Consider the following 110901-nt stretch of genomic DNA (forward strand, 5'->3'; position numbering starts at 1 on the left):
TCGCGGGCGATGGCGTCGGCCTCACGCAGAATCTCGAGACGGTCAGCGGTGACCTCACCGATGATCCGGATGCCGAGGCCGGGCCCCGGAAACGGCTGGCGGCCGACGATCGCCTCGGGGATGCCGAGCTCGCGACCGATCGCGCGGACCTCGTCCTTGAAGAGGGCCCGCAGCGGCTCGATGAGCTCGAAGTCGAGGTCGTCCGGCAGCCCGCCCACGTTGTGGTGCGACTTGATGTTGGCGGTGCCCGCACCGCCACCCGACTCCACGACGTCCGGGTAGAGCGTGCCCTGCACGAGGAACTTCACCGGGGCGCCGCCGTCGGCCTTCGCCTCCTCGACGAGGTCGAGCTGCACCTTCTCGAACGCCCGGATGAACTCGCGCCCGATGATCTTGCGCTTCTCCTCCGGGTCGGTCACGCCCTGGAGGTGACCGAGGAAGGTCTCGGCGGCGTCGACCGTGATGAGCCGCACGCCGGTGGACTCGACGTAGTCCTTCTCGACCTGCTCGCGCTCGCCCTTGCGGAGGAGGCCGTGGTCGACGAAGACCGCGGTGAGCTGGTCGCCGATGGCCTTGTGCACGAGGGCGGTCGACACGGCGGAGTCCACGCCGCCGGACAGCGCCGAGATGACCCGGGCGTCGCCGACCTGCTCGCGGATGCGCTCGACCTGCTCGGCGATCACGTTGTCGGGGTTCCAGTCGGATGCCAGGCCGGCACCCTTGTGGAGGAAGTTCTCGAGCACACGCTGACCGTGGTCGGAGTGCTTGACCTCGGGGTGCCACTGCACGCCGTAGAAACCGCGCTCCTCGTTCGCGAAGGCGGCGACCTTCGTGGCCTCCGTCGTCGCGAGCACCTCGAAGCCCTCCGGGGCCTTCGCGACCTGGTCGCCATGACTCATCCACACGTTCTGCTCGGTCGGCTGCCCGCTGAGCAGCGTGCCCCCGTCACCGGAGATGACGGCATCGGTCGCGCCGTACTCGCGGAGGCCGGTGTGCGCGACCTCGCCGCCGAGGGTCTGGGCCATGTACTGGAACCCGTAGCAGATGCCGAGCGTGGGGACGCCGAGGTCGAAGACCGACGGGTCGAGCTTCGGCGCACCCTCCTCGTACACCGACGACGGACCACCGGAGAGGATGATGGCGACGGGGTTCTTCGCGGCGATCTCCTCCGCGGTGGCGGTGTGCGGCACGATCTCGCTGTAGACCCCGGCCTCGCGCACGCGGCGGGCGATGAGCTGCGCGTACTGGGCGCCGAAGTCGACGACGAGCGCGGGGCGCTGCTGGGTCTCGGACTGTTCGGTCAACGGACACCTTCCGGGGCGATCGCGGAGGCCTCGGCGGCCTCCCTGGTGGCGAGGTAGGTCTTGACTTCACGGGCGACGACCGCCTCCATGAAGAACGACAGCAGCGGCACGACGCCGCCGAGCGCGAGCAGGATGAACCGCGGGAACCGCCAGCGCATCAGACTCCACATGCGGAAGCACGCGAAGAGGTAGACGACGTAGAACCAGCCGTGGGCGACGAGGATGAACAGCGAGATGTTGAAGCCGTCCCCGAGGGAGGTCATCTCGCAGGAGTTCGTCCACGGCGCGAACAGCGACCACCACTGGCAGTCCGGTCCGGCGATGACGCCGGCGAACCAGAGCGGGCCGCCCGACCCTCCGGCGAAGAGCTCGAGGTGGATCGGCGTGTACTTCAGCACCATCTCGGCGAGCAGCAGGAGCAGCATGACTCCCGTGATGATCGACGCGATCTGGTAGAACTTCAGCGCACCGCGGATCGCCGGAAAGCTGGCGACTTTCGGTTCGGGCATGCCCCCAGTCTAGTCGGCGGGGCGCGCCACCCCGACCCCGCGGAAACGACGGAGGCCGCCGGGTCGCCCCGACGGCCTCCGCCACGTCATCCGCCGATCGGCGTCAGAACCATCCGGTCAGGAGGTCCCACAGCCAGTCGACGATGTCCTTGATGATCCCGCCGATACCGCCGGCCCGGTTGACGGTCACGGTGGCCGTAGCCTCGTCCCCGTCCGCCTGCGCCACCGCGACGGTGTACTTCCCGGGCTGGGCGTTCTTCGGCACTGTCACCGAGGTGCTGAACGTGCCGTCCTGGCGGACCTGCACCGTGCCGACCTCGACGCCCTGGCCCTTCTTCGGGCGGAGCTCCACCGTCACGGTCTCGCCGGGCTGGTAGCCCTCGCCGGTGATCGCGAGCTTCTTGCCCGCGGCCACCTTCGAGGAGCCGAGCGCGATGGTCCCCGCGAACTCCTCCTCGCCGGCGATCGTGAACGGCACCTGCACCGTGGTGCCCGTCGCCGGGACCTCGATCGTGAGCTGCTGCTCGCCGAACACCCCGGACGGCACCGTGAAGGTGAGGGTGGCGCGCCCGCCCTCGTCCGTGGTGTCCACGATGGTCGGGTCGACCGTGCCGGCCGCGAGCTGCGTGTCACCGAGCGACAGGGTGACGGCTCCCGGAGCCGCCTCGCCCCCGCTGAAGGCCAGCGAGGAGAGGGAGACGGTCACCTGGTCGCCCGCGCGGTAGCCGTCGGCGTCCGCCGGGCTGACCGTCACGCCGACCGCACGCTGGGCGAGGTCGGGCGAGGCCGTCTTGTTCGCGTCGAACCAGTCGACCATGGACTGCAGGTCGATCTTGCCGGTGTCCCGCTTGCCCGCGCCCTCCTTGAAGGTGGCGAAGTTGTCGCCGCCCGCAGCGAGGAAGGAGTTCGCCGCCACCGTGTACTCCCCGTTCGGGTCGATCGCAGTGCCGTTCAGCGTGATCGAGGTGATCCGCGAACCCGCGGCCGCCGTCGGGTCGTAGGTGTAGACCAGCCCCTCGGAGACGCCGAGCTTGAGGAACGGTCGCGCCGATCCGGCCGGCTGCCACTGCTCCTCCAGCACGCCCTTCAGCTGCGTGCCGGTGAGGGTCAGCGTGACCAGCGTGTTGGCGAACGGCTGGACGGTCGCCGCCTCCCGGTAGGTGACGTTGCCGTTCGGATCGTCGGCGTTGCTCGACGCGTAGGTCAGGTTGGCACGGATGCCGCCCGGGTTCATGAGAGCGATGTCCGCACCCGTGGACCACTTCTGCACGTCGGCGACGAAGTTGCCGATGGTGGACTCGCCACCGCGGTTCTCCGAGCCGTTGGTCTGCCGCGCACGGTTGAAGTCGGCGGTGATGTCGCCGACCTTCACGGCGCCCAGCACGTCCGCCTCCGCCTTCGCCTTGTCGACGATCGCCTGCACCTCCGGCACCGCCGGGTACAGCGGCTTGCCCGCAGCCGTGAGGGGCTTGATCTCGTTGGTGATCGAGAGCAGCTCCTTCGTCTTCGGGTCGACCTGGATGTTCATGAGGCCGAGGTTCTCGCCGTACTGCCCCGCCGAGACGACCGGCCGGCCATCGATGACGTGGTTGTAGGCGAGGTGCGTGTGCGCCGAGACGATCGCGTCCACGTCGTTGTCGACCCCGTAGACGATCTCGCCCAGCGGCGAGTCCTCGGTGATCGCGGACAGCGCGGTGCTCTCCGCGCCTTCGTGCACGAGCAGGATCACCACGTCCGCCTCGCCGTTGGCGGGGTCCCCGTCGCGCAGGTCGTCGGCCACGGCGTTCACGGAGTCGACGATGCTGCGCACCTCGAGATCAGCGATGCCCTCGGGCGAGACGAGCGAGTCGAGGTCTTCCGTGACGGCGCCCACGAATCCGACGCGCACGCCGTCGAGCTCCTTGACCCAGGCCGGGGCCAACGCGGGCTCACCGGTCTCGGTGAGGAAGACGTTCGAGGAGATGTACTCCCAGTCCGCGCGCTCCTGCACCCGGTCGCGCAGGTCTTCCCAGCCCTGGTCGAACTCGTGGTTGCCCGCCGCGCTCACGTCCAGCCCGGCGGCGTTGAGCGCGTCGATCGTGGGGTTGTCGTCGTTGATGAACGATGTGAACGTCGACGCCCCGATCAGGTCGCCGGCTCCGGCGAAGATCGTGTTCGGGTTCGCCGCACGGAACTGCTGCACCGCGCCGGCGAGCACGGCAGCTCCCGCCGCCGCCCCGTCCGCCTCGATACGGCCGTGGAAGTCGTTCACCGTCACCACGTCGATGCTCACCGGCGGGATCTCCGAGGAGACGCCGACGAGGATCGGGTCGTGATCGCTGGACCGGTAGGGGGTGCCCTCCTCGGCGGCGCCGAACGCATAGCCGCGGTCGCTCCACTCGGGGGAGTTGATTCCCCACACACCGGCGCCCGTGATCGACGGGACGAGCGAGGGCGAGGCGATCACGTGGTCGAGCGAGCCGAGCTCGCCGTCGAACGTGTAGGTGTACTGACCTGCGGCCTTGTCGGCGGCGACGTCGCTCCACCCCTGCGAGGTGAAGACGTCGATCGGGTCTTCCTGCCCGTAGGCGTTGAAGTCGCCGATCAGCAGCATGTCGCTGCTGCCGCTGCTCTCGGCCAGCTCGTCGGTGAAGTCGAGGACGGCCTGCGCCTGCTTCACCCGGTCGGCGTTGAAGAAGCCCTGACCGTCGGCGGGCTCGGCCCCGGCGCCCTGCGGCGGGGACTTCGACTTCAGGTGGTTGGCGACGACGGTGACGACCCGGCCGTCGATGTCGAACGCCTGGGCGATCGGCTCGCGGGCGTTGCCCCACACGGACTCGTCGGTGACGGTGGCGCTGTCGCCCACCGTGCTCACGGCGTCCTTCTTGAAGATGATCGCGTTGGTGATGTAGTCCGTGGTCGCCGGGTCCTGCAGAGCCTCGGGCGTGCGCACGTAGTCCCACACGTCGGAGCCCGCGTCGGCGTTGAGGCCGGCGACGAGGTCCTTCAGGGCGGTGTCGACGGGCTTGCCCAGCTTGACCGAGTTCTCGATCTCCATCAGCGCCACGATCTCCGCGTCGAGGCCGTTGATGGCCGAGACGATCTTGGACTTCTGGATCGCGAACTGGGCCGCGTTCGCCGCGCCGCGGGCATCGGCGTTCTCGCTCTTCAGCGTCGTGAAGTAGTTGTAGACGTTGAACGACGCCACCTGCGCATCACCGCCCACCTCCGGGGCCTCCGCGGGGCGCGGGTTCGTCGCCTCGAAGGTGACCTTGCGCTCCGCGGGGGAGGCGTCGTCGATCGGGACCACCGGCTGCAGACGCCAGTCGTCGAAGCCCCACTGGAGCACGTAGCCGTTGGACCCGAAGTCGACGGTGTCGCCGTTGCGGACCACCGTGTCCTCCGTGAAGTACGGCTGCTGGCCCGGGTGGCCGTTGTTGGTCACCTGGATGGACCAGGCGTCGTCGAGCAGGATGCGGTTGGCGCGGTTCTCGGCCGCGATGGCGGCCGCGTCGGCCCCGGGACGCGTGGTCTCGGTGCTCTTGACGTTGAGGTCGTCGCCGGCGTTCAGCCACAGCGCCCCGTAGTTGTAGAGCTGGTGGCTCGACGCGAGCCGGTACGTGCCGGTCGGGGCGACGTACATGTTCTCGTACTGCTCGCGGTCGGCACCGCGTACGGTGTCGGGCAGCGGCGTGAGCGCGGGCACGCCCACGCCGGCCGTGACCACCGAGACGTCCGCGACCGCGGCAGGGGCGATCTGGGTCTGACCGTAGTACTCGCTCACCGTGCCGGTCACCGAGACGAGGTCGCCGATCTCGAGCGTGGGCGCGAGCGCGTTCAGGAACACGAACACGCCGTCCGAGGCGCCCGGGGTCGCGTCGGTCTCGCCGCCCGAGCCCTGCGTCTGGATCACGATGCCCTTGTAGCCGCCGGTCCGGTGGTCCGCCGTGACGACGCCCTCGACGCGGACGCGCTGTCCGGCGAGCGGCGAGACGTCGCCGGTGCCCTGGACCTCCGCGATGGTGGCGGCCTTCGGCTCCGTCCCCGGCTCCTCGCCCGGGTCGGTGCCGGGATCCGTGCCGCCGGCGTTCTGCGGGGTGATGGTCGCCGACAGTGCGAAGTCGGCCTTGTTGTCGTCCGCGTCCGCACCGTCCGTGCGATTCAGCGACCGGACGTCGGTGTTGCTGGTGGGGGCGGTGGCCGCCGCCGTCTCGAAGGTGTTCGAGGTGCCGTAGCCGAGGAGGTCGATCACCCCGTCCACGCCGACGGTCGAGCCGGGAGTGAGGGTCACCGCCGCGGTGCCCTCGACGAGCGCCAGGGTGCCGTTGGTGCCGCTCGGGCTCAGCGTCGTGGTGGCGTCGGGAGTGGGCAGCGCGGCGCCGTTGGTGCCGTTGCTGTTCGCCTGCACGAGGAAGTAGCCGCCCGCCGGGATTGTCCCCTTCAGCGGTGCGACGCCGTTGAAGGCGCCGGTCCCGGCCGCGGAGCGGTACTGCAGGGACATGCCGTCGAGCGTGACGGGCGCCGCCGTCGGGTTGTAGAGCTCCACGAACTTGTTCGTGAACGCCGCCCCGGCGCTGCCGCCGGACAGATAGGCCTCGTTGATCACCACCCCGGTGCCCTCGGTGTTCGCCGATGCGGGCGCGGCCACCAGCGAGCCGAGGCTCAGGGCGGCGACGCACGTCGCGGCGAGAGCGCCCACGCGCCCTCGGATTCTGCGGTGCGAGACGGGGGTCGGGGTCTCCCCGTGCTCAGGAGCGGACATCATCGGTGCTGTCTCCTCGATCGTGTTCCGGCGCTGCTCAGGACGCTGTCATCGCACACATCGGGAACTCCCAGCGTGCGCACATGGAGCGAGCATACGGAGCGGTTCGGACATCCTCAACGGAGTTTTCCCATTGGTCATCCAGCGCTCACCGAATGGCCGCGACGCCCCCTGACGAAGGTTCACACGGAGCCGTCTGGACGCGCAGAAGCGCAGCGCCCGTCGCGCGGATGCGCAGTGGTCGTCAGACGGCCGCTGACCCCTCGGCGTCCTCGAACTCCTCCACCTCGCGCTCCCAGGCGTCCTTCGCCAGGCGGTACCAGAGGTAGAACGCGAAGCCCGCGAAGATGACCCACTCGGCGGCATAGAAGACGTTGAGCCAGTTGACCGGGGACTGCTCCTCCGGCGCGGGCGAGGCGATGTCGTCGAGCCCTGCCGTGGCGGTCGTGGAGGCGAGATACGGACGGTAGACGTCGAGCTGCTCGATGTCGTGCCAGCGGCTCAACAGAGCGGCCGGGGACATCCGGTCCATCTGCTCCGGATCGGAGCGCGGAGGCACCGACGGACCCTCATCCGAGATGACGCGACCGGCGACCTCGACCACGCCGCCGTCCGCCTCGGCTTCCAGACGCTCCACGGCGGCGTCGGCGGCCTCGCGATCCGGCGCCCAGCCGATGGCGACCGCCAGCGAGACGCGCTCGTCGACCCGGAGCTGTCCGGTGACCCAGTACCCCTCGGCGCCGTCGTTGAAGCGGCTGCCCACGACGAGGAAGTCCCCGGGGACCCAGACGCCCTCCGTCTCCACGCGCTGCCCGACGAGGGGCTCGGGGAGGTACTCCCCCGGCTGCACGACCTCGTCCAGCGGCCGGACCTGCTCGGTCGCCCCCGGCGCCGGTGGATCTGTCTCGATCGCCCGCTCCAGCTGCCATTGGCCGAGCCAGGCGAACACCCCGGCGACGACGAGGCACAGCAGCAGCATCGCGATCCAGCGTCCCCGCAGCATGACCTCACGAAGGGTCGGCGGGAAGGGGGCAGGTGCGGTCACGGTGATGCGGAGACCTCAGGCCTCGTACGGGGCCAGCACGACCTCCACCCGCTGGAACTCCTTGAGATCGGAGTACCCGGTGGTGGCCATCGACTTGCGCAGCGCGCCGATGAGGTTCGCGGTGCCGTCGGCGACCGGCGCCGGACCGTAGAGGATCTCCTCCAGCGTGCCGATCCCGCCGACCTCGACGCGTCGTCCGCGGGGCAGCTTCGGGTGGTGCGCCTCGGGGCCCCAGTGGAATCCCTGGCCGGGAGCGTCCGTCGCGCGAGCCAGGGCGACCCCGAGCATGACGGCGTCTGCGCCCATGGCGAGCGCCTTCACGATGTCGCCGGAGGTGCCGACGCCGCCGTCGGCGATCACGTGGACATAGCGCCCGCCGGACTCGTCGAGGTAGTCACGGCGAGCCGCGGCCACATCGGACACCGCGGTGGCCATGGGCGCGTGGATGCCGAGGGTGGCCCGGGTGGTGGACGCCGCGCCGCCGCCGAAGCCCACGAGCACGCCGGCGGCACCGGTGCGCATGAGGTGCAGGGCCGCCGTGTAGGTCGCGGCTCCGCCCACGATCACCGGCACGTCGAGGTCGTAGATGAACTTCTTGAGGTTCAGCGGCTCCGCCACGCTCGACACGTGCTCGGCGGAGACGGTCGTGCCCCGGATGACGAACAGGTCGACGCCGGCCGCGGCGACGGTGTCGTAGAACTCCTGCGTGCGCTGCGGGGTGAGGGAGCCGGCGACGGTGACGCCGGCTTCGCGGATCTCGGCGAGTCGGCGGGTGATGAGCTCGGGCTTGATGGGCTCCGAGTAGAGCTCCTGCATGCGCACGGTCGCGCGGTCCTCCGCGAGGCCGGCGATCTCGGCGAGGAGCGGCTCCGGGTCCTCGTACCGGGTCCAGAGCCCCTCGAGGTCGAGCACCCCCAGGCCGCCGAGCTGCCCGAGCATGATCGCGGTGCGCGGGCTGACGACCGAGTCCATCGGCGCCCCGAGCACCGGGATCTCGAAGCCGAAGGCGTCGATCGTCCATGCGGTGGACACGTCCTCGGGGTTCCGCGTGCGCCGCGAGGGCACCACCGCGATGTCGTCGAACGTGTACGCGCGACGCGCGCGCTTTCCTCGGCCGAGCTCGATCTCCATGGTCACCCGTCCAGCCTACCCGGCGCCCGGCGGCCTCCGCGGCGGTCAGCGCGCACGCGCCACCCGCCGCTCGTCCCAGACCGGCTCGTCGGATTCGTAGACCTCGCCGTCCGTGCCGAACACGAGGAACCGGTCGAAGGAGCGAGCGAACCATCGGTCGTGGGTGACCGCGACCACGGTGCCCTCGAAGCGTCCGAGCGCCTCCTCCAGCGCCTCGGCCGACTCCAGGTCGAGGTTGTCGGTGGGCTCGTCGAGGAGGAGGAGGGTCGCGCCGGACAGCTCGAGCAGGAGCACCTGGAACCGCGCCTGCTGTCCGCCGGAGAGCGATTCGAACGGCTGCTGGGCCTGGCGGACGAGGCCGTACCTGTCCAGGGCCGAGCTCGCCGCGTCCCGGGGCATGCCGTCGCGGAGGTCGTCCCCCCGATGCAGGATCTCCAGCAGCGTGCGGCCGACGAACTCCGGGTGCGCGTGGGTCTGCGCGAAGAGCCCCGGCACCACGCGGGCGCCCAGCACCGCGCGTCCGGTGTGCTCGACGGGGCGGAGGTCCTCCGCGACCGCGGTCACATGTCCCAGGGACGGATCCGGGTCGGTGCCACCGCGGGCCAGCAGTCGCAGGAAGTGCGATTTGCCTGAGCCGTTCGACCCGAGCACGCCCACCCGGTCGCCGTACCAGATCTCGGTGTCGAAGGGCCGCATGAGACCGGTCAGCTCGAGTCGGTCAGCCACGACCGCCCGCTTCCCGGTCCTGGCCCCGCGGAGGCGCATGTCGAACTCCTGCGCCGGGGGCCGCTCCTCGGGCGGGCCCGCCTCCTCGAACTTCCGCAGTCGCGTCTGCGCCGCCTGATACCGGGATGCGAAGCCGTCGTTCGCGGACGCCTTGACCTTGAGGTTCGCCACCAGGATGCGGAGCTTCTCATGCTGCTCGTCCCACCGCCGGCGCAGCTCGTCGAGCCGGTCCATCCGATCGGCGCGCGCCTGATGGTAGGTCGCGAAGCTCCCGCCGTGCACCCAGGCGGTCGACCCCGCCGCACCGGGTTCCAGCGTGATCAGCCGATCGGCGGCTCTGGCGAGGAGCTCGCGGTCGTGCGACACCAGCAGCACGGTCTTGTCCGTGGCGCGCAGCCGCTCCTCGAGCCACCGCTTGGTCGGCACGTCGAGGTAGTTGTCCGGCTCGTCGAGCAGGAGCACCTCATCGGGGCCACGGAGCAGCGCCTCCAGGGCGAGCCGTTTCTGCTCTCCGCCGGAGAGGGAGGTGAGCTCGCGGTACCGTGCCCGCTCGAACGGCACGCCGAGCGCTGCCACGGTGCACTGATCCCACACGGTCTCGTGCTCGTATCCGCCGGCGTCCGCGTACTCGGCGATGGCGGAGGCGTAGGCCATCTGGGTGTCGTGCTCGTCGCGGTCGATGAGCGCGTTCTCCGCGGCCTCCAGCGCCTCCGCCGCCGCACGGAGACGCGTGGGGGCCACCCGCACGAGCAGCTCGTGCACGGTCTGGCCCGGCTCGCCGTGCCCGACGAACTGGTCCATGACGCCGAGTCCGCCGTCGATGGTCACCACCCCGTCGTCGGCCGGCTGCTCGCCGCGGATGATCCGCAGCAGCGTCGTCTTCCCCGCCCCGTTCGGCCCGATCAGAGCGCTGGTCGAGCCCGCCCCGACCCGGAACGACACCTCGTCGAGAAGCGGTCTGCCGTCGGGAAGCGTCAGTGAGATCCCGGATGCGTCGATGTACCCCACAGGCGTGGCCGTCCTTCCGCCCGCGGACAGCGAGCCGACCAGGCTATCAGTCCGCGCGGCTTCGCGACCACCGGGACGAGCCTTCCGGGCCCGTCAAGCCGCGTCTTCCTGCGCTGCGGCCGCTCGACGCTCATCGTGGAGCGCGTTCGCCAGACTGGCACCGGTGAGCTGCGCACGGACAAGTGTCCGCGCCTGCTCCCGTGCGAGGAGGACGACGCCGCCGCGGTCCTCCTCGATCATCAGCAGAGTGACGCCCTCGTTCCAACGCTGCCGCGCGCGCAACTCGCCGGGAATGACCAGGTGCCCGTGGTCATCCAGCGAAGCAGTGAAGGTGGCGGTCATGACGTCCACCGTACCGCTCCCCCACCGATGTGTCAGTCCGCGCGACTGAGGGTCTGCAGCACCTCGGTCTTGGGAGCCGCCGGGAGCACGAACCGGAACTCGGTGCCCACGCCCTCCTCGCTGGTCACGTCCATCGATCCGCCGTGGGCCAGCACGATCGCGCGCGTGATCGTGAGACCCAGCCCCACCCCCGGGACGGCGTTGCGCGTGGCCGTCGAGGCGCGGAAGAACCGGGTGAAGAGCATGCGCTGCTCGTCCTGCGGGATCCCGACCCCGGTGTCGGCGATGGCGACCTGCACCCCGCCGTCGAGGCGACGCACGGCGGCCGTCACTCGACCCCCGCGCGGGGTGAACTTGATGGCGTTCGAGAGGAGGTTGTCCACCGCCTGCCCGAGGCGTCCGGGATCGACCAGCAGCGGGATCGGCTCGTCACCGACCTGCAGCTCCAGTTCGATCCCCTCGCGCTGCGCATGCGGCCCCGCCGAGGCGACCGCCGAGCGCACGAGGTCCGCGATGTCGGCCTCGTCCCGCTCCAGGGGAAAGCGCCCCGATTCCACCTGCGCCGTGAAGAGCAGATCGCCGACGAGGTTCAGCAGGCGCTTCGCGTTGCGCTCGATGATGCCGACGAACTCCTGCTGGTCCTCGGTCAGGGGCTGACCGGGGTCGTTCTGCAACAGGTCGAGGAAGCCGATGATCGCACTCAGCGGCGTCCGGAGCTCATGGGAGATCATCCCCACGAACTCGTCCTTCATGCGCGCGACCTCGACGGCTCTGGTCTCGTCCGTGAGCACGAACAGGTAGCCCTGCTGCGCGCCGGACGGATCCTTGTGCGGGGTGACGGTCACCCGCGCCGGCACCGTCGTGCCACCCGCGGTCCTCACCTCGATGTCGCCGTCGACGGTATGGCCGGCGTCCGCGTGGGCGAAGAGCTCGCGGAGCCCGTCCGGCACTCCTGCGCGGTCGGGCGCCCCGCCCTGCCCCGCCGGCACCCCCGAGACGTCTTCGCGCGACGCGGTGTCCTCGGCGAGCATCCTCAGCGCCGACGGCGAGAAGAAGCGGTCGACGCGCACGTCGTCGAGAGCCTCGTCGTGGGAGAGCCCGAGCAGGCGGACGGCCCCGGGGTTCCACGCCGTGACGCGCCCCTCGCGATCGGTGCCGATCACGGCCTGCGCGGTGATCGACGCCCACAGGCCCTCGAACGAGTCGAGCAGCACGCGGTACTCGTGCTCCTTCTGACGAAGCTGCACGATCATCGAGACGTTCTCGGACAGCGCCTTGGTCCGCTCCGTGACCAGTTCCTCCGCCTGCTGCACCCGCAGCCGCTGCTGCCGGGAGAGCTCGTTCACCACGGCCGCGACGGCCGCGAAGACGAGCGGACCGACGACGCCGCGGAGCCACACCACCGCGTTCGTCGGCGGTTCGACGACGTAGGGGATCAGCAGCGCGAACGACGTGAACGCGCCGACGACGAAGACCCAGCGGATCCCCGGCGCCGCCGCGATCCAGATCACCGGGAGGAGCACGAGCGATCCGAAGAGCGAGGCCGCGCCTCCCGTCCCTGCACGGAAGAGGCCCAGTCCCAGGATGTCGACCATCGGCACCAGCAGCACGATCCAGCCCTCGCGGATGTGCAGCGCGCTGAGCACCCCGGCGTGGAGCGTCGCAACGAGCACGACCGCGAGGCCGGTCAGCGCGAGTGCCACATCGGTGAACGGCAGGCTGGGGATGGCCCACGTCATCACGCCCGCGATCGCGGCGGCGACGAGAGTCGGGACCTGCTTGACGATCGGGCTCGGGTTGTCGACGACCCGGTACCAGCGGTTCTCGGCACGCTCCAGCGGCGTGGCCCTCATCGCGGCACCCGCTCCACGGCCCGATGCAGGTCCGCCCCCGTGATGGGCTTCGGCAGCGCGGCGTCGGCCGGTGGATACTCCGCGACGTCCAGCACCGAGCTGACGATGAGGAAGCACTCCGGGTAGCGTTCGTGGATCAGCCGGCAGCACGCCTGACCGGAGATGCCGGGGAGCAGCAGGTCCAGGACGGCGACCTGGGGGTCGATGTCCGGGAAGGCGGCGATGGCAGACTCCGCATCGGGCGCGACGAACACGTCGAAGCCCTCCCGATCGAGGTACCGCCCCAGGAGGGTCGCCTGATCCGGAGCGTCCTCGACGACCAGGGCGAGCGGCCGTCCGGTCATCGCAGGAGCAGCTCTCGGACGACGACGATCACGACCACGACGGCGAGGGAGATGAGCGCCTGCGGGATGAGGCGGCGCTCCTTCCGGGCGTCGGCCGCGATCTCCTCCACCTCGGCGTCGTGCGATGGTGCGTCGGTCATGAGTCGACCCGTCCGATCTTCTCGGTCTTGATCCAGGAGGCATCCGCGCGACGCCACTCCTTGAGGTACGAGTCGGCGGTGATCGCGCACAGCAGTGATCCGTAGCCGCAGACGTAGAGCAGCAGGCCCGCGAAGAAGCGTCCGGCCGGAAGCGGCTCGACCGCCCGCGCGAGCCAGATGCCGAGCATCGACACCGGCCCCCAGAGGGCGAACGCCAGCAGCCACAGCACACGCGTCTGCTCCGTCGACTCCTGCCCGGCCGCGCCGATCAGGCCGTCCAGGGCCCAGGGGAACAGCGCCAGGGCCATGAGGATCAGCGCCCCGAGCCCCGGGAACATGATCGCCTCGCGCCAGGACTGCCGCCCGATGCGCGGATCGAGCTGGACGGAGTAGAGCATCGAGAAGATGTAGATGGCCGCCGCGGCGATCCACATGAACCGGAACACGAACTCCGCGACGTCGCTGTGCAGGAGCAGGAGGACGATCATCGCGGTGGCGGCGAGGAGCAGGAGCGCTGGCATCAGCAGGATCGTGAACCAGGCCAGCCCGAAGGGGATGCTGCCCAGGTTGTGGTCGCGACTCGGACGGAACCAGAGCTTCTTGTAGATCGAGGTGAGCTGCACGTTGCCGCGCGCCCAGCGCAGCCGCTGCTTCCAGAGACTGTCGATCGTCCGCGGCTCCTCGGCGAGCACCACGGCGTGCGGCTCGAACACCATCCGGCGGCCGTGGAGCTGACTCTCGAAGGTCGTCATGGTGTCCTCGGCGAGCGTGCCCGTCGGGATGCGACCGCCGATCGCCTCGAGGTTCGCGCGGGAATGCAGCTGGGCGCCCCCGGCGAGGCAGGCGATCGCTCCCCCGACGTTCTGCGTGCGCCGTGCCGAGAGCTGGCCGATGACGTACTCGATCGCGATGAACCGGGTGAGGTAGTTGCGGTCCCTGCTGCCCTCCGCGATGTAGGCCGTGACGGCCCCGACCTCTTCGTCCGCGAGGTGCCGGGTGAGCTTGCGCAGGGAGTCCCGCGCGAAGATCACGTCGGCGTCCATGATGAGCACCGCTTCGGTCCACGGGTCGGCGAGCACGACGTCGAGGCCGTGGTTCAGCGTGTGCGCCTTGCCCTCGCCACCCTTCTCGCGCCGCAGGTGCACGACCCGTCCCGGGTAGGTCGCCGCCTTCTGCTGCACGATCGCCGGGGTGTCGTCCGTGGATGCGTCGTCGACGACGAAGACGCGGAGGCGCTCGGCGGGGTACTCGAGCTGGAGCAGCCGCTCGATCGCGGGGCCGATGACCAGGCCCTCGTTCCACGCCGGGATGACCACGGCCACGTTCGGGTGGTACGGCGCGGCCTTGCCGTAGTGATTGCGGAAGGCGTGCAGCGGCAGCATGAGGAACTGCAGCCCGGTGTTGACGACCGGGAGCGTGCCGATCAGCACGCAGAGGAGGAGGATGACGACGACGACCGTCTCGATCCAGGTCAGCTCGGGCATCAGCGTCCTTCCGTCCCGTCGAGCAGCGGGAGGATGCGGGAGTACCGGCCGACGTCTGCGGCCACGTGGCTGTCGGTGGACGCGACGATCCCGGCACCCGCGCGCTCCAGCGCGGTCAGCGCCTCCGCGCCGGGGCACACCCACTTCTCGTTGACCTCGACGAGGGTATCCGTCTCCGCGGCGGCGCGCGCCCAGGCCTCGAGGCGCTCGGCTCCGAGCTCCTCCTCCGCGAGACCGATCTTCGGCAGGATCGAGAAGCAGTGCGCGAGCTGGTTGCCCGGATGGCGTCGCATGGTCGCGATGACCGCGTCCGTGAACTGGTCGAGGACGTCGGCCGGCGCCCACCCCGCGGCGATGCGCTCGCGGACGGCGGTGGGACCGAGCGGCCCGTCCACGCCGGGGAACTGATGGTCGGCGATGAGGATCCGGTCGATGCCCTCAGGCAGCACCGGCATGTCGAGTTCCCCCGAGGCGTCGAGGATCTTCGCCTCGACGCCCGTGAGCACCGTGAGTCCGTCCGGAACGCGCAGCCGACGGACCGCGGCGAGGTACTCCGGCACCCAGGTCGTGCTCTGCCGTACGTGGTCGACGAGGCGGACCGTCTCGAGACCGACGGCCGCCGCGGCGGCGACGTTCTCCTCCAGCGTGGAGACCGCGTCATCGGAGAACGTGGAGTGGACGTGGTGGTCTCCGCGCAGGGCGGGATGGCTCACAGTTCCTCCTGGTGACCGGCGTGCGCCGACACGAGCACGTCGTCGACCTCGACGATCACGTCCTCCAGGAAGCGCACCGATGCGACCTCGCGGAAGGGCACCTGCACCGGGATCTCCCGGCCGAGGAAGAGGTCGGCGACGAGCGACGGGATGTCGACTCCGGCGGCGATCGTCAGCGGGAGCGCCCCGGGGAAGCGCGGGTTGACCTCGAGCAGCACGGCCCGCCCGTCCCGGTCGCGACGGAGCTGCACGTTGGCGACGCCGACGAGTCCGATCGCCCGCGCGATGGCGGCGGCGGTCTCCTCGAGCTCGGGATCGCGGAGGGTGCGACCGGCGATGGCGACCCCCGAGTCCACACGGGCGCGGGTGCGCGGGACCGCCGCGACCACACCGCCGGACGCGTCGGCGATCACATCGACCGAGTACTCCTCGCCCGGGAGGAAGTCCTGCACGATCAGCCCCTCATCGGTGGGGAGGGCGGCGAGCGCCTCGGCGTCCGGGACGAGGCGCACACCGCGACTGCCCGCACCCTGGCGGGGCTTGGCGAACACGGGGAACTCCCACGCGACTTCCGCGGCATCCGGCCCGGCGAGCACGGTGCGCGGCACACGACCGGTCGGCGCGCAGCGCTCCGCGAGAGCGAGCTTGTCGAGGGCCGTGTGCAGCGTGTCGGCGGGCGGCGCGGCGAGGACCGCGGGGGCCAGCTCATCGCGGCGGTCCGCGAGGGCGATCAGCTCCACGTCGACGGTCGAGATCACGAGGTCGAGACCGTCCTCCGCGACCATCCGCGCGATCGCCGGCACGAAGTCCTCGTCACGCCCCGGGGGAACCAGACGGCGTTGCGCCGGTGGCACGAGGTAGATACCGCTCGCCCATCCGTCCATGTCGGCCGCGAAGACCGTCAGATCGGGCCGTCGCAGCAGGGAGCGGATCACGGCGACGCCGGCGGGGCCTCCGGCTCCGGTGACCAGTACGCGCTTCGTCATCAGCTCTCCCGTCGACTCAGTTCATGGGCGCCGATGAACTCGGCGGTCTCGCGCACGACCTCCAGCGGCTCGACCGCCTCGCCGCCGCCGAACCGCGACCAGTAGCGTGCGGTGGCGGTGACGAACTCCGGCGCGAGATACTCCCGGTTCGCCGCGGTCTGGGACTGGAAGCACTCCAGCAGCCGCAGCTTGTCATCCAGGAAGCGATCGATGCGGACGAAGCGCGTGGGCCGGTAGTCGATGGTCGCGGAAGGGCTCTGGTAGCAGGCGACCGTGCCGACGCGGCGGGTCGCGACGATCGTCGCCTCGTTCACCGCGCGGTGATCCTGGTGGCGGTCGTGGTGCGAGTGCGTGTAGACGATGGTCGGCTGGATCTCCTGCACGACCTCCTCGATGAGGCGGACGGTTGATCCTCCGCCCGAGATCTCGGTGTCGATGAGGTCTTTGACGAACAGGCGCGCCCCCACCTGCTCGGCCGCGGCGAGCGACTCATGCTGGCGACTGTCCGCGTCACCGCCGCGCGCTCCGCGGGAGAGCGTGAGGATCGTGATCTGATCGCCGGCGGCCGCGTGCGCCGCGAGGATGCCGCCGACGCCGATCTCGACGTCGTCCGGGTGCGCCCCGATCGCGAGGACGACCTCGCCGGTCTTCGCCTCCGCCTTCCGGCGCCGGGACTCCTCGACGAGCCGGGTGACCGACTCCACGAGTCGGGCGTTGTCGAGCGGCTTGGTGAGGAACTCGTCGGCCTGCGCCCGGAGCGCCGACACGGCGTACTCGACCGAGACGTGCGCGGTCATCACGACGACCGGCACGGTCGGCATGAGGCGCCGCAGTTCCGCGAGCAGCTCCAGGCCGCTGAGCCCCGGCATCTCGATGTCGGTCACGACGACGTCGGGTTTCACCGCCGCGGCCTTCTCGAGCGCCGACCGGCCGTCGTCCGCGAGATCGACGACGCAGCCTGCACGCCGTTCCAGGACGGTCTTGACGAGCAGGGCGACGTCGTGGTCGTCGTCGACGACGAGGATGCGAGGGGGGACCTCAGCCATGTACAGCTCTCCTTGGGGAGATTCCCTGCCGGGGGGATTCGGCGGTGCGAGCTCGGTGCCTTCATCACCGGGCCGCAGGGAAAGTCGAGCGGGGTACGTCGATTCTGGCACAGGGCTCCACCCCCGGCCCGCAGCGCGTCAGCCCGCGCGCGCCGCCCGCTTCTCCTCCTGATAGACGCGGATCGCCTCGTAGCGCTCCGCCGATCGCGCCCGCCTCTTCGCCGCCTGCTCCTCGCGGTTCTTGGGCGGTGCCGAGGTCACGAGGTCGTCGAGCAGCCGCCGCGTGGCCACGGCGATCTCGGCCACCGCGCGATCGAACACCTCGCGGTTCGCGCGCGAGGGCGCCGTCGTCCCGGAGATCTTGCGGACGAACTGGAGCGCGGCCTCCTGGCACTCCTCATCCGTGGCTGCCGGCTCGAGGTTGTTCAGAGGCACGATGTTTCGGCACATACCGGCACCGTACGCGCGGCGCGCGGGGCCCGGAAGGGGGATGGCATGCCCGTTCCTCCGTCGCTACGCTCTGGGCTACGACCGGAACCGAGGAGAGATCATGACCGACGCACCGTCGCCCGACGCCCCGCCGCCCTACAACCCGCCGCCGCCCGGCGGCGCGCCCTCGCCGTATCCCGCGGCCTCCGCTCCCCCGCCCGGCGCCCCCTACGCGCAGGACGCGCCGACCTCGCCGCCCGGGCGGGTGCTGTCGATCATCGGCCTCGTGCTGGCGTTCCTGCTGCCGCCGGTCGGCCTCATCCTCAGCATCATCGCCGCCGTGCAGCTCGGCAAGGCGAAGGCCCCCAAGGGCATCGCGATCGCCGGCATCATCGTCGGCGCCATCCTGACGATCTTCGCGATCATCGGGATCGTCCTGCTGGTGACCGTGCTGGCCGGCGTGATCGGGACGTGCGCCGAGCTCGGACCCGGGGTGTGGGACGTCGGCGGCGTCACCTACCGCTGCGGCTGACCGCACCGCGGACGACGAGGGGCCGGATGCAGCGCATCCGGCCCCTCCTGCGTCCCCCTTCCCGGGGGCCGCTGTCACTTCTTGTAGTTCGGCGCCTCGACGACGATCTGCACATCGTGCGGGTGCGACTCCTTGAGTCCCGCCGAGGTGATGCGCACGAACTTGCCGCGCTGCTTGAGCTCCTCGATGGTGCGCGCACCGACGTAGAACATCGACTGCCGCAGCCCGCCGACGAGCTGGTAGGCGACGGCGGAGAGCGGGCCGCGGTACGGGACCTGGCCCTCGATGCCCTCCGGGATCAGCTTGTCGTCACTGGGCACGTCGGCCTGGAAGTAGCGGTCCTTCGAGTACGAGGTCTGCTTGCCGCGCGTCTGCATGGCGCCGAGCGATCCCATCCCGCGGTACTGCTTGAACTGCTTGCCCGACTGGAAGACGATCTCGCCCGGCGACTCGTCCGTGCCGGCGAGCAGCGAGCCGAGCATCACGGCGTCGGCGCCGGCGACCAGGGCCTTCGCGATGTCGCCCGAGTACTGCAGGCCGCCGTCGGCGATCACCGGGACGCCGGCCGGACGCGCCGCGAGCGACGCCTCGTAGACGGCCGTCACCTGCGGCACGCCGACACCGGCGACCACGCGCGTCGTGCAGATCGAGCCGGGACCCACGCCCACCTTGACCGCGTCGACCCCCGCGTCGACCAGCGCCTGCGCGCCCTCGCGGGTGGCGACGTTGCCGCCGATGACGTCGATGTGCGCGAACGACTCGTCGGCCTTGAGGCGCTTGACGAGGTCGATCACGCCCTGGGACTGGCCGTTGGCGGTGTCGACGACGAGCACGTCGACACCGGCGTCGCGGAGGGCCTCGGCGCGCTCCCAGGCGTCGCCGAAGAAACCGATCGCCGCGCCCACCCGCAGGCGGCCCTGGTCGTCCTTGGTGGCGAGCGGGTACTTCTCGCTCTTGTCGAAGTCCTTGATGGTGATGAGGCCGGCGAGCTTGCCGTCCTCGTCGATGAGGGGCAGCTTCTCGACGCGGTGCTTCGCGAACAGCGCGATGACCTCGCCTGCCGCGACGCCCACCGGGGCGGTGACGAGGTTCTCCCTCGTCATGACGTCCTTCACGAACGTGCTCTGGCGCTCGAAGCCGGAGACGAAGCGCATGTCCCGGTTCGTGATGATGCCGACCAGACGACCCTCGTCGTCCACGACCGGGAGACCGGAGATCCGGTACTTGGCGCACAGCGCGTCGACCTCCTCCACGGTCGCGTCCTGCGTCGTGGTGATGGGGTCGGTGATCATGCCGGACTCGCTCCGCTTCACGCGGTCGACGTGCGCGGCCTGGTCGGCGATCGAGAGGTTGCGGTGCAGGATGCCGATGCCACCCTCCCGCGCCATGGCGATCGCCATGCGGGACTCGGTCACGGTGTCCATCGCGCTGGAGAGGAGCGGCGTCGCGACGGGGATCCGCCGCGTGATCCGGGACGACGTGTCGGCCTCGCTGGGGATGACGTCGGTGTGCCCGGGGAGCAGCAGCACGTCATCGTAGGTCAGTCCGACGAAGCCGAAGGGATCGTGCTGGTCCATGGAATCTCCTCCTGCGCGAGTGGCGCGGATCCGGGTGCGAATGGGGGGTCGACGTCGGCCGGTGCGCGGGCGTGACCCGTATGGAGATTCTAAGCGAGACACGCCCGAGAACATTCCCAGAGCCCTGTCGTTACCGGACCGTTGGCCCGGACGATAGGTGAATCGCCGATCGCCCATTACGCTCAAGTGCGTCGTCCATCCCCGCGGTTCGACCCGAGTCCGCGGAGACAGCACTCACAGTGGAGGTTGCGTGGGACCCACAGCACTCGCCGGACCGCGAAAGCGCCCTTGGGCCTTCGCCTTCTTCGGAATCCTGATGGCGCTCGCGGCATCGCTCCTCCTCCCTCCCTCAGCCGCATCCGCGGAGACGACGGACGACGGCCAGGAGGTCACCGACTTCTACTTCGCCGGCGTCGTCACCGACGGCGACGAGCCCGTCGAGGGCGTCGTGATGACGATCGAGGGGAACGGCTTCGACGCCGAGACCGAGACCGACGCCGAGGGCAAGTGGCGCCTGTACGTGCCGGAGAAGGAGACGTACACCCTGACGGTCGACGAGTCCACGCTTCCGGACGGCGTGATCGTCGACGCGACGCAGCTCCCCGAGGGGATCCAGCCCGTCTCGGGCACGACCGCCTCATTCGAGCTGGAGTTCGGGCTCACCGGCACGAAGATCGTGAACTTCTTCCTCGGCGAGGGCGAGCGGGTGACCGTCTCCTTCCTCGACCAGCTCCTGTCGCGCATGGTGGGCGGTCTGAACTTCGGTCTGCTGCTGGGGCTCGCCTCGATGGGCGCCGCGCTGATCTACGGCACGACCCGGCTGTCGAACTTCGCGCACGGCGAGATGGTGAGCTGGGGCGCGGTGGTCACGCTCGTCGTCACCTCGTTCTGGCAGCTCCCGCTGTGGGCCGGCATCATCGCCGCGGTCATCGGCGGTGCGGCGCTCGGCTGGGCTCTGGACGCCGGCATCTGGAAGCCACTGCGGCGCCGGGGTCTGGGCGTCGTCCAGCTCATGATCGTCAGCATCGGCCTCTCGCTGGCCCTCCGCTACGGTCTGCAGTACATCATCGGCGGCAACACCTATCAGCTGCCCGGTTCCAGCCCGGAGCCCATCCGTCTCGGGCCGATCTCCCTGTCGTACATCGACCTGATCGGCATGGCGACCAGCATCATCGTGATCCTCGGCGTCGCGTTCTTCCTCACCCGCACCCGCACCGGCAAGGCGACGAGGGCGATCTCGGACAACCCGCAGCTCGCCGCCGCCTCCGGCATCGACGTGGACAAGGTCATCCGCATCGTCTGGATCCTCGCCGGCACCCTGGCCGCGATCTCCGGGATCCTCTGGGCGTACTTCCGCCCCGGCGTGAAGTGGGACATGGGTATGCAGATGCTGCTGCTGATGTTCTGCGCCATCACGCTCGGCGGGCTCGGCTCGGCGATCGGCGCCCTGATCGGCTCGATCATCGTCGGCCTCGCGGTCGAGGTGTCCACGCTCCTCGGGGTGCCGACCGACCTCAAGTACGCCAGCGCCCTCGTCGCGCTGATCATCATCCTGCTCGTGCGACCGCAGGGCATCCTCGGACGCAAGGAAAGGTTGGGCTGACGCATGGACTTCGGAAGCATCTTCGGCAACACCGCCTCCTACCTGTTCAGCCCGACGACGATCGCCTACGCGCTCGCGGCCACCGGCCTCGCTGTGCACTTCGGCTACACGGGTCTGCTCAACTTCGGCATGGCGGCCTTCATGGCGATCGGCGGCTACGGCTACGCGATCTCGATCCTCACCTTCGGCTTCCCGTGGTGGCTGGGCGTGCTCGTCGGCATCACCGGCGGAGCGCTCTTCGCCCTGCTGCTGGGAATCCCGACGCTGCGTCTGCGCGCCGACTACCTCGCCATCGCGACCATCGCGGCCGCGGAGGTCGTGCGCCTGATGTTCGTCACGGAGCTGTTCAAGGACTGGACGAACTCCGCCGGCGGGCTCTCCGGCTACCACCAGAGCTTCCGCGATGCCAACCCGTTCCCTCCCGGGACGTACGGCTTCGGCCCGTGGACCTACAACGCGAACGACCTCTGGGTGCGGGTGTTCGGTCTGCTCACCCTCGCTCTGACGATCCTCGTGGTCTGGGCGCTCATGCGCAGCCCGTGGGGCCGCGTGCTCAAGGGCATCCGCGAGGACGAGGACGCCGTGCGGTCGCTCGGTAAGAACGTCTTCGCGTACAAGATGCAGGCGCTCGTGGTGGGTGGTGTGATCGGTGCGCTCGGCGGCATCGTCTTCGTCCTGCCCTCGGCGGTCATCCCCGGCAGCTACTCGACGTCGCTGACGTTCTTCCTGTGGACGATCCTGCTCCTCGGCGGTGCGGCGACGGTCTTCGGCCCGACGCTCGGCGCCGTGCTCTTCTGGGTGGTGTTCGCCTTCCTCGGCGCGCTCCTCCCGGCGATGGCCACGGCCGGCTACCTGCCCATGACGAGCGCACAGGCCGACGTGGTGCGCTACATCCTCATCGGCATCGTGCTGATGCTCATCGTCGTGTTCCGCCCGCAGGGCATCCTGGGGAACAAGAGGGAGATGACCTTTGTCAAGTGAGAACGACGCGGCCGTCACGCCCGCGAAGAGCGCTCCCCGCGCCAAGACCACCGGCCTCGCCGCGGGTCCCGCCGCCCCCGGAGTCAAGAAGGTCGACCCGATCCTCGTCGTGGACGCGGTGCAGCGGCGCTTCGGCGGACTGACCGCCGTCGACGTCGATCACCTCGAGATCCCGCGTGGCGCCATCACGGCACTCATCGGCCCCAACGGCGCCGGGAAGACCACACTGTTCAACCTCCTCTGCGGGTTCGACAAGCCCAACAGCGGTACCTGGTCGTACGACGGCAAGAGCCTCTCCGGCATCCCGTCCTTCAAGGTCGCCCGGATGGGCCAGGTGCGCACCTTCCAGCTCACCAAGTCGCTGTCGCTGCTGACCGTGCTGGAGAACATGAAGCTCGGTGCGAAGGACCAGCGCGGCGAGGGCTTCTGGGCCGGGCTCTTCCCCTTCCTCTGGCGCGCGCAGGAGCAGGAGATCGAGCAGCGGGCCCACGAGCTCCTCGTGCGCTTCAAGCTCGACGCCAAGGAGCAGGACTTCGCCGCCTCCCTCTCCGGCGGTCAGCGCAAGCTCCTGGAGATGGCACGGGCGCTCATGAGCGACCCGAACCTGGTGATGCTCGACGAGCCGATGGCCGGGGTGAACCCCGCCCTCACGCAGTCGCTCCTCGACCACATCCTCGACCTCAAGGACCTCGGGATGACGGTGCTCTTCGTGGAGCACGACATGCACATGGTGCGTCACATCGCCGATTGGGTCGTCGTGATGGCCGAGGGGCGCGTGGTGGCCGAGGGGCCTCCGGAGACCGTCATGGAGGACCCCGCGGTCGTGGACGCCTACCTGGGCGCCCATCAGGACGTGGACCTCGGCGCCGTCACCGGCCGCCTCCCGGTGATCTCGGACGCCGACGCGGAGCGCATCCGCGAGCAGATCGAGACGGAGGTCGAGGCCGAGGTCGAGGCCGAGGACGCCGCCGAGGAGGACAAGGCATGAGCACCGCGATCCCCGCCGAGGGCACCCCCGAGACCGGCGACGTCATCGTCGAGCTGAAGGACGTGCACGCCGGCTACCTGCCGGGAGTGAACATCCTCAACGGCGCGAACCTCGTCGCCCGCCAGGGCGAGCTCATCGGCATCATCGGCCCGAACGGCGCCGGGAAGTCGACGCTCCTCAAGGCGATCTTCGGCATGGTGAACGTCCGCGAGGGCGACATCACCGTCAAGGGCGAGAGCATCGTCGGCCTCAAGGCCGACAAGCTCGTACGCCGCGGTGTCGCCTTCGTGCCGCAGACGAACAACGTGTTCCCGTCGCTCACCATCCAGGAGAACCTGGAGATGGGGCTCTACCAGAACCCGAAGATCTTCGCGGAGCGGCTCGAGTTCGTCAGCAGCATCTTCGCCGAGATCGGCAAGCGCCTGAAGCAGCGTGCGGGCTCGCTCTCCGGCGGCGAGCGCCAGATGGTCGCCATGTCCCGCGCGCTCATGATGGATCCGTCCGTGCTGCTGCTGGACGAGCCGTCCGCCGGCCTCTCCCCCGTGCGGCAGGACGACGCCTTCATCCGCGTCTCCGACATCAACAAGGCGGGCGTGACGACGATCATGGTCGAGCAGAACGCCCGTCGGTGCCTGCAGATCTGCGACCGCGGCTACGTGCTCGACCAGGGGAAGGACGCCTACGAGGGCACCGGTCGGGAGCTGCTGAACGATCCGAAGGTCATCGGCCTCTACCTCGGCACCCTCGGGACCGACGCCGCCTGAGACCTCGCGCCGCACGAGGAAGGCCCCGGATGCCGAAGCATCCGGGGCCTTCATCGTGCGGTGTTTACTTGATGCGCGAGGTGACGTTCTCGGCGTCGAACTCGTAGACGCCGATCGCGGCACCCTTCGGGTCGTTGTTCTCGTCGAACGTGATCTCGCCGGAGAGGCCGTCGTAGTCCGGCGTGCCGCCGTCGTTGATGATCGCGGCGCAGTCGGCGAAGTTGTCGCACTTCTCGCCGTCGCCGTCGCCGCCGGAGACGGTGATCATCTCCGCCGCGATGTCCGGGCCCTCGACCGAGCCGGCCTTCAGCGCCGCCAGAGCGATGAGGACCACGGCGTCGTACGCCTCGGCCGAGTAGGTCACGGCGTCGATCGGGTCGTTGCCCTCGGCCGTCCAGACCTCGTTCAGCTGGTCGAGGAAGTCCTGCGGCAGCTCGGCGCCGGCGCGGGTGCCCTTCGAGCCCTCGAGGCTCACCGGGATGTCGGCGCCCCAGTCCTTGAGGTTGCCGTCGACGAGGTACAGCGAGCCCGTGTCGACCCCGGCGTTGCCCAGCAGCGGCGCGATGGTGGCGAACTGGTCGTAGGAGACGACAGCGACGGCGTCCGGGTTCGCCGCGGCGATCTCCGAGACCTGCGCGTTGAACTGACCGTCACCCTGGTTGTACGACGCATCGGCGACGACCTCGCCGCCGGTGCTCTCGAACGTGGCCTTGATCGCCTCGAACAGGCCCGTGCCGTACGGGTCGTTCTGGTAGATGATGCCCAGCGTCTTGTGGCCGTCCTCGGCGATCTCGTTGCCGAGGACCTCGCCCTGGAGGTTGTCGCTCGGTGCGGTGCGGAAGTACAGCGGGTTGATGCCCGTGAAGTCCGGCGAGGTGTTGGACGGGGACACCGTGAGGATGTCCGCACCCGCGTTGCCGTCGAGGATGAGCTTGGTGACGCTGGAGGACGCCGCGCCGATCATGGCGGTGATGTCGCCGTTGCGCAGGTTGGTGATGGAGGTCTCGTAGGCCTTGTTGTCGAGGTCGCCCTCGTCGCCCGTGCTGAGGTCGATCGTGATGCCGGCGTCGGCCTCGTTGATCTGGTTGACGGCGAGCTGGACGCCGGCCTCCATCGGCGCGCCCAGGAACGCGAGCGTACCGGTGGCGGGTAGCAGCGAACCGAGCTTGAGCGTCAGGTCGGCGGCGGGCTTGTCGCCGCCCCCGTCCGACGGCTCCGCATCGGGCGTGCTGCTGCAGCCCGCGATGATGAGGGCGGAGGCGCTGACCAGCGCGATCCCGGCGAAGATCCTCGCGCTGCGCGAGCCCTTCAGTGCGTTCATGATGCTCCCTTGCGTAAACGAACGTGGATGATGACCACAGTCGGGTGCTCTAACACTAGGGCGTGCGCCCCGCGCGCAGGAGGGGCAAGTATCTCGGTGCGTTAACGATCCAGGGCCGCCGTTTCGGGGCGCGGACAGGACCGATCAGAGCGCCGCGGCGCGGGTGGCACGACGGCCGCGACGCGCGGCGAGGAGCAGATCGACGACGAAGACCGCGATCGCGACCCACACCAGGAGGAACCCGATCCAGCGCTCCGGCGGCATCGGCTCGTGCAGCACGACGACCCCGATCACGAACTGCAGGACCGGGGTGAGGAACTGCAGCATCCCGATGATCGTGAGGTCGACGCGACGCGTGCCGGCCGCGAACAGCAGCAGGGGGACAGCCGTGGCCACCCCCGCGAAGGCGAGCAGCACGGCGTGCGGCCAGCCCGCGGTCCCCATCGTCAGGCCGACGGGCGTCGTCGCCACGATCACGAGCTGCACCACCGCGGTGGGGATCAGCCAGAACGACTCGAGCGTCAACCCGCTGACCGCGTCGACGGCAGGGCCGATCTTCTTCTTGATGAGCCCGTACAGACCGAAGGAAGCGGTGAGGGTCAGGGCGATCCAGGGGACGTGGCCGTACGCCACGATGATGACGACGACCGCGACGGCCGCGATCCCGACCGCCGCCCACTGCAGACGGCGGAGGCGCTCCTTGAGGACGAAGACGCCGAGCAGCACGGTGGTGATCGGGTTGATGAAGTAGCCGAGCGCCGTCTCCACCACGTTCTCGCTCAACGTGCCGAGGACGAAGACCTGCCAGTTGACGTAGATGAGCAGGCCGGCGAGGGCCGTCCACCCGAGCAGTCGCGGACTCCGGACGATCGCGAGGAAGGCGGGCCATCCCCTCGTGACGGTGAGCAGCAGAAGACAGAAGACGAAGGAGAGCAGCACCCGCCAGGCGACCACCTCCCACGGCCCGGTGGGCTGCAGCAGGAGGAAGTAGAGCGGCAGCACGCCCCACAGGAGGTATGCGCTCCCGGCGTAGGCGACGCCCGCCGTCCGGGTGGCGCGGGTCGTCTCGGGGGTCACCGCACAACCCTATGCCCGCGAGGACGAGGGCCGCGCCGCTCCGGACGCGGAAGAGGGCCCGGATGCCGAAGCATCCGGGCCCTCTTCGGACCGGGTTCCCGTCCGCCGTGCAGAGGGAACCGAGTGTGCGATCAGCGGACGACGACCGCCAGGACGTCGCGAGCCGACAGGACGAGGAACTCGTCCGCGCCGAACTTCACCTCGGTGCCGCCGTACTTGCTGTAGAGCACGCGGTCGCCGACGGCGACGTCGAGCGGAACGCGGTTGCCGTTGTCGTCGATGCGGCCGGGGCCGACCGCCACGACCTCGCCCTCCTGGGGCTTCTCCTTGGCGGTGTCGGGGATGACCAGGCCACTCGCGGTGGTCTGCTCGGCCTCGACCTGCTTGATGACGATGCGGTCCTCGAGCGGCTTGATGGAAACCGACACGGTCTACCTCTTCTTTCTTGACGCTGACACGAAAGACTCGTTCGCACTCTCAACCCGAGAGTGCTAATGCCAGTGTATGCGGTCGGCTGGCACTCATGCAATGCGAGTGCCAACCCGGGTCACACGTCACGCGGGTCCTAGGCTGGGAGGGTGGAGATGTCCGAGCTGCGCGCCCTGCTGACCCCCGCCGGCCTCGAGCTGCTCGACGCGCTCGGGCCGGTCACCTCCACCGCCGAGGCGGCCGCAGCCGTCTCCCGGCTGCGGGCTGCGGGACACTCCCCCGACCTCGTCTCCGCCGTCGTCGGGCAGGCGCACCTGCGCGCCAGGGCCACGGCGAAGTTCGGCCCCTTCGCCGCCCGCATGCTCTTCACCCGCGCGGGCCTCGAGCAGGCCACCCGCCTCGGCGTGGCCGCCCGCCACGCCCAGCGGATCCGCCGAGCCGGCCTCACGAGCGTCGCGGACCTCGGCTGCGGGATCGGCGGCGACGCCCTCGCGTTCGCCGGCGCGGGACTGGCGGTCCATGCGGTGGACGCCGACGAGGTGACCGCGGCCCTCGCCGCCTACAACCTCGCCCCGTTCGGGGACGACGCCACCGTCCGGCATGCCACGGCCGAGGACGCGCTCGGAGAGCCGGTCCCCGGCCAGGCGATCTGGATGGATCCCGCCCGCCGCACCTCCGGACACAGCGAGACCCGGCGCGTCTCCGCCGACGACTACTCGCCGTCCCTCGACTGGGCGTTCGCCGTCGCCGCGCAGCGCCCCACGGGGATCAAGCTCGGCCCCGCCCACGACCGCGACGCCCTGCCCGCGGACGCGGAGACGCAGTGGGTCAGCGCCGACGGCAGCGTCGTGGAGCTCGTCGTCTGGTCCAGGGAGCTGGCCAGGGAAGGGGTCCGGCGCTCGGCCCTGGTGATCCGCGGCGAGCGCTCGCACGAGCTCACCGGCCCTGCCGATGCCGAGGACGCTCCGGTCCGACCGCTCGGGGCCTTCCTCCACGAGCCGGACGGCGCCGTCATCCGGGCGCGCCTCATCGGCGACGTCGCCCGCAGCCTCGATGCGGGGATGCTCGACCCGCGCATCGCCTACCTCACCTCCGATGCCGCGCTGACGAGCCCGTTCGTGCAGTCCTTCCGCGTCCGGGAGACGCTGCCGATCACGCCGAAGACGATCAACGCGGCCCTGAAGACGCACGGCATCGGCCGCATCGAGATCAAGAAGCGCGGGGTCGACGTCGACCCCGCGGCCTTCCGGCGCAAGCTGACCCTGCGCGGCGACGCCGAGGCGACCCTGATCCTCGCCCGCTTCGGCGATCAGCGACGCGCGATCCTCGCCGACCGGGTGCCCGTCGCGGACTGAGAGCGATCAGTCGTCCGGGTCGCGGCCAGGGATGTCGACGCGGATCGGATCCCCCGGCGGCCCGGTGGTCACGAGATACGACTCGCCCGTCGCCTCGTCGACCACGGCCGGGCCCGAGGTCACCGTGAGGTACGGCATCTGCCAGCGGGTGAAGGCCACCTCGACCACGGACGCCGACAGCAGCTCTCCCGTCTCCTGATCCACGTCGAGGAGCTGCACGCGCAGCCCGGACTGGAGCGCCTCGTCGAGGGTGGCGCACTGCCGCGAACCGTCGGCGTCGACGATCAGGCAGCGCTGGGCGGGGCCGGTCGTCGTACGGCGGTCGCCCAGCCACACCGGCTGCTCGCGGAACGAGCCGAGGAGGGTGAGGTTGAGGTCATAACCGTCGCGGATGAGTTCCTTCACCCTCGGGCGCTGCTCCTCCCCGAACTGGGCGAAGAGCGTGGAGCTTCCGCCCCACCGCTGGATGCTCACCATCGGCTCGTCCGCGGTGGAGAACAGCATCACCGCCGTCACGCTGTCGGTGGAGAACGAGTCCTCGTCGTCACCGGTATCGGAGGCCGCCACGGGGAGCGCGGCGTACAGGCCCGGCCCCAGCTCCTCCTCCGCTGCCAGACAGGTGGATTGGGAGTCCTCGCCCACGTCGAGGATCAGGCACCGGGTGGCCCCGTCATCCTGCGTGGCGAACCAGGCGAGCGCGCCCTCCGCCTCCGCCACCGGGCGCACGGAGCCGGGGTCGTAGTCCTCCCCGGCGAGTTCGATCCGTCGCTGCTCCTGCGCCTCGGTCAAGGGGAACGCCTCCGACCGCGGGGCGAACAGCGCCCACCCCGCCCCGACGCCGATCGCCAGGAGGGTCGCTGCCGCCACGAGCACCGGCACGACTCCGCGCGCCCGCATCGGCGCGCCCGTCTCGACGGGTGCGGGTGGTGCTCCGGCCGCGGCGAGCGGCGATGCGTCGGAAGCCGGCGGCGGATCGGACTCCCGACCCTCGTCTTCCGCCACCGGGAGCGCCTCGGAGGCTGCCGTCGGCCGTTCCTCCGCCGGAAGCTCCTGCCGTCGATGCTCCTCCTGGAGCTCGCGCAGGCGCCGGGCACCGGCGGCGTCGAGTCCGCCGTCCCGACCATAGGCCGCGCGCTCCAGTGCTCGGCGCTCCTCCGCCGCAGCGGAGCCCTGGCGGTCAGTCTCCTCCCGCACCGACGTCGCTCCCCTCTCGGATGATCACGAACGACCCGAAACCGGAGGTCGGCAGCTCGTAGGTCGTCATTCCACCGGTCTCCGCGTCGGTCACCTGCAACCGCAGCCGACCGTCGTGCTCCTGCAGCGTCTCCGTCGTCTCACAGGCCCGCGGCGCGTCGGCCGTCGCCCCGTCGTAGATGAGGCACTGCCGACCCGTCTCCCCTTCGGAGGCCGTCCAGATCGGGACGTCGCGGTCGTACCCGGCGACCCAGATCGAGTTCGGGTCGAAGCCGTCATCGGCCAGGCGCTCGGCGGTCCGTGTCTCCGCCTCGTTCGCGTAGGTGGGGCCGCTCTCGCCGGAGCCGTACTCCGAGACGTCGACGCTCACCGCCGGTTCACCGTCGGGCGTGAGGAGCAGATGGGCCATGACCTGGCGCGTGTACTCGTCGTCGCGCTGGGTCGTCACCTCGCCCCAGAGGCCGTCCTCCTGCACCGCTTCCCGCTGGTTGCAGCTCGGCGTCGTGCTCTCCCCTGCGCCCAGGACCAGGCAGATGCTCGCACCCCCGTTCTGCGTCGCCACCCAGATGACCGCGTCGTCCTCCGTCGCGAGCGCGCGCACCGAGCCCGGGTCGAATCGTCCGGACGCGACGAGATCGGACTGCCATCCCTGCTGCTCGGCGCTGAGGGAGACCGCTGTGCCGCCGCTCCGGCCGAACGCCAGCCATCCCACGCCGACCCCGAGGAGGAGCACGACGACCGCGCCGAGCGCGAGCATGCCGAGGGAACGGCGCCGCCGCCTCTGAGCCGGAACGTCGCTCTGAGCGGTGACGACGTCCGTGGACTCCTCGTCCGGCTCCACGGGCGCGTCGTCTCCGGCCGACGGCTCGTCGTCGTCCTCTGCAGCGGCGAAGGAGCCGAGGGACGGCGGAGGTCCCGGCGACGGGCGTCGCCGGTCAGCGTCGAGCTGTCGCAGGCGCGCGGCCTCCGCGTCCGTGAGGCCTCCGCCCGGGCCGAAAGCCTTGCGCAGCAGGGCCCTGCGCTCCTCGACGTCGTCGTCGTCCGTCATGGCCAGCCCGCCTAGCCGAGTCTCTCGAACTGCATCCCCGCCCAGACCAGCCATCCCAGGCTGTACACGGTCGCGCACAGGCCGAGCACGAGGGCCCAGCGCGCGATCGCCCGGTTCTCCACGGGGCGTCGGAGGGACATGATGGCGGCGATCACCGCGACGATCGCGACCGGGATCCCCCACCCGACGAAGAACGACGCGCCGAGGGCGACGATCGCCGCGAGCAGCGCCCACGGGGCCAGGCGGGTGTCGTCGACGACGGCGGGCTCGACCGCCGGCTCCCAGCCCTCGTCCTCTCCGTGGTCGAGGTCGGGCCCGGTCACGACGACGGGCTCGATGCCGACCGGACCGGTCGGCAGCTTCGTGTAGCCCTCGCGCGGCGCTCCGGGAAGGCGCGCCGTCCCTGCCGGGCGTTCGACCTGCCCGCTCGCGCGCTCGACCCGCGCACGGGGCGTGGCCCCGTCCGACTCCGGCTCCTGCGCGAGCCCGGTCACGCCGGCACCGCCTCCGCGACCTGGATCTCGGTGACCGGCAGGGTCGAGTCGGCGCCGAAGCCGAGGGTCGATGCGGGGCGCCCGGACGCGATGAGCTCAGCGGCCAGCGCCGCGATCATGGCGCCGTTGTCCGTGCAGAGCGACAGCGGAGGGATGCGCACGGTGACGCCGGCCTCGGCGGCCCTGGCGAGGGCGACGTCGCGGAGCCGACGGTTCGCGATCACACCGCCGCCCAGGAGCAGCCGCGGCACTCCGAGGTCGGCGCACGCGTTGAGCGCCTTGGTGACCAAGACGTCGACGACGGCCTCCCGGAAACTGGCGGCGACGTCGGCGATCGGGAGGTCCCGGGCGTCGGCACCCGCCTCGGCGTTCTCGGCCTCGAAGCGCTCGATCCAGCGGGCGACCGCGGTCTTCAGCCCGGAGAACGAGAAGTCGTAGCGATGCTTCGCGAGGTCGGAGGCGCGGGACAGCCCGCGCGGGAAGCGGATCGCGTCCGGGTTTCCGCCCACCGCGGCCCTGTCGATCTCGGGGCCGCCGGGGTAGGGCAGGGACAGCAGTCGAGCGACCTTGTCGAAAGCCTCGCCCGCGGCGTCGTCCACGGTCTCGCCGAGCAGCTCCACGTCGGTCGTGAGATCGCGCACGTGGAGCAGGGAGGTGTGGCCGCCGGAGACCAGCAGCGCGATCGTCGGATACTCCAACGGCGCCGAGTCCGGCGTCAGGATGTCGGCCGCGATGTGACCGACGAGGTGATTGACCGCATACAGCGGCTTGTCCAGGGCGACCGCGAGTCCCTTCGCCGCCCCCACACCGACCATGAGCGCTCCCGCGAGGCCCGGACCGCTGGTCACGGCCACCGCATCGAGGTCGGCGAGACGGACGCCGGCCTCGGCGAGCGCGGCGTCGATGGTCGGCTGGAGGGCCTCGAGATGCGCGCGGGCGGCGACCTCCGGCACGACGCCGCCGTACCGGGCGTGCTCGTCCATGCTGGAGGCGATCGTGTTGGACAGCAGCGTACGACCGCGCACGATGCCGATGCCGGTCTCGTCGCAGCTCGTCTCGATGCCGAGCACCAGGGGCTCACTCATGCGGTCGCCTCCTCCGGCGTGTCGGCGGGCGCCGGGTGGCGGCGCAGATCCAGACGCATCACGATCGCGTCCACGTCATCCGGCTGATAGTAGCGGGGGCGCCTGCCGATCTCCTCGAAGCCCTCCGCGCGATACAGTCCTTCGGCCGGAGGGTTGTCGGCGCGCACCTCGAGGAACACCTCGAGCGCCCCGCGGTCGGCGGCCGCCTGGAGCAGCGCACGCAGCAGCGCGCGCCCGCGGCCCTGACCCCGGACCTCGGCGAGGAGGGCGATGGTCTGGATGTCGGCGTCCGCACCGCCCTGCAGCGCCCGGATGCCGCCGTATCCGACGATCGCCCCGCCCCGCTCGTCGACGAGGTAGCGGCCGTGCGGGCTCGCCAGCTCGCTCGCCATGGTGTCCCGGCTCCACGCGTCGGTCGGGAACGAGCGCTGCTCGATGGCCATGATCGCGTCGAGATCGTCCGGCCGCGCGTCCCGGAGCGTCATGCGCCCACCTTCTTCGGAGCACCGGGCAGGGACACATCCGGGTGCCGCAGGTAGAGCGGCTCGTCCCCCGCGAGGACCCGCCCGGCGGCGAATGCGCGCGCTCCCACCCTGGCGAGGTCGGCTGCGGACAGCGTCGTCACGTCGACCCGGCGGAGACCGGCGAGATGATCGTCGGCGTCGGCGGCCCGCACGAGCACCGTGTCGGCGATCGTGCGCGGGATCCCGTCCTCATCCTGTCCGTCGAACACGGTGACGGCGACCTCGCGGCGGCGGGCGTCGGTGACGACGGCGAACGGCCCGGTCACCGTGGACTGGATCGTCAGCGCGGCCGCCGTATGGCTCGGCACCGGCACCACCGGGACGCCGCGCCCGAGGGCGAACGCCCTGGCGGTCGCGATGCCGATGCGCAGTCCGGTGAACGGACCGGGGCCCATGCCGGCGACGACGTGAGTGATGCCGTCGGGTCCCCCCTCCCGGAGTACGTCGTGGACGAGGTCGCCGATCACCTCGGCGTGGCCCAGCGGATCGGCGGTACCGGCCTCGGCACGAGAGGTCCCGTCCGGGTCGATGAGGGCGACGGCGGTGCCAAGGGACGTGTCGACGGCGAGGATCACGTCTCCAGGGTAGTCGTCACCCCGCCCGTCACGCCCGGCGCCCCGGCACCCGCGCGGGTCAGCCCAGCGGCGCCCGCACCGGGTAGTCCTGGCCTTCGAGGATGACCTGGGTCGCCGCTCCCGTCGCCCGGTTCACGACGACCGGCGCCAGCAGGTTGACGCTGACCCCGTCGACGCCCGGGTGGGCCACCACGAGCACGAAGGCGTCGTCCGCCGAGGCGAGAGCGAGGTCGGCCACCTGGGCGTCCGTGAGGATCGGCGCATACTCCGCCAGGACCGTGTTCGGGTCGACGAGGAAGAGCCGCAGGGCGTCGTCCTCGACCGCCCGCATCGCGAAGAGCCCGTCCGCACCGTCGACGGGCGCGAGAGCGAAGTCCACGTGCGGAGCCAGCCCGGGCGGCGGGGCGGTGAAGGTGAGCACGGCGGTCATCGCAGGAAGTCCATCAGCGTCGGCTGCAGCACGCGGGCGTTCACGGCGAGCGCCGAGCGGTAGACGAGCTCCTGCGCCTGCAGGCGGATGAGCACCTCGACCGAGTCGACATCCTCGACCGCGGCGCGGCGGGACTCGAGGGACACGGAATTCTGCACTGCCGCCTCCTTGGCGCGTTCGATCTGAGCTTGTCTGGTGCCGACCGCGCCCTGAGCACCGAGCATCGCCGTTCGGCGGTCGTCGATCTCCGCGAGCCGGGGCCCCACGTTGGTGCCGGAGCGGAGATCGGCGACGATGCGGTCGACGAGGGCGAACACCGAGTCGTCTCCGGTGCCGAACACCGCCGCACCGTCCGTGTCGACGCGGACCGCGGCCGCATCGGACACCCGGCGGGTGACCTCGGAGCCGGCGACACCGCTGTAGGAGTAGTCGGACCCGAAGGCCGCGGTGTCCGACGTGCCGGCGAAGACGGACCGGCCGAGCAGCCGGGTGTTCGCCTGCGCGAGCAGCTCGTCGCGGATGCCCTCCAGTTCCACCGCGAGGGCCTCCTTCGCCGTGGCGTCCAGCGCCCCGTCGTTGGCCCCTTGCGCGGTGAGGTCCCGCACCCGCGAGAGCAGGGACGTGCTGGAGGTGATCGCCGTATCGGCGGCAGTCACCCAGGCCAGGCCGTCGTCGATGTTGCGCGCATACTGCTCGGTGCGCCGCTGCTCGGCGTGCAGGGCGAGGGCGGCCGCCGCCGCTGCCGGGTCGTCCGAGGGGGCGGCGAACGCCTTCTGCGACGTCGCCTGCTCCTGCAGACGGGCGAGCTCGGACAGGTTCGACTGCAGCTGGCGCATCGCCGTCTGCGTCATCGTGGTCTGGGTCACGCGAGAGATCATGGAGCTTCTCCGATCAGCGTCCGACGACGCCCGTGCGGTTGATGAGCACGTCGAGGGCCTCGTCGACGGCGGTGAGCACGCGGGCCGCCGCCTGGTAGGCGGTCTGGTACGTGAGGAGGCTGATCGTCTCCTCGTCGCCGTCCACGGCCGCGACGGACTGCTGCGCACTGACGGCGCCGACAGCCGCCGCATCCGACACCTTCGCGCGCTGCACGTCGGCCGCGGTGGCGACGCCGAAGCGGGTCACCTGATCGGTCCACAGTGCGTCCGGAGAGGTCGCGCGCCGCCCGATCTGGGAGATGAGGTCGGCGTTGGTCGCGTCCTTGGCTCCGGCCCCGGGGGCGGCGAGGGCGAGGTCGGCCGCCGTGGTGACGGCCACCTGCATCCCGAGCGCGGCGGAGCCGGTGGCCGGGAGAGTGAAGAAGTCGCCGCCCGGCTGTCCGGACGCCGTGACGCCGGCGCGGTGCTGGGCATTGAGCGACTCCGCGAGGGCCGTGGCCACGCGGTCGTAGGTCGCGGCGAGCTGCGCCAGCATCCCGCCGTCGGCGGCCGGGGCGAGCACCGCGAGGGAGCCGCCCAGCTCTCCCCCGTCGACGACGAGGGGAAGATCCGGCACCGACTCCCAGGCGACCCCGACGCGCGGAGCGCCGTCGATCGTCGCCGAGCCGGTCAGCGCGATGTGACGGGCGTCGCCGCCGGAGACCAGGGCGTTGCCGCCGAGGCGGACCGTGAGCGTGCCGTCCGTCTCCACGGTGGCCGTCGCGCCGGCGAGCCGGGCCACGTCCTCCGCGAGCAGGTTGCGGCGGTCGGTGAGCTCGTTGGCCGAACGCCCCGAGGCCAGCGCCTCGCGGATCTCGCTGTTCAGCACCGCGATCTGGTCGGCCGCGGCGTTGACCTGGCTGACGGTGCGCTCGGCGGTCCCGCGGGCGGCGGTCCACTGCGCGGCGACCGTGCGGTAGCCGCCGGAGATAGGGGCGGCGAGCTCCTTCGCCGACTCCAGGATGCTCGCGGCCGCCGCACCCGAATCCGGGGTGTTGGCGAGGTCCTGCCAGCCCGCCCAGAAGCTGGTCAGCCGGTTGGCGAGGCCCTTGTCGGTCGGCTCCGCGAGGGCCGACTCGGCAGTCGTCGCTGCCAGCGCGCGGGTGGCCCAGTAGCCGGAGGCGCCGAGGGTGTCGCGGACCCGGGCGTCGAGCAGCGCGTCACCGAGGCGGGACACCCCGTCGATCGAGACGCCGTGTCCGGGGAGCGCGCCCATGCTGAAGCGGCCCGTCTGCGCGACGGCGGCGATCGAGGAGGTCTCGACACGCTGCCGCGTGTACCCCTCGGTCTTCTGGTTGGCGATGTTCTGCCCGACCACGTCCATGCCCCGCCGTGCGGCGGCGAGGCCGCTGGCGGCGGTGGTCAGTCCACTGAAGGTCGACATGAATCCCTCTCGGTCACATCTCGGTGTCGATGATGCGGGCGGCGTCCTCGCGGGCGCGGTCGCCGCGGGTGGTGTATTCGCCGCTCTCCTGGCCGAGAGCGGCGATGGTCTCCTGCGTGGCGCGGAGCACTCCGCTGAGCTGCTCCGCGGCGGCATCGCGCATCTGCTCGACCTCCGCTGTCAGCTTCACCAGCGCACGCATGTGGTCGGTGAAGACATCGCCCCAGGCTCCGTCCGGAGCGTGCTCGATGAGCTGACCGATCGTCGCGTCCTGAGGAGCCCCCCACTCCTCGGCGACACCGGCGACCTCGACGGCCCTGGCCAGGCTCGCCGCGCGGAGGCGGTCGAGCACCTGATCGATCTCCCTGGCCGCGAACTGGATCCAGTGCGACCGGCCGGCGGCGAGCAGCAGCTGCTGCTCGTCGAGCTTGAAAAGCAGCATCTCGAGCAGCTCGCGCTCGCGCCAGAGCTGCATCGATAGTTCGTTGGCTCCCATGATCCCCTTTGTCCCCAGCGATCCCCCGCCCCACGCGGGTGCGATCGGCCCGCCTGTTAACGGTTCATAAATCTCTATCGGCCGCCGCGCCCCTAAGGTTACTATGTGCATTGGCGGCGGTTAGTGCTCCCCATGGACATATCTCGGACCTTGTGATATGGCCATCTATCCCTCGCCATGAGCTTCCGGAGTGCATCCAGAGAGGTGGATCATCCCCCATGTCGTCGCGCGCTGAGCGCAACCGCCTCGTCGAGGCCAACCTCCCCCTGGTCGGCTACCTCGCTGCAGACACCCATGCTCGGGCTACCCATATCCCCCGCGAAGAGCTCGCCGCCGTCGGCGCGCTCGCCCTCGTGACCGCCGCCGACGCGTACGACCCCGCGCTCGGCGTCCCCTTCGGCGCCTACGCCCGTCGACGCATCCTCGGCGCGTTCGCCGACGAGATGCGCGCCATGGACTGGGCGTCCCGCGGCATCCGCAAGCGCATCAAGGAGACGGTCGCCGTCCGCGAGACCCTCACCGCCGCGTTCGGCCGCACGGCGACCGCCACCGAGATCGCCACCGCCATGGGCTCCCCCAAGGAGGTGGTCGTCGAGGCCCTCGCGGACGCCGCACGCACCGTCGCCCCGCTGGACGACCCCGCCACGCGCGATCTCGTCGCCGACATCCCGCTGCCGGAGGAGTCGGCGATGGTCGGCGAACGGCGTGAGGTGCTCGAACACGCCATCGGCGCCCTCCCCGAGCGCATGCGGCGCATCATCGTGGCCGTCTACATCGAGGAGCGGCCCGTGAAGGAGATCGCCGAGGAGCTGGGCGTGACCCACTCGGCCGTCTCGCAGCAGCGGTCGGAGGCCGTGCGCCTGCTCCGCGACGCCCTCGACCGGTACTTCGCCGAGGGCGGCACAGAGACCACGACCACCACCCGCGTCTCGCCTGCCGCACGCGACGCCTATTTCGGCCGCATCGCCGAGGCCGCCGGCGTCCGGATCGGCGACGTCTTCCGCGCCGCCGCCCCCGCCTAACGCGTCCGCATCCTCCGCCGATAGGTCAGGGCAGGAGACCACGGATGGTCTCCCGTACAACACATCACGGAGGAAACCCTCATGGGTATGCAGATCAACACCAACGTGGGCGCGCTCAACGCCTACCGCAACCTGTCCAACACGCAGAACGACCTGTCGAAGTCGCTCGAGAAGCTCTCGAGCGGTCTGCGCATCAACCGCGCAGCGGACGACGCCGCCGGCCTCGCGATCTCCGAGGGCCTGCGTTCGCAGGTCAACGGCCTGAACGTCGCGGCTCGCAACGCCCAGGACGGCATCTCGGTCATCCAGACCGCAGAAGGCGCCCTGACCGAGGTGCACTCCATCCTGCAGCGCGTGCGCGACCTGACCAACCAGGGCGCGAACGACTCGAACAACGCGAAGTCGCGCGAGGCCATCCAGACCGAGATCTCCGCCCTGGGCGACGAGCTCACCCGGATCGCGTCGAGCACGAACTTCAACGGCATCAAGCTGCTCTCGGGCGGCGCGACGCTGACGTTCCAGGTGGGTGCGGGTGCGGTCGCCGCCGAGGACCAGATCTCGGTGGGCCTGACCAACTTCGCCACGCTCGGCGCCGACATCAAGACGCTCGCGGCCGGCATGACGGACGCGGCGACGTACGGCGCGGCTCTGGCGGGCATCGACACGCAGATCCAGGCGGTCTCGACCGCACGTGCCGGCTACGGTGCGCTGCAGAACCGTTTCGAGTCGACCATCAACAGCCTCAACGTGTCGGCCGAGAACCTCGCCGCCGCCGAGAGCCGCATCCGCGACACCGACATGGCGTCCGAGATGGTCAAGTTCACGTCCGCGAACATCCTGTCGCAGGCGGGAACGGCCATGCTGGCCCAGGCCAACCAGGCCAACCAGGGCGTGCTCCAGCTGCTGCGCTGACCCGCGCCGCCGCACGGAATCACTCCGGGGGTCCGGGTGACGGCTTCGGCCGTCGCCCGGGCCCCGCCGCACACAGAAGGGAAGCCGCATGTCGCTCTCGCTCGACGGCCTCGTGTCGGGGCTGAAGACCACCGAGGTCATCAAGGCGCTGATGGACGTGCACGCCATCCCCCGCACGCTGCTCAAGGCCAAGATCGACGACAAGAACGTCGTCATGACGCAGCTGCGCACCCTGAACACCGCCGTGCAGAACCTCGCCGCCGCCGCCGAGAAGGCCGCAGCGCCTGGCGGTCTCGACCGCTTCACCGGCACCTCGTCGTCGGAATCGGTGAAGGTCGCCCTGCGCACCGGCGCCGCGCCCGTGTCGACCGACATCGTCGTCGACCGCGTCGCCCAGGCGCACACCGTCGTCTCCGCCGCCGCTTCCCGCTGGCCCGCGGACCCGCCCGTGCTGACCCTCGAGGACGCCACGGGGAAGCGCTTGCAGGTGCAGGCCGACTCCACCTCGATGCAGGACATCGCCCAGGCCATCAACGACGCCGACACGGGCGTCCTCGCCACCGCCGTCCCCGCCGGCAAGGATGCCGACGGCACCCCCGTCTACCGCCTGCAGCTCCGGGCCGAGGAGTCCGGCGAGGCGGGACGCTTCCGCGTCTACGCGGGAGACCTCGCCGCCGTCACCGCCGGCACCGCCACGGACGTGTCCACGGAGCCCGGGGCCGCCGTCATCTCCACGGGCACGGACGCGCAGCTGCGCCTCTGGGCCGGCACCGCGGCCGAACAGGTCATCACCTCGTCCGGCAACACCTTCACCGATCTCTTCGAGGGCGTCGACGTCACGGTCTCCACCGTCTCGACGTCCCCCGTCACCGTGACCGTCGCCGTCGACAGCGAGGCCAGGGCCAAGGCCTCCGGCGAGTTCATCGCCCTCCTCACCGACATCTTCACCCGCATCGACAACGGCTCGAAGGCCACCGTCGCCGCGGGACAGGGCGAGAAGACGACGCTCGGCGTCTTCACCGGCGACAGCACCATCCGCGGCCTACGGACCGCCCTCGCCGACGCCATCCAGCACCCGGTGGACGGGGTCTCCCCCTCCACGGTCGGCATCTCGACCGACATGTACGGCAAGCTCACCTTCGACGAGGAGAAGTTCTCCGAGGCGCTGGCGAAGGACCCCGCAGCCGTCGGCGCTCTCTTCTCCGCGGTCGCGGCGCGTGTGGAGCAGACGGCGACGTCCTACTCGGACAAGTACGACGGGCTGCTCACCTCGCGGATCACGGGCCAGGAGAGCGAGGTCAAGAGCCTCGGCGAGCAGATGGAGCGCTGGGACGTGCGTCTCGCGCAGCGCAAGGCCTCGCTGGAGCGCACCTACGCCCGCCTCGAGGTGATGCTGTCGCAGATGCAGTCGCAGTCCTCCTACCTCGCCTCGCAGATCAACTCGCTGCCGAGCAGCCGTTCCGGGTCGGACTCGTGAGCATGAACGCCGCCCTGCGCGCCCAGCAGCGGTACCGCGAGGACGCCATCCTGTCCGCCCCGCCGGAGCGCCTGGTCACGATGCTCTACGACCGGCTCCTGCTCGACATCGAGCGCGCGGAGACGGCGCAGCGGGCGGCCGACTGGGCCGAGGCCAACACCCAGCTCCAGCACGCGCAGGCGATCGTGGCCGAGCTGTCGTCCTCCCTCACCGACGAATGGAGCGGCAGCGCCGGACTGCGCTCGCTGTACGTGTTCCTGTCGCAGACGCTGATCGGCGCCAACATCGGCCGCGACCCGGAGCGCACCCATGCCTGCCGCGAGCTCGTCGTGCCGCTGCGCGACGCCTGGCACACCGCCGCCCTGGCCGTCGCGGAGGGCCGCGCATGACGGACGAGGACTGGGCCGCGCTGCTGGACAGGCTCGAGGCGGACGCCGACCGGATCCTCGCCGCGCCGGCCGGATCCGTCGAGGTGCATGACATCATCCCCTGGGCGCCGCCGTCCTCGCCGCTCCCGCCGCACCTCGCCGACCGCGCCCGCGCGGTGATCGACCGGCAGCACGCCGCCATGGAACGCGCCCGGTCGGAGCTCGACGGGCTGCGGCAGCACCTCGGCGCCGTCCGCCGGGTTCCGGCACCCCGCCCGCCGGATGCTCCCGCCTACCTCGATGTGGACGGGTGAGCGACCCTCCTAACGAAACCGCACGAACGGCCGACAGTCTCCCGAGAGCACGGATGGCTCGCAAGACTCGGCCAGGGAACGGCCAATTCGCCCACACACCGGGAGCCGGTTCGTGTTCGACTCTGTGACCATCACCGCACTGACGAGTGCGCTGAACGGCCTCTCGCTGCGCCAGCGAGCCATCGCCGACAACATCGCCAACATCAACACCCCCGACTACCACGCCAAGCGTGTGCAGTTCGAGGCGGCGCTCGCCGACTCGATCGCCGCCGGCGACGGGGACGTGTCCGCCACGGTCGGGACCTCGCTCGAGCCGACGCGCTTGAACGGCAACAACGTGAACCTCGACACCGAGACCCTCTCCAGCATCGACACCATGTTGCGCTACCAGTTCGCGACCCAGGCCGTGAACGGGTCGTTCTCCTCGATGCGCACCGCGATGAGGACGTCATGACCTTCGACGCCATCGGGATCGCCGGCACGGGGCTGACCGTGCACCGGAAGTGGCTCGACGCCATCAGCGACAACATCGCCAACATCAACACCGCGACACCCACCGACGGCGCGGCGTTCCGGGCACGCTACATCCTCGCCCAGACCAGCGACCAGTCTCCCGGCGTCTACGTCGCCGGGACCGTGCAGGGCGACGCGGAGGGCCGGCTCGTGCACCAGCCCGACCACCCGCTCGCCGATGCCGACGGCTACGTGCGCTACCCCGACATCGACCTGGGAGACCAGATGAGCCAGCTGATCCTCGCGCAGCGCGGATACCAGGCGAGCGCGGCGATCGTGGACCGCGCCCGCAACTCGTACGAGGCGGCGCTGCAGATCGGACGGAACGCGTGAGCGCCGTGGCCGGCATCGAGGCCGTCGCCTCGTCCCTCGGCATGACCACCTCGCCCGTCACGGGCGCGAAGACGGGCGACGACACGGCCTTCGCGAACAGCGTCACCGGGGCGATCGACGAGCTGCGCTCGCTGCAGTCCGAGTCCGACTCCCTCAAGGTCGCGGCCGTGACCGGGGACCTCGACGACATCCATGCGGCGATGATCGCGTCCTCGCGCGCCGCCGTCACCCTCGAACTCGTCGCCGCCGTCCGCAACAAGGGCGTCGACGCGTTCAACGAGATCATGCGGATGCAGGCCTGATGCCCCCGGCAGTGACCGGGGCGTTCCAGCGGATGCGGCGGGTGGTCGCCGGATTCTCGCTCGCGCAGCGGACCATCGCCATCATCGGCATCGCGGTGCTCGCGCTCGGCATCATCGCGCTGTCCAGCTGGCTCAGCCGCCCCACCTACACCCCACTGTTCTCGGGATTGAACGCCTCGGACGCGAACGCCGTGGTGGAGCAGCTGCGCTCCGCCTCCGTGCCCTACGAGCTCGCCGACGGCGGCGCCACGGTGCTCGTCCCCGAGAAGGACGTGTACGACCAGCGGCTCGCCGCCGCCTCCGCCGGGCTGCCGAGCGCCGGATCGGCCGGGTACTCGCTGCTGGACGACATGGGTGTCACCACGAGCGAGTTCCAGCAGTCGGTCACCTACAAGCGCGCGATCGAGGGCGAGCTTGCCGCGACGATCTCCGCCATCGACGGCGTCTCCGCGGCCTCGGTGCAGCTCGCCATCCCGGAGGAGAGCGTCTTCGTGTCGGAGACCGTCGATGCGACCGCCTCCGTGTTCGTGGAGACCGCCGGACGCACGACGCTCGACCAGAAGCAGGTCGAGGCCATCGTGCACCTCACCTCGGCGGCCGTCAGCGGCATGAAGCCGGAGAATGTCGCCGTGGTCGATCAGACCGGGCGCACGCTCTCGACCGTGGGCGGCGGGGCCACCGGCGGACTCGATCAGCAGGCGAGCGACTACGAGGCCCGCGTGGCCGCGAGCGTGCAGCAGATGCTCGACACCGTGGTCGGCCCGGGGAATGCGACCGTGACCGTCGTCGCCGAGATCGACCGCTCGGTGAACGAACGCGTCGAGGAGACCTACACCCCGGCCGAGGGCGCTCCCCCGCTCACCGAGGAGGTCCGTGAGCAGAACAGCAACGGATCGACCTCCGAAGCCGGTGTCCTGGGTCCGGACAACATCGCCGTGCCGAACGGGAACGGCGACGGCACCTACACGAACACCGAGGAGACGCGCACCAACGCCGTCAACAAGGCCACGGAGAGCACCTCCACTCCCGCCGGCACCCTGCTGCGGCAGTCCGTGTCGGTCGCCGTGGACGCCGGGGCCGGGGGCGACCTCAGCTCCGCCCAGCTCAGCGACCTCGTGGCCACCGCCGCCGGCATCGACCGCACCCGCGGCGACGAGCTCGCCGTCGAACTCGTCGCCTTCAGCCAGACCGATGCCGAGGCCGCGCAGGCCGCGCTGCAGGCGGCGAAGGAGGCCGAAGAGGGTGCCCGTCAGGCCGCCCTCCTGAACACCGTCATCATCGCGGCCGCCATCGCCATCCCGCTCATCGCCGCGATCGCCGCCCTCATCATCCGCTCCCGGCGGAAGGCACGCGGCGTGGAGGAGTTCGACCAGCTCTTCGGCGATCGTCCTGTCGAGCTGTCCGCGCTCTCGGCGGACGCGCCGACGGCCGTGCTGGAGGCGCCGACCACGCCGCTCGCCTTCCTCGAGCCGGTACCCGACCTCGACCCGGATCCCGAACCCGAGCCCACGCAGATCAGCCTCGAGCGCCGCCGCGCCGAGATCGCCGCGCTCACCCGTCAGGATCCGCAGCGCACCGCGGAGCTGCTGCGCACCCTCATCGACGACAGGTCGCGGGTATGAGCGGACTGACGGATCGGCAGACGGCCGCGATCGTCCTGATGAACCTCGACCGCGCGCAGGCCGTCGAGGTCATGAAGCACCTCTCCGAGGCGGAGGCCGAGGCCGTCGCCGCCGAGATCATCGGGCTGCAGGATCTCGACGCGGAGACCACGGTCCAGGCGCTGGGGCAGTTCCATCGCATCGCCGCGGGGCACCTCCCGCCGGCGCGCGGCGGACGCGACATCGCCGCAGGCCTGCTGGAGGCCTCGTTCGGCTCCGAGCGGGCGGCAGCCGTGCTCGGCCGGGTCGGCTCGACGTCGATGAGCGCGTCGTTCGACTTCCTCGCCTCCGCCGACGCCGCCCACCTCGCCACGCTCCTCGACGGGGAGCTGCCGCAGACCGTCGCCCTGGTGCTCGCCCATCTCCCCGCCGAACAGGCCGCCGCCGTCCTCGCCGCGCTGCCCGATCCGGCGCGGACCGACGTCGCCCAGGCCATCGCCACCATGGGCACCGCCTCGCAGGAGGCCATCGTCATCGTCGCCGACGCCCTCAAGGCCCGGACCGGCAGCCTTGCCTCGCGGGACAGTCCCGAGGTGCTCGGCGGCGTCGAGCCGCTCGTGGAGATCATCGGGCGGTCGGGAGCGACGATCGAGAAGGCGCTGCTGGCCAGCATCGAGGACCGCGACAGCGCCCTCGCCGAGGACATCCGCTCGCGCATGTTCACGTTCGCGGACATCGTCAAGCTCGACGACCGGGACACCCAGCGCGTGCTGCGGGGCATGGACATCCGCTCCCTGGCTCTCGCCCTCAAGGGGGCGCAGCAGCCGATCGTCGACCTCATCCGCCGCAACGTGTCCGAGCGCAACCGCGAGAACCTCGACGAGGAGGCCCGGACGCTGGGCCCGGTGCGCGTCTCCCAGGTCGAGGAGGCGCGGGCCGAGATCGTCCGGACGATCCGTGCCCTGGAGGCCGCGGGAGACATCACCGTGCAGCGGGCGGACGAGGACGAATATGTCTACTGACGCCTTCGCCCCCGCTGCCTTCCCCCGGCTCGGCGGCTCCGACCACCGGACGGAACAGGAGCGCGCCCGCCGCCGCGGGTACGCGGAGGGACACGCCGCGGGCTTCCGGGCGGGCGCGGCCGACGCCGACGCCGCCCGTCGCGTCGCCGAGGCCGAGCTGGCCGAACGGGAGCGCGCCCGCGCCGCGGACGTCGCCGCCGCCGTCGCCGCCCTGCACGCCGCCGCGCGGTCCCTCGCCGCCCGAGAGGCGGAGCTGGAGTCCGCTGCGACGAGCCAGGTGCACTCCCATGCGATCGACCTCGCGGAACTGATCCTCGCCGCGGAGCTGAGCGACGCAGGAGCGTCGGCCGCCGCCGCGGCCCGCCGCGCCCTGAGCGCGACCGATGCGGCCGCCGTACGTCGCCTCCGTCTGCACCCGGACGACCTCCGCGTCCTCTCCGCGGAGGCCGGCGACGACATCCCCGGACTCACGCTGGTGCCCGACGAGACCCTCACCCGCGGCGACGCCGTGGCCGTGCTGGAGCACGGTGTCATCGACGCCAGGGTGGGGACCGCCCTCGACCGGGCGCGCCGCGCGGTCGCGGAGGCCGCGCCGTGAGCCCCTGGACGGCGGTGCTCGAGGCGGCGCGTCCGGAACGGATCGGCGAGGTCTCGCAGGTCCGCGGCCTCAGCGTGCAGGTCCGCGGGCTCGACGGCGCCGTGGGGGACGTGGTGACGCTCGACGGCATCGACGCCGAGGTCGTCGCGACCGGGGAGGACGGGCTGCGCTGCATGCCGCTCGCCTCGGTCGCCGGGCTCACCGTCGGCGCCCCCGTGCGCGGCCGCGGCGGCCCGGTGCGGGTTCCCACCGGATCGGCGCTGCTCGGCCGGGTCCTGGACGGGCTCGGACGCCCCATCGACGGCAAGGGTCCGCTCGCGGCGCCGCACGTGAGCCTGGATCACGACACCCCCTCGATCATGGAGCGCGACCGCATCGACACCGCGCTCCCCCTCGGCGTGCGCGCCCTCGACACCCTCGTCAGCGTCGGCCGCGGACAGCGCGTCGGCCTGTTCGCGGGGTCAGGGGTCGGGAAGTCGTCGCTGCTGTCGATGATCGCCCGCAGCACCGAGGCCGAGGTCACCGTGATCGCCCTCGTCGGCGAGCGCGGTCGCGAGGTGCGGGAGTTCATCGAGGACGATCTGGGGCCGGAGGGACTCGCCCGCTCCGTCGTCATCGTCTCGACCTCGGACCAGCCGGCCATGGCCCGCATCCGTGCCGCGTTCACCGCCACCCGGATCGCGGAAGCCTTCCGTGACGAGGGCGCCCACGCGATCCTCATGATGGACTCGCTGACCCGGGTCGCGATGGCCCAGCGCGAGATCGGGCTCTCCGCGGGTGAGCCGCCGGCCACCCGCGGCTACCCGCCGTCCACCTTCTCCCTCCTCGCCGGGTTGCTGGAGCGCGCCGGCACCGACCGCGCCGGGTCCATCACCGGCATCTACACCGTGCTCGTCGACGGCGACGATCACAACGAGCCCATCGCCGACACGGTCCGCTCCATCCTCGACGGCCACGTCGTGCTGGATCGCGCGCTCGCCCTCGCCGGCCACCACCCCGCGATCGACGTCCTCGGGTCCGTGTCCCGCGTGGCCGGCAAGATCACGAGTCCGGAGCGCCGTGCACAGGCGGCCACCCTCCGCGCCGTGCTCGCGGCCCGACGCCGGGCGAACGACCTCATCGACATCGGCGCCTACCACGCCGGTGCCGATGCCCGCATCGACGCGGCGATCGCACACGAGCGCGCCATCTCGGCCTTCCTCACCCAGCCGCTCGACGAGACGAGCGCGATCGAGGAGTCCTGGACGCGGCTGGACGGCCTCGTCTCCGCCTTCGAGGGGGTGTCATGAGCAGAGGGTTCTCTCTCGCCGGTCTCCTGCGCGTGCGGGAGATCCAGGAGCGCGCCGCCGCGCAGCGCCTCTCGCGCGCGGTCATCGACGCGCAGCACACCGAGGCCAGGGACCGGGCCCTGCGCGCACACCTGGCCGGTACCGACACGGAGGCCGTCGACGTGCGCACCCTCGCTGCGCTCGCCGCGGCCCGGGTCTCCGGGCGGGCGCTGCTCGCCGACCTCACCGCGCTGGCCGACTTCCAGCAGGAGACGGTCGCGGAGGCGCGGTCCGCGCACGCGGACGCCCGGCGCACGCTCCGCGGCCTCGAACGACTCGCGGACAACCACGCGGTAGCCGTGCGGACGGCCGACCTGCACGCCGAGCAGGCGGAGCTCGACGAGATCGCCGCACGCTCGCGGACGGAGGGGACGGCATGACCGCACTCGACCTCCTCACCGCCCTGGATGCCCGCCCCGTGCGTCCCTCCGCCCCAGCCGCACGCGCCAGCTCGCCCGGTGCGACCGCGTTCGCCGAGGCTGTGCGCGATGCGGTGCGGGAGACGGCATCCCCCGGTCCCGGTGCGACCGACGACCCCGGCAGCGCCGCGGAGACCACGACCGAGGCCGAGCCTGCCGCCACCGTTCCGGTCGAGGGCGCCGCGACCGTCTCACCGCTGCTCCCCGCCCCGCCGACTCCCGCGGGTGCCGGCGCGCCACTCGTGCCAACCCTCTCCGCCGAATCGGACGCACCTCCGGCGACGACGGAGACACCCACGGCGGTCTCGCCTCCGCGCCTCCCGTCCGCCGCCGGGCAGGACGCCCTCCTCGTACCCGGCGAGGGCACGGCCGGCGCCGCGGCGACGCCCGCCTCCGGGGAGACCGTGGGTACCCCCTCCTCCGCCTCGCCGTCCGACGCCGGGGACGCCGTGGCGGTCCCGCTCCTCCCGACGTCGGTGCCGCCCTCCGCACCGTCTCCGGACCCGGCGACCGTCCGACCGGGCCTGCGGCCCCCCACCCCGGGTCGAGAGACCGGAGAAGTCGCGCCCCCCGGCATCGCCGTCGGGAACGGGACGGCCACCGGAACCGACCTCTCCCTGCCCCGAGTCTCCGCAGCCGCGCCGGCTCGCACGTCGATCGTGCCCTCACCCTCCGCTGCAGAGGCGACGACCGCCGACGACACGGTCCCGGTGCCGGCAGCACCCTCGATCCCCGCATCGGTCTCCGCGCCGGCCGCGGCCCCGCCGAGCGTCGATCCCGTGGCCGCGGGGTCCGCTGCCGCCCCGAGCCCGGTCGCCGCCACCGCTCTCGCCCCCGCGACACCGCCGAGCGCGGTCGCCGCGCCGGCCCGCCCGGCTCTCCTCCCGCAGGTGGCGGCCCCCGTGGTGTCCCTCGCCCAGGCCCCGGACGGAGACCACCGGATCACGCTGACCGTCTCGCCGGAGAACCTCGGCCCCGTGACCGTGCGCGCCCTCATCGCCGGGTCCACGATCCGCATCGAGCTGCACGCCCCCGGCGAGCTCGGGCGGGACGCGCTGCGCGCCATCCTCGGCGACCTCCGTCGTGATCTCGCGATCGCCGCTCCGCAGGCGACCCTCAGCCTCACCACGTCGGACGGCTCGCCCTCCTCGCCGCAGCACGGAGGGACGGGCGGTCAGACCGGGAACGGCGGCGCCGATGCCCAGCGGCACCAGGCGACCGCGCGCGCCTCCGCCGTCCCGCCGACGCCGGCAGAAGTTCCACCCCCGCCCCCTCCCGCACCGCCCGTCGCTCCGCTCGGCGGCATCGACGTCTACGCCTGACCAGAGAGGACCCCATGACCACGGTCGACTCCATCACCGGCACCCTCCCGCCGGGTGCCACGCCGACGTCCGGTGTGCAGACCGGCAGCACGACCCCGGCGACCGAGCGCAAGAAGACGCTCGACTCCGAGGTGTTCCTCAAGCTGCTCGTGACCCAGCTCACCAACCAGGACCCGAGCTCCCCCATGAACACGAACGAGATGATCTCGCAGACCACGCAGCTCGCCTCCATGGAGCAGCTGACGGCGCTCGCCTCGACGAGCACCGAGAGCTTCGCGCTCAGCATGCGGCAGACCGCCGCCGCCCTCCTCGGCCAGGAGGCGCAGTACGTCGACGCCGACGGTGTCACCCAGAAGGGCATCGTCACCGCGGTCTCCTATGCGGGAGCCATCCCCACCGTGACCATCGGCGAGAAGTCGATCCCCCTCGACGCCGTCTCCGGCGTCTCCCTCGTCCCCGGCACCGCTGCCTGACCCCGCTCCCCAGAAAGGCATCACCATGCTCCGTTCCCTCTTCTCCGGAATCTCCGGACTCCGCTCGCACCAGACCATGCTCGACGTCACGGGCAACAACATCGCCAACGTCAACACGACCGGCTTCAAGGCCTCGTCCGTGCAGTTCCAGGACTCCCTCTCGCAGCTGCTGCGCAACTCGATGCTGCCGCAGCAGGCGACGGGCGGACAGAACCCGGCCCAGGTCGGGCTCGGTGTGCAGGTCGCCGGCATCAGCACCAACTTCGCCGGCGGTGCCCCGCAGCCGACCGGCGTTCCCACCGACCTGATGATCTCGGGCGACGGGTTCTTCGTCGTCCGCTCCGGCGGCGAGACGCTGTACACCCGCAACGGCGGCTTCACCTTCGATGCGAGCGGCCGTCTGGTCGGCGCCGGCGGCGCGCTCGTCCAGGGGTGGACGGCGCGCAACGGCGCGATCGTCCCCGGCCAGGGCATCGGCGACATCACCCTCCCGGTCGGCGCCCTCAGTCCAGCCGCGGCCACCACCACCGCGCGCGCCACGGGCAACCTGCCCTCCGGCGCCCCGGTCGGCGAGACGCTCGTGCGCGACATCAAGACGTACGGCGCCGACGGCTCCGCCTCCACCCTGCGCCTGACCTTCACGCGCAGCGCGACCGGGTGGAACGTCACCGACGGCGCGGGCGCGAGCACCGCGCTGACCTTCACCGACGGCGTGCAGAACGGCGCCGGCAGCATCGTGTCCGGCGGCGTCACCGTCGACCTGTCCGGGGTGACCGGTTTCGCCGACGTCAGCGACATCGCCATCAAGGAGCAGAACGGCAAGCCGGCCGGCACGCTGAGCTCCTACGCCCTGACGAACGACGGCAGCCTCGTCGGCACATTCAGCAACGGCGACACCCAGGTGCTGGCCCGCATCGCGCTCGCCGGCTTCGTCAACCCCGGGGGTCTGGAGAAGGTCGGCTCGTCGCAGTTCCGTCCGAGCGGCAACTCGGGTCAGGCCGAGCTCGGACAGCCCGGCACCGGCGGCCTCGGCGGCATCATCAGCGGTGCTCTGGAGATGTCGAACGTCGACCTCTCCCAGGAGTTCACGAACCTCATCGTCGCGCAGCGCGGTTTCCAGGCGAACGCCCGCATCATCACCACCAGCGACGAGGTCCTCCAGGAGCTCACCAACCTCAAGCGCTGACCCCTCCCCGAGACCCCGCTTTCGCGCCGAGGCCCCGCCGTATCCACGTGGATACGGCGGGGCCTCGGCGACAACACGGGGTTTCGGGCGCCTCAGACGTAGATGCCGCGCTGCTCCATGAAGCGCACCGGGTTCGTGTACCCGCCGTTGATGTAGACCTCGAAGTGGAGGTGGCATCCGAACGATCGCCCGGTGTCACCGGCATAGGCGATGACCTGGCCGGAGCGCACCCACTGTCCGCTGCGCACGTTGATGCCGCCCGGCTTGATGTGGGCGTATCCCGTGCTGATGCCGCCGCCGTGCTGGATGCGGATGTAGTTGCCGTAGTTCCCGTTCGGTCCGGCATAGTCGACCGTGCCGGAGTTCGCGGCGTAGATCGCGGCGCCGCAGCCGTTGGCGAGGTCCGCACCGTAGTGGAAACTCGACGAGCAGCCCTGAGGACCGCAGATGGGGGTGCGCGGGCCGTAGCTCGAGCTGCGCGCGCCGCCGTGCGGGCGGACCCAGCCACCGTTGCCCGCGGAGCCGCCGCCACCACCGCCGCCGCCGCCACCGCCACCACCGCCGCTGGTCCCCCGAGCGGCAGCTGCCGCCGCCGCGGCCGCCGCAGCCGCCTCGCGCTTGCGGCGGGCTTCCTCTTCCCGCCGCCGCGCCTCGACGCCCGCCTGGTACCCCGTGACCGTCTTGGTCGTGGTGTCCTTGAGGGCGGCCAGCTGCGCCTTGAGGGTCTCGAGGTTCGCCGCCTGCTCGTCGAGTGCGGCCTGCGCGGCGTCCGCGGCCTGCTGCGCCGCGACCATCTTCTGCTCGGCGACCTGCTGCAGGCGGTCGCGCTCGTCCCGGGCGACGTCGGCCTGCGCCGTCAGCGCCTGGGCGGTGTCGCGCGCCGAGACGGCGTTGTCGTAGGTGGTCTGGTTGTACTCGAGGAACTTGTTCATCGTGCCGAGGCGCGACAGGAGTTCGTCGGCGTTGGCGCCTGACCCTGCGAAGAACAGCTCCAGAGCGGTGTCGTCCCCGCCGCTGCGGTACAGCTGGGCGGCGACCTGACCGGCTTTCTTCGCCGTCTCCTCCGCGAGCGCCGACTGCTCGTCGGCCTGAGCCTGCAGGGTCTCCGCCTCCGTGATGGCCGCGAAGTACGCCTGCTGGGCCTCGTAGAACTCGTCCGACGCGACCTGGGCCGCCGCCTGGGTCTCGGCGACCTTGCGCTCGAGGGACTGGATCAACCCCTGGATCCGGGTGACCTCACCGGCCTTGGCCGCCTCGTTGTTCTTCGCCCGCTGGACGTCGTCCCAGCTCGGGTAGGACGCGGCGTGCGCGGCGGTGACGCCGGACCCGACGCCGAAGGCGGCGAGCGCGACCACGCCCAGCGCCCCGATCCCGAAGGCGCTGCGGCGGCTGACCGGCTGGCGCCACAGCGCGCCCCGCTCGGCCGCCGTCGGCGCGCAGCCGCATTCCTCGGCCGCCGTCGCCGCGGCCTTCTCCACGTTCCGATCCCGCACAAGGCTCCCTTCGCCCGCTGCTCATCGTCCCCCGCCCCTGATCCCTATCGGCGACGACGCGCCCGTCGTGAGGAAGATCCCCGTCCGCTCGGGCACCGGCGCTAACGACGCGCAGCGCCCGGCCGACAGTCCCCTCCGACAGCCCAGGACGGGCCGTCGGTTCCCCGCTTCCGGGCGGGGCGAGCTTTTTCCAGGATGGAGCCCATGATCGTCCTCACGCGCCTGAACCGTTCCCGGTTCGCGGTGAACCCCGACCTGATCGAACGTGTCCAGGCCACGCCGGACACGACGATCACGATGGTCGACGGCGCGACCTTCGTCGTCACGGAGACGATGGACGACGTGATCGCCCGCATCACCCGGTTCCGCGCCGGTGTCCTCGCGACCGCCGCCGCGCTGGTCGCGGCCGGCACCGAGGACCCCCTGCCCGGCGCTGACGTGACGGGAGGGGACGCCTGATGGATCCGTCTCTCATCCTCGGGCTCGTCCTCGCGTTCGGCGCCCTGATCGCCATGATCAACCTGGAGGGCGCGACGGTCGGTTCGCTCCTGCTCCCGGCTCCCATGGTGCTCGTCTTCGGCGCCACGATCGCGGTCGGGCTCGCCAGCGGCACGCTGCGCGACGCCCTGCACGCCGTGAAGTCCCTCCCCCGCGCCTTCCGCGGCGAGCGGCGCACCGCGCAGAGCACGATCGACACCGTGGTCGGCTACGCGGAGAAGGCCCGCTCCGAGGGCCTGCTCGCGCTGGAGCAGGGTCTGGACGAGGAGAAGGACCCGTTCCTGCGGCAGGCCCTGCAGAGCATCGCCGACGGCACGGACGCGGAGGACCTGCGGGTGCTCCTCGAGGACGAGCTCACGTCCACCGCCGCCCGGAACCGCACCGCCTCGCGCTTCTACATGACCCTCGGCGGGTTCGCTCCCACGGTGGGCATCATCGGCACGGTGGTCAGCCTCACCCACGTGCTGGAGAAGCTCGACAAGCCGGACACGCTCGGCCCGATGATCGCCGCGGCCTTCGTCGCCACGCTGTGGGGCCTGCTGTCGGCGAACTTCATCTGGCTGCCGATCGGCGGCCGGCTGCAGCGCCTCGGCGAGCTGGAGCTCGAACGCATGACGGTGCTGATGGAGGGCATGCTCGCCGTGCAGGCCGGCGCCGCCCCCGCCCACGTCCGCGAACGTCTGAGCGCGCTCGTCTCCGACCGCTCCCCCGGCCGCTCCCGCCGCCGCGAGCAGCCCGCGGAGACGGAGGCGCACGAGGACCTCTTCTCATGAGCGTGCGCACCCGACGCCGTGTCCAGGAGTCCGAGCACAGCGGACCGGACGAGCGCTGGATGGCGTCCTACCTCGACATGGTGACGGTGCTCATGTGCATGTTCATCGTGCTGTTCGCGATGTCGACGGTCGACCAGGAGAAGTTCGAGGCCCTCAGCGCCTCGCTCGCGACGGGTTTCGGCCAGGAGCCCTCGGACGACGTCGACGTGACCAGCGGCGTGGTCGTGCCTCCGGAGCTCATCGACGACGAGGGCCAGGACTTCGCCGACACGGGCCTGGAGGCCGCGGAGCGCGAGTTCGACGAGCTGTCCGCCCTGCGCGAGCGGCTGCGTCAGGTCCTCGCGGAGCGGGGACTGGAGACCGACGTCACCTTCACGATCGATGAGCGCGGGCTGACCATCGGACTGGTGAGCGCGGAGACCTTCTTCACCACCAACAGCACGGATCTCAGTCCGGCCGCGACGCAGGTGCTGGACGCCCTGGGTTCGGTCCTCGTCTCCGCGCCGAACGAGATCTCGGTGGAGGGGCACGCCGACGCCCGCGGCTCGGTCGCACCCTTCCCGACCAACTGGGAGCTCTCGGCCGGACGCTCCACCCAGGTGCTGCGCTATCTCGTGGAGGCAGCCGGCCTGCCCCCCGCACACCTCAAATCCGTGGGCTTCGGCGACACCCGTCCGGTGGCCGCCGGGAGCACCCCCGAGCAGCTCGCCGAGAACCGCCGCGTGGACATCGTCATCCTCTCCGACGCCAGCGAGGAGGTGCGAGCGCTGATCCCTGCCGCGGGTGCTGCGCAGACCTCCCCCTGACCTGCCCCTAACGCACGCCGATCACCGCCCGATAGTCGGGTTCGTGGTGATGGATGACGGCGTGCGCTCGCGAGTGCGCGCGGAAACGGCGACCGCCGACGTCGAGGTCTACGACTTCGGCCGGGCGGCGACGCTGTCGCGCGAGCACGCCCGCACCCTGGAGCTCGCCTTCGAGACGTTCGCCCGGCAATGGTCGGCCCAGCTCTCGGGCAAGATCCACGTGCGCGCGACCATCGCCGTCGAGCACGTGGGCATGCTCACGTACGGCGAGTACGCGCAGTCGCTGCCCACGACCACGACCATGATCGTGTGCGCGCTGCCGGATTCCGACGAGCGCCTGATCGTGCAGGTGCCGATCCCGACCGCGACCTCCTGGATCGTGCAGATGGTCGGCGGCCGGGTCACCGCCACCGCCGAGGACCGCACGTTCACCCCGATCGAGCAGGCGCTGATCCGGTCGTTGATCGGCGACGCGATCGATCACCTCACCGGCAGCCTCGACGGACTGCTGCCCACCGGGGTCGCCGTCGCCGGCATCCAGTACAGCTCCCAGTTCGCTCAGGTCGCCGCCGCCGGGGAGCCGGTGATCGTGGCGCGTCTGTCGATGCGCCACGGCGGCCGGACCGTCCCCGCCAGCATCATGCTCCCCGCCTCGGTGCTCGCCGGCTTCGCGGTGCGCGCCTCCGACGCCGACCGCTCCGAGACCCCCGGTCTCGTGCGCCGCCAGGTGGAATCGACTCCGGTCGAGATCGCGCTCCGGCTGGCACCGCGGACCGTGCTGCCCCGTGAGGTGCTCGACCTCGCCGTCGGGGATCTGCTGCCCCTGCCGCATGCCGCCGACCGTCCGATGCTCCTCACCGTCGGCGATCAGACCGTCGCGACGGCGGCCGTCGGCAGTGCCGGTGCCCGCCTCGCCTGCGTCGTGACCGCCACCGTCCCCGAAACCGCCCCCGCTCAGGAGTCCGCGTGATCAGCACCACCGCCTACGAGTCCGCCGTCGCCGCCGCGTTCGCGGCGCGACTGCCCACCGCCGCACCGGTCACCGCCCGCGCCTCCCAGGCGTCCGGGGATACCGGGGAGGCCGTCGTGGCGCAGTTCGTCGGAGAGGCGAGCGCGCAGCTCGCCGTGCAGCTCCTCGACGCCGACGTGCTGGTCGACGGCCTCGGGGGCCGTCCGCTCACGGACCGGCTCCTGGATGCGCTCGAGGCCGCCGCGACCGCCCTCGGCCCTGGGCTGCTGGGCGAGGCGGCGGTCGGCGACGCCTCGGCCGTCTTCGCCGACCCGCAGACCCAGCTCTTCGACCTCGTGGACCACACCGAGCGGACCATCGGCCGACTCGCGGTGCGGATCACGCATCGCCCGGCGCGTCCGACGGGAGCCGACGGCCGCCTGCACCGCATCGCGGGCGTCGAGATGGAGCTCACGGTGGAGATCGGCCGCACCCGCATGGCGGTCCGCGACGTGCTCGACCTCGAGCCGGGTCGCATCGTGGAGCTCGACCGCTCCGCGGGAGCCCCGGCGGACGTCAAGCTCAACGGACGCACGATCGCACACGGCGAGGTCGTCGTCGTGGATCAGGACTACGCGGTGCGGATCACCCGCATCCTCGAGAACGTCGAGGCCTGACCCTGGACGACCTCCTGCTCGCGCTGCGGGTCGGGCTGTCGCTCGCCGCAGTGCTCGGGCTGCTCTGGTTCCTGCAGCGCCGGGTGTCGAAGACCCAGGCGCGGCGCCGTGACGCGGAGGCGATCACGGTGCTCGGACGCCAGGGCATCGGCCCGAAGGCGCAGCTCGTGGTCGTGCAGACCGACGACGCGCGCTACGTGCTCGGGGTCACCGAGCACGGCGTGAGCGTGGTCGACCGTCTCCCCGTCCGACCCGAGCTCCGGGACACCTCGGAGACGACATCCGCGTCCGAGCGCGATCCGGTGAGCGACGACGCCGAGTTCGACCGCATCCTCGCCGCGGCCGCCCTCACCGGCAACCCGGCAGCGGGCACCGCCGCACCGGAGCTCCGTCGCCGCGTACGGCACCGCAACGACCCGCTCCGCGGTTCCATCCTCTCCCCCGATACCTGGCGGCAGACCGCCGAGGCCCTCCGGCGCGCCCGATGAGCGCGAGCCGTGCCGTCGATCGCGCTCGCGCCTCGCGGCTCCTCGTCGTCGTCGCGGGCGCGATCCTCCTGGCCCTGGTCCTCGTCGTCGTCACCGGCGGCGCCGCGCACGCCGAGATCACCCCGGACGACGGGGAGGGCGTGACGATCGACATCAACGGGATCGACGGCGGGCCGTCCGGATCGATCCTCACCCTCCTGGGGATCACGCTGCTGTCGGTGGCTCCCGCACTGCTTTTGATGATGACGTCGTTCACGAAGATCTTCGTGGTGCTCGCTATGACCAGGAACGCGCTGTCCCTCCCCACCATCCCGCCGAACCAGGTGCTGGCCGGGCTGTCGCTCTTCCTGTCGCTGTTCATCATGTGGCCGGTCCTGACCGAGATCAACACGCTGGCCGTCCAGCCGTACATCGACGGCGCGCTCACGTTCACGCAGGCCGTCGACGTCGGGCAGGGCCCGCTGCGGGAGTGGATGCTGCACTACACGCGCGAGGAGGACCTCGCGCTGATGACCCGTATGGCCGCGCAGGACAACCCGGAGGACGCCGCGAGCGTGCCGATGTACACGCTCATCCCCGCGTTCATGATCTCGGAGCTCCGGGCCGCGTTCATCATCGGCTTCGTGATCTTCGTGCCGTTCCTCGTGATCGACCTCGTGGTGGCCGCGGCGCTGATGTCGATGGGCATGATGATGCTCCCGCCGGTCATGATCTCGCTGCCGTTCAAGATCCTGCTGTTCATCCTCGTCGACGGCTGGGGGCTCATCATCAAAGCCCTCCTGGAGAGCTACGGAGGTGTGGGATGAGCCCCGAGGCCGTCCTCGACATCGGCGCCCAGGGGCTGCTGATCGCGGCCAAGCTCGCCGCACCGATGCTGATCACGGCGCTCGTGGTGGGCTTCGCGATCTCGCTGCTGCAGTCCATCACCCAGGTGCAGGAGGTGACGCTGTCGTTCGTGCCGAAGATCGTCGCCGTCGGCATCGCCCTGCTCATCGCCGGGAACTGGATGATCGCCGAGATCATCGCCTTCACGAACGAGATGTTCGCCCGCATCCCGTCTCTGCTGAGCGGATGAGCCCGTGTTCATCCCGATCGACTTCGCGTGGCTGGAGGCCACGCTGCTCGCCGCCGTGCGGATCACGGCGTTCATCATGATCGCCCCGCCGTTCTCGTATCGGGCGATCCCGGTGCGGGTGAAGGCGATGCTCTCGATCGGACTGTCCCTCGCGGTGGGTGCCGCGGTCGCCCCGGGCTACGAGAGCCTCGACACGGGGCCGTTCCTCGGCGCACTCGTGATCCAGCTCCTCACCGGTGCCCTGCTGGGCTTCCTCGTGCTGCTCTGCTTCTCCGCGGTGCAGGCCGCGGGCAGCCTGATCGACGTGTTCGGCGGGTTCCAGCTCGCCCAGGCCTTCGACCCGGCGGCGATGGTCAACGGCGCGCAGTTCACCCGGCTGTTCCACCTGACGGCGCTCACGCTGCTCTTCGCCTCCGGCGGCTATCAGCTCATCCTCGCAGGGCTCGCCCGCAGCTTCGACGCCGTTCCGGTCGACGGCATCTTCCGTGTGGCGGGACCGACCGAGCTGCTCGTAGACGGGGTGTCCCAGATGGTGCTGGCGGCCGTACAGATCGCCGGCCCTCTGGTGCTGGTGCTCTTCCTCGCCGATGTCGGGCTCGGGCTCATCACGCGCGTGGCGCCGGCACTCAACGCCTTCGCGATGGGCTTCCCGGTCAAGATCCTGCTGACGCTCCTGCTCGCCGGTGCCGTGTACGTCGCGTTCCCCGGCATCGTCGACGCCCTCGCCACCCAGGCCTTCCGCATGATGCAGGGGGTGACGCCGTGAGCGGGTCGGACAGCGGCGAGCGCAGCGAGAAGGCCACCGAGAAGCACCTCCGCGAGGCCAGGCAGAAGGGCCGGATCGCCCGGAGCCAGGACCTGACGGCGTGGCTCGGCATCGGCGCCGCCGCCGTCATGATGCCCGCCGCCATCGCCGCGGGGACAGGCGCCGGCACCGAGCAGCTCATCTCCCTCACCTCGCTCATGCAGGCGCCCTCACCGGACGCCGCCCTCGCGGCCCTCGGGCGGGCCCTCGCCTCGGTGCTGCCGACCCTGGGGGCGCTGCTCGCCGCGGTCGCGATCGTGACGCTGTTCGGTGCGGTGGTGCAGGGCGGCGTGCATCTGCGGAAGCTGTCCGGGCGCTACGAGCAGTTCAACCTCGTCTCCGGGGTCCGGCGGGTGTTCGGCCTGCAGGCCCTCTGGGAGGGGGCGAAGGCCCTGCTGAAGACGGCCGCCATCGCCCTCGCCCTGTGGGTCGTCATCGCCGGCCTCATGCCCGTGCTCACCGCGAGCGGCGCCCACTCCATCTCCCGGCTGCTCGGCACCGCGGCGGACGGGACCGCCGCGCTGCTGCAGACCGCGATCGCGGTGGGCCTGGTGCTCGCGGCCATCGACCTGTTCGTGGTGATGCGTCGCAACCGCAAGCACACCCGCATGACCAAGCGCGAGGTGCGCGACGAGAACAAGAACTCCGAGGGCGATCCGCTCATCCGTCAGCAGCGCCGGTCGCGCCAGCTCGCGGTGAGCCGCAACCGCATGATCGCCGCGGTCGCCGGCTCCGACGTCGTGGTCGTCAACCCCACGCACATCGCCATCGCCTTGGAGTACGACCCCGGCACATCCGCGCCGAAGGTCGTGGCGAAGGGCAGCGGGGTCATCGCCGAGCGCATCCGCGAGAAGGCGCTCGAGTCCGGCGTCCCCCTCGTCCGTGACGTCACCCTCGCCCGAGCCCTGCACGCCGCGTGCGAGCTGGGTCAGGAGATCCCCGAAGACCTCTACAACGCCGTGGCACGCGTGCTCGTGTTCGTCGACGCGCTCCGGCGCCGAGGCGCCGCCCGCGGCATCCACTCTCTCCCGTATCGGAGGACCGTATGAAGAAGCTGCTCATCACGCTCGGGGTGCCGATCGGCGTCGTCGGCATCATCATGCTGCTCGTCGTTCCGGTGCCGCCGTTCCTGCTCGACGTGCTGATCATCCTCAACATCATGTTCGCGCTGGTCATCCTGCTGACCTCGATGTTCGTGAAGAAGCCGCTCGACTTCTCGGTGTTCCCCTCGCTGCTGCTCGTGGCGACGCTGTTCCGGCTGGGGCTGAACGTCGCCTCCACCCGCCTCGTCCTCGGCGAGGCATATGCGGGACAGGTGATCGAGGCGTTCGGGGCGATCGCGGTGGGCGGCTCGCTCATCATCGGCGCCGTGGTCTTCCTCATCCTCGTCGTCATCCAGTTCGTCGTGGTGACCAAGGGTGCAGAGCGCGTGGCCGAGGTGGGCGCCCGGTTCACGCTCGACGCGATGCCGGGCAAGCAGATGGCCATCGACGCCGATCTCAACGCCGGCCTCATCAGCGACACCGAGGCCCGCGAACGCCGGGCGGAGGTGGCGGCCGAGTCCGACTTCTACGGGGCGATGGACGGCGCCTCGAAGTTCGTCAAGGGCGACGCGATCGCCGGACTCGTCATCATCATCATCAACCTCGTCGGCGGCATCGCGATCGGCCTCGTGCAGCACGGCATGTCGATCGACCAGGCGGTGAGCACCTACAGCCTGCTCACGATCGGCGACGGCCTCGTCACGCAGATCCCCGCCCTGCTCATGGCGGTCTCGACCGGCATGATCGTCACCCGCTCGACCGCCGAGGCCGAGATGGGATCGGCCGCGTCCACGCAGCTCGGCCAGTCGCGCAACGCCCTCATCATCGCGGGATGCGCGGCCATCGTCATGTCGCTCATCCCGCACATGCCGATGCTCCCCTTCCTGGTGATCGGCGCCCTGCTGCTCCTCATCGCGCAGCGCATCACCGCGACCCGCAAGCGCGAGGAGGCGGAGGCCGCACAGGCCCCGGCTCCCGCGCCGGTGGACCAGCCCGAGGAGCTCATCGAGCGCATGCGGGTGCATCCTCTGGAGATCCTGCTCGCCCCCGACATCGTCGACCTGGTCACCGGCGGACCCGACGACCTCCTCGCCCGGGTGAAGGCGCTGCGGCGCCGCATCGCACTCGACCTCGGTCTGGTCACCCCGCCCGTGCGCACGAGGGACAGCATCGAACTCCCCCAGGCGACGTACGTCATCCGCATCGCCGGTGTCGAGACCGGACGCGGCACCGCGCCCACCGGGTCGGTCCTGGCCCTCGGGCAGGGGCTGGACAGCCTGCCGGGGACCGCCGCTCTGGACCCGGTGTTCGGTCTCGAGGGCAAGTGGATCCCGATGGAGATGCGTCACAGCGCGGAGTTCGCCGGGGCGACGGTGATCGACAGGGCGAGTGTCATCATCACCCATCTGTCGAGCGTGATCCAGACGCACGCCGCCCGGCTGCTCACCCGGGAGGACGTCCGCCAGCTCACCGACGCCCTGAAGCAGGTCTCCCCGTCGGCGGTCGAGGAGCTCACGCCCGCCCTGCTCTCGCTCGCGGAGGTGCAGCGGGTGCTGCAGGGCCTGCTCGCCGAGCGCGTGCCCATCAACGACCTCAGCCGCATCTACGAGGCGCTCGCGCTCCGTGCCAAGGTCTCCACCGACCCGGAAGGGCTGATCGAGGCGGCCCGTGCCGCGCTGGGCCCTGCCATCGCCTCCCGCTTCGCCGAGGACGGCACGCTCCGGGTTGTGATGATCGCCCCGCTGCTGGAGCAGGCGATGCTGGAGAGCCTCCGTCCCGGCGACGAGGGCTCTCAGATCGTCTTCGATCCACCGCGGATGGAAGCGGTGATCGCGTCGGTGAAGCAGGCCGTGGCCGCGCAGACGGACGGCGGAGAGCCGGTGCTCGTGTGCGCACCATCGCTGCGCCCCGCCGTGCGGCGGCTGGTGTCGGCGCAGACCGACGGCCTCCCCGTGCTCTCCTACAGCGAGGCGACCGCGGCCGCCCTCACGATCGAGACGATCGGGGTGGTCCGGGACTCGTCCACCGCGTCGCTCGGGGCCGCCCCCGCCGCACCAGTAGGCTGAACGAATGCTGGTGTTGACGAGGCGGATCGGTGAGAGCGTACGCATCGACGGCGAGATCGAGGTCACGCTGCTCGACATCAAGGGCGACAGCGTGCGCATCGGCGTCAAGGCCCCGCGGGAGACCCGCATCCAGCGCACCGAGATCATCGAGGCCGTCGTCGCCGAGAACGTCTCCGCCGCCGCCGACACCGACGCGAGCGCCGCGGACGCCATCACCGCGGCACTCGCGCGCGGGCGCGAGAAGCAGACCCCCTAGGCCCGCTCGCCCCGCGGGGCGGTGGCGGAGCGCTCCGCCGCGTTCCGCACGGCGTGCAGGGTCGCGGTCAGCACGGAGCGGTCGCGCCCGGCCGCCCAGCCCGAGCGCACGCCGTCGCGATACTCGATCAGGGTGAGCGCTTCGCTCCCAGCCCCCGATCCGATGCTCGTCTGGTGCAGACTCAGGACTTCGACGGGCAGGCCGATCCCTGCGAGCGCCGTGCCCAGCGCCTCCACCGGACCGACGCCGTCATGGCGGGTCCGTGTCTCGACGCCGTCGGCGTGGAGCGTGATCGTCGTGCACCCTCCCGCGACCTCGGCCTCCGCTCGCAGCGTCGTCGGGCTCGTGCTCGCGAGGTAGGCGGCATCGAAGATGGCCCATACCTCCGCGGCCGAGACCTCGCGTCCCGTCTGCTCGGTGCGCTGCTGGACGTGACGAGCGAGGTCGATCTGCAGGCGCCGCGGCAGCTCGATCCCGTAGGCGTCCTCCAGCAGGTAGGCGATGCCGCCCTTCCCGGACTGCGAGTTGACGCGGATCACGGCGTCGTAGCTGCGGCCGATGTCCGCCGGGTCGATGGGAAGATACGGCACGCGCCATTCGATGTCCCGTTCCGCGCGGCCTGCCCTCGCAGCACGGGCGCGATGTTCCGCGAACCCCTTCCGGATGGCGTCCTGATGGGTGCCGGAGAAGGCGGTGTGCACGAGGTCGCCCGCATACGGATGCCGCGCATGGATGTCGATCCCGTTGCAGTGCGCGACCGTCCGGCGGATCTCGTCGATATCGGAGAAGTCGATCATCGGGTCGACGCCCTGCGCGTGCAGGTTGAGGGCGAGGGTCACGAGGTCGACGTTGCCGGTGCGCTCCCCGTTACCGAAGAGGCACCCCTCGACCCGCTGCGCGCCGGCGAGGACGGCGAGTTCCGCACAGGCGACGCCGGTGCCGCGGTCGTTATGGGGATGCACGGACAGGATGACCCCCTCACGACGCCCGAGATTGCGGTGCATGTACTCGATCTGGTCCGCGTAGACGTTCGGGGTCGCGACCTCGACGGTCGCCGGCAGGTTCAGGATCACGGGACGCTCGGGGCTCGCGTCCCACAGGGTCGTCATCGCGTCGCACACCTCGAGGACGAAGTCCGGCTCGGTGAGGGTGAACACCTCCGGGGAGAACTCGAAGCGGACGTTGTCGAGGTCTCCCGCGAACCGCAGCACGTCCTCCCCTCCGGCGAGGATCAGCGCGGTGAGCCCCTCACGGTCCTGTCCGAGGACGACGTCCCGCCAGGTGGGCGCGGTGGCGGTGTACATGTGGATGACGACGGGATTGCGGATGCCGCGCACGGACTCCACGGTCCGTTCGATGAGTTCGCGTCGCGCCGGCGTGAACACCACGATCGTCACGTCGGCGGGAGCGAGGTCGGTCTCGGCGAGGAGCCGGACGAAGTCGTAGTCCGTCCGGGAGGCCGAGGGGTAGCCGACTTCGATCTCCTTGTAGCCCATGGCGACCATGAGCTCGAAGAACCGTCGCTTGCGGGACGGGTCCATCGGCTCGGCCAGCGCCTGGTTCCCGTCGCGGAGATCCACCGGGACCCAGAGCGGCGCCTGCGTCAGTCGCGCGCTCGGCCAGGTCGGGGTCTCCAGCGGAACGGCGACGCGGGAGTACACGTCTCGATAGCGGTTCGAGGGCATCTGCGAGGGCCGCTGCCGATTCCAGTGCGGAGCGTCGTCGGGCAGGACACCGGAGGGAGTCGAGAGGGTCGGGAAAGCGCGGGACGGGGTCATGGTCTGGTTCCTGTTCGGATCGCGGGGAGGGCGACCGACGCGTGCTGCGGCTCCACGACGAGGAGCCGGTCTGATCAGGCCCCGCCGTGGCGGCGAAGGAGGAGGAACCGGAGCGTGCGCATACGGGCACTCTACCACAACTCCTCAGACAAGCAGAGAAGTGCGTCGGATGCGAGAATGGGCCCATGACGACCGTGCGCCGCGAATCCCTCGCCGAACAGGCCGCCGAGCTCCTTCTCGCACGCATCGGAGCCGGCGAGTGGCAGGTCGGCGGCAAGCTGCCGGGCGAGACGACGCTCGCTCCGCAGCTCGGGGTCGGAAGGTCGACGGCCAGGGAGGCGATCCGGATCCTCGCGGGGCGAGGCGTGCTCGCCACACGCCAGGGCGCCGGGGTCTTCGTCACGGCCACGGAACCCGCCGCGAGTTGGGATGCCGTCCTCGATCGCGCCGACATCATCGCCGTCCTCGAGGCCCGCACCGCGATCGAGGTCGAAGCCGCGGCTCTCGCCGCCGAGCGCCGGACCTCCGCAGACCTGGACGAGCTGACGCGCACGCTCGCGGAACGTGACCGTCGTCGCACGGACGTCCGCGCGCACGTCGAGGCGGACATGGCCTTCCACCGCGCCGTCGTCGTCGCGTCCGGCAATCCTGTGCTGCGGGAGCTGTTCGACGGCTTCGCCCCCCGCTCGCTGCAGGCGATGATCGACATGCTGCGCATCCGCGGCCATCACGGCGACGATGCTGACCAGGAGGCGCACGCGCGAATCGGCGACGCTATCGTCGCGCGCGACCCGAGAGCAGCCGCCGCCCTGACGCGCGAGCACCTCGACACGACGAAGAGGCTGTTCGGCTGACGCCGGAGGGCCTGGTCACACGGCGGCCAGGTCTGTCTCCTGCGCCCGCTTCCACTGATCCCCACCGGCATCGCGCGCCCGGCACGCCGCCGATGCCGCCGCCGCGACGAGAGCGTCGTAGTCGTACCCGGCGACGGATGCCGTCGCCCAGCCGATGCTCGCGGAGGAACGGATGCCGGTCGCCGGCGCGTCCAGGTCCATGATCGACACGGATCCCAGGATCGCCCTCAGATGGAAGCGCACCGCCTCGTCGCTGCCGTGGATGAGGACGATCGCGCGGTCGTCGGCGACCCGTTCCGCATCGGCGGTCGCCGGAAGCGCGTCGCAGATGTCCGTGTGGAACCGGTCCGCGATGCGTCGGAACCCGGCGCTGCTCGACGCCTCGCGGAGGTCGGCGGGATCGTCCAGGCGGACGTCGAGGACCGACCACGCGGGGTCCTTCTGCGCTGCCGCCTTGCGCAGACGATCCCTGGCACGGTTCGCGGCGCCGTCGGTCCCCGGCGGCGCGCTCTCCACCCGGACGAGGAGCACGAGCGTGAACGCCGCGCAGGTGCTCATGACGATCGTCCCCAGGGCGTTCACTCCGCGGAGCGCGCTGAGCTGCTCCTCGGTGCTCACGCCCCCGGAGACGAGGGCGGACCCCGCGCTGACGACGGCGACCACCACGAAGCCGCACGCGGCGAGCGCAAGCGGCAGGACGATGTCCCGCGTCGCCGCCTGCCCACGCGTCAGCTCCCAGGCGAGCAGCCCGGCGAAGACCGCCATCGCCAGGAAGACGACGTGGAACACCGGCAGATACCAGCGCGTGCCCGCCGTCAGGATCAGGGCTGCGGGCACCCCGACGAGCGCGACGATGACCGGAAGCCAAGGTGCCGTGCGCTCGAAATGCATCCGCACGCCGATCCACACCAGCGGCACGAAGCAGACGACGATGGCGGACGCGGCCGCCCGCAGCACGGGGCTGCCGGTGTGGTGCCCGGCCAGCCACAGGTAGGCGCCGAGCATCCCGATACCGAAGGCGACCCCCCAGACGATGGTCGCCCTGCTCGGTCGGGCGAGAGTCGCGAGACCGACGACGACCGCGGTGAGCACGGTCACCACCGCCACCATGCTCGTGGTGACATCGACGCTCACGGGCACGAGCGGTGTCATACGGGGTCCTCTTTCGTTCGTCGGGGGAAACGGACGGTGACGGTGGTGCCGACGTCCACCTCGCTCGACACGAGGATGACGCCGCCGTGCGCGACCACGATGTCCCGCGCGATGCCCATGCCGAGCCCGGTACCGGGGATGCCGCCGCGCACGGCGCTGTCGGCGCGGAAGTACGGCTCGAACAGCCGCGGCAGCTCGTCCTCGGAGATGCCGATCCCCGTGTCCGCCACCGTGACCTCCGCATGGCCGTCGGACTCCACCAGCCGTACCGTGATGCGACCGCCTCCCTCCGTGTACTTGGCGGCGTTGCCCAGGAGGTTGTCCACCACCTGACGCAACCGGAACGCGTCTCCCGTGATCACCACCCGCTCCGCCCCATCGAGCACGAGTTCCTGGCGCGCGGCGCCCATCAGGGGCGCGAACGATGCGGCGGACTCCTCCACGACCACGCGCAGGTCCACCGGCTCGAAGGGGTCGTGCGAGATCCGCCCCGTCTGAGCCTGCATGCTCGTGACGAGATCCTGCAGCCGCTCCCCGGCGTCCGCGATGACCTCGATCTGCGCCGGCACCCGGCCGGGGAGGTCGTCGCGCTCCCGCAGGAGCTCGACATGGCCGATGATCGCCGTGAGCGGGTTGCGCAGTTCGTGGGAGATCACGGCGGTCAGCGCCCGACGCTCCTCGGCGGCCTCGAGGAGGGCGGTGACGTCATCGATGACGACGAGGGTGATGCTCTCCCCCTCCCGGGCACTTGCGATGGGCTGGGTGGTCACGGCCAGGGCATGCCACTGCCCTGCACCGTCGTACAGCCACACCCGCTCCTCCCGCATCTGCTCCCCCGCGGCGGCTCGTGCCAGCGTGGTGCGCTCCGGCATCAGAGCCGTTCCGCGCCGCGCGTCGTACTCGACGGAGGCCGACGGGAGCGCTGTGCCGAAGCGGTCGCGGCCGTACAGGGCGCGGTAGGCGTCGTTCATCTGCAGGACGCGGCCCGCGGAGGTGACCACCACCAGCGCGATGCCCAGCGCGTCGATGACCTGCGTGACGCGCTCCTGGTTCGTCTCGGCCCGCTCCGCCGCCCTGTTCACCTGTTCGGAACGGCGCTGCAGGAGCCGCCGCGCCGCACCGGAGCGCTGGGCGCCGATACGGACGGTCACGCCGAGGAAGCTCAGGGTGATGACGACGGTGAGCACCCGGAGCAGCACGTCCTCCGGCGGCCCGGAGCGGTCCGCGAAGAACACGAGGCAGCCGCCGCTGAGGACGATGCCGACGAACACCCAGGGCATCGAGAAGTAGGTCGCCAACCAGACCACCGGGAACACCCAGAGGAAGCCGAGCCGGAGATCCGGCACGTTCGTCGTCAGTCCCACCCCGAGCACGTCCAGCAGCGGGAGGACGGTCACCGCCGTGCGCGGCAGGCGCCGCCAGGGCACCATGAGCGCCACCAGGGTGGTGACCACGATGAGGCCGATCCCCCCGATGAACAGCGGGATCGCGAGGGTCTGCGGCTTGAAGCCCGCGACCATCACCACGATGGCGACGATGCTCGCAGTGAACACCAGCTGCCACCGCCAGATCGAGACCGTGCGGATCATCAAGGCCCGCCTCCCGGTCGATCCTCAGCATTCACGCAAGATTACTCAAAGATCGTCACTTCTCGCTCTTCAGGTGGCCTTCCCGTCCTATGATTCTGAGTGGGAGTCGACGCTGCGACTGGGGATTTCGCAGAAGCTGGGGCCGCGCGAGTGGGGATTCGCAGGCATCCGGGGCCGCGGTGGGGGAGCCGCGGCCTCGACCCCTCTCCTCAGACGGGCCGGTCGTCGGAGGTCAGACGGTAGCCGACGCCGCGCACCGTCTCGATGTAGCGGGGGGCGTTCGGGTTGTCACCGAGCTTCCGGCGCAGATTGGCCATGTGCGTCTCGATGGCCCGTTTATCCGGCTCGCTCACCCGGTCGAACGCATCTCCGGAGAGGCCGCGCAGCCCGCGTGCGAGGTCGGCTTTGCTGCAGACTCTGCGGCCGGCCTCGAGGAGCGCGGCGAGCAGGTCGAACTCGGTGGGGGTGAGTTCGACGGGGCGCTGGGAGACGAGCACGAGACGCGTATCGAGGTCGAGGCTGAGGTCGCGGTGCACGAGCCCTCGCCACGTGGCGACGGTGGCGTCGGCGGCGGCGATGACCGGCAGGGACGCGCTCGACACCGCGGAGGCCGTCGAGACGGTAACCCGGGGCGGCGGGGCGCTCGCGGCCGCGGGCGTCCCCTTGTCCGCCACGGACAGGCGGGTACGGCGGAGGAGCGCCTCGATCCGCGCCCGCAGCTCGCGCGGCCGGAAGGGCTTGACCAGGTATTCGTCGGCACCGGAGGTGAGGCCCAGCACCACGTCCGACTCCTCGGCAAGGGCGGACAGCATGATGATGAAGGTGTCGCTGACCCGTCGGATGCGTCGCGCGACCTCGAACCCGTCGATGCCGGGGAGGTTGATGTCGAGGGTGGTGATGATCGGGTGGTGCGCCGCCACTGCCGCGAGACCGTCCGGACCGGAACCCGCCAGCACGGTGCGGAAGCCCGCGGCGAGGAACACCTCGTCCAGGAGCGACCGCACACCGGGGTCGTCTTCGATGATGACCGCGACCAGCGGCGTCTCCCCCGTCACGCGCGCTCCTCGCGGGCGATCGTGACGAAGCGCGGCGCGTCGGCGTCCAGCTCCGAGGGGTCGAGGTCGTCCTCGTCGTCGCCGGCTCCGACGGGGCGTTCGATCTCGACGTCCCACCAGGCGTCGGCGAGCTCCTCCGCCATGCCGCGGCCCCACTCCACGACCACGACCGACCGCTCCAGATCGAGGTCGAGGTCGTCGAGTTCGGCGGCGGAGCCGAGGCGGTACGCGTCCACGTGCACGAGCGGCGCTCGGCCGACCAGGGACGGGTGGGTGCGGGCGATCACGAAGGTCGGGCTCTGCACGGGCCCCCGCACACCGAGTCCCTCGGCCAGACCCCGGGTGAACGTGGTCTTGCCCGCCCCCAGGGGTCCGGTGAGGATGAGCAGGTCGCCCGGTTCGAGCTGCTCGCCGATGCGCAGCCCGAGCTGCTCCATCTCCTCGGAGGTGGCGATCCGCCGGCGTCCGAGGAACGCCGGGTTCAGGCTCACGTCGTCCTCCGCGGCACCCGGTGCCCGATGCGGGTGACGATCTCGTAGCCGATGGTGCCGGCGGCCTCCGCCCAGTCCGCGGCCGAGGGCACGCCGAGGGTCGGGTCCCCGAAGAGAGTGACCTCGTCGCCGACCGCGACCGGGGCGTCGCCGACGTCCACGACGAACTGATCCATCGCGATCCGTCCCACGTTCGTGTAGCGCCGCCCTCCGATGGACACGGGCAGTCGCCCCGAGGCGCTGCGGGGGACGCCGTCGGCATACCCCAGCGGCACGAGCGCCAGGGTGGTCTCCCGGTCCGTGCGGTGCGCGTAGTCGTAGGAGACCCCGGTGCCGGCGGGAACGCGCCGCACGGCGGCGACCGCCCCACGAAGGGTCATGGCCGGACGCAGGCCCAGTTCCGCCGAGGAGCGGTCGTCGAAGGGGGAGAGGCCGTAGGTGCCGATGCCGATGCGGACGGCGTCCAGTCGCGTCTCGGGAAGGTCGATGGCGGCGGCCGTGGCGGCGATGTGGCGGATCTCGGGTCGCACGCCGAGAGCGGCGGCCTGCGCCACCCCTTCCTCGAATCGGGCGAGCGCGGCACGGTCGTCGGCGGGCGAGGCGTTGGAGAGGTGGCTGAAGAGTCCCACGACCCTGACCCGTCCGATGCGCTCCAGGCGAGCGGCCTCCGCGAGCACCGTCCCCCAGTCGTCGGGGGCGATGCCGTTGCGCGACAACCCGGTCTCGAGCTTCAGGTGCACGGCGACCGGGCGGTCTCCGGATGCGGCGGCGGCCGCCGCCTGCAGCTGGTCGTATGACGAGATGCCGAGCTCGATCCCCTCGGCGGCCGCCTGGACGAAGCGCTCCCCCGGAGCGTGCAGCCAGGCCACGATCGGGGCGTGCACGCCCTGACGCCGCAGCTCCAGTGCCTCCGGGATCTCGGCCACGCCGAGGCGGGTGGCGCCGGCGGAGAGAGCCGCCACGGCGGCCGCGGCGGCACCGTGGCCGTACGCGTTCGCCTTCACGACGACGAGCACCTCCACGCCGGTCAGGCGACGGAAGTGCCGCACGTTGTCGGCGATCGCATCCAGGTCGATCGTCGCCTCGCGGAACGGGACGGTCACAGCGGGGCTCCTTCGGCGACGACGAACGCGGCAGCGAGACCGGCGTCGTGGGTGAGGGTGAGGTGCAGCGTGAGGATGCCGCGCTCCTCGACCACCGCGGCGGTGGATCCGGACAGGACGAAGTGCGGTCGCCCTGAGGGCTCGGAGGCGATCTCGATCTCGGTCCAGTGCACGCCGTCGGAGCCGCCGAGGGCCTTGATCAGCGCTTCCTTCGCGGCGTACCGCGCGGCCAGGGACGGCAGGCGGAGCTCCCGTTCGGACGGGGCGAACAGCCGCTCCCGCAGCCGCGGGGTCCTGGTCATCGTGCGCTCGAACCGCGGGATGTCCACGAGGTCGATGCCGGTGCCGATGATCACGCGTTCAGCCTACTCGGGCTTCCCCACCCACCCCGTTACGAACGCCCCACCCCTCTGCGTGCGCACGCAGAGGGGTGGGGCGAACAGAACAGGGTGGGTCGGCGGTCACTCCACCGTGACGGACTTCGCGAGGTTGCGCGGCTGGTCCACGTCGAGGCCCTTCGCGGTCGCCAGCGCCATCGCGAAGATCTGCAGCGGGACGACGGCGAGCAGCGGCTCGAACATGGGGCCGGCGAGCGGGATGTGGATGACCTCGTCGGCGAAGGGCAGCACGGCGGCGTCGCCCTCCTCCGCCACCACGATCACGCGGGCACCGCGGGCGCGGATCTCCTGGATGTTGGAGACGACCTTGGAGTGCACGAGTGCCGAGTGCCGCGGCGACGGCACGAGCACGAACACGGGCTGGCCCGGCTCGATCAGCGCGATCGGACCGTGCTTGAGCTCGCCGGCGGCGAAGCCCTCCGCATGGATGTAGGAGATCTCCTTGAGCTTGAGCGCCCCCTCGAGCGCGATCGGGTAGCCCACGTGGCGACCGAGGAAGAGCACCGAACGGGTGTCGGCCATCCAGCCCGCGAGCTGGGTCACGTGCTCGTGCTCGCTCTCCAGCACCTTCGCGACCTTCTCCGGCAGCGCGGCGAGCTCCTCGACATCGGTCGAGGCGTCGGCCACGACGCCGCGGACGCGTCCCATGTGCAGGCCGAGCAGGAGCAGGGCCGTGATCTGGGCGGAGAACGCCTTGGTCGAGGCGACGGCGACCTCCGGGCCGGCGTGCGTGTAGACGACGGCGTCGGACTCGCGCGGGATCGTCGCCCCCTGCGTGTTGCAGACGGACAGCGTGCGGGCACCGCGCTCCCGGGCGTACTTCACGGCCATCAGGGTGTCCATGGTCTCGCCGGACTGGCTGATCGAGACGACGAGGGTGTCCGCGCCGATGACGGGGTCGCGGTACCGGAACTCGTGGGCGAGCTCGACGTCGACCGCCACGCGCGCCCACTGCTCGATCGCGTACTTGCCGACGAGGGCCGCGTAGGACGCGGTGCCGCACGCGGTGATGATGACGCGGTTGATGCCGACGAACAGGTCGTCGAGACCGTCCAGCTCCGGGATGACGACCTGACCGTCGCGGATGCGGCCGCGGATCGTGTTCGCGACGGCTTCCGGCTGCTCCGCGACCTCCTTGGCCATGAAGCTCGACCATCCGCCCTTCTCGGCGGCGGCGGCGTCCCACGAGACGTCGAACGGCTCGGCGGCGACGGGCGTGCCGGCGAAGTCGGTCACGGTCACCGCGTCGGGAGTGATCGAGACGATCTGGTCCTGACCGATCGCGAGGGCCTTGCGGGTGTGCTCCACGAAGGCGGCGACGTCGGAGCCGAGGAAGTTCTCCCCCTCGCCCAGACCGATCACGAGCGGCGAGTTGCGGCGAGCGCCGACGACGAGACCCGGGTGGTCCTGGTGCATCGCGAGGAGCGTGAAGGCGCCCTCGAGGCGGTTGACGACGGCGCGGAACGCGAGCGCGAGGTCGCCCCCGTTACCGGCATACTCGCGGCCGAGCAGAGCCGCGGCCACCTCGGTGTCGGTCTCGCTGCGGAAGGCGACGCCGTCGGCGAGGAGTTCGTCGCGCAGCGCGGCGAAGTTCTCGATGATGCCGTTGTGGATCACCGCGAGCTTGTCGTCGTCGGCGAGGTGCGGGTGCGCGTTGACGTCGGTCGGGCCGCCGTGCGTGGCCCACCGGGTGTGACCGATGCCGGTCGTGCCGTCGGCGAGGGGTGCATCGCCGAGCGAGTCGCGCAGCATGGCGAGCTTGCCCGCCTTCTTGCGCATGCCCAGCGTTCCGTCGCCGTCGATCACGGCGATGCCCGCGGAGTCATAGCCGCGGTACTCGAGCCGGGCGAGGCCGGCGAGAAGGATGTCCTGGCTGGGCCGCGGGCCCACGTATCCGACGATTCCACACATGGGGATAAGGGTAAGCGGGAATTTTTGCGAGTCGTCCGAACAATAGGACGCCCGCCAGGGCGGCTCAGAGCTTGCGCAGCAGCACGCTCTCCACGTCGTGATCCGCGCCCTTGCGCAGAACCAGCCGCGCGCGGTGCCGCGTGGGCATGACGTTCTCGACGAGGTTCGGCATGTTGATCTCGTTCCAATATCCCAGTGCGGTGGTGATCGCCTCCTCGTCGGTGAGGTGCGCGAACACGTTGAAGTAGGACGACGGGTTGCTGAAGGCCCCCTGCCGCAGCGCGAGGAACCGGTCGACGTACCACTTCTCGATGTGCGCGGTGTCGGCGTCCACGAAGATCGAGAAGTCGAAGAGGTCGCTGACGGCGACGTCGTTCGGCGCGGGCGGAGGCTGCAGGACGTTGAGCCCCTCGACGATCACGACGTCGGGGCGGCGCACCACGACGTGCGCGTCCGGCACGATGTCGTAGCGCATGTGGGAGTAGAACGGCGCCCGCACCTCGGGCGCTCCGCTCTTGACCTCCGTGAGGAACTCGATCAGCGCCCGGCGGTCGTACGACTCCGGGAAGCCCTTGCGGTCCATGAGGCCCCGGCGCTCCAGCTCGGCGTTCGGGTAGAGGAAGCCGTCCGTCGTCACCAGCTCCACGCGCGGCGTCCCCGGCCACCGGCTCATCAGCTCGCGGAGGAGCCGGGCGATGGTCGACTTGCCCACGGCCACGGAGCCGGCGACACCGACGACGAAGGGCGTGGTCGTGTCGTCCTCCTGGAGGAACGACGAGGTGGCCGCACCGAGCTGCTTCGTCGCGCTCGCGTACAGGCTCAGCAGCCGGCTCAACGGGAGGTAGACCTCACGGACCTCGGTGAGGTCGAGACGATCGCCGATCCCCCGCAGCTCCACGACCTCGGTCTCGGTGAGGGGCTGGTCGAGTCCGGCGGCGAGACGCGCCCACTCCGCGCGCCCGATCTCCCGGTACGGCGACAGCGGCAGCGTGGGGTCGGCGGTGGTCACGTCGTCCATCGTAACCGCGCGCGAGTATCCTCATCCCGTGCGCCTGGGAGTCCTCGACATCGGATCCAACACCGTCCACATGCTCGCCGCCGACGTGCGCCCGGGCGGACGACCGCTCGCGACCACGAGCGACCGGACCGTGCTGCGCCTCATGCGGTACCTCACACCGGACGGGGCGATCGCGGAGGACGGCGTGCAGGCCCTGGAGACCGCTGTCGCGCAGGCGCGCCGGGTGGCGGAGGCGGAACGCGTGGACGCGCTCCTCGCCACGGCCACGAGCGCCGTGCGCGATGCCCGCAACGGAGCCGAGGTGATCGCGCGCATCGAGGCCGTCCTGGGTCAGTCGCTCCAGGTGCTCGACGGGGAGACCGAGGCCGCGCTCACCTTCCTCGCGGTGCGGCGCTGGTTCGGGTGGTCCGCCGGCCAGCTGCTGCTCCTCGACATCGGCGGCGGCTCCCTGGAGATCGCCGCGGGCGCCGAGGAGGTGCCGGACGTCGCCGCCTCCGTGCCGCTCGGAGCCGGGCGCATGACGGTGCAGTTCCTCCCGCAGGATCCGCCAGGTGAGGACGATGTGGAGCGGCTGCGGGCACACGCCGCAGCGACTCTCGACGTGGTCGTCCCCCGGTTCCATGCCCTCCCCCGTCCGGACCACGTCGTGGGGTCCTCCAAGGCGATCCGTTCGCTCGCACGGTTGGTCGGCTATCCCGTCCCCGGCTGGTCGGGTATCGAGCGGATGCTGCTCCCCCGCGAGGCGCTCGGGTCGTGGATCCCGCGGCTCGCGCGCCTTCCCGCCTCGGCGCGCCAGGAGCTCCCGGGGATCACGCCCGACCGGACGTTCCAGATCGTGGCGGCCGCGGTGTCGCTGCATGCTGCGATGAGCGCACTGGGGGTGGAGGAGCTGGAGGTGTCGCCGTGGGCGCTGCGCGAAGGAGTGCTGCTGCGGTACATCGAGCAGCTCGGGCCGCGATCCTGAGAGGGCTGCTCCGGCGGCGCGGATAGCATGACGCCATGACCCCGACCCTCGCCACCCGTGCCCCGCGCGGCAGGGTGGCAGCCCGCGTCGCCCTGGTCGGCTACCTGCTGTTCGTGGGCTTCACCGTCTGGCTGCCCGCGGCCGTGTCGTCCAAGGTCACGGGTCTCGTGGGCGTGATGGCCCGCTGGGTCGCGGAAGCCGGCATCGCGCCCTACCAGCAGAGCGCCGTGGTGCTGGAGATCCTGGCCAACGTCGCCCTCTTCGTCCCTGTCGGGCTGTTGCTGCCCTTCGCCTGGCCACGGCTTCGACTCTGGCAGGTCACGCTCGCCGGTGGTCTGCTGAGCGTCGTGATCGAGACGGTGCAGGGCTTGATGCCGTCCCGGTTCCCCACGCTCAGCGACGTGATCGCCAACACCACCGGCACCTTCCTCGGAGCCGTCGTGGCGACTCTGCTGCTGGCCCTGTTGTCACGCGGTCCGGACGGACCGAGGGACCCTAGGCTGGCTTCGTGACCCTCCCTCCCCTCGACGGCCCGCCGGCCGGCATGAGCCGCCGAGAGTGGCGCGAGCAGCAGGACCAGCCCGCGCGCGCCGCCGTCCCCGAGAACGGCGTCAGTCCGATCGCCGCTGCCGGCGAGACACTGACCATCCTGACGGTGTGCACCGGGAACATCTGCCGCTCTCCCCTCGCCGAGGTGCTCCTTCGACAGCGGCTCGAGCCGCTGGGCGTCCGCGTGCACAGCGCCGGGACGCACGCGCTCGACGGGCACGGCATGCCGGAGGAAGCCCTCGAACTCGTCACGCAGGGCGGCGCCGACTCGACGATCGCCATGGCCCACCGCGCCCGGTACCTCGTCGAGCCGTACATCGCTGAGGCGGACCTCGTACTGACGATGGCGCGGGAGCACCGTTCCGCCGTCGTGAAGATGATGCCGGCGGCTCTCCGACGGACGTTCACTCTGCGCGAGTTCGCCCGACTCGCATCGACGCTGAGCACCGACGAGGCCCAGGACGCCGCCCGGGGCGACGGAGCACAGCGCGATCGGTTCGCCGCCGTGCTCCGCGCCGTCGGGGATCAGCGCGGCCTCACCCCCGCACGGCCGGAGGACGACGACGTCGTCGATCCGTACCGCCGTTCGCGGGAGACCTACGCGCTCTCGGGTGCGCAGCTCACCCCGGCGCTGACCGAGGTCGAGCGGATCGTCCGCGCGGCGCTCCGCTGAGACGACCGCGAAGCACCGCCTAGCCGCAGGTCGGCTCGTCGATGCTCACCGGCGTCTCCCGCACCATCGGTGTGTGACGGACCGTCGTCGGCCCGAGGTCAGCCGCGGTGCTCCCGGCGGTGCCCACCATGGTGACCTCGAGGATGGCTGTCGATTCCGGCGGAAGGACGACGTTCACCCGCAGCGCGTCTCGCCCGAGATGAGTCGTGTGTGCGATCGCGTCGAACGGTTTGCCGTTCAGCGTCCACCCCTCGATCGTGGCGTCGACCGGTGTGTAGACGACGAAGTCCGTCCCGATGTTCCCCGGCGTGAAGTAGGGACCCGTGATGTAGCGCGGGAGCTCTCCGGCCGCACCCGCCGTGATGTGGTTCTGGAGTGTGACCGTCGTCGTCCAGCGTGGGGCCTCAGCGGCGCAGGTGTCCGCCTGCACGGCCACCGCGGCATCGACGTAGTAGTCCATCTTCGAACCCGTCGTGTCGTTGAAGAACACCCCGACCGCGCTCTCCGTGTCGTTCGTCGACGGGAGTCGTCCCGACAGCGGGGACTCCCCGAGCAGCGCGGCTTCGTCCTCGTCGGAGCTCCAGATCTTGAGGCGACCCTCGTCGGCGGCGCGCGTCAGCGCGGCCATCATCGGAACGGGCTCGACGCTCCCGCCGGTCAGGGCGCCGAAGACGGAGAGCGAGACGGCGGAGAAGAACCGGTTGGAGTCGGCGCCGTCCGGGTACTTGAAGTACGCCTCGTTGAGGAGCAGGGATGCCGCGTTCTCACTCGTCAGCACGTCGCCCGTCGGTAGCGTGATCGGTCCGGTCGCATTCAGCATGTACGACAGGCCGATCGGATCGATCGAGATCACGCCGTCGATCCGATCGTCGTGCAGTGTCGACCACCACCCCTTGGCGAGCGCGGCGCTCGTGGGGAAATCCGGGGTCGCCGTCAGGTTCGCGATCCACCGCGCGACGATGTCGGAGTACAGCGCTTCCGTCTCTGCGTCGATGGGCACGACGGGCTCCGGGATCGCGAAGTCGAACTCAGTGGCCGCCGCCTCTCCGACGATCGACAGGGCACCGTCGTCGACGCTGAGGAGGATGAACGAGCCGGGACCGCCCCCGCTCGCCCGCACTTCGGCATTGCCTTGGAACATGACGAGATAGTTGCGCGGCCCGGACGCGCCGAGGGCATCCGGCAGCACGGCGACGACATCGCGGGCCGGCGCCGACACCGTCTGAATCTCGGCGAGTGCCGTTTCGACCTGCTGCACGCCGGAGCGCACCTCGTCCATCAGGGCACCGTGATCGAGCGCTGCCAGGCGCTCGTCCGCGGCGTCGGTCCCGGCCTCGATCTGATCGAGCAGACCCGAGAGCGATCGAAGTGCCGCGACATCCATCTTGCCGCCCGACGGAGCAAGAGCGGCGACGCTCACGCCACTCGCCGGAACGAGCACATCATCGGCCAGTGACACCGCCACATCAGCGACGGTGCTCACGGCACGCAGGTTCTCGAGCGGTGGGAGCGGGATCGACTCGAAGAAGTCCCAGACCCTGCCGGACGCGGCCGCCTGCGCTTCCGCTGCCTCCGCCCGGAACGCCGCCGCAGCCGTCGCGGCCGCTTCAGGGTCGGACGCGAGCATCGCCGCCTTCACCTCTGCGACGTACGGCATGGCCGCGAGCAGGTGCGATCGCGCCTGCATCGCCTGCGAATAGATCCGGCTTCCCGCCCACACTCCGGCCGCGGCCAGAGCGACGAGGAGCACACCGGCGACCCCCACCCAGAGCCAGACGCGGCGGCGGCGCGGCCGGGTCCGCTCGTTGTCGGTTGCAGCGGTCGTCGGAGCGTCGGAGGAAGATGCGCGCAGTGCACGCTGCTCCCGCCGCGTCGCAGGCGGAAGGCTGGGATCAGTCACTCGGCGATTCAACCATGGTTGCGTGCACGACTCACGCCAACGCTGCGCGCCACTGTGGCGAAAACTACCTCTTGATCCGAAGCGCCAATGACCTCACTGCAGGAACCTGCAGAGCCAATTGCTTCACCGAGGGACGGGAGATCGACACGTAGGGCGTGAGTCGGAAGCCCCAGGACGACTTCGCCCGCGCCACCGCCGCGATGTTGGCGCCACCGAAGTCGAAGCTCGTCGCACCCATCTCGTCCAGGTCCTGCAGGACACCGGCGTACATGAGCTGCACGGCACCATCGTTCAGCGCTCGGGGCTCTGTACCCTGTACCCAGTCCAGGGCGACACCACCCGCCTGCACCAACCGCGCACCCGCGCTCACGACTTCGCCAAGCGGGTCTCTCACGGTATGGCACCTGAACACCTCAGGACCCAGCAGACGCGTCAATGCATCCACATCACCCGAACTCAATCCATACGAAAAGTTCTGGCGTGCGCCCGTGCTGTCGAGCATCCGCTGGAGATCGTCGGCATTGGCACGGGGCTCGAAGGTGTAACCGGCGCGACGTGCTTTCGACATGCGCTTGCGGACGGCTGCCTCTGCATGCGCCGCGTCATGCGGGAGGGGCCCGGTATAGGTGTAACGGACAGCGGTCGTCAGCCCTCCCCAAGCGAACGGTCGTGCGTCCCCGAGTCCAGGCGGCAGATTGCCCGCTCCGTGAAGCCGCCCATCGGCGAGGTCCGCCGCCAACTGAGAGGCGGCGCTCAGCCACTGACGCTCGCGCTGCGGCCCTCCTTCGGGGGCTGACGACTCGAAGGAGAGCGCGAGGTAGGGGTCGAGGCGGGGCTGACGTATCCGACCGCGACCATCCGTGTAGAGCACCGCTCGCAGGCGAGCGGGCGATCGACCTTCGGAGAGGTACTCGACGCGGCGAGCGCTCAGTCCCCAGCGGCGCTCGTTCCATTCGACCAGACCGGGGGCGAGGAGCACATCTGCCCCGCTAAGCGACGGCGCGGTCGGCCTCCTCATCGCCGTCGCAGCGGGTCGCCGCATCCCGGACGTGAACACGCCCCTGCGCGCCTACCGTCCCGAGGCTCTGCGAGTCCTGGTCGAGGCGGTGCCCGCGGACGCGACGGTGCCGCACGTACACTTCTCGCTCGCCGAGGCGCGGGGCGGTTTCCGCGTGCGCTACGTCCGCGTCGCCAGCATCCCGCGCCGCGGTGCATCCAGCACCGGCACCATGTGGGGCCGTGGCGGCGGGCTCCCCCTGCCACCGAAGCGCCTGCGCGTCTTCGTGCGCTCCGCCCTCAGCGAGGCCTGGCTCCTCTCGCTGCGTCCGTCCGCTCCGCTCCGGGCCGTCCGTCGTCCGGAGCCCGTGCGCCGATGAGCCGGCTGCGCACGGCCCTCTTCTGGGTGGCGGCCGCCGCCCTCGTGATCGGCCACGTCGCCCTCGCCTGGCACAGCCTCACGGTGTCCCGTTTCTGGGAGGACGAGGCGTTCAATCTGACCGTGCCCCGCAACCTCCTCGCCGGGCTCGGATACGCCAGTGACGGCGCCCTGTCCGGCTCGACGATCACGCCGTTCGACCCCCGCATCTCCACCGGGCCCGTCGTGCTCCTCCCAGTCGCGGCGCTCCTGGCGACCGGCATGGACCCGGTTCTGGCGGCCCGACTCGTGCCGCTCGCCTTCTGGCTGCTGCTCCTCGCTGGACTCGCGGTCCTCGGCCGTCGTATCGGCGGGCGGTGGGCGGCACTTCTCGCCGTCGCGGTCCCCCTGGCGTTCACCGCCGGCGCCGGCGTCTCCCCCATCCAGGGGCCTGCCGACCTGCTGGGCGAGATCCCCGCCGCGGCGCTCCTGGTCTGGGCTCTCGCCGTGCTCCCGCGACGGGCCTGGCTCGCGGGGCTTCTCGTCGGTCTCGCAGTGCAGGCCAAGCTCATCGCCGCGCTCGCCCTCCCTGCCTACGCCGTCGCGCTGTGGGTCCTCGCCGATGGCCACGGATGGGCACGCGTCCGCGACGCCCTGCACCGCGCCTGGCTGCCGCTCCTCCTCTCGGCGGTGCCGACGGCCCTGTTCGAGCTGGGGGCGCTCCTCGCTCTCGGCCCGGCCGGATTCGTGGAGCACCTGCGCGCGTTCGTCCGCTTCGTGCGCAGCGGCGGCCAGGCCGACGCCGCGACGACGGTGCTGCAGAAGCTCGGCACGCTCGCCGACTCCTGGTCGCTGCCGCCCGCCGCCGCGCTCCTCGGCGCTGTCCTCACCCTCGCTCTGGTGACGCTCGGCGTCGCCCGTCGCTGGCGCATCGCGACGGAAGAGGAACGTGTGGTCATCGCCTACGCTCTCGCGGCTGTCGTCGGCGCCCTCGCCTTCGTGACCTGGTGGGCGACCGCCTCGCGTCTGCCGCTGTGGGTCCGGCACCCCGCGCCGGGGATCCTCGCCTTCTTCCCGGTCCTCGCCGCCGTCGCGGTCTGGTCGGTCGCGCGGCTTCCCGAGCGACGCGCGTGGCGGCTCGGCGGGACCGTCGCGGCGGCCCTGGTCGCGATGATCGTCGCGGCGGGCGCGGTGCTGCACGTCGCAGGCACCGTCACGTCCCCCGGGCTGACGCTCGCCCAGCAGCGGGCCGACGTCGAGCCGCTGCAGGCCTGGATCGAGGAGAACGACGCCGAGTGGGTCGCGGCGGAGCGCTGGGGGTGGGCGGTGCCTCTGGTGGTGCTCACCGGCGCGCATCTGGGGCTTCAGGATGCGCCGTCGATGACCGAGGTACCACGACTCACCCTCGATGACTGCGCCACGGCGACGCTGGCCGAGGGGACGACGAGCCGCCTCTGCGCCGCCCGCTGAACGCGGCCTCCGGAGACGACGAACCGGTCGGCCGCCGAGGCGACCGACCGGTTCGGAGACGGCGGTCCTAGAGCGCGAGGCGCTCCTGCACGACCGCCGCGAGACGTTCCGCGTAGGTCCGGGCCGACTCGGAGTCGGCGGCCTCGACCATGACCCGCACGAGCGGCTCGGTGCCGGACTTGCGCAGCAGCACGCGCCCGGTGTCGCCGAGTTCAGCCTCGACATCGCGCACCGCCTGCTGCACGACCTCGTCCTCGGCGACGCGATCCTTGTCGACGTCGCGGACGTTGATCAGCAGCTGCGGGTAGACCGTCATGACCGATGCGAGCTCTGCGAGGGACTTGCCCTGCCGCGCCATCTCGGCCACGAGATGGAGACCTGTGAGCAGGCCGTCCCCCGTGGTCGCGTACTCGCTCATGATGACGTGGCCGGACTGCTCGCCGCCGAGCGCGTACCCGCCCTCGTTCATGTCCTCGAGCACGTAGCGGTCGCCGACGGCCGTCTGGCGCACCGTGATGCCGTGCTCGCGCATCGCGACGTGCAGACCCAGATTGCTCATGACCGTCGCGACGAGCGTGTCGTCGGTGAGACGGCCGCGCTCCTTCATCGACAGCGCCAGGATCGCCATGATCTGATCGCCGTCCACGACGTTGCCCTGCGCGTCCACCGCGAGGCAGCGGTCGGCGTCGCCGTCATGGGCGATGCCCACGTCGGCGCCGAGCCGGACGACGGCTTCGGCCAGGTTGTCGAGGTGCGTGGAGCCGACGCCGTCGTTGATGTTCCAGCCGTCGGGGTCGGCACCGATCACGGTGACCTCGGCGCCGGCGTCGCGGAACGTCTCGGGAGACACCCCGGAAGCGGCGCCATGGGCGCAGTCGAGCACGACGTGGACGCCCTCGAGGCGGTGCGGCAGCGAGCCGAGCAGGTGGACGACGTAGCGGTCCTCCGCATCGGAGAAGCGGTCGATGCGGCCGACGCCGGCACCGGTCGGGCGCAGCATCTCGCCATGCATGGCTTCCTCGATGCGCTGCTCGACGACGTCGGGGAGCTTGCGTCCGCCACGGGCGAAGATCTTGATCCCGTTGTCGGGCGCCGCATTGTGCGAGGCGGAGATCATCACGCCGAAGTCCGCATCGCGATCCGCCACGAGGAACGCCAGAGCCGGCGTGGGGATGACCCCGGCCTCGAGGACGTCGACTCCGGAAGAGGCGAGGCCCGCGGCGACCGCAGCGGTCAGGAAGTGCCCGGAGACCCGGGGGTCACGGGCGACGACGGCGGTGAGTCGCTTGCCTTCGGCTTTGCGAGCCTCCGCCGTACGGCCCTGGCCCAGGACGACAGCAGTCGCCTGGGCCAGGGTGAGCGCCAGGTCGGCGGTGAGGATGCCATTGGCGAGTCCTCGCACGCCGTCCGTGCCAAAGATCGGCATCGGAGCAGTGGACCTTAACGCTTCGAGTACTGAGGCGCCTTACGGGCCTTCTTGAGTCCGGCCTTCTTGCGCTCCTTGACGCGAGCGTCGCGCGAGAGGAAGCCGGCCTTCTTCAGGGTCGGACGGTTGTTCTCCGCGTCGATGCCGTTGAGGGCACGCGCGATGCCGAGACGCAGGGCGCCGGCCTGGCCGGAGTCGCCACCACCCGAGATGCGGGCGATCACGTCGTACGCACCGGCGAGGTTCAGCGCGGTGAACGGGTCGTTGATCAGCTGCTGGTGCAGCTTGTTCGGGAAGTAGTCCTCGAGCGTACGGCCGTTGACCGTGATGGTGCCCGAGCCGGGGACCAGACGCACGCGGGCGATGGCCTGCTTGCGACGGCCGACAGCGGCGCCGGGGACGCTCAGCACGGGGCGGGGAGCCGCCTCGACCGCGTCGGTCTCCGGGGTCGACGTCGAGAAGTTCTGGAGGTTTTCGGTGGAGTCCTGGATGTCAGCCACGAGTATGTCCTTAGTCTGTACGGCGCTTACTGGGCGACCTGGTCGAGGGTGTACGGCTGGGGCTGCTGCGCGGCGTGCGGGTGCTCGGCACCGGTGTACACCTTCAGCTTCGACAGCTGCTGGCGGCCCAGGCTGTTCTTCGGGAGCATGCCACGGATGGCCTTCTCCACGGCGCGGACCGGGTTCTTCTCGAGAAGCTCGGCGTAGGTGACCGACTTCAGGCCGCCCGGGTAGCCGGAGTGGCGGTAGGCCAGCTTCTTCTGGAGCTTCTGACCGGTGAGCGCGACCTTGTCGGCGTTCACGATGATGACGAAGTCACCCGAGTCGATGTGGTTGGCGAAGGTCGGCTTGTGCTTGCCACGCAGAAGCGTCGCCGCGTGCGAGGCCAGGCGGCCGAGAACGACGTCGGTGGCGTCGATGACGACCCAGTCGCGCTGGACTTCGCCAGCCTTGGGGGTGTAAGTGCGCGTCACGATAGTGCTGCTTTCTTGTCGAACGGAGGTGTTCGTGAATCCCACTCCGGGGTGGTTCGTTCCCTACGGGGAGGAACACGCCAGTGGAGGGCTCACGTTCGGATGTGCATCTTCCCCGCAGGCAGGGAAGGGCACCAAAGAGTCAGCATACGCCACCGGAACGGCATTCCCCAAACCCGCCCGGCACGGGTGTCAGTTCGGACGGACCGTCACGAGGATCGGGCGGTGGTCGCTGGAGCGCTGCGGCAGCGTGGTGATGCGCTCGATCTCGAAGCCGGACGAGGTCGCGAAGTCGTAGTGCCCGCGGAAGACCCGGTACCGCGTGTAGGTGTGGTCGTCGCTGAGGGACAGCGCGTATCCCTGATCACGCACCGCCTGACCGAGGTTCTCCTTGAAGACGGGGTAGTTGTAGTCCCCCACCATGAGCTGCGGCAGCCCCTCGCCGAGCGTCGCGAGCTCGGCGAGCGCCGCGCGGATCTGGTGCCGGCGCAGTGAGTTCAACGCCGTCAGGGGCGCGGCGTGGAATGACGCCACGATGAACTCGCCGCCGTCGTCGATGTCGCGCAGGCGGGCGCCGAGGACGCGCTCATGCGCGGGTTTGGCGATGCGGTCATGCAGCGACTTCTTCAGGCCGAGGGTGCGGATGCCGAGCAGACGATAGGTGCTCTCGCGATAGAAGAGGGCAAGGCCGAGCCTGTTGCCCTGCGTCGCGTCCGCCAGCACGAGACCGCCGATCCGATCCGGAAGCTCCGGGACATCGCACTCCTGGAGGCAGAGGATGTCGGGATCATGCTCATCGACGAGCGCCGCGAGCTCGCCGGCGGCGCGGTGCTTGCGTAGGTTGTAGGAGATGACCTTCATGATCGTCCCCACGCTACCCGCCCCATCTGTGCCCCGGCTCCCGATCCCGGCGATCAGTCGCTCTCGCGGTCGCGTCGGGCCCTGGTCTGGGCGGCTCTGGTGGCCAGGAGCTCCTCTGCCGGGTAGCCGACCTCCGTGAGGGTCAGCCCGCGGGCGGCGAGGACCTTGAACTCACTCGTCCGCGTGAGCGCATCGCGGAGCACGACGAGATCGCCGACGTTGAGGCGCCCCTCCCCCACAGCCGCACAGGCGCCGACGAGGGCCCGCACCATGCTGTGGCAGAACGCGTCGGCCTTGACCTCCGCGACGAGCACCCCGTCCGCGTCCCGCTGCCATCGGTAATCGAGCAGCGTACGGATGGTCGTGGCCTCCTCACGGGGTTTGCAGTAGGCGGCGAAGTCGTGGAGGCCGATGAGCGTCTGCGCCGCGGCGTCCATCGCCTTCGCGTCCAGCCGCCCCCGGATGGTGGTGGTGTCGAGCCGCCGCAGCGGGTCGTATCCGGCGAGGTCGTCGGCGAGCCGGTAGCGGTAGCGGCGCCAGACGGCCGAGAATCGCGCGTCGAACCCCTCGGGGGCGAGCGAGGACCGGGTGACCGTCACGTCGGGGTAGGCGCCGAGCACCCCGCGCATGCGCGCCGCGATGCTGCCGGCCGGGTCCTCGGCGGCGCGGCCGTGGCGCGCCTCGATCCGCGCCCACTGCGCCTCGTCGAGATCCACGTGCGCGACCTGTCCGCTCGCATGCACGCCGGCGTCCGTCCGCCCGGCGACGACGAACCGCACGTCGGAGCCGACGATCCGGGCGAGCGCCGCCTCCAGCGTCCCCTGCACCGTGCGGAGCGTGGGCTGCGTGGCCCACCCGCGGAAATGGGTGCCGTCGTAGGCGATGTCGAGCCGGATGCGCACGAGGCCAGCCTAGGACAGCCGCGTGCGCACCCCGTGCGTCAGATGCCGCCGTCGACCGAACGGATCATCGCGCCCGGCTCCTCCGGAACCATCACCTGTGTCTCCCGGTTCAGGCTCTCGCCCCGGAAGAACCGCTTAGACCGCGGGAAGAGATACCAGAGGAACATCAGGACCAGGCCGATCGCCAGCGACCCGATGCCGATCACGAACGTCCCGCCGATGCCGAAGAGCACGGTGTAGCCGTAGTCGACGTCCCACATGTCGATCGCCGACTGGACGAACGCCCCGGTGAGCAGCAGGGCGCCGACCAGCGGGAAGATCCCCTTGAAGAACAGGTCGCGAGCGGAGCGCCGCAGGTCGGCGCGGAAGTACCAGACGCAGGCGAAGCCGGTGATCGCGTAGTAGAACGCGATCGCGAGTCCGAGCGACAGGATCGAGTCCTGGAGGATGTTGTCGCTGATGAGGGTCATGCCCACGTAGTAGAGAGAGGCCACCACGCCCATGACGATCGTCGAGAACGACGGCGTCTTGTAGACGGGGTGCACGTCCTTGAACTTCGCGGGGAGCGCGCGGTACACGCCCATCGCGAGCGTGCCGCGGGCGGTCGGGAGGATCGTCGTCTGGGTGGACGAGATCGCCGAGATGATGACCGCTACCACGAGCACCCACCCGAACGGGCCGAGCAGGCCGTCCTTGATGGCGAGGAAGAAGTCGTCGGCGTTGGCCTCGTTGCCGAGTCCCGTGCCATCCTCGCCGAGTCCGGCGTACATCATCGCGGCGATCGTCACGGCGACGTACGTCACCAGGAGGATCACGCAGGTGAGCACCGCGGCACGGCCGGGAATGCGCTTCGGGTCCTTGGTCTCCTCGTTGAGGGCGAGGCAGGTGTCCCACCCCCAGTAGATGAAGAGCGCCAGGAGGATGGCCTCCGTGAAGCCCGACCAGTCGGTGAAGCCGAACGGGTTCAGCCACTCCCACGCGAACGGCGTGGCGTCGGGGGCGTCGCCGGTGAAGAACTGCCAGAGGGCGGCGACGACGAAGATCGCCAGCGCCAGGTACTGGATCGCGAGGAGCACGTTCTGGATGCGCTCGCCGATCTCCACGCCGCGCCAGCTCACCCAGGTCATGGCGGCGATGAAGAGCACGGCCACGACGACGACCCGCCAGTCGTTGTTCTCGAGGTCCTGTCCGATCAGCGACCAGAAGTAGACGGAGGCGATCTGCGCCAGGTTCGCGAGCACGACCATGCCGGCGACCGCGACGCCCCAGCCGCCCATCCATCCCACCCAGGGGCCGAAGGCCTTGGTGCCCCAGGTGAAGGTGGTGCCGCAGTCGGGGACGGCGTTGTTGAGCTCCCGGTAGGCGAAGGCGATCAGCAGCATCGGCACGAAGGCGATGATGAAGGCGATCGGTGCTTGGGCGCCCACCGCGAGCACGACGAAGCCGAGCGTCGCGACGAGCGAGTAGACGGGGGCCGTGGAGGCCAGACCGATGACGGTGGATCCCCACAGGCCGAGGGTGCCTGCAGCCAGGCCCTTGCCGTCGGGTCGTTCAAGGTGGATGGGCGTCGTTGCCATGCTCAGAACAGTACGGCGGGCCGCGGTATCCCGTCAATCCTTTTGTTTCGGCGACGGATTCCACGCGTGGTGTGGGGATATGCGAAGGATTCCGTGGGTCAGTCGCGAGCGAGCATTCCGTCGGCGTGCGCCGCCACCCACTCCATCAGGGGCAGCATCCGCTCCATCAGGTCGCGCCCCAGCGGCGTGAGGCTGTACTCGACGTGCGGCGGCACCGTCGGCAGCGATTCCCGGTGCACCAGGCCGTCGTCGGTGAGCGTGCGCAGGGTGGAGGCGAGCATCTTCTCGCTGATGCCGTCCACCTGTCGGCGCAGCTCTCCCCAGCGGTGGGTGCCGTCGGAGAGACATGAGAGAACCAGAACGCCCCACTTGCTCATGATGTGGTCCAGGACGACGCGCGTGCCGCACCCCTGATCGAAGAGGGCCGGCTGCGAATCGCGGATCTGCGCAAAACTCACCGTCATGTGGGTACCTTACCGAAAAGTGGGTACCTGCTGAAAGGAATGCTCACGACGGCTATCGGGGTTGTCCGGGGAGTCAGCTACGAAAGGACTCCCATGACCATCCTCGTCACCGGTTCGACCGGTCACCTCGGCCGCCTCATCGTCGCCGCCCTCCTGGAGCGCGGTGTCGAGCCGCAGGCGATCCGCGCCGGCGCCCGCGACCTCGCCAAGGGTGCCGACCTCGGCGTGCCCGTCGTCCGTCTCGACTACACCGACCCGGAATCGGTCGCCGCGGCGCTCGACGGCGTGGACACCGTCGTGCTCGTCTCGGGCTCCGAGGTGGGCCAGCGCGTCGCGCAGCATCGGGCGGTGATCGACGCCGCGAAGGACGCCGGCGTGTCGAAGTTCATCTACACGAGCGCGCCGAAGGCCACCACGAGCACCCTCGTCCTGGCTCCCGAGCACAAGGCCACCGAGGAGCTCATCGCGGCCGCAGGCCTCCCCGCGGTGATCCTCCGCAACAACTGGTACACCGAGAACTACGCCGCCGACCTCGCCCGCGCCACCGAGACCGGCACCCTCAGCGCCGGCACCGGAGACGGCCGCGTCGCCTCCGCCAGCCGGAAGGACTACGCCGAGGCCGCCGCGGCCGTGGCCACGGAGGATGGACACATCGGCGCCGTCTACGAGCTCGGCGGAGACGTCGCGTGGACCTACGCCGACCTTGCCGCCGCGATGACCGAGGTCACCGGCCGCGAGGTCACCTTCCTCCCGCTCTCCGCGGACGAGCAGCTCGCCGCGCTGCGCGCCGCCGGGCTCGATGAGGGCACCGCCGGCTTCGTCGTCGCCCTCGACGCCGGTATCCGCGACGGCGCACTGGCAGACACCGACGGCACACTCCGTCGCCTCATCGGCCGCCCGACGACACCGCTCGTCGAAGGCCTCCGCGCCCTGGCGTGAGGTGAGGAGCGCTGCCGGCCGCCGTCACGGGCGGCGGCGCTCCCCCGGCACCGGCTCCCCGGCGCTCTGCACGTAGGCGACGGTCAGCGTGAGCCTGTCGCGCCGCAGGCCGTCCGCGTGCAGCACGGCATCCACGGTGTCGCGGGCGTGCCGCAGCGTCGCGACGCTGCTCACCCGCCCGTCGACCCCGATCGCGGCCTCGACCGCCACGCCCTCCGGTGCCGCGGTGACGGACACGATCGGGTCGGCACCGCGCTCGACGCCCCAGGCGGCCGCCCCCGCACGCACGAGGTTCGAGACGAGCGATCCGGAGCGGTACACACCGCGCACACCCGAGCAGGCGCGCAGGGCGGTCTCGATCCGGATCGCGAGATCCGCGCGCTCCTCCTTCGTCAGCTCGGCGTCGGCCATCATGCCCCCTCCCTGACGTCGGTGATCGCGACGTCGATCGCCATGACCTGCAGCTCGGTGTGACGACGCAGCCGGACATCCACCTCGGCGCGCAGCCGGTCGGCGACGCTGCGGAGAGGGTCGCCGAGGCGCACGCTCGCGTCGATCATCACCCGCACGGGCGCTCCGGGCTCGGTCACGTCGCCGTCCAGTCGGCACCGGCCGACCAGAACCCCGGGGACGGCCTCCTCCGCGGCACGGACCAGTCCGCGCACGGCACCCTCGGTGATCGCCAGCTCCACGGCCGGATCGTCGGAGGCGAACGGGATACGGCGTCCTGCCTGGGCATCCATCGCGATGCCGCTGAGGATCCGGTCCACCCAGCTCTCGTCCACCGGCGCGGCAGAGGCCGCGTCGTCATCCATCAGCTCGCTGCCGAGGCCGCGCAGCCTCTCCAGGGCGTCGAGCGCGAGCTGGCATCCCGGAGACTCCTCGATCGCGGGGTTCCGCGGGGTGCGTCCGGCGTCCAGGTAATCGCTGAGATCCTCGATCGTGTGCCCGTCCAGGTCGGCGGGCTCGAGACCGAGGCGGCGCAGCTGGTCGTCCTCGTGGTGATCGGTCATCGCCACGCCTCCATCCGTGTGATCAGGAATCGCCGCGCGCGGGACAGCAGTCCGCGCACCGTGCTGACGGGGATGCCGAGCTCCTCGGCGATCTCGTCGTAGCTGTAGCCGCCCAGCTCCCGCAGCACCCAGCACTCGCGCTGGGCCTCGGGGAGCTCGCGCAGAGCGGCACCGAGGGCCGCGACACCCGCTCGCGCTTCGACGACCGCGGCGGGCGACGCCTGCGGCGGCACGGGCCGGTCGATCTCGTCCACGTCGAGGGCCGGCCGCGTCTGCCGCAGCCGGTCCACCGCCTTGCGACTCACGATCCGCATGAGCCAGCTCTTCACCTTGGCGGGGTCCTCCAGCTCACCGAACCGCTGCCACGCGGTCACGAACGCATCCTGCACGATGTCGTCGACCTCCGCCGATGCGTTCAGCATCCTGTGCGTGTAGGCCCTCATCATCGGCGTGTACCTGCGCACGAGCACCGCGAATGCGGCGACGTCCCCATCCATCGCACGGCCGGCGACGATGCGGTCCCCAGCCTGCTCCAGCGCCTCACCCCAGCGGTCGGCTGCCATTCCCCCACCCCTCGTTCACGGTTCCCCAGGCGTTCGGAGCCCGCGCCGCGTCGGATCGTGACGACCCGATGCGCGCAGGCGGAGGAGACGCCCGCACGGGCGTCTCCTCCCCCTCCGTCACTTGGTGAACGTGTCCTTGACATCCTCGGCCGCGTTCCTGACATCACCCTTGGCCTGCTCGGCCTTGCCCTCGGCGACGAGCTTGTCGTTGTCGGTGACCTCGCCGACGACCTCCTTGGCCTTGCCCGCCACCTTCTCGGCTGCGGCCTTGATCTTGTTCTCCGCGCTCATGGCGTCTCCTTTCCTCACACGACCCCGACGGTCGGGGTCGATGTCCGTGCGGCGTTCCGGCCCTCCGGCGCCGCGGTCCGTCCCGTCGCGAGCGAACGACGCATCCGCTGCCGCGACCGGAAGAGTTCCCGCCACCCGCGGTCGGCGACGTGCACGACGAGCGGCATGCGGGTACCGGTGAGGGCGTCCCACTCCTGCACCACGTCATCGACGGCCGCGAGCAGCCCGCCCAGAGCCGCACCGGGGCGCGGGGTCACCACGAGGCCGAGAGCGATCCCTCGCCCGACTCTCCGGCTCGTCAGCCGGGCCGCGAGCACGTCCGCCCGATCGGCGAGCGGCGCCGCGAGCAGCTCCTCCGCCACGCTCCGGTCGACGGTGGTCGTTCCTCCTCCGCCGACGAGGCGGAGGACGGTGCGCTCCCGCCGCGGCCGGCGGGTGAACAGGAAGGCCACGAGCAGGACCACGAGCAGTGCCGCAGCGGCGATCCCCACGATCGCCCACAGCGGCACGAAGCCCGCACCGGGGATGTCGAGGCCCCATGCCCCCGACCACGCCACGAGGCCGTCCGCCTGCGCGAGCACCTCCTCGAAGGGTGGCGGGAGCATGCCCGTGCCCCGCAGCCCCCCGGCGAGGAGGACGACGCCCCCGCTCAGAAGCACTGCCGCTCCCCCGAGGAGGACCGCGCGGTTCGCCGCCGTCCCTGCCGACGTCATGCGATCACTCCTTCCCGTCCCACCTGCACCCGCGGCGAGAGCCGGAAGCCGACCTCGTCCAGCACCCGGGCCGCTGCCTCCTCGGCGGCAGCCGCATCCACCGGCACCCCACTCGTCGGAGTGACCCGGATCAGCGCCGCGCGTCGGGCCACGGTCACGCCCACCTGCCCGCGCGGCATCCCGATCCGGCGTGCGACCGCGTCCGCGATGGCGTCGGCGAGCACACCGTCGTCGATCACGAGCGCTGCCCGCGTGTCGAGACGTGTGCGGCGCGCACGCCGGCCCGGAAGCACAGCGAGCGCGAAGAGGAGCAACGCCAGGAGGAGAAGCGCGACCCCGACCGCGATCACGGCCGACGGCATCTGCAGGAGCGCCGGGACGGGCGCGAACCAGGCGGCGGCCTGCGTGCGGAACCCCTCGTCGAGGGCCCACGCCGCCACCCCGACCAGCAACAGGGCGAGGACCAGGGTCAGCACCACGGCGAGCGCGATCGCAGGGCCCCGGCGCGTCGCCCTCGCCTCTCGGCGGAGGAGCCGCCGGGGTGTCGCGGTGTTCGTCGTCATGCCACTCTCCTCTCCGTCTCGCGTCGGACGCCGGAGAAGCGCACGTCCACCGCTCCCACGTGACGCGCTGCCAGGTCGCGCATTCCCTGCACGACGGCGTCGCGGACGGCGTCCGCCCGAGCGCTCACGGGATCGGTGCCCTGACGGCTCAACACGACCGGAACCTCCACGGACACCCGCAGATCGCCGCGACGGTCCGCGAGCTGAACGCTCACGTCGTCGGTGCCGACCCGAGCGGCATCCCGGACGATCCCCAGAGCGAGCCGGTGCAACGCGCGGGCTTCGACGACCGTGGCCCCCGCCACGGCCGCCGGCCCGTCCGTCTGTGCCACGCTCATGAGGACGATCGCCGTCCCCGCACCACGTCGGCGAGCGCCCGCACGTCCAGGCGACCGTCGACGATGCGGCCGACGACGGCGCCGACGAGCATCGCGAGGGTGACGAGCAGGAACGCCCAGAACCCCCAGACGATCCAGGTCAGCGCGAGCACCGTCGCCGCAGCTCCGCCGATCACCGAGGCGTTCACTGGACCCGCGCCTCCGGGGCCTCGTCGTCGTCCTCCGAGGGGATGTGCACGTCGTTGACGGTCACGTTCACCTCGGCGACGTCCATGCCCACCAGCTCCACCATGGCCCGGTGGATCGCGGCCCGCACCTGGTCGGCCACCTTCTGCAGGGACACCGGGTACTCCGCCACGATCGTCACGTCGACGGCCACCTGCTTCTCGCCGACCTCGACGCTGATCCCCTGCGCGAGGTCGGTCGTGTTGAGGGCGTCGCGGATCGCACCCATCATGCGCGCGGCGCCACCGCCGAGCGCGTAGACGCCGTCGACCTCCCGCGCCGCGATGCCGGCGATCTTCGCGACCACCGCATCCTCGATCGTCGTCTTCCCCGCCGCCCCCTGCGACGCCGGGACGACCTGAGCCTTGGGCTGGGTGCCCCCAGTCACGTTCGCCATCTCGAGCTCCTTCATCCGTGTGTCCACGCGGTTTCCGCGCGGGCCGTGTTCTCACGACACCACTAAGACGGTCGAGGAGCACAGAATGTCACAAACTTCTCGGAACGAATCTCCGCGCCTTCCTCGGCGGCGACTTTCAGTGCACTCCAAGGTTCAGAGTGCAAAGTTGCACTCTATGGAGAACAGTGCAGAATCCACGAGGGAGCAACGCAAGCGGCGGACCACGCGGGCACTCACCGAGGCCGCGCGCCGCCTGACGGCCGAGCGGGGCTTCGCCGGCTTCACGGTCGAGGAGCTGTGCGCCGATGCCGGAGTCTCCCGGCGCACGTTCTTCAACTACTTCGAGAGCAAGGAGAACGCCGTCTTCGGGTTCGCCGTGATCGACTCCCGCCAGGAGGAGCTCGAAGCGGTCTTCCTCGAGGGCGACGGCGATCTCCTGGACGACTTCGTGCAGCTCACCGTCGAGCGCTTCGCCCTCTTCGATCCGATCGAGCACGCCGCCGAGCTGTTCGCCGTCATCGAGCAGGAGCCGCGGCTGCTACGCGCGGCGTTCGAGCAGCAGGAGAAGCACGAGCGCCGCGACATCGCCCTCGTCGCGCGCCGCATCGGCGGTGCCACCGACGCGGAGCTCCGCGCCGAGGTGCTCGTCCACTCCGTCGGCGCGCTCGTCCGCCTCTGCATGGAGCAGCTGCTGCATCACCACTCCACCGAGCCGTTCGCCGACCTCATCGCCCGCCGACTGCGCCTCGCGCGCGATCTCTACTCCCCTTCACAGAAAGCCCACTGATGTCCGCCACCGCCACCGCGGATGCGCCCTTCCTCCTCACGAAGCGCCGCATCTGGATCATCTTCAGCGCCCTGATCGCGGGCATGCTGCTCGCGAGCCTCGACCAGACCATCGTGTCGACGGCGATGCCCACGATCGTCGGCCAGCTCGGCGGCGTCGACCATCAGGTCTGGATCACCACCGCCTACCTGCTCGCCACCACCATCGTCATGCCCATCTACGGCAAGTTCGGCGACGTGCTGGGACGACGGTCGCTCTTCCTCGTCGCCATCGCCCTGTTCACACTGGCCTCGGTGGGCTGCGCGTTCGCGACGGACTTCTGGATGTTCGTCGTCTTCCGTGCCCTCCAGGGTCTCGGCGGCGGCGGGCTCATGATCCTGTCGCAGGCGATCATCGCCGACATCGTGCCCGCCAACGAGCGCGGCAAGTACATGGGTCCGCTCGGCGCGGTGTTCGGCCTCTCCGCCGTCGCCGGACCGCTCCTCGGCGGTTTCTTCGTCGATCACATGACCTGGCAGTGGGCGTTCTACATCAACATCCCGGTCGGCATCGCCGCGTTCCTCATCGCCCTCGTGGCGCTGAAGCTCCCCAGCAAGAAGGCGGAGAAGCCGATCGACATCCTCGGCGTGCTCTTCCTGTCCGCCGCCACGACCTGCCTCATCTTCTTCACCGACTTCGGCGGCGACGCCGCGTTCGGCTGGGACTCGCTCGCGACCTGGGCCTGGGGCGCCGGGCTCGTGGTGTCGGCGACGGCGTTCGTCATCACCGAGTCCCGGGTGCAGGACCCGATCATCCCGCTCAGCCTCTTCCGCAACCCGATCTTCGTGAACGCCACGGCGATCGGCCTCGTCCTCGGCATCGGCATGTTCGCGGCGATCGGCTTCGTCCCGACGTTCCTGCAGATGTCGTCCGGCACCTCCGCCGCCGCCTCCGGGCTGCTGATGATCCCGATGATGGTCGGCCTCATGGGGACCTCGATCTTCTCCGGCCTCGCGATCTCGAAGACCGGGAAGTACAAGATCTATCCGATCCTCGGCACGATCATCACCGGTATCGCGATGGTCGCCATGACCACGCTGTCGGCGGAGACGCCGATCTGGTTGATCTGCGCATTCCTGTTCGTCTTCGGCGCCGGGCTCGGCCTCATCATGCAGGTCGTCGTGCTCGTCGTGCAGAACGCCGTCCCGGCGGGCGAGATCGGGACCGCCACGAGCACGAACAACTACTTCCGCGAGGTCGGCGCCTCGCTGGGGACAGCGGTGTTCGGCACGATCTTCACCACGCGTCTGACGGAGAACCTGCTCGGCGTGTTCGCCGGCGCCGGGGCGTCCCCCGAGGCCGCCTCCGAGGCCGCGTCCACGATCGACCCCGCCACGCTGAACAGCCTGCCGGACGAGGTCCGCGACGGCATCGTCACGGCGTATGCGGACGCCCTCGCCCCGGTGTTCTGGTACCTCGTGCCCTTCATCGCGCTCGCGCTCATCCTGTCGCTGTTCCTCAAGCAGATCCCGCTGTCGGATCAGGCGGGTCTCGTCGCGCGCGGCGAGGCGATCAGCGGCGAGGAGGCCGAGCGCCTCGAGGCCGAGCTCCGCACCGCCGGACGCGTCGATGCCGGACGCGCGGACGCCGAGCCGGGAGAGACCGGCTCGGCGTCCACGGGCAGGTAGCCCGCGCTAGGGGAGGTCGGCGACGTCGACGTCGTCGTCGTCCTCCCCACCGCCCGTCGCCGGAAGGTCGTCAGGCTCGGGGTCGTGATCGGTGGTGACGAAGTCGGGGTCGACGCCGATGGCCTCGATCTCCTCCTGGTTGTCCTGGCTGTTCGACGTGTCGGACATGGCGCCTCCTGATGTTGGGGATCCGGACGGCCAGTCTGCGCGGGGGCGCCGACGCGGCCGAGGGGGTTGACACGGCGTGTCGCCGCCGCACGCCCACTCGCCGGGGGCGGAGCCACCAGACTGGAGCTGTTCGCCCCCTCTCCCTCCCTTCTCGAGGAGCACCCGTGATCGACGCCGCACCGCACCGTTCCGCCTGGCAGCGCTTCTGGGATCGCGGAGGCTGGTGGCGCGCCCTCCTGCTCGCGGCCGTGTACTACGGGCTCTATCAGCTGCTCTCGCTGGCCCTCCTCCCGCTGGCCGCGCAGGTCGACGATCCGGCGAGTGCAGCCGGCGTCCTCGTCTACGACGTCCTGCCGATCCTCGTCGGGGGCCTCCTGCTGGTCGCGTTCATCGCCTCGCTCGGGTGGTGGCGACCCGTGTTCGGGCCCCAGCCCATCCGGGGAGCGGGGTGGATGTGGATCGCGATCGTCGCGGTCCTGCTGTTCAACGTCCTCCGTTTCCTCACGATCGAGGACGGCAGCGTCGGACTTCATGTTGTCGCGACCTGGCTGCTCGCGGGACTCGCCATCGGCTTCGCGGAAGAGGTGCTCACGCGCGGCCTCGTCGTGAAGATGATGCGGGACGCCGGTGCGCGCGAACTGGTCGTCGCGGTGGTCTCCGCCGCGATCTTCGCCGCTCTGCACGCGGGGAATCTCCTGACGGGCCAGGATCTGCTCCCGACCCTCTTCCAGCTCGTCTACACGTTCGCGTTCGGGATCTGCATGTACCTCGCGCTCCGGGTCACCGGGACGATCATCGCCCCGATCCTCCTGCACGCCAGCACCGATCCGAGTATCTTCCTGCAGACGCTGCACCCCGCCGAGGGCGGGCTCACCGCGGTCGCGGGGCTCGGCAACATCGTCGTGATCGTCGCGGGTCTCGTGCTGATGATCTTCATCCGTGGTCGAGTCGGGGCCTCCGCACCCGACACCTTCGCCCCGCAGCGCTGACCGCCAGGATCACACCGCACGCCAGACGGCGTGCGGGCCGACGGCCGCGATCGCGAAGACCAGCACGGCCACCCGGTGCGCATCGCCGACGGCCAGGGCCGCGTCGGAGGCACCGACGAGATCGTCGGCGACGCCCGCCACCATCGTCCGCGACACGACGGCATCGTCCATCTCGGCCACGCCGTCCGCGAGCCACCCCATGACGAGCCGGAGGGATCTCGTCCCGAGCTCGACCCCGAGAGGGACCGCAGGACAGCTCAGCACGTCGGCGACGGTCACGCCGTGTCGCAGCAGCCCGGCGAGGGCGCCGGTCAGCAACGCGCGCCCGTACCCTTCGGCGACCAGCAGGTCCCAGGACTCGTGCGGCGCGAGCATTTCGAGCCCGAGGGAATGACCGCGCCCGTCCGCGACGGCTTCCTCCAGGGCGCGCCGGGCGTCCCGGAACACGATGCTCGCACGGCGATCGGGCGCAGACACGGCAGACCTCGTCCCTCGATGCCCGCCATCTCGGTGGCCGGCTGGGAGGCCGACGCGTCACACACTCGAGGACGCTCCGCGCAGGGTGAGGACGGTATCCCGGCACTGAGGTCGGAGACGACAAAACCCCCGGAAGGTTCCGGGGGTTTCATTCTGTAGCAGGAGCGGGGCTTGAACCCGCGACCTCACGATTATGAGTCGTGCGCTCTCACCAACTGAGCTACCCTGCCGCACGGCATCCGCATCGCAGATGCGAACTCCGAGCCCCGAGTCAGGATTGAACTGACGACCCCTTCCTTACCATGGAAGTGCTCTGCCACTGAGCTATCGGGGCGTGCTGCCCCTCGCGGGGCAACCACACGAGAATACCATCACTGTGGCGTCCTCATGAAATCGAGACGGTCACTCCTCCGAGGTGAGAGACGTGCGTCCGGCGTTCTTCTTGAGCCACGGCATCGGGTCGATGGTCGTCCCGTTCACGATGAGCTCGAAGTGCAGGTGCGCGCCGTAGGAGCGGCCGGTGTTGCCGGTCTTGCCCACGATGTCGCCCACCTTGACCTTGTCGCCCGCCTTGACCTGCAGCGAGCCGTACTGCATGTGCGAGTAGTGGCTCGTGATGACGGAGCCGTCGATGACGTGGTCGATGTAGACCGTGACACCGTAGGCGGCACCCTGCTCGGTCGCGATGCGGACGGTTCCGTCGGCGATGGCCTGGATGGGCGCACCGTTGCCCGGCACGAAGTCGATGCCCTCGTGGAGGCGGCCGCTGCGCATGCCGTAGCCGTAGCTCATGCCGACGCCGACGAGGAACGGCCACTGGATGGCGGCATCCGGGTCGTTCGTGAAGATCTCGCCGGAGTAGTTGATGCCCTGCTCCGCGGCGACCTCGACGAGCGAGACGGTGCTGAAGTTGTCGCCGCGCGAGAGCGGCTCGTTCTGCACGCCGGATGGCGCGACGAAGGCCTGGATCTCGTCGTCCGCCGAGCCTGCTGCGTCAGCAGCCGCTGCGGTGACGAGGGAGGTCGAGGCGAGGGAGCCGCCCTGGGCGGCGGCGACCGCCTCCGCAGGAAGCGTCATGGACACGGCCAGGAGGCCGGCGAGGCCCATGGCTCCGACGGTGGCACCGGCCGTGAGGGCCTTGCGGATGCTGCGCGTGCGGCGAGGACCGACGGCCGCGAGGCCTGCGGTGTCGATCTTCGGCGCGGTCTGCGACGCGGCATTCGGGGCGAAGGCCGAACGGCGAGACGCCGACGACGTCGGGATGGAGCCGGTGGTGCGGAAGGCGCGGGAGGCGCGCTCGAAGGCGTCACCCTCGGCGTCGGCTTCGGCGACGAAGGGCTCCGACGCCGGGGCGATGTCCTCGACCGGAACCGTGTCCTCGGCCTTCTCGACGATCTCCGCGACGACGGGCACCGCGGGGACATCGGCGATGGCAGGCGCGGGAGCCGCCGCAATGAAGGGCTCCTCCGGCGCGACGGGCACCGGAGGGACGTCGGCCTGACGCTGACGCGCGGCGCGACGGGAGAGCGGGATGACAGCAGCGAGGGCGATCACGGTCTCCGCGTCAGCGAGGGGTGCCGTCGACCCGCTCGCCGAGGCCTCGGAGGCCGCAGTGCGAGGGCGGCTGGACCGGCGCGTGGGCGCAGCGGCAGCCTGGGGGTTCTCGAAGGGCAAAGCTAATCTCTCGGTCGTTCGTGATGCTCGGGGGCGCAATGACAACTATCACCTTCGGGTGGTGAAAGTAACGATCGGGTAAACACTACCCCGATCGACCTGTGAATGCCATGGATCGGTCAGGGTTTTTCCTCATCGAGGATAGCGCGGAGTCGGTCGTGCAGGGTCACGCAGCCCGCGATCAGGAAAGGCCGCGGCGATTCCCGATCGATCCGGCTGACCCGGCCACCCGCCTCCTGGACGAGCAGCGCGCCCGCGGCATGGTCCCACGGCTTGAGCCCGCGCTCGAAATAGCCGTCCAGTCGGCCGGCCGCCACATAGGCCAGATCCAGGGCCGCCGACCCCATACGACGGAGGTCACGGGCGATCCGCATCACCCGCCGGACCGTCGCGAGGTCGCCGTCGTGGGTCGTCGGGTCGTAGCCGAATCCGGTCGCCAGGAGCGCGCCGGCGTCGGTCACCTCGGTGACCGCGAGCCGGACGCCGTCCGACCAGGCCCCGTGGCCGCGAGCAGCCGTGAAGGTCTCCCCCACGGCCGGCGCGTGCACGGCCGCGGCCAGCGCCTCCCACTCGTCCGGCTCCGGCGGACCGCTGACGGCTGCGATGCTCACGTTGTACGCGGGGATGCCGTAGGCGTAGTTCACCGTGCCGTCGATGGGGTCGACCACCCAGGTGATCCCGCTGTCGCCGGTGGCCGCGCCCGACTCCTCACCGAGGAAGCCGTCCGCCGGTCGCGCCGCCTGCAGCCGCTCGCGGATGAGGGCCTCCACCTCGCGGTCCGCCTCGGTCACGATGTCGGCGAGCGACGACTTGGTCGCGGCGAGCCGGACACCCTCTCGGCGTCGGGTACGGGCGAGCGCGCCCGCCTCCTCGGCGATCTCCGTCGCCAGCGCGCTGAGCTCGAGAGCGTCGATCACGGTGCCGGGTGCGAGGGCGCGGGCGGCGGCGGCGGGAAAGCCGGGGGCTCACCCTGGCTGGGCGACGCGGGCTGCGGCGGAGCCGGCTGAACGGGTGCCGACGAGGGCGACGCCGGCTGCGGCGGCGCAGGCAGGTCGGGCGCGGGAGGCACAGAGCCAGGAGCTGGAGCCGGAGGAGCGGCGAAGTCCGGAAGGGCCGGGGCCGTCGGCGCGAGGGGCGGCGTCGCGACGGGGAACGCCGCGGCCGGCGCCTGACCCAGTGCCGGAGGGACCGTCGAGGGGTACCCCGTGTAGTAGGCGTTCCAGTCCGGGCTGCCGTCCGGGAGGACCGGGAGCGGCGTGATCCCATCGGCGTAGGTCGGCCAGGATGGGGCGGAAGCGACGGGACGGGCGGCGGGCGCCTTCTTCGGCGCGAACAGGGCGTTCAGCAGCGGAATCAGCGTGGTGCCGACGGCGACGAGGATCGTGAGGGCGACGACGATGCGCCAGTACAGCTCGGTGTAGTCGAAGGTGTTCGGGAACGCGAGGAAGAACACCAGCAGCGCGACGAGGACACCGAGGAAGACGATCGTCACGATGTGGATCACCTTCGTGAATGTCGTGACGTGGCGCTGCGCGGCACGGGTGAACAGCCGCACGTGGAGCAGTGCGAGCTGCAGGATCCCGATCACGAGCAGCAGCTGGAAGAACCGCTCCGCGCCGAAATAGAGGCCGTCTTCCGGAAGCCAGATCTTCACGAGGCCGACGAGGAGCGCGACGACCCAGGTGACCATGCTGGCGAGCTGGAGCCAGTCCGGCCGGTTCGGGGCGAGGCCCGCCTCGAGGATGGCGATTCCGGCGAAGGCGGCGAGCAGGAGGATCGTGAGGAAGGCACGACCGATGAGGCCGTTCTGATCACCGACCAGGACCCACACGACGCAGACCAAGGCGGCGGCGATGAGGGCGCCGATGGCGACCCACAGCGACCCCCTGATGAGCAGCGACATGTTCTTCTTGTCACCCTGCGGCTGCAGCCGGGCGGTGTCCGGATGGGACATGGGGATCCTCTCGTCGAGCGGCGATGCCTTCATCCTGCCACGCGCAGGCCCGCTTGTTCCGGCTTCCCTCAGGCGCGCGGAAGATCGGGAAACGATCGCGCTCTGGGGAGGAGGGGTCAGCCGGCCTTCTTCGCGGATGCCGCAGCGAAGGCCGCGACCCGCGCCTGCGCGTCCGGGGTCTCCAGGGCGGCGCCGATGGACCGGGCCTCCTCGCTCAACTGCTCGGCGAACGTGCGCTCCGGCTGCGACCGCACCAGCCGCTTGGCCTGTCCGTACGCGTCGGCGGCCCCGGCGAGCCAGAACCGCGCGACCTCCTCGGCCCGCGCACGGACCCGGTCGGCTTCCGTCCTGCCGTCCTCGCCTTCCACGACCTCGGCCACCAGCCCCCAGTCGAGGGCCTCCGCGGCGGTGAGCAGCCGGTCCTGCAGCACCAGCTGGAGGGCGCGGCGCTGGCCGACGGCCCGCGCGAGCTGCGCCGACACGGAGAGGTCGGGCGTGAGGCCGATGTTCGCATACAGGCTCCCGAGCTGCGACCGCGAGCCCACCACCGCGTAGTCCGTGGCGAGCAGGATGCCGAGTCCACCGCCGGCCGTCGTCCCGTGCGCGGCAGCGACCACGGGCACGCTCGACTCCGTGAGCGCGCGGATCCCGGTGTTGATGACCTCGGCCAGCGCGGTGATCTCCGCCCCGGACGACCCCATGGTCGTCGCCATGTCGATCACGTCGCCGCCCGCGCAGAACGCCGGTCCCGCCGCGTCGATGAGGATGGCCTGCACGTCCTCCCGCGATGTCGCCTCGACGGTCGCATCCCGCCAGGCGTACGCCAGATCGGCGTTGAAAGCATTGAGGCGGGTCGGACGGTTCAGCGTCAGCCGCGCCATCCCCTCGTCGACGGCGAACAGGACGGCATCACTCATGGCTTCTCCTTCGAGCACAGGCGGATGCCTCCAGGCTAGTCGCGCTCAGGAGCCGTCCCAGACGCGAGCGACGAACCGCTCCATGCGCCGCCGGGTGCCGTCGAGCCGGAAGTCGACCTGTCCCGCCGCCCGGATCTCGTTCGGTGCGAGCGGATGCGCCAGGCGCACGTTCTCGTGGCAGGACAGGTCGGCGCAGATGTAGGTGCCGACCGAGTCGCCGCGCTCCCCCGCCTCCCCCGTGCGCCGGGCGGCGAACAACGCCACCTGGTTGCCCGGCTGCATCGTGTGGCAGATGTTGCACATGCCGGAGCGCCCGCGCCCTGGTTCCGACGCCCGCAGCACCACGCCGACCACGCGCCCCTCGTGCGGGATCAGGACGTAGCCGCGCTTGCCGGCACTCGGGTCGCGCCAGGCGAAGAAGTCGAGGTAGTCCCAGTCCACGAGGAGGAAGTCGTGCGGCATCTCCATGACGCGCAGCTCGTCGGCGTCCGCGTTCACGAACGAGGCCCGGACGTCGGCTTCGGTGAGAGGTCGCATCGCTCCAGTCTAGGAACTCGGCACGGAGGTGAGGCCGGGAACGCGAGAAGCCCCCGCGAGCGGGGGCTTCCGTGGTGGCGAGTGAGGGATTCGAACCCCCGAAGTCGAAGACGGCTGATTTACAGTCAGATCCCTTTGGCCACTTGGGTAACTCGCCAGAGCGCACCCGTCCGACTTGAACAGCCAACCGGGGGCACGAAGAACAATCATACCTGCCGGATGCGGGCGCGAGAAATCGAGGCGTCAGCTCCCGTACACGCCGCGGTCGGCGGCGGCCAGCGACTCCGGCGTGCGCAGCAGCCCGCCCTCGGCGCGGCAGGTCGCGGCGGCCACATCCATCGCGCGCGTGAGCAAGGCCGTCCACTCCTCGGCCGTCTTCGGGCCGCCGTCCACCAGCCCGGCGGCGACGGCGGCGAGAGTCGCATCCCCAGCCCCCACGGTGTCGACCACGCGACCAGGGAGCGCCGAGATGGGAGCCGAGACCGACCCGCCGTCCGACTCGAGCACCGCGCCGTCTGCCCCGGCCGTCGCGAGCACAGCGGTGACTCCGAGGCTCCGGAGCCGCGCGCGCAGGGCGTCGAGGTCGCCGTCGTAGAGCACGGCGGCGTCGTCGGCACCGACCTTCACGAGGTCCGCCCTCGCGGCCAGCCGCTCGAAGCCGCGGACGAACTCTTCACGGTCGGACAGCATGCCGGTGCGCGGGTTCGGATCGATCGCCAGCCGCGCGCCCTCCACTGCGGTCGCGAGGGCGTCGACCTCCTCGGCGGCATCGAAGGGGAAGCAGCTCACGGCGACGATGTCCGCCCCGGCGATGGCGGCCCTCGCCTCGTCCGAGTACCGGATGGTCCGCTCCTGGGCCGCGCGGTTGAAGACGTAACTCGGCTCGCCGTTCGCGGCCCGGGTCACGACGGCCCGCGACGACCCGTGCGGCGCCGCGCTCGCGATCAGCCGCACGCCGTGATCGGCCAGGTACTCGCGGACGTGCGCGCCCGCGACGTCCTCCCCCACCATCGCGATGAGGGTGGTGGGGATTCCGAGCCGGCGCAGCCCGACCGCCACGTTCAGGGCCGCTCCACCGACGAACTCGCGGACGCCGCTGTCATCCCGGATCTCGTCGATCAGGGCGTCTCCGATGACGACGGCCGCGCCGCCGGGGGAAGTCTCAGTACTCACTCGCCGACCCTACCGCGCCGCCCGCGCCGCGAAGCAGCGCCGAACCGTGTGCATAACTCAGGAGACCTGGGCCTCCATGCCGTCACGAGCAGCCGACGGCGGCCTGCCGTCCCGGATCTCCTGAGTTGTGCACACCCGAACGGGCCGAGGGACGACGAAGGCCCCGGGGAGAACCCCGGGGCCTTCGTTCACTCACTCACTTCTCAGTTGTAGGTACCGGGGGTGATGTCGTCCGTCGAGAACGCGTCGAAGTCGACGTAGCCGAAGTCGCCGTCCGCGTACGCACCGTCGGATGCGAAGATCCGGTTCGGGTAGCGCTCGCTCTTGGCTTCCTCGGTGGCCTCGACCGTGACGTCGCGGTACTTCGAGAGACCGGTTCCGGCGGGGATGAGCTTTCCGATGATGACGTTCTCCTTGAGACCGACCAGCGGGTCGCGCTTGCCCTCCATGGCGGCCTGCGTGAGCACGCGGGTCGTCTCCTGGAAGGACGCAGCGGACAGCCACGACTCGGTCGCGAGCGACGCCTTCGTGATACCCATCAGCTCCGGGCGACCGGACGCGGGGCGCTTGCCCTCGGCCACGGCCTCGCGGTTGATCTGCTGGTAGCGCTTCAGGTCGACCATCTCACCCGGCAGCAGGGTCGTGTCGGCGTGATCGACGACGGTGACCTTGCGGAGCATCTGACGGACGATGACCTCGATGTGCTTGTCGTGGATCGGCACACCCTGCGAGCGGTAGACGCCCTGGACGCCGCCGACGAGGTACTTCTGCACCTCACGGGCACCCATGACGCGCATGACCTCCTTGGGGTCGAGCGTGCCGACCTGCAGGGGCTGACCGACCGAGACGTGCTGGCCGTCCTCGACGAGGAGGGTGGCACGCTTCAGCACCGGGTAGACGACGGGCTCGTCGCCGTTGTCGGGCGTCAGGATGACCTTCTTGGCCTTCTCGGTCTCGTCGATCGTGATGCGGCCGTCGGCCTCCGCGATCGGCGATGCACCCTTGGGGGTACGCGCCTCGAACAGCTCCTGCACACGGGGCAGACCCTGCGTGATGTCATCCGCCGACGCCGAACCACCGGTGTGGAAGGTACGCATCGTCAGCTGGGTACCGGGCTCACCGATCGACTGGGCCGCGATGATGCCGACGGCCTCGCCGATGTCGACGGTCTTGCCGGTCGCGAGCGAACGGCCGTAGCACTGCGCGCACACACCGACGGCGGAGTCGCACGTCAGGACCGAACGGACCTTGATGGTCTCGACACCGAGTCCGACGAGCTTGTCGATGAGTACGTCGCCCACGTCGTCGCCGGCCGAAGCGAGAACCTCGCCCGACTCGCTCACCACGTCGGAGGCCAGCGTGCGGGCGAACACCGAGTTCTCGACGTTCGCGTCGCGCACCAGCTCACCCTGCGAGTTCGGAGCGGCGATCGGGAGCTCGAGGCCCTTCGACGTGCCGCAGTCCTCTTCGCGGATGATGACGTCCTGCGAGACGTCCACCAGACGACGGGTCAGGTAACCCGAGTCGGCGGTGCGCAGAGCGGTGTCGGCCAGACCCTTACGGGTACCGTGCGTCGCGATGAAGTACTCCGCCACCGACAGACCCTCGCGGTACGAGGAGATGATCGGACGCGGGATGATCTCACCCTTGGGGTTGTTCACCAGACCACGCATACCGGCGATGTTCCGGATCTGCAGCCAGTTACCACGGGCGCCAGAGGACACCATGCGGTTGATGGTGTTGTCCTCCGGGAAGTGCGCCTTCATCGCGGCCTGCACCTCGTCGGTCGCCTCGGTCCAGATCTTGATGAGCTCCTGACGACGCTCGGCGTCGGTCGTGAGGCCCTTCTCGTACTGGGACTGGACCTTCGCGGCCTGCTTCTCGTAGCCCGCGACGATCTCCGCCTTGTTCGGCGGGGTGAGGATGTCGCTCAGCGCGACGGTCACACCCGAACGGGTCGCCCAGTAGAAACCGGCATCCTTGATGCGGTCCAGCGTGGCGGCCGTCTCGACCTTGGGGTACTCCTCGGCCAGCTTGTTGACGATCTGCGACAGCTTGCCCTTGTCGGCCTGCTCGCGCACGAAGGGGTAGCCCTTCGGGAGCGCGTCGTTGAAGATCGCCTGACCCAGCGAAGCGTCGACCAGACCGTGCTTCTCGTAGCCCTCGGGAGCCTCGCCCTCGAGGAAGGCCAGACCCGGGATGCGGATGCGGACCTTCGCCTGCAGGTCGAGCGTGCCCTCGTCGTACGCGAGCTGTGCCTCGCCGACGGAGCCGAACGCACGACCCTCGCCCTTGGCGCCGGCCTTGACCGTCGTCAGGTGGTGCAGACCGATGATCATGTCCTGCGAGGGCAGAGTCACCGGACGGCCGTCCGACGGCTTCAGGATGTTGTTCGACGCGAGCATCAGCACGCGGGCCTCGGCCTGAGCCTCGACCGACAGCGGCAGGTGCACGGCCATCTGGTCACCGTCGAAGTCGGCGTTGAACGCCGCGCAGACGAGCGGGTGCAGCTGGATGGCCTTGCCCTCGACGAGCTGCGGCTCGAACGCCTGGATGCCGAGACGGTGCAGGGTGGGTGCACGGTTCAGCAGTACCGGACGCTCGCGGATGATCTCCTCGAGGACGTCCCAGACCTCGGGACGGGTGCGCTCGACGGCGCGCTTCGCGGCCTTGATGTTCTGCGAGTGGCCGAGGTCGATCAGGCGCTTGATGACGAACGGCTTGAAGAGCTCGAGCGCCATCTGCTTGGGCAGACCGCACTGGTGCAGCTTCAGCTGCGGGCCGACGACGATGACCGAACGGCCCGAGTAGTCGACGCGCTTACCGAGCAGGTTCTGGCGGAAGCGACCCTGCTTTCCCTTGAGCATGTCGCTCAGGGACTTCAGGGCGCGGTTGCCGGTACCGGTTACGGGGCGACCGCGGCGGCCGTTGTCGAACAGGGCGTCGACGGCCTCCTGCAGCATCCGCTTCTCGTTGTTGACGATGATCTCGGGGGCACCGAGGTCGATCAGGCGACGGAGACGGTTGTTGCGGTTGATCACGCGGCGGTACAGGTCGTTCAGGTCGGAGGTCGCGAAGCGGCCACCGTCGAGCTGGACCATCGGACGCAGCTCCGGCGGGATGACCGGGACGACGTCGAGAACCATCGCGGCCGGGCTCATGCCGGTCTCGAGGAACGAGCTGACGACCTTGAGGCGCTTGATCGCACGGATCTTGCGCTGGCCCTTGCCCTCCGAGATCTGCAGACGCAGGTTCTCGGCCTCGGCGGCCAGGTCGAAAGCGGCCAGGCGACGCTGGATCGCCTCGGCACCCATGTATGCCTCGAAGTACTGGCCGAAGCGGTCCTGCAGCTCGTGGAAGACGTCGTCCTCCGGGCGCAGGGCCCCGACCTCGAGCGTGCGGAAGTCCTCCCACACGCGCTCCAGCTTCAGGATCGCCTCGTCGGCACCCTTGCGGATGAGCGACATCTCCTTCTCGGCGGCGTCCTTGACCTTCTTCTTGGCGTCGGCCTTGGCCCCCTCGGCCTCGAGGGCCGCGAGCTCCTCCTCCAGCTTCGCCAGGCGCTCCGCGATCTTCGAGTCGCGGCGGTCGCCGAGCGTCTTCAGCTCGAGACGGATGTTGTTCTCCTGGGTGCCCAGGTCGCGGTGACGGGCATCCTCGTCGACCGAGATGACCATGTACGCGGCGAAGTAGATGACCTTCTCGAGGTCCTTCGGCGCCATGTCCAGCAGGTAGCCGAGGCGCGAGGGCACGCCCTTGAAGTACCAGATGTGGGTGACGGGAGCGGCGAGCTCGATGTGACCCATGCGCTCACGACGGACGGAGCTCTTGGTGACCTCCACGCCGCAGCGCTCGCAGACGATGCCCTTGAAGCGGACGCGCTTGTACTTGCCGCAGGCGCACTCCCAGTCACGGGACGGGCCGAAGATCTGCTCTCCGAAGAGACCGTCCTTCTCCGGCTTGAGGGTGCGGTAGTTGATGGTTTCGGGCTTCTTGACCTCGCCGTAGGACCACGCGCGGATGTGGTCTGCGGTCGCCAGGCCGATGCGAAGCTCATCGAAAGTTGTGGACTCGAGCACTAGTTCTCCTGTGTCGGAAATTCTTTTTGAGAAGTCTGGGCTTCGACGGGCTCAGCGACCCGGTGGGTCCTGATCCCAGGAACCTGGGTCCCTGAGCCCGTCGAAGGGTTAGATCTCGTCGATCGAGGCGGCCTCGAAGCGGCTGGAGATGTTGATACCGAGTTCCTCTGCGGCGCGGAACGCCTCGTCGTCGGTGTCGCGGAGGTTGACCAGCGTGCCGTCGGCCGAGAGGACCTCGACGTTCAGGCAGAGCGACTGCATCTCCTTCATGAGCACCTTGAACGACTCGGGGATGCCGGGCTCCTGGATGTTCTCGCCCTTGACGATCGCCTCGTACACCTTGACGCGGCCGAGGATGTCGTCGGACTTGATCGTGAGGAGCTCCTGGAGGGCGTACGCCGCACCGTAGGCCTCGAGGGCCCACACCTCCATCTCACCGAAGCGCTGTCCACCGAACTGCGCCTTACCACCGAGCGGCTGCTGGGTGATCATCGAGTACGGACCGGTGGAGCGGGCGTGGATCTTGTCGTCCACCAGGTGGTGGAGCTTCAGGATGTACATGTAGCCCACGGAGATCGGCGCCGGGAACGGCTCGCCGGAGCGGCCGTCGAACAGCTGCGTCTTGCCGCTCGAGTCGATCAGGCGCAGGCCGTCACGGGTCGGGAGCGTCGAGTCGAGCAGACCGGAGATCTCCTCCTCGCTGGCACCGTCGAACACCGGGGTGGCGACCTTGGTGCCCGGCGCGGCCTCGAAGGCCTGCTGCGGCAGCTTGGCGGCCCACTCCGGGGTGCCCTCGACCTTCCAGCCCTGCTTCGCGATCCACCCGAGGTGGGTCTCGAGCACCTGGCCGAAGTTCATTCGACCCGGGATGCCGAGCGGGTTGAGGACGATGTCGACCGGCGTGCCGTCCGAGAGGAACGGCATGTCCTCGATGGGGAGGATCTTCGCGATGACACCCTTGTTGCCGTGGCGGCCGGCGAGCTTGTCACCCTCGGTGATCTTGCGCTTCTGGGCGATGTAGACCACGACGCGGCGGTTGACGCCGGAGCCGAGCTCGTCGTCGCCGTCCTCGGCGTTGAACTCCTTGACCGCGATGATCGTGCCCTGCTCGCCGTGCGGCACCTTCAGAGAGGTGTCGCGGACCTCGCGGCTCTTCTCGTTGAAGATCGCGCGGAGCAGGCGCTCCTCGGCCGACAGCTCGGTCTCGCCCTTCGGCGTGACCTTGCCGACGAGGATGTCGCCGGGGCGGACCTCGGCGCCGATGCGGATGATGCCGCGCTCGTCGAGGTCCTTCAGCAGCTCCGGGCTGACGTTGGGGAGGTCACGGGTGATCTCCTCCTTGCCGAGCTTCGTGTCGCGGGCGTCGACCTCGTACTCCTCGATGTGGATCGAGGAGAGGGTGTCGTCCTTCACCAGGTCCTGGCTCAGGATGATGGCGTCCTCGAAGTTGTAGCCCTCCCACGTCATGAACGCGACGAGGAGGTTCTTCCCGAGGGCCAGCTCGCCGTTCTCGGTGGCGGGGCCATCGGCGATGACCTCTCCGACCTCGACGCGCTCACCGGCGTTGACGACGACCTTCTGGTTGTAGGAGGTGCCCTGGTTCGAGCGGTCGAACTTGCGCAGGTGGTACTCCTGCGTGCCGCCCTCGTCGAGCATGACCACGACGCGGTCCGCGGAGACCTCGGAGACGACACCGGCCTTCTCGGCGGTGATCACGTCACCGGCGTCGATGGCGGTGTAGCCCTCCATACCGGTTCCGACGAGCGGCGAGTCGCTGCGGAGCAGCGGCACGGCCTGACGCTGCATGTTGGCGCCCATGAGCGCGCGCTGCGCGTCGTCGTGCTCGAGGAAGGGCACGAGCGAGGTCGCGACCGACACCATCTGGCGCGGCGAGACGTCGATGTAGCCGATCTCCTCCGGGAGGAACAGGTCGACCTCACCGCTGCCGCCCTTCGGGCGCGCGAGCACGTGGCTCTCGCGGAAGCGACCCTTCGCATCGAGCGGCGCGTTGGCCTGCGCGATGTTGTAGTCGACCTCCTCGGAGGCGGTCAGGTAGTCGATCTGGTCGGTCACGACACCGTCGACGACCTTGCGGTACGGGGTCTCGATGAAGCCGAACGAGTTGATGCGCGCGAAGGTCGCGAGCGCACCGATCAGGCCGATGTTCGGGCCTTCCGGGGTCTCGATCGGGCACATGCGGCCGTAGTGCGAGGGGTGGACGTCACGGACCTCGACGCCGGCGCGGTCGCGGCTCAGACCACCGGGGCCCAGAGCCGACAGACGACGCTTGTTGGTCAGACCCGCGAGCGGGTTGTTCTGGTCCATGAACTGCGACAGCTGCGAGGTTCCGAAGAACTCCTTGATCGCGGCGACGACGGGACGCACGTTGATCAGGGTCTGCGGCGTGATGGCCTCGATGTCCTGCGTGGTCATGCGCTCGCGGACGACGCGCTCCATGCGGGACAGACCGGTGCGGACCTGGTTCTGGATCAGCTCGCCGACCGCGCGGATGCGACGGTTGCCGAAGTTGTCGATGTCGTCGGTCGCGAGACGGATCTCGGTCTTCTTGCCGCCGCGGATGCCCTCGAAGGTCTCCTCGGTGCCCGCGTGCAGACGCACGAGGTACTTGATGGTGGCGACGATGTCCTGCACCGTCAGCACCGACTCCGTCAGCGGGGTGTCGAGACCCAGCTTGTGGTTGATCTTGTACCGGCCGACCTTGGCGAGGTCGTAGCGCTTCGGGTTGAAGTAGAAGTTGTCGAGCAGCGCGCGGGCGGCCTCGGCGGCGACCTGCTCGCCCGGACGCAGCTTGCGGTAGATGTCGCGCAGCGCGTCTTCCTTGGTGACGATGGTGTCCTTCGCGAGCGTCTCCTCGATCGAGGTGTAGCCGGCGAACTCCGCGAGGATCTCCTCGCTGGTCATGCCCAGCGCCTTGAGGAAGACCGTGACGGACTGCTTGCGCTTGCGGTCGACGCGGACGCCGACCTGGTCGCGCTTGTCGATCTCGAACTCGAGCCACGCGCCGCGGCTCGGGATGACGCGCGCCGACACGATGTCCTTGTCGGACGTCTTGTCGGGGGTCTTGTCGAAGTAGACACCCGGCGAGCGCACGAGCTGCGAGACGACGACGCGCTCGGAGCCGTTGATGATGAACGTGCCCTTGTCGGTCTGCAGCGGGAAGTCGCCCATGAAGACCGTCTGGGTCTTGATCTCACCCGTGAGGTGGTTCATGAACTCGGCCTCGACGTAGAGCGGGGCCGCGTACGTCTTGCCGCGCTCCTTGCACTCCTCGATGGAGTACTTCTCGGGCTCGAGGTACGGGTTCGTGAACGACAGCTGCATCGTCTCGCCGAGGTCCTCGATCGGGGAGATCTCCTCGAAGATCTCGCCCAGACCGCTGTTCTCGTTCACGTCGGTGCGACCGGCGGCCTTGGCCTCGGCCACGCGCGCCTTCCAGGCGTCGTTGCCGACCAGCCAACCGAAGGACTCGGTCTGCAGGGCGAGAAGGTCCGGGACCGTCAGCGTGTCGGAGATCTTGGCGAACGAGAGACGGGAAGCTCCGCGTCCGTTCTTGGTGGTGGTGGATGTGGATGCGTTGGGAGCAGCAGCCAAGGGAATAACCTCCGTGAGCCCCGCAGGGCTTCTCGATTCCTTTGTCGTCAGGTGGAGTGCGCTCAGAAGCTCACGAGATGCCGACCACCATATGAGGGCAGGGAGAAGCGAGCGCAACTACCAACTATAGACGCGATCTCACGACATGGCAAGCGCAATCCTTGACCAATCTTCCTCGCTGCGGTAATGGGACGGCCGAGACCCCGCCTTCGCGTCGAAACCCCGCCCTCGCCGGGGGGGCAGGGCGGGGTTTCGACGCGAAACCGGGGTCTCGGGTCAGGACGCGATGTTGAGCTCGTTGCCGGGGATCGAGGCGAGGAGGCGGCGCGTGTAGGGGTCGCGAGGGTTCGTGAAGATCTCCTCCGACGACGCGGCCTCCACGAGCTTCCCGTCCTTCATCACGCACACGTAGTCGCTGATGAGCCGCACCACCGCGAGGTCGTGCGAGATGAACAGGTAGCTCAGGCCGTACTCCCGCTGCAGGTCGCCCAGCAGCCGCAGGATCTGGTCCTGCACGAGCACATCGAGCGCCGACACGGGCTCGTCGCACACGATGAGGTCAGGCGACAGGGCCAGTGCCCGCGCGATCGCCACGCGCTGACGCTGCCCGCCGGAGAGCTCGGACGGGTAGCGCCGCAGCATCGACTGCGGCAGCGCGACGTCGTCCAGGAGCTGCCGCACGCGCTTGCGCCGGTCCGCTCCGCTCCCCCGCTTGTAGAACTCCAGCGGCTCCGCGATCAGCCGCTCGATCGTGAACATGGGGTTCAGGCTGGAGTACGGATCCTGGAAGATGGGCTGCACCCGCTGCCGGAAGTCCTTCGTCTCCGCGCGGCTCAGGGTCGAGATGTCCTTGCCCTCGTAGCGGATGAGGCCGCTCGTGGGCTCGATCACCTTGAGGAGCATGCGCGCGGTCGTGGTCTTGCCCGACCCCGACTCCCCCACGATCGCGACGGTCTCGCCGCGCGGGATCGCGAGCGAGACGCCGTCGACCGCGACGAAGTCCTCGTGCTTGCCGCGCACGGGGTACACCTTCGTGAGGTTCTCGATCTCGACGATGTTGCCCTTCGACGAGCTCAGGGACCCGGGGGCCGACGAGCTCAGGGCCCCAGGCTCACGGTGGGTCGCTGAGCCTGTCGAAGCGCCCTCCTGGGTCGCTGACCCAGCCTCCTCCTGGGTCGCTGAGCCTGTCGAAGCGCCCTGCACGAAGGCTTCCGGGCGCAGCCGTGCCACCGCGACCGACGGCGCGGCCTTCACGAGCGACTGGGTGTACGGGTGCTGCGGATCCTCGAGGATCTGCCGCGCGGGACCCTGCTCGACGACCTTGCCGCGGTGCATCACGATCACCCGCTCGGCCCGCTCGGCGGCGAGCCCGAGGTCGTGCGTGATGAGGAGCACAGCCGTGCCCAGCTCCCTGGTCATCTCGCCGATCTGGTCGAGGATGGTCTGCTGCACCGTCACGTCCAGGGCGCTGGTGGGCTCGTCCGCGATGAGCAGCCGCGGCTTGCACGCCAGACCGATCGCGATGAGCGCCCGCTGCCGCATGCCGCCGGAGAACTCGTGCGGGTACTGCTTCGCGCGGCTCTCCGGATCCGGGAGGCCGGCGGCGGTGAGCGCCTCGACGACCTTGGACTGCACGTTCTGCCGGGTGGCGAGGCCGTGGGCGAGCAGCGTCTCGGCGACCTGGGTGCCGATCTTCGCGACCGGGTTGAGGTTGGACATGGGGTCCTGCGGCACGAGGCCGATGTCCCGTCCGCGGATCGACCGCAATTCGTTCTCGGAGGCGCGGGAGATGTCCCTCCCGTCGAGTCTGATGCTGCCGGCGGCCACCTTCCCTCCGCCCGCGAGCAGCCCGATGATCGCCATCGCGGTGGTCGACTTGCCGGAACCGGACTCGCCGACGATCGCCACGGTCTCCCCGGGGCGGATCTCGAGGTCGACGCCCTCGACGGCGTGCACGACGCCGTCCATGGTGGCGAAGTCCACCGCCAGGCCCTCGACCGACAGCAGGGGCTCGTCCGCCATGCCGCTCTCCTTCGCGGCGCGCACGGCGCCCTCGTCATGGATGTTCATCGTGCCCTCGTCCTCGGGTCCATGGCCTCACGCAGCGCCTCGCCGAGCAGGGTGAAGCCCAGCGCGGTGACGGCGATGCAGATGCCGGGGAGGAACGCCAGCCACGGGGCGATCGCCAGCTCGGCCTGTGCGTACGTGAGCATGCGGCCCCACTCGGCGGTCGCGGGCCCGCCGCCGCCGAGACCGAGGAACGACAGCGCTGCCGCGTCGATGACCGCGGTCGCGAGGGTCAGGGTGCCCTGCACGATGACCGGACCGATGGCGTTCGGGAGGACGTGCGACATCGTGATCCGGCCGCGGCCGAGGCCGAGTGTCTGCGCCGACAGCACATAGTCGCTGGAGCGCTGCTGAAGCATGGACGCCCGCAGCAGGCGCGCGAAGATCGGCACCTGGGAGGCCCCGATGGCGATCATCACGGCGTACGGCGTCTGCCCGAGGATCGCGGCGATCGACACCGCCAGCAGGAGGTTCGGCACCGACAGGATGATGTCGACGACGCGCATGATGACCGTGTCGACCCAGCCGCCGAACGTGCCGGCGAGGAGTCCGAGGATCATGCCGCCGACGAGACCCATCGCGGTGGAGACGACGCCGATCAG

At 70.6% G+C, this 110901-nt stretch carries 113 protein-coding genes and 3 tRNA genes (2 of these 116 only partly in view); 44 read left to right on the forward strand and 72 right to left on the reverse strand.

Translation table 11 applies throughout. The features are described from left to right. The 15 genes from guaA to ACIGJI_RS05865 all read right to left on the reverse strand — a co-directional run. Positions 1 to 1304 carry the 5' portion of a glutamine-hydrolyzing GMP synthase gene (gene guaA / locus ACIGJI_RS05795; protein WP_136052711.1) on the reverse strand. It extends 283 nt beyond the left edge of the window, so the window shows 1304 of its 1587 coding nt (coding positions 1–1304); it begins with the start codon at positions 1302 to 1304; its stop codon lies beyond the left edge, outside the window. Next, complete coding sequence (locus ACIGJI_RS05800) at positions 1301 to 1813, reverse strand: DUF3817 domain-containing protein (RefSeq protein WP_060922041.1); 513 nt, start codon at positions 1811 to 1813, stop codon at positions 1301 to 1303. Before ACIGJI_RS05800 ends, guaA begins: the two co-directional genes overlap by 4 nt. Positions 1814 to 1916: 103 nt before the next feature. Further along, complete coding sequence (locus ACIGJI_RS05805; RefSeq protein ID WP_396667015.1) at positions 1917 to 6491, reverse strand: ExeM/NucH family extracellular endonuclease; 4575 nt, start codon at positions 6489 to 6491, stop codon at positions 1917 to 1919. Positions 6492 to 6798: 307 nt separating this feature from the next. Then, a complete protein-coding gene (locus tag ACIGJI_RS05810) occupies positions 6799 to 7557 on the reverse strand; it encodes an SURF1 family protein (RefSeq protein WP_187664106.1) in 759 nt (252 codons plus the stop codon). Between the two features lie 57 nt (positions 7558 to 7614). Further along, positions 7615 to 8730 (reverse strand): GuaB3 family IMP dehydrogenase-related protein, encoded by a 1116-nt coding sequence (locus ACIGJI_RS05815; protein ID WP_025103746.1) that lies wholly within the window; start codon positions 8728 to 8730, stop codon positions 7615 to 7617. 45 nt (positions 8731 to 8775) lie between these two features. Beyond that, positions 8776 to 10464 (reverse strand): ATP-binding cassette domain-containing protein, encoded by a 1689-nt coding sequence (locus tag ACIGJI_RS05820; RefSeq protein ID WP_363445560.1) that lies wholly within the window; start codon positions 10462 to 10464, stop codon positions 8776 to 8778. Positions 10465 to 10557: 93 nt separating this feature from the next. Next, on the reverse strand, positions 10558 to 10806 hold the full coding sequence (locus ACIGJI_RS05825; protein ID WP_259954249.1) for an AbrB/MazE/SpoVT family DNA-binding domain-containing protein: 249 nt from the start codon (positions 10804 to 10806) through the stop codon (positions 10558 to 10560). A gap of 32 nt (positions 10807 to 10838) precedes the next feature. Continuing rightward, positions 10839 to 12659 (reverse strand): ATP-binding protein, encoded by a 1821-nt coding sequence (locus ACIGJI_RS05830; RefSeq protein ID WP_363445558.1) that lies wholly within the window; start codon positions 12657 to 12659, stop codon positions 10839 to 10841. Continuing rightward, positions 12656 to 13003: a response regulator gene (locus ACIGJI_RS05835; protein WP_025103741.1), complete on the reverse strand. Its 348-nt coding sequence runs from the start codon at positions 13001 to 13003 to the stop codon at positions 12656 to 12658. The genes ACIGJI_RS05830 and ACIGJI_RS05835 overlap by 4 nt, the downstream gene beginning before the upstream one ends. Beyond that, entirely contained in the window at positions 13000 to 13143 is a 144-nt protein-coding gene (locus ACIGJI_RS05840) for a hypothetical protein (protein WP_157524008.1), read from the reverse strand. The genes ACIGJI_RS05835 and ACIGJI_RS05840 overlap by 4 nt, the downstream gene beginning before the upstream one ends. Continuing rightward, positions 13140 to 14627: a glycosyltransferase gene (locus ACIGJI_RS05845; protein ID WP_268777187.1), complete on the reverse strand. Its 1488-nt coding sequence runs from the start codon at positions 14625 to 14627 to the stop codon at positions 13140 to 13142. Before ACIGJI_RS05845 ends, ACIGJI_RS05840 begins: the two co-directional genes overlap by 4 nt. Next, positions 14627 to 15340, reverse strand: a complete 714-nt coding sequence (locus ACIGJI_RS05850) for a PHP domain-containing protein (RefSeq protein ID WP_363445556.1) — start codon at positions 15338 to 15340, stop codon at positions 14627 to 14629. Before ACIGJI_RS05850 ends, ACIGJI_RS05845 begins: the two co-directional genes overlap by 1 nt. Then, entirely contained in the window at positions 15337 to 16326 is a 990-nt protein-coding gene (locus tag ACIGJI_RS05855; RefSeq protein ID WP_187663431.1) for an ATP-grasp domain-containing protein, read from the reverse strand. The genes ACIGJI_RS05850 and ACIGJI_RS05855 overlap by 4 nt, the downstream gene beginning before the upstream one ends. Next, positions 16326 to 17372 carry a response regulator gene (locus tag ACIGJI_RS05860; protein WP_187663430.1) on the reverse strand — a complete coding sequence of 349 codons (1047 nt, stop codon included), beginning with the start codon at positions 17370 to 17372 and terminating at the stop codon, positions 16326 to 16328. The genes ACIGJI_RS05855 and ACIGJI_RS05860 overlap by 1 nt, the downstream gene beginning before the upstream one ends. 138 nt (positions 17373 to 17510) lie before the next feature. Beyond that, complete coding sequence (locus ACIGJI_RS05865) at positions 17511 to 17822, reverse strand: DUF2277 domain-containing protein (protein ID WP_259954242.1); 312 nt, start codon at positions 17820 to 17822, stop codon at positions 17511 to 17513. A gap of 100 nt (positions 17823 to 17922) precedes the next feature. Between ACIGJI_RS05865 and ACIGJI_RS05870 the strand changes: the two genes are divergently transcribed. Further along, complete coding sequence (locus ACIGJI_RS05870; protein WP_187663428.1) at positions 17923 to 18333, forward strand: hypothetical protein; 411 nt, start codon at positions 17923 to 17925, stop codon at positions 18331 to 18333. A gap of 74 nt (positions 18334 to 18407) precedes the next feature. On the opposite strand, the gene guaB is transcribed toward ACIGJI_RS05870, so the two are convergent. Further along, the gene (guaB, locus tag ACIGJI_RS05875) at positions 18408 to 19910 is read right to left on the reverse strand and encodes an IMP dehydrogenase (RefSeq protein ID WP_366244434.1); all 1503 of its coding nucleotides are present in this window, start codon (positions 19908 to 19910) and stop codon (positions 18408 to 18410) included. A gap of 316 nt (positions 19911 to 20226) precedes the next feature. Here guaB and ACIGJI_RS05880 point away from each other — a divergent pair, with 316 nt between their 5' ends. The 4 genes from ACIGJI_RS05880 to ACIGJI_RS05895 are packed head-to-tail and all read left to right on the forward strand — an operon-like array spanning position 20227 to position 24246. Beyond that, on the forward strand, positions 20227 to 21513 hold the full coding sequence (locus ACIGJI_RS05880; RefSeq protein ID WP_187663427.1) for a branched-chain amino acid ABC transporter permease: 1287 nt from the start codon (positions 20227 to 20229) through the stop codon (positions 21511 to 21513). 3 nt (positions 21514 to 21516) lie between these two features. Then, complete coding sequence (locus tag ACIGJI_RS05885) at positions 21517 to 22494, forward strand: branched-chain amino acid ABC transporter permease (RefSeq protein WP_025103732.1); 978 nt, start codon at positions 21517 to 21519, stop codon at positions 22492 to 22494. Next, positions 22484 to 23482 carry an ABC transporter ATP-binding protein gene (locus ACIGJI_RS05890; RefSeq protein ID WP_187663426.1) on the forward strand — a complete coding sequence of 333 codons (999 nt, stop codon included), beginning with the start codon at positions 22484 to 22486 and terminating at the stop codon, positions 23480 to 23482. The genes ACIGJI_RS05885 and ACIGJI_RS05890 overlap by 11 nt, the downstream gene beginning before the upstream one ends. Beyond that, the gene (locus ACIGJI_RS05895; protein WP_187663425.1) at positions 23479 to 24246 is read left to right on the forward strand and encodes an ABC transporter ATP-binding protein; all 768 of its coding nucleotides are present in this window, start codon (positions 23479 to 23481) and stop codon (positions 24244 to 24246) included. Before ACIGJI_RS05890 ends, ACIGJI_RS05895 begins: the two co-directional genes overlap by 4 nt. Before the next feature lie 64 nt (positions 24247 to 24310). Here ACIGJI_RS05895 and ACIGJI_RS05900 read toward each other — a convergent pair whose 3' ends face one another. From ACIGJI_RS05900 to groES, 3 genes are all read right to left on the reverse strand, one after another. Then, on the reverse strand, positions 24311 to 25567 hold the full coding sequence (locus ACIGJI_RS05900; protein ID WP_187663424.1) for an ABC transporter substrate-binding protein: 1257 nt from the start codon (positions 25565 to 25567) through the stop codon (positions 24311 to 24313). 144 nt (positions 25568 to 25711) lie between these two features. Beyond that, positions 25712 to 26644 (reverse strand): EamA family transporter RarD, encoded by a 933-nt coding sequence (gene rarD / locus ACIGJI_RS05905; protein WP_363445553.1) that lies wholly within the window; start codon positions 26642 to 26644, stop codon positions 25712 to 25714. Between the two features lie 131 nt (positions 26645 to 26775). Continuing rightward, on the reverse strand, positions 26776 to 27072 hold the full coding sequence (groES, locus tag ACIGJI_RS05910; protein ID WP_017203655.1) for a co-chaperone GroES: 297 nt from the start codon (positions 27070 to 27072) through the stop codon (positions 26776 to 26778). A gap of 156 nt (positions 27073 to 27228) precedes the next feature. Here groES and ACIGJI_RS05915 point away from each other — a divergent pair, with 156 nt between their 5' ends. After that, positions 27229 to 28428, forward strand: a complete 1200-nt coding sequence (locus tag ACIGJI_RS05915) for an SAM-dependent methyltransferase (RefSeq protein ID WP_396667020.1) — start codon at positions 27229 to 27231, stop codon at positions 28426 to 28428. Positions 28429 to 28434: 6 nt separating this feature from the next. On the opposite strand, the gene ACIGJI_RS05920 is transcribed toward ACIGJI_RS05915, so the two are convergent. From ACIGJI_RS05920 to flgN, 10 genes are read right to left on the reverse strand one after another with little or no spacing between them, the layout of a single operon-like run. Next, positions 28435 to 29622, reverse strand: coding sequence for a hypothetical protein (locus ACIGJI_RS05920; protein WP_363445549.1), 1188 nt, complete (start codon positions 29620 to 29622; stop codon positions 28435 to 28437). After that, a complete protein-coding gene (locus ACIGJI_RS05925; RefSeq protein ID WP_363445547.1) occupies positions 29606 to 30670 on the reverse strand; it encodes a hypothetical protein in 1065 nt (354 codons plus the stop codon). Before ACIGJI_RS05925 ends, ACIGJI_RS05920 begins: the two co-directional genes overlap by 17 nt. A gap of 11 nt (positions 30671 to 30681) precedes the next feature. Further along, positions 30682 to 31164 carry a hypothetical protein gene (locus tag ACIGJI_RS05930; protein WP_259955208.1) on the reverse strand — a complete coding sequence of 161 codons (483 nt, stop codon included), beginning with the start codon at positions 31162 to 31164 and terminating at the stop codon, positions 30682 to 30684. After that, positions 31161 to 32249, reverse strand: coding sequence for a tRNA (adenosine(37)-N6)-threonylcarbamoyltransferase complex transferase subunit TsaD (gene tsaD, locus ACIGJI_RS05935; protein ID WP_187663418.1), 1089 nt, complete (start codon positions 32247 to 32249; stop codon positions 31161 to 31163). The genes ACIGJI_RS05930 and tsaD overlap by 4 nt, the downstream gene beginning before the upstream one ends. Continuing rightward, positions 32246 to 32734, reverse strand: coding sequence for a ribosomal protein S18-alanine N-acetyltransferase (gene rimI, locus ACIGJI_RS05940; RefSeq protein ID WP_259955207.1), 489 nt, complete (start codon positions 32732 to 32734; stop codon positions 32246 to 32248). The genes tsaD and rimI overlap by 4 nt, the downstream gene beginning before the upstream one ends. Then, positions 32731 to 33348, reverse strand: coding sequence for a tRNA (adenosine(37)-N6)-threonylcarbamoyltransferase complex dimerization subunit type 1 TsaB (tsaB, locus tag ACIGJI_RS05945; protein ID WP_363445545.1), 618 nt, complete (start codon positions 33346 to 33348; stop codon positions 32731 to 32733). Before tsaB ends, rimI begins: the two co-directional genes overlap by 4 nt. 58 nt (positions 33349 to 33406) lie before the next feature. Further along, positions 33407 to 33778 (reverse strand): flagellar assembly protein FliW, encoded by a 372-nt coding sequence (locus tag ACIGJI_RS05950; protein ID WP_363445543.1) that lies wholly within the window; start codon positions 33776 to 33778, stop codon positions 33407 to 33409. Then, positions 33775 to 34656, reverse strand: coding sequence for a flagellar hook-associated protein FlgL (gene flgL / locus ACIGJI_RS05955; protein ID WP_187663414.1), 882 nt, complete (start codon positions 34654 to 34656; stop codon positions 33775 to 33777). The genes ACIGJI_RS05950 and flgL overlap by 4 nt, the downstream gene beginning before the upstream one ends. 13 nt (positions 34657 to 34669) lie before the next feature. Next, the gene (flgK, locus tag ACIGJI_RS05960) at positions 34670 to 36079 is read right to left on the reverse strand and encodes a flagellar hook-associated protein FlgK (protein ID WP_366244429.1); all 1410 of its coding nucleotides are present in this window, start codon (positions 36077 to 36079) and stop codon (positions 34670 to 34672) included. A 13-nt stretch (positions 36080 to 36092) separates the two neighbouring features. Then, a complete protein-coding gene (flgN, locus tag ACIGJI_RS05965; protein WP_025104341.1) occupies positions 36093 to 36575 on the reverse strand; it encodes a flagellar export chaperone FlgN in 483 nt (160 codons plus the stop codon). Positions 36576 to 36793: 218 nt separating this feature from the next. Here flgN and ACIGJI_RS05970 point away from each other — a divergent pair, with 218 nt between their 5' ends. From ACIGJI_RS05970 to ACIGJI_RS06045, 16 genes are all read left to right on the forward strand, one after another. Further along, the gene (locus ACIGJI_RS05970) at positions 36794 to 37597 is read left to right on the forward strand and encodes a sigma-70 family RNA polymerase sigma factor (RefSeq protein ID WP_268777198.1); all 804 of its coding nucleotides are present in this window, start codon (positions 36794 to 36796) and stop codon (positions 37595 to 37597) included. Positions 37598 to 37678: 81 nt separating this feature from the next. Continuing rightward, positions 37679 to 38509: a flagellin gene (locus ACIGJI_RS05975; protein WP_197971868.1), complete on the forward strand. Its 831-nt coding sequence runs from the start codon at positions 37679 to 37681 to the stop codon at positions 38507 to 38509. Positions 38510 to 38597: 88 nt separating this feature from the next. Further along, positions 38598 to 39986 carry a flagellar filament capping protein FliD gene (gene fliD, locus ACIGJI_RS05980; protein WP_363445539.1) on the forward strand — a complete coding sequence of 463 codons (1389 nt, stop codon included), beginning with the start codon at positions 38598 to 38600 and terminating at the stop codon, positions 39984 to 39986. 2 nt (positions 39987 to 39988) lie between these two features. Beyond that, entirely contained in the window at positions 39989 to 40375 is a 387-nt protein-coding gene (fliS, locus tag ACIGJI_RS05985; protein ID WP_363445957.1) for a flagellar export chaperone FliS, read from the forward strand. Then, a complete protein-coding gene (locus ACIGJI_RS05990; RefSeq protein WP_363445537.1) occupies positions 40372 to 40668 on the forward strand; it encodes a hypothetical protein in 297 nt (98 codons plus the stop codon). Before fliS ends, ACIGJI_RS05990 begins: the two co-directional genes overlap by 4 nt. Before the next feature lie 112 nt (positions 40669 to 40780). Next, positions 40781 to 41122: a flagellar basal body rod protein FlgB gene (flgB, locus tag ACIGJI_RS05995; RefSeq protein ID WP_025104347.1), complete on the forward strand. Its 342-nt coding sequence runs from the start codon at positions 40781 to 40783 to the stop codon at positions 41120 to 41122. Then, the gene (locus ACIGJI_RS06000) at positions 41119 to 41514 is read left to right on the forward strand and encodes a flagellar basal body rod protein FlgC (protein WP_071327494.1); all 396 of its coding nucleotides are present in this window, start codon (positions 41119 to 41121) and stop codon (positions 41512 to 41514) included. Before flgB ends, ACIGJI_RS06000 begins: the two co-directional genes overlap by 4 nt. 41 nt (positions 41515 to 41555) lie before the next feature. Then, a complete protein-coding gene (fliE, locus tag ACIGJI_RS06005) occupies positions 41556 to 41816 on the forward strand; it encodes a flagellar hook-basal body complex protein FliE (RefSeq protein ID WP_363445955.1) in 261 nt (86 codons plus the stop codon). After that, positions 41816 to 43438 (forward strand): flagellar basal-body MS-ring/collar protein FliF, encoded by a 1623-nt coding sequence (gene fliF / locus ACIGJI_RS06010; protein ID WP_187663409.1) that lies wholly within the window; start codon positions 41816 to 41818, stop codon positions 43436 to 43438. Before fliE ends, fliF begins: the two co-directional genes overlap by 1 nt. Continuing rightward, complete coding sequence (gene fliG / locus ACIGJI_RS06015; protein ID WP_187663408.1) at positions 43435 to 44439, forward strand: flagellar motor switch protein FliG; 1005 nt, start codon at positions 43435 to 43437, stop codon at positions 44437 to 44439. The genes fliF and fliG overlap by 4 nt, the downstream gene beginning before the upstream one ends. After that, entirely contained in the window at positions 44429 to 45037 is a 609-nt protein-coding gene (locus tag ACIGJI_RS06020) for a FliH/SctL family protein (protein WP_363445534.1), read from the forward strand. The genes fliG and ACIGJI_RS06020 overlap by 11 nt, the downstream gene beginning before the upstream one ends. After that, positions 45034 to 46326 carry a FliI/YscN family ATPase gene (locus tag ACIGJI_RS06025; RefSeq protein ID WP_363445532.1) on the forward strand — a complete coding sequence of 431 codons (1293 nt, stop codon included), beginning with the start codon at positions 45034 to 45036 and terminating at the stop codon, positions 46324 to 46326. Before ACIGJI_RS06020 ends, ACIGJI_RS06025 begins: the two co-directional genes overlap by 4 nt. Next, positions 46323 to 46745, forward strand: a complete 423-nt coding sequence (locus ACIGJI_RS06030) for a hypothetical protein (RefSeq protein WP_363445530.1) — start codon at positions 46323 to 46325, stop codon at positions 46743 to 46745. The genes ACIGJI_RS06025 and ACIGJI_RS06030 overlap by 4 nt, the downstream gene beginning before the upstream one ends. Then, positions 46742 to 48106, forward strand: a complete 1365-nt coding sequence (locus ACIGJI_RS06035; protein WP_363445528.1) for a hypothetical protein — start codon at positions 46742 to 46744, stop codon at positions 48104 to 48106. Before ACIGJI_RS06030 ends, ACIGJI_RS06035 begins: the two co-directional genes overlap by 4 nt. A 14-nt stretch (positions 48107 to 48120) precedes the next feature. Beyond that, positions 48121 to 48579, forward strand: coding sequence for a flagellar hook assembly protein FlgD (locus tag ACIGJI_RS06040; RefSeq protein ID WP_136050650.1), 459 nt, complete (start codon positions 48121 to 48123; stop codon positions 48577 to 48579). Positions 48580 to 48604: 25 nt separating this feature from the next. After that, positions 48605 to 49765, forward strand: coding sequence for a flagellar hook protein FlgE (locus ACIGJI_RS06045; RefSeq protein WP_187663403.1), 1161 nt, complete (start codon positions 48605 to 48607; stop codon positions 49763 to 49765). A 92-nt stretch (positions 49766 to 49857) separates the two neighbouring features. Here ACIGJI_RS06045 and ACIGJI_RS06050 read toward each other — a convergent pair whose 3' ends face one another. After that, on the reverse strand, positions 49858 to 51243 hold the full coding sequence (locus tag ACIGJI_RS06050) for a peptidoglycan DD-metalloendopeptidase family protein (protein WP_363445526.1): 1386 nt from the start codon (positions 51241 to 51243) through the stop codon (positions 49858 to 49860). 219 nt (positions 51244 to 51462) lie between these two features. On the opposite strand from ACIGJI_RS06050, the gene ACIGJI_RS06055 reads away from it, so the two are divergent. Genes ACIGJI_RS06055 through csrA form a run of 12 tightly spaced genes read left to right on the forward strand, consistent with a single transcriptional unit; the run spans position 51463 to position 60694 of the window. After that, positions 51463 to 51717 (forward strand): flagellar FlbD family protein, encoded by a 255-nt coding sequence (locus ACIGJI_RS06055; protein ID WP_187663401.1) that lies wholly within the window; start codon positions 51463 to 51465, stop codon positions 51715 to 51717. Beyond that, positions 51717 to 52529, forward strand: a complete 813-nt coding sequence (locus ACIGJI_RS06060; protein ID WP_071327503.1) for a motility protein A — start codon at positions 51717 to 51719, stop codon at positions 52527 to 52529. The genes ACIGJI_RS06055 and ACIGJI_RS06060 overlap by 1 nt, the downstream gene beginning before the upstream one ends. After that, on the forward strand, positions 52526 to 53335 hold the full coding sequence (locus ACIGJI_RS06065) for a flagellar motor protein MotB (protein ID WP_187663400.1): 810 nt from the start codon (positions 52526 to 52528) through the stop codon (positions 53333 to 53335). The genes ACIGJI_RS06060 and ACIGJI_RS06065 overlap by 4 nt, the downstream gene beginning before the upstream one ends. A gap of 49 nt (positions 53336 to 53384) precedes the next feature. Then, positions 53385 to 54305: a flagellar motor switch protein FliM gene (locus ACIGJI_RS06070; RefSeq protein WP_232089266.1), complete on the forward strand. Its 921-nt coding sequence runs from the start codon at positions 53385 to 53387 to the stop codon at positions 54303 to 54305. After that, on the forward strand, positions 54302 to 54961 hold the full coding sequence (gene fliN, locus ACIGJI_RS06075) for a flagellar motor switch protein FliN (RefSeq protein ID WP_363445524.1): 660 nt from the start codon (positions 54302 to 54304) through the stop codon (positions 54959 to 54961). Before ACIGJI_RS06070 ends, fliN begins: the two co-directional genes overlap by 4 nt. A 50-nt stretch (positions 54962 to 55011) precedes the next feature. Further along, a complete protein-coding gene (locus ACIGJI_RS06080) occupies positions 55012 to 55449 on the forward strand; it encodes a flagellar biosynthetic protein FliO (protein ID WP_232089187.1) in 438 nt (145 codons plus the stop codon). After that, on the forward strand, positions 55446 to 56255 hold the full coding sequence (fliP, locus tag ACIGJI_RS06085) for a flagellar type III secretion system pore protein FliP (RefSeq protein ID WP_363445522.1): 810 nt from the start codon (positions 55446 to 55448) through the stop codon (positions 56253 to 56255). Before ACIGJI_RS06080 ends, fliP begins: the two co-directional genes overlap by 4 nt. Continuing rightward, positions 56252 to 56524 carry a flagellar biosynthesis protein FliQ gene (gene fliQ / locus ACIGJI_RS06090; RefSeq protein ID WP_025104366.1) on the forward strand — a complete coding sequence of 91 codons (273 nt, stop codon included), beginning with the start codon at positions 56252 to 56254 and terminating at the stop codon, positions 56522 to 56524. Before fliP ends, fliQ begins: the two co-directional genes overlap by 4 nt. A 4-nt stretch (positions 56525 to 56528) precedes the next feature. Next, positions 56529 to 57290: a flagellar biosynthetic protein FliR gene (locus ACIGJI_RS06095; RefSeq protein WP_187663396.1), complete on the forward strand. Its 762-nt coding sequence runs from the start codon at positions 56529 to 56531 to the stop codon at positions 57288 to 57290. Continuing rightward, positions 57287 to 58378, forward strand: coding sequence for a flagellar biosynthesis protein FlhB (locus ACIGJI_RS06100; RefSeq protein ID WP_187663395.1), 1092 nt, complete (start codon positions 57287 to 57289; stop codon positions 58376 to 58378). Before ACIGJI_RS06095 ends, ACIGJI_RS06100 begins: the two co-directional genes overlap by 4 nt. Continuing rightward, positions 58375 to 60438 carry a flagellar biosynthesis protein FlhA gene (locus tag ACIGJI_RS06105; RefSeq protein WP_187663394.1) on the forward strand — a complete coding sequence of 688 codons (2064 nt, stop codon included), beginning with the start codon at positions 58375 to 58377 and terminating at the stop codon, positions 60436 to 60438. The genes ACIGJI_RS06100 and ACIGJI_RS06105 overlap by 4 nt, the downstream gene beginning before the upstream one ends. 4 nt (positions 60439 to 60442) lie before the next feature. Then, the gene (gene csrA, locus ACIGJI_RS06110; protein ID WP_025104370.1) at positions 60443 to 60694 is read left to right on the forward strand and encodes a carbon storage regulator CsrA; all 252 of its coding nucleotides are present in this window, start codon (positions 60443 to 60445) and stop codon (positions 60692 to 60694) included. Here csrA and ACIGJI_RS06115 read toward each other — a convergent pair. Then, the gene (locus tag ACIGJI_RS06115) at positions 60691 to 62379 is read right to left on the reverse strand and encodes a 2-isopropylmalate synthase (RefSeq protein ID WP_363445953.1); all 1689 of its coding nucleotides are present in this window, start codon (positions 62377 to 62379) and stop codon (positions 60691 to 60693) included. The two genes, csrA and ACIGJI_RS06115, sit on opposite strands and share 4 nt — an antisense overlap. A 278-nt stretch (positions 62380 to 62657) precedes the next feature. Between ACIGJI_RS06115 and ACIGJI_RS06120 the strand changes: the two genes are divergently transcribed. After that, positions 62658 to 63326, forward strand: coding sequence for a FadR/GntR family transcriptional regulator (locus ACIGJI_RS06120; protein ID WP_187663392.1), 669 nt, complete (start codon positions 62658 to 62660; stop codon positions 63324 to 63326). Between the two features lie 15 nt (positions 63327 to 63341). Here ACIGJI_RS06120 and ACIGJI_RS06125 read toward each other — a convergent pair whose 3' ends face one another. From ACIGJI_RS06125 to coaA, 8 genes are all read right to left on the reverse strand, one after another. Next, positions 63342 to 64478, reverse strand: coding sequence for a hypothetical protein (locus ACIGJI_RS06125; RefSeq protein WP_187663391.1), 1137 nt, complete (start codon positions 64476 to 64478; stop codon positions 63342 to 63344). Continuing rightward, entirely contained in the window at positions 64475 to 66067 is a 1593-nt protein-coding gene (locus tag ACIGJI_RS06130; protein ID WP_366244642.1) for a PAS domain-containing sensor histidine kinase, read from the reverse strand. The genes ACIGJI_RS06125 and ACIGJI_RS06130 overlap by 4 nt, the downstream gene beginning before the upstream one ends. 209 nt (positions 66068 to 66276) lie before the next feature. Further along, the gene (locus ACIGJI_RS06135; protein WP_363445518.1) at positions 66277 to 67122 is read right to left on the reverse strand and encodes a response regulator transcription factor; all 846 of its coding nucleotides are present in this window, start codon (positions 67120 to 67122) and stop codon (positions 66277 to 66279) included. Next, positions 67119 to 67613: a tRNA (adenosine(37)-N6)-threonylcarbamoyltransferase complex ATPase subunit type 1 TsaE gene (gene tsaE / locus ACIGJI_RS06140; protein WP_396667016.1), complete on the reverse strand. Its 495-nt coding sequence runs from the start codon at positions 67611 to 67613 to the stop codon at positions 67119 to 67121. Before tsaE ends, ACIGJI_RS06135 begins: the two co-directional genes overlap by 4 nt. Next, positions 67610 to 68716, reverse strand: coding sequence for an alanine racemase (gene alr, locus ACIGJI_RS06145; protein WP_363445516.1), 1107 nt, complete (start codon positions 68714 to 68716; stop codon positions 67610 to 67612). Before alr ends, tsaE begins: the two co-directional genes overlap by 4 nt. After that, complete coding sequence (locus ACIGJI_RS06150) at positions 68713 to 69072, reverse strand: holo-ACP synthase (RefSeq protein ID WP_187663387.1); 360 nt, start codon at positions 69070 to 69072, stop codon at positions 68713 to 68715. The genes alr and ACIGJI_RS06150 overlap by 4 nt, the downstream gene beginning before the upstream one ends. 105 nt (positions 69073 to 69177) lie before the next feature. Continuing rightward, positions 69178 to 71025 (reverse strand): glutamine--fructose-6-phosphate transaminase (isomerizing), encoded by a 1848-nt coding sequence (gene glmS / locus ACIGJI_RS06155; RefSeq protein WP_280567385.1) that lies wholly within the window; start codon positions 71023 to 71025, stop codon positions 69178 to 69180. 64 nt (positions 71026 to 71089) lie between these two features. After that, the gene (gene coaA / locus ACIGJI_RS06160) at positions 71090 to 72043 is read right to left on the reverse strand and encodes a type I pantothenate kinase (protein ID WP_071327518.1); all 954 of its coding nucleotides are present in this window, start codon (positions 72041 to 72043) and stop codon (positions 71090 to 71092) included. Positions 72044 to 72071: 28 nt separating this feature from the next. Here coaA and ACIGJI_RS06165 point away from each other — a divergent pair, with 28 nt between their 5' ends. Genes ACIGJI_RS06165 through ACIGJI_RS06175 form a run of 3 tightly spaced genes read left to right on the forward strand, consistent with a single transcriptional unit; the run spans position 72072 to position 74229 of the window. After that, the gene (locus tag ACIGJI_RS06165; protein WP_363445513.1) at positions 72072 to 73007 is read left to right on the forward strand and encodes a Ppx/GppA family phosphatase; all 936 of its coding nucleotides are present in this window, start codon (positions 72072 to 72074) and stop codon (positions 73005 to 73007) included. A gap of 35 nt (positions 73008 to 73042) precedes the next feature. Continuing rightward, positions 73043 to 73519 carry a VanZ family protein gene (locus ACIGJI_RS06170; protein WP_363445511.1) on the forward strand — a complete coding sequence of 159 codons (477 nt, stop codon included), beginning with the start codon at positions 73043 to 73045 and terminating at the stop codon, positions 73517 to 73519. After that, complete coding sequence (locus ACIGJI_RS06175; RefSeq protein ID WP_363445509.1) at positions 73516 to 74229, forward strand: low molecular weight phosphatase family protein; 714 nt, start codon at positions 73516 to 73518, stop codon at positions 74227 to 74229. The genes ACIGJI_RS06170 and ACIGJI_RS06175 overlap by 4 nt, the downstream gene beginning before the upstream one ends. Before the next feature lie 19 nt (positions 74230 to 74248). Here the strand turns inward: ACIGJI_RS06175 and ACIGJI_RS06180 are convergent, their stop codons facing one another. Both ACIGJI_RS06180 and ACIGJI_RS06185 read right to left on the reverse strand, forming a co-directional pair. Next, complete coding sequence (locus ACIGJI_RS06180) at positions 74249 to 76129, reverse strand: DUF4012 domain-containing protein (protein ID WP_363445507.1); 1881 nt, start codon at positions 76127 to 76129, stop codon at positions 74249 to 74251. Between the two features lie 64 nt (positions 76130 to 76193). Next, on the reverse strand, positions 76194 to 77108 hold the full coding sequence (locus ACIGJI_RS06185) for a GNAT family N-acetyltransferase (protein WP_363445505.1): 915 nt from the start codon (positions 77106 to 77108) through the stop codon (positions 76194 to 76196). A gap of 70 nt (positions 77109 to 77178) precedes the next feature. Between ACIGJI_RS06185 and ACIGJI_RS06190 the strand changes: the two genes are divergently transcribed. Continuing rightward, positions 77179 to 77505: a hypothetical protein gene (locus tag ACIGJI_RS06190; protein WP_363445503.1), complete on the forward strand. Its 327-nt coding sequence runs from the start codon at positions 77179 to 77181 to the stop codon at positions 77503 to 77505. Further along, complete coding sequence (locus ACIGJI_RS06195) at positions 77502 to 78953, forward strand: hypothetical protein (protein WP_363445501.1); 1452 nt, start codon at positions 77502 to 77504, stop codon at positions 78951 to 78953. The genes ACIGJI_RS06190 and ACIGJI_RS06195 overlap by 4 nt, the downstream gene beginning before the upstream one ends. Before the next feature lie 67 nt (positions 78954 to 79020). Here ACIGJI_RS06195 and glmM read toward each other — a convergent pair whose 3' ends face one another. From glmM to ACIGJI_RS06230, 7 genes are all read right to left on the reverse strand, one after another. Next, positions 79021 to 80379, reverse strand: coding sequence for a phosphoglucosamine mutase (gene glmM / locus ACIGJI_RS06200; RefSeq protein WP_144880707.1), 1359 nt, complete (start codon positions 80377 to 80379; stop codon positions 79021 to 79023). Positions 80380 to 80393: 14 nt separating this feature from the next. After that, on the reverse strand, positions 80394 to 80879 hold the full coding sequence (rpsI, locus tag ACIGJI_RS06205) for a 30S ribosomal protein S9 (protein WP_025104384.1): 486 nt from the start codon (positions 80877 to 80879) through the stop codon (positions 80394 to 80396). Positions 80880 to 80905: 26 nt separating this feature from the next. Further along, positions 80906 to 81352 carry a 50S ribosomal protein L13 gene (gene rplM / locus ACIGJI_RS06210; RefSeq protein ID WP_187663382.1) on the reverse strand — a complete coding sequence of 149 codons (447 nt, stop codon included), beginning with the start codon at positions 81350 to 81352 and terminating at the stop codon, positions 80906 to 80908. A gap of 192 nt (positions 81353 to 81544) precedes the next feature. Next, entirely contained in the window at positions 81545 to 82213 is a 669-nt protein-coding gene (locus ACIGJI_RS06215; protein WP_136052048.1) for an endonuclease/exonuclease/phosphatase family protein, read from the reverse strand. 53 nt (positions 82214 to 82266) lie between these two features. Next, entirely contained in the window at positions 82267 to 83115 is an 849-nt protein-coding gene (truA, locus tag ACIGJI_RS06220) for a tRNA pseudouridine(38-40) synthase TruA (RefSeq protein ID WP_268777218.1), read from the reverse strand. 38 nt (positions 83116 to 83153) lie between these two features. Further along, positions 83154 to 84692 (reverse strand): APC family permease, encoded by a 1539-nt coding sequence (locus tag ACIGJI_RS06225; protein WP_363445500.1) that lies wholly within the window; start codon positions 84690 to 84692, stop codon positions 83154 to 83156. A gap of 98 nt (positions 84693 to 84790) precedes the next feature. Then, complete coding sequence (locus ACIGJI_RS06230) at positions 84791 to 85156, reverse strand: helix-turn-helix domain-containing protein (RefSeq protein WP_187663379.1); 366 nt, start codon at positions 85154 to 85156, stop codon at positions 84791 to 84793. 93 nt (positions 85157 to 85249) lie between these two features. Here ACIGJI_RS06230 and ACIGJI_RS06235 point away from each other — a divergent pair, with 93 nt between their 5' ends. Beyond that, positions 85250 to 86095 (forward strand): SDR family oxidoreductase, encoded by an 846-nt coding sequence (locus ACIGJI_RS06235; protein WP_280569472.1) that lies wholly within the window; start codon positions 85250 to 85252, stop codon positions 86093 to 86095. Positions 86096 to 86119: 24 nt separating this feature from the next. Here the strand turns inward: ACIGJI_RS06235 and ACIGJI_RS06240 are convergent, their stop codons facing one another. From ACIGJI_RS06240 to ACIGJI_RS06280, 9 genes are all read right to left on the reverse strand, one after another. Next, positions 86120 to 86509, reverse strand: coding sequence for a hypothetical protein (locus ACIGJI_RS06240; protein ID WP_363445499.1), 390 nt, complete (start codon positions 86507 to 86509; stop codon positions 86120 to 86122). After that, on the reverse strand, positions 86506 to 87108 hold the full coding sequence (locus ACIGJI_RS06245) for a hypothetical protein (RefSeq protein WP_259953006.1): 603 nt from the start codon (positions 87106 to 87108) through the stop codon (positions 86506 to 86508). The genes ACIGJI_RS06240 and ACIGJI_RS06245 overlap by 4 nt, the downstream gene beginning before the upstream one ends. Then, on the reverse strand, positions 87105 to 87671 hold the full coding sequence (locus ACIGJI_RS06250; protein WP_363445498.1) for a sigma-70 family RNA polymerase sigma factor: 567 nt from the start codon (positions 87669 to 87671) through the stop codon (positions 87105 to 87107). The genes ACIGJI_RS06245 and ACIGJI_RS06250 overlap by 4 nt, the downstream gene beginning before the upstream one ends. A gap of 117 nt (positions 87672 to 87788) precedes the next feature. After that, positions 87789 to 87962, reverse strand: a complete 174-nt coding sequence (locus ACIGJI_RS06255; protein ID WP_187663375.1) for a CsbD family protein — start codon at positions 87960 to 87962, stop codon at positions 87789 to 87791. A 14-nt stretch (positions 87963 to 87976) separates the two neighbouring features. Next, a complete protein-coding gene (locus ACIGJI_RS06260) occupies positions 87977 to 88675 on the reverse strand; it encodes a hypothetical protein (protein ID WP_292797051.1) in 699 nt (232 codons plus the stop codon). Further along, entirely contained in the window at positions 88672 to 89238 is a 567-nt protein-coding gene (locus ACIGJI_RS06265; RefSeq protein WP_363445497.1) for a hypothetical protein, read from the reverse strand. Before ACIGJI_RS06265 ends, ACIGJI_RS06260 begins: the two co-directional genes overlap by 4 nt. Beyond that, entirely contained in the window at positions 89235 to 89576 is a 342-nt protein-coding gene (locus tag ACIGJI_RS06270; protein WP_280569458.1) for a hypothetical protein, read from the reverse strand. The genes ACIGJI_RS06265 and ACIGJI_RS06270 overlap by 4 nt, the downstream gene beginning before the upstream one ends. Further along, positions 89573 to 89764 carry a DUF2273 domain-containing protein gene (locus ACIGJI_RS06275; RefSeq protein WP_025104398.1) on the reverse strand — a complete coding sequence of 64 codons (192 nt, stop codon included), beginning with the start codon at positions 89762 to 89764 and terminating at the stop codon, positions 89573 to 89575. Before ACIGJI_RS06275 ends, ACIGJI_RS06270 begins: the two co-directional genes overlap by 4 nt. Then, positions 89761 to 90198: an Asp23/Gls24 family envelope stress response protein gene (locus ACIGJI_RS06280; protein ID WP_363445495.1), complete on the reverse strand. Its 438-nt coding sequence runs from the start codon at positions 90196 to 90198 to the stop codon at positions 89761 to 89763. The genes ACIGJI_RS06275 and ACIGJI_RS06280 overlap by 4 nt, the downstream gene beginning before the upstream one ends. 175 nt (positions 90199 to 90373) lie before the next feature. On the opposite strand from ACIGJI_RS06280, the gene ACIGJI_RS06285 reads away from it, so the two are divergent. Both ACIGJI_RS06285 and ACIGJI_RS06290 read left to right on the forward strand, forming a co-directional pair. Continuing rightward, on the forward strand, positions 90374 to 90985 hold the full coding sequence (locus ACIGJI_RS06285; RefSeq protein ID WP_259953000.1) for a TetR/AcrR family transcriptional regulator: 612 nt from the start codon (positions 90374 to 90376) through the stop codon (positions 90983 to 90985). Next, the gene (locus tag ACIGJI_RS06290) at positions 90985 to 92652 is read left to right on the forward strand and encodes an MDR family MFS transporter (protein ID WP_363445493.1); all 1668 of its coding nucleotides are present in this window, start codon (positions 90985 to 90987) and stop codon (positions 92650 to 92652) included. The genes ACIGJI_RS06285 and ACIGJI_RS06290 overlap by 1 nt, the downstream gene beginning before the upstream one ends. A gap of 6 nt (positions 92653 to 92658) precedes the next feature. On the opposite strand, the gene ACIGJI_RS06295 is transcribed toward ACIGJI_RS06290, so the two are convergent. After that, entirely contained in the window at positions 92659 to 92820 is a 162-nt protein-coding gene (locus ACIGJI_RS06295) for a hypothetical protein (protein ID WP_259952998.1), read from the reverse strand. A gap of 164 nt (positions 92821 to 92984) precedes the next feature. Here ACIGJI_RS06295 and ACIGJI_RS06300 point away from each other — a divergent pair, with 164 nt between their 5' ends. Beyond that, positions 92985 to 93809: a CPBP family intramembrane glutamic endopeptidase gene (locus ACIGJI_RS06300; RefSeq protein WP_363445491.1), complete on the forward strand. Its 825-nt coding sequence runs from the start codon at positions 92985 to 92987 to the stop codon at positions 93807 to 93809. A gap of 9 nt (positions 93810 to 93818) precedes the next feature. Here the strand turns inward: ACIGJI_RS06300 and ACIGJI_RS06305 are convergent, their stop codons facing one another. From ACIGJI_RS06305 to ACIGJI_RS06370, 14 genes are all read right to left on the reverse strand, one after another. Then, positions 93819 to 94286, reverse strand: a complete 468-nt coding sequence (locus ACIGJI_RS06305) for a hypothetical protein (RefSeq protein WP_363445489.1) — start codon at positions 94284 to 94286, stop codon at positions 93819 to 93821. A gap of 156 nt (positions 94287 to 94442) precedes the next feature. Beyond that, positions 94443 to 94516 (reverse strand) — tRNA-Met (locus ACIGJI_RS06310). 32 nt (positions 94517 to 94548) lie between these two features. After that, positions 94549 to 94620 (reverse strand) — tRNA-Thr (locus ACIGJI_RS06315). A gap of 68 nt (positions 94621 to 94688) precedes the next feature. Next, positions 94689 to 95960, reverse strand: coding sequence for a M23 family metallopeptidase (locus ACIGJI_RS06320; protein WP_363445487.1), 1272 nt, complete (start codon positions 95958 to 95960; stop codon positions 94689 to 94691). Positions 95961 to 96079: 119 nt separating this feature from the next. Further along, positions 96080 to 96874 carry an inositol monophosphatase family protein gene (locus ACIGJI_RS06325; protein ID WP_363445950.1) on the reverse strand — a complete coding sequence of 265 codons (795 nt, stop codon included), beginning with the start codon at positions 96872 to 96874 and terminating at the stop codon, positions 96080 to 96082. Further along, a complete protein-coding gene (locus ACIGJI_RS06330) occupies positions 96874 to 97914 on the reverse strand; it encodes a hypothetical protein (protein WP_363445485.1) in 1041 nt (346 codons plus the stop codon). Before ACIGJI_RS06330 ends, ACIGJI_RS06325 begins: the two co-directional genes overlap by 1 nt. A gap of 116 nt (positions 97915 to 98030) precedes the next feature. Then, entirely contained in the window at positions 98031 to 98831 is an 801-nt protein-coding gene (locus ACIGJI_RS06335) for an enoyl-CoA hydratase/isomerase family protein (protein WP_363445483.1), read from the reverse strand. 45 nt (positions 98832 to 98876) lie between these two features. Then, a complete protein-coding gene (locus ACIGJI_RS06340; protein WP_060922589.1) occupies positions 98877 to 99368 on the reverse strand; it encodes an FBP domain-containing protein in 492 nt (163 codons plus the stop codon). A 72-nt stretch (positions 99369 to 99440) separates the two neighbouring features. Then, positions 99441 to 99525 (reverse strand) — tRNA-Tyr (locus ACIGJI_RS06345). Positions 99526 to 99611: 86 nt separating this feature from the next. Next, entirely contained in the window at positions 99612 to 100541 is a 930-nt protein-coding gene (locus ACIGJI_RS06350) for a PfkB family carbohydrate kinase (protein ID WP_363445481.1), read from the reverse strand. A 203-nt stretch (positions 100542 to 100744) separates the two neighbouring features. Further along, positions 100745 to 104620, reverse strand: coding sequence for a DNA-directed RNA polymerase subunit beta' (rpoC, locus tag ACIGJI_RS06355; protein ID WP_187663361.1), 3876 nt, complete (start codon positions 104618 to 104620; stop codon positions 100745 to 100747). Between the two features lie 108 nt (positions 104621 to 104728). After that, positions 104729 to 108232 carry a DNA-directed RNA polymerase subunit beta gene (locus ACIGJI_RS06360; RefSeq protein WP_259952987.1) on the reverse strand — a complete coding sequence of 1168 codons (3504 nt, stop codon included), beginning with the start codon at positions 108230 to 108232 and terminating at the stop codon, positions 104729 to 104731. Positions 108233 to 108508: 276 nt separating this feature from the next. Beyond that, a complete protein-coding gene (locus tag ACIGJI_RS06365; protein WP_363445478.1) occupies positions 108509 to 110302 on the reverse strand; it encodes an ABC transporter ATP-binding protein in 1794 nt (597 codons plus the stop codon). After that, positions 110299 to 110901, reverse strand: partial view of an ABC transporter permease gene (locus ACIGJI_RS06370; protein ID WP_071327550.1) — the 3' portion only. 363 nt of this gene lie beyond the right edge of the window; only the last 603 of its 966 coding nucleotides appear in the window; its start codon lies beyond the right edge, outside the window; its stop codon occupies positions 110299 to 110301. Before ACIGJI_RS06370 ends, ACIGJI_RS06365 begins: the two co-directional genes overlap by 4 nt.

Origin of the sequence: Microbacterium sp. NPDC064978 (assembly GCF_044543605.1) — a bacterium.
Classification (GTDB): domain Bacteria; phylum Actinomycetota; class Actinomycetes; order Actinomycetales; family Microbacteriaceae; genus Microbacterium; species Microbacterium meiriae.

Excerpts from the sequence above, each read along its gene's own strand:
- tsaD (WP_187663418.1), bottom strand. The coding sequence starts at position 32,249 with ATGAGTGAGCCCCTGGTGCTCGGCATCGAGACGAGCTGCGACGAGACC.
- ACIGJI_RS06335 (WP_363445483.1), bottom strand. The coding sequence starts at position 98,831 with ATGAGTGATGCCGTCCTGTTCGCCGTCGACGAGGGGATGGCGCGGCTG.
- ACIGJI_RS05810 (WP_187664106.1), bottom strand. The coding sequence starts at position 7,557 with ATGCTGCGGGGACGCTGGATCGCGATGCTGCTGCTGTGCCTCGTCGTC.
- ACIGJI_RS05855 (WP_187663431.1), bottom strand. The coding sequence starts at position 16,326 with ATGACGAAGCGCGTACTGGTCACCGGAGCCGGAGGCCCCGCCGGCGTC.
- ACIGJI_RS05895 (WP_187663425.1), top strand. The coding sequence starts at position 23,479 with ATGAGCACCGCGATCCCCGCCGAGGGCACCCCCGAGACCGGCGACGTC.
- ACIGJI_RS06290 (WP_363445493.1), top strand. The coding sequence starts at position 90,985 with ATGTCCGCCACCGCCACCGCGGATGCGCCCTTCCTCCTCACGAAGCGC.
- ACIGJI_RS06065 (WP_187663400.1), top strand. The coding sequence starts at position 52,526 with ATGAGCGTGCGCACCCGACGCCGTGTCCAGGAGTCCGAGCACAGCGGA.
- ACIGJI_RS05835 (WP_025103741.1), bottom strand. The coding sequence starts at position 13,003 with ATGACCGGACGGCCGCTCGCCCTGGTCGTCGAGGACGCTCCGGATCAG.
- ACIGJI_RS06230 (WP_187663379.1), bottom strand. The coding sequence starts at position 85,156 with ATGACGGTGAGTTTTGCGCAGATCCGCGATTCGCAGCCGGCCCTCTTC.
- ACIGJI_RS05900 (WP_187663424.1), bottom strand. The coding sequence starts at position 25,567 with ATGAACGCACTGAAGGGCTCGCGCAGCGCGAGGATCTTCGCCGGGATC.
- ACIGJI_RS06115 (WP_363445953.1), bottom strand. The coding sequence starts at position 62,379 with ATGCCCTCGAACCGCTATCGAGACGTGTACTCCCGCGTCGCCGTTCCG.
- ACIGJI_RS05915 (WP_396667020.1), top strand. The coding sequence starts at position 27,229 with ATGTCCGAGCTGCGCGCCCTGCTGACCCCCGCCGGCCTCGAGCTGCTC.
- ACIGJI_RS06000 (WP_071327494.1), top strand. The coding sequence starts at position 41,119 with ATGACCTTCGACGCCATCGGGATCGCCGGCACGGGGCTGACCGTGCAC.
- ACIGJI_RS05845 (WP_268777187.1), bottom strand. The coding sequence starts at position 14,627 with ATGCCCGAGCTGACCTGGATCGAGACGGTCGTCGTCGTCATCCTCCTC.
- ACIGJI_RS05885 (WP_025103732.1), top strand. The coding sequence starts at position 21,517 with ATGGACTTCGGAAGCATCTTCGGCAACACCGCCTCCTACCTGTTCAGC.
- guaB (WP_366244434.1), bottom strand. The coding sequence starts at position 19,910 with ATGGACCAGCACGATCCCTTCGGCTTCGTCGGACTGACCTACGATGAC.
- ACIGJI_RS05950 (WP_363445543.1), bottom strand. The coding sequence starts at position 33,778 with ATGACCGCCGTGCTCACCTTCACCGCCCCGCCGCCCGGGCTGGCTCCG.
- ACIGJI_RS06030 (WP_363445530.1), top strand. The coding sequence starts at position 46,323 with ATGAGCAGAGGGTTCTCTCTCGCCGGTCTCCTGCGCGTGCGGGAGATC.
- ACIGJI_RS06020 (WP_363445534.1), top strand. The coding sequence starts at position 44,429 with ATGTCTACTGACGCCTTCGCCCCCGCTGCCTTCCCCCGGCTCGGCGGC.
- ACIGJI_RS06125 (WP_187663391.1), bottom strand. The coding sequence starts at position 64,478 with ATGACACCGCTCGTGCCCGTGAGCGTCGATGTCACCACGAGCATGGTG.
- ACIGJI_RS06060 (WP_071327503.1), top strand. The coding sequence starts at position 51,717 with ATGGATCCGTCTCTCATCCTCGGGCTCGTCCTCGCGTTCGGCGCCCTG.
- fliP (WP_363445522.1), top strand. The coding sequence starts at position 55,446 with ATGAGCGCGAGCCGTGCCGTCGATCGCGCTCGCGCCTCGCGGCTCCTC.
- ACIGJI_RS05870 (WP_187663428.1), top strand. The coding sequence starts at position 17,923 with ATGACCGACGCACCGTCGCCCGACGCCCCGCCGCCCTACAACCCGCCG.
- rimI (WP_259955207.1), bottom strand. The coding sequence starts at position 32,734 with ATGACGCTCCGGGACGCGCGGCCGGACGATCTCGACGCGATCATGGCC.
- ACIGJI_RS06215 (WP_136052048.1), bottom strand. The coding sequence starts at position 82,213 with ATGAAGGTCATCTCCTACAACCTACGCAAGCACCGCGCCGCCGGCGAG.
- ACIGJI_RS06040 (WP_136050650.1), top strand. The coding sequence starts at position 48,121 with ATGACCACGGTCGACTCCATCACCGGCACCCTCCCGCCGGGTGCCACG.
- ACIGJI_RS06035 (WP_363445528.1), top strand. The coding sequence starts at position 46,742 with ATGACCGCACTCGACCTCCTCACCGCCCTGGATGCCCGCCCCGTGCGT.
- ACIGJI_RS06055 (WP_187663401.1), top strand. The coding sequence starts at position 51,463 with ATGATCGTCCTCACGCGCCTGAACCGTTCCCGGTTCGCGGTGAACCCC.
- ACIGJI_RS06070 (WP_232089266.1), top strand. The coding sequence starts at position 53,385 with ATGGATGACGGCGTGCGCTCGCGAGTGCGCGCGGAAACGGCGACCGCC.
- ACIGJI_RS05825 (WP_259954249.1), bottom strand. The coding sequence starts at position 10,806 with ATGACCGCCACCTTCACTGCTTCGCTGGATGACCACGGGCACCTGGTC.
- ACIGJI_RS06240 (WP_363445499.1), bottom strand. The coding sequence starts at position 86,509 with ATGATGGCCGACGCCGAGCTGACGAAGGAGGAGCGCGCGGATCTCGCG.
- ACIGJI_RS06285 (WP_259953000.1), top strand. The coding sequence starts at position 90,374 with ATGGAGAACAGTGCAGAATCCACGAGGGAGCAACGCAAGCGGCGGACC.
- ACIGJI_RS05830 (WP_363445558.1), bottom strand. The coding sequence starts at position 12,659 with ATGAGGGCCACGCCGCTGGAGCGTGCCGAGAACCGCTGGTACCGGGTC.
- ACIGJI_RS05925 (WP_363445547.1), bottom strand. The coding sequence starts at position 30,670 with ATGACGGACGACGACGACGTCGAGGAGCGCAGGGCCCTGCTGCGCAAG.
- ACIGJI_RS05990 (WP_363445537.1), top strand. The coding sequence starts at position 40,372 with ATGACGGACGAGGACTGGGCCGCGCTGCTGGACAGGCTCGAGGCGGAC.
- ACIGJI_RS06105 (WP_187663394.1), top strand. The coding sequence starts at position 58,375 with ATGAAGAAGCTGCTCATCACGCTCGGGGTGCCGATCGGCGTCGTCGGC.
- flgK (WP_366244429.1), bottom strand. The coding sequence starts at position 36,079 with ATGTCGACCTTCAGTGGACTGACCACCGCCGCCAGCGGCCTCGCCGCC.
- ACIGJI_RS06260 (WP_292797051.1), bottom strand. The coding sequence starts at position 88,675 with ATGACGTCGGCAGGGACGGCGGCGAACCGCGCGGTCCTCCTCGGGGGA.
- coaA (WP_071327518.1), bottom strand. The coding sequence starts at position 72,043 with ATGGACGACGTGACCACCGCCGACCCCACGCTGCCGCTGTCGCCGTAC.
- ACIGJI_RS06270 (WP_280569458.1), bottom strand. The coding sequence starts at position 89,576 with ATGAGCGTGGCACAGACGGACGGGCCGGCGGCCGTGGCGGGGGCCACG.
- ACIGJI_RS05815 (WP_025103746.1), bottom strand. The coding sequence starts at position 8,730 with ATGGAGATCGAGCTCGGCCGAGGAAAGCGCGCGCGTCGCGCGTACACG.
- ACIGJI_RS05970 (WP_268777198.1), top strand. The coding sequence starts at position 36,794 with ATGTCGTCGCGCGCTGAGCGCAACCGCCTCGTCGAGGCCAACCTCCCC.
- ACIGJI_RS06170 (WP_363445511.1), top strand. The coding sequence starts at position 73,043 with ATGACCCCGACCCTCGCCACCCGTGCCCCGCGCGGCAGGGTGGCAGCC.
- fliG (WP_187663408.1), top strand. The coding sequence starts at position 43,435 with ATGAGCGGACTGACGGATCGGCAGACGGCCGCGATCGTCCTGATGAAC.
- glmS (WP_280567385.1), bottom strand. The coding sequence starts at position 71,025 with ATGTGTGGAATCGTCGGATACGTGGGCCCGCGGCCCAGCCAGGACATC.
- ACIGJI_RS06245 (WP_259953006.1), bottom strand. The coding sequence starts at position 87,108 with ATGACCGATCACCACGAGGACGACCAGCTGCGCCGCCTCGGTCTCGAG.
- ACIGJI_RS06330 (WP_363445485.1), bottom strand. The coding sequence starts at position 97,914 with ATGTCCCATCCGGACACCGCCCGGCTGCAGCCGCAGGGTGACAAGAAG.
- fliQ (WP_025104366.1), top strand. The coding sequence starts at position 56,252 with ATGAGCCCCGAGGCCGTCCTCGACATCGGCGCCCAGGGGCTGCTGATC.
- csrA (WP_025104370.1), top strand. The coding sequence starts at position 60,443 with ATGCTGGTGTTGACGAGGCGGATCGGTGAGAGCGTACGCATCGACGGC.
- ACIGJI_RS06120 (WP_187663392.1), top strand. The coding sequence starts at position 62,658 with ATGACGACCGTGCGCCGCGAATCCCTCGCCGAACAGGCCGCCGAGCTC.
- ACIGJI_RS06295 (WP_259952998.1), bottom strand. The coding sequence starts at position 92,820 with ATGTCCGACACGTCGAACAGCCAGGACAACCAGGAGGAGATCGAGGCC.
- fliF (WP_187663409.1), top strand. The coding sequence starts at position 41,816 with ATGCCCCCGGCAGTGACCGGGGCGTTCCAGCGGATGCGGCGGGTGGTC.
- ACIGJI_RS06255 (WP_187663375.1), bottom strand. The coding sequence starts at position 87,962 with ATGAGCGCGGAGAACAAGATCAAGGCCGCAGCCGAGAAGGTGGCGGGC.
- ACIGJI_RS06195 (WP_363445501.1), top strand. The coding sequence starts at position 77,502 with ATGAGCCGGCTGCGCACGGCCCTCTTCTGGGTGGCGGCCGCCGCCCTC.
- ACIGJI_RS06340 (WP_060922589.1), bottom strand. The coding sequence starts at position 99,368 with ATGCGACCTCTCACCGAAGCCGACGTCCGGGCCTCGTTCGTGAACGCG.
- fliS (WP_363445957.1), top strand. The coding sequence starts at position 39,989 with ATGAACGCCGCCCTGCGCGCCCAGCAGCGGTACCGCGAGGACGCCATC.
- ACIGJI_RS06235 (WP_280569472.1), top strand. The coding sequence starts at position 85,250 with ATGACCATCCTCGTCACCGGTTCGACCGGTCACCTCGGCCGCCTCATC.
- ACIGJI_RS06225 (WP_363445500.1), bottom strand. The coding sequence starts at position 84,692 with ATGGCAACGACGCCCATCCACCTTGAACGACCCGACGGCAAGGGCCTG.
- ACIGJI_RS05840 (WP_157524008.1), bottom strand. The coding sequence starts at position 13,143 with ATGACCGACGCACCATCGCACGACGCCGAGGTGGAGGAGATCGCGGCC.
- ACIGJI_RS05865 (WP_259954242.1), bottom strand. The coding sequence starts at position 17,822 with ATGTGCCGAAACATCGTGCCTCTGAACAACCTCGAGCCGGCAGCCACG.
- ACIGJI_RS05860 (WP_187663430.1), bottom strand. The coding sequence starts at position 17,372 with ATGGCTGAGGTCCCCCCTCGCATCCTCGTCGTCGACGACGACCACGAC.
- ACIGJI_RS06130 (WP_366244642.1), bottom strand. The coding sequence starts at position 66,067 with ATGATCCGCACGGTCTCGATCTGGCGGTGGCAGCTGGTGTTCACTGCG.
- flgN (WP_025104341.1), bottom strand. The coding sequence starts at position 36,575 with ATGGGAGCCAACGAACTATCGATGCAGCTCTGGCGCGAGCGCGAGCTG.
- ACIGJI_RS05975 (WP_197971868.1), top strand. The coding sequence starts at position 37,679 with ATGGGTATGCAGATCAACACCAACGTGGGCGCGCTCAACGCCTACCGC.
- fliD (WP_363445539.1), top strand. The coding sequence starts at position 38,598 with ATGTCGCTCTCGCTCGACGGCCTCGTGTCGGGGCTGAAGACCACCGAG.
- ACIGJI_RS06365 (WP_363445478.1), bottom strand. The coding sequence starts at position 110,302 with ATGAACATCCATGACGAGGGCGCCGTGCGCGCCGCGAAGGAGAGCGGC.
- ACIGJI_RS06250 (WP_363445498.1), bottom strand. The coding sequence starts at position 87,671 with ATGGCAGCCGACCGCTGGGGTGAGGCGCTGGAGCAGGCTGGGGACCGC.
- glmM (WP_144880707.1), bottom strand. The coding sequence starts at position 80,379 with ATGCCGATCTTTGGCACGGACGGCGTGCGAGGACTCGCCAATGGCATC.
- ACIGJI_RS06045 (WP_187663403.1), top strand. The coding sequence starts at position 48,605 with ATGCTCCGTTCCCTCTTCTCCGGAATCTCCGGACTCCGCTCGCACCAG.
- ACIGJI_RS05880 (WP_187663427.1), top strand. The coding sequence starts at position 20,227 with ATGGCGCTCGCGGCATCGCTCCTCCTCCCTCCCTCAGCCGCATCCGCG.
- ACIGJI_RS05800 (WP_060922041.1), bottom strand. The coding sequence starts at position 1,813 with ATGCCCGAACCGAAAGTCGCCAGCTTTCCGGCGATCCGCGGTGCGCTG.
- ACIGJI_RS06265 (WP_363445497.1), bottom strand. The coding sequence starts at position 89,238 with ATGACGACGAACACCGCGACACCCCGGCGGCTCCTCCGCCGAGAGGCG.
- ACIGJI_RS06280 (WP_363445495.1), bottom strand. The coding sequence starts at position 90,198 with ATGGCGAACGTGACTGGGGGCACCCAGCCCAAGGCTCAGGTCGTCCCG.
- flgL (WP_187663414.1), bottom strand. The coding sequence starts at position 34,656 with ATGATCTCTCGCGTGACCCAGACCACGATGACGCAGACGGCGATGCGC.
- fliE (WP_363445955.1), top strand. The coding sequence starts at position 41,556 with ATGACCACCTCGCCCGTCACGGGCGCGAAGACGGGCGACGACACGGCC.